The sequence below is a fragment of the Collinsella sp. AF05-9 genome (genome assembly GCF_003465595.1).
In the GTDB taxonomy this organism is placed as follows: domain Bacteria; phylum Actinomycetota; class Coriobacteriia; order Coriobacteriales; family Coriobacteriaceae; genus Collinsella.
In genome coordinates this window covers 57,672-146,856 of record NZ_QSBB01000003.1, presented here as the reverse complement: position 1 = coordinate 146,856, position 89,185 = coordinate 57,672, and the positions used below count along the sequence as shown (strand labels likewise).

Here is an 89,185-nt window from a genome sequence, read left to right as displayed (position 1 = left end):
GCAGGGGACTCTTAATCCCAAGGTCCAGGGTTCGACCCCCTGACGGCCCACCAAAGCATGTTTAGACGGTCAACGAAAGTTGGCCGTCTTTTTTTGTTAACAGTACCTGGGGTCGAACCCGTAAGGGCGCGGAGCTGAGGAAATGCGCGAGCATTTGCCAGCGCAGCGCGCAAGGCGCGAAGCGCCGCAGCGGCCGCCTGCGCAGCAGGCTGACCCCCTGACGGCCCACCAAAGCATGTTAAGACGGTCAATCTCGGTTGGCCGTCTTTTTTATTAACCTCGCATGGGGCCGAACCCGTAAGGGCGCAGACGCTTTACAAGTCGAGCCTGCCCTGGGGGTCGGTGAATCCGTCTGTACCCTCCTTGAGCTTTTTCTCGTCTGCTTTCACGCGACGTTCGAGCTTCTTTGTATCTTCGGCAGGCGGTAGGTTCTCGGGTACAATTCCGCGGTCGATGAGGCTGCCACGCACGCTTGTGTTGTTCTCGACGTGCTCTTGCTTGATCTGGTCCAGACCGTACAGGTCGTGTTCCTCGGCGTTGAAGGCCGTCATCGAGTTCGTAAGGTCCTTTGCTTTGATGAGAACATCGGCTAGCCTGTCCGCCAATGCCGAGCTCTTGGATACGCCGAGCTGTTGCTTCATTTCCGCCGTGCTTCTGCCGCCGAATAACGCTTCATCGCCCTTCGACTTGATGATCGCGAATCCTTTGGAGTCCACGCCGCGTTTGAACGCAATACCCGAGAGCTGTTTCTCTGAATCAGATAGCGAGTGGCGCGCCTGCAAGCGCTGAATCTCTGCGAAGCGCTGCTCTATGAGCTCTTGGCGGCGCGTCTGCACGGCGAAGTACGCCTGTGCGAGCGCGATTTCTTGCTTGTTTGAATCTCCGTTCTGGGCGATTAAATAGCATGCATAGCGCGTAAGTTTGTAGTCTTTAACCGCGCGAGCGGCGACACCGGCAGTTACCATTTTCGTGGTGTCACGAAAATGGGAATCAACTGGAGTTTTGTTTGTTTCGCACGAGACTTTTGCCCTCTTAACAACTTCGGCAAAGTTCTCCCATCGAGTGTACCCCATGGGTTCCATTAAATCGCGTGCGAGCCAATACTCAACGCCGTCTTCCACATTGGCGTAGCTATCAAGTTTGACACGCCACTTCTCGATATCTCTGCTGTCCATATCTCCTCCTCGCTGGCCTATTGTCTATGCGGGCTTTGCCCGCTCTGTATTCAGAATTAGGATACGCTGCCGTGCGGACACGAATGGGCCCCGTGCCACTTCGAGTTCACGGGGCCCATAGATATCGATTAGTTGTGTTTTGCTTTAGATAGGTGTCCAGTTTAATTCGCTCGATAGTGCGATCCGAGACTTTCGGTTCGCTTGCGCATGGCTTTGACCATTTCCTGTGCTAGTTGAATCTGCGATTGCAGGCGGGCGAGGGCTGCGATTTCGCTGTCGTTGGCGTGTGGCTTGCTCAGCGCCGTTGCCTCGTCTTGCAGGCTTTCAAGCTGTTGCAGAGCCTTGGATAGACCTGCTTCGGTTCTGTTGATCATGCAATAGGTACTCATCGCGTGCTTAAGGCTGCGTGTCAGGCGTTCGGCATCTGTTGCGGCTATGCCGTACTGGGGGAGGGCGATATCCACCTTCAGGGCTGTCTCAGGCTCTTTCTGCGCTGCAAGGGCTGCCGATGCGCCTGCGATGCGTCCGAATACGATGCCGTTGGCGCTTGACAAGCCACCAATGCGGTCGGCGCCGTGCATGCCGCCTGTCGCCTCGCCGCAAGCGTAGAGGCCCTCAACGCCCGTGTACGCGGTCTTGTCGATCCTGATGCCGCCGTTGGCGGCGTGGGCATACATCGCCACGCGCATCTCGTCGGTCGGCGCGATGCCGTGCTCGTCTTGTAGCCAGGTGGCAAAAGTCTGCACAAACTCTGGGACATCTTCGCGAGGGAAGTCGTAGTGGAGCGCTAGGCCTTTGGCACCCGCTTGATCGATGGCAAGATCGATGGCGCGGGAAGCCAGGCGCGATGTGAAGGGGCCATATCCGGAGCGCTGTTCAAGCAAATCGTCCAGTTTGTCGTTGGCAATATCTGCCGGCTGGTTAAATGTGACGTAGCGCCAGGTTTTCTCGTTGAAGACCAGGTTGCGCTTGGGCTCGATGAAGCCGGGCATCATCTGCATGAACTCTATATTAGTAAGCGATGCGCCGTGCGCCAGTGCGATGGCCTGTGAGGAGCTGAGCACGTCGGCGGAAGTGAGGCTTCGCTCGAACAGGCCACCCGTGCCGCCCGCAGCGATGATAGTGGCTTTGGCTGCCATAGACACGAGATGCTCGTTTGCGCGGTCGTAGAGCACGGCGCCGGTGATCCTGCCGTTCGTGTCCTCAACAAGGTCAATAAGCTCATGGCGGGGGAGCAGGCGAATACCGAGCGACTCGATCTGGGCCATACACGCGTCCTCAAGGGGCTTGCGGGTGAGGCCGCGCCACATGCGCGTTTTGTGGTCAAAGCAGGGGATAAACTGCTTTTGCTGAGCGCTCTCAGCGCTTTGCGGACGCTGGAGCTCAACGCCTAGGTCTTGCTCGAGCCATTCAATTGCCTGGGGAATGCCGTGCACAAACGTCTGGACAAGCTCGAGGTCGGCGACACCGCCGCCGACGGTCTGGATGGTGCCGATGAGGTCCTGCTCGTCGTCTTCGTCGACGGGACCGATGAGGCCGAGGCCCCAGGTACCCGGGAAGAAGCTCGATCCGCTCATGGTCTTGCCGGCGCTTGCCACAGTGACGGCTGCACCTGTGCGTGCCGCTTCGATGGCGGCGCAAAGGCCCGCAATGCCAGATCCAATTACCAGTACATCAGTCGATTCCATTGGATTCCTTTCTCGTCCGGCGCATTGTCGCACGGGTGATCGGCAATGGGGTCGCAAAGACTCGGCAAATCGGTAAAGGGCAAATATGGCAGGTGGGCGTCATGGACGCTCTGACGCTCTATCTCTTCACATCTCGTATTTCGCCCCAGCTGATATACCGGCATTAGCTACCCTGCGACAGCGCAAACAAAAAGAGCCGCTACCCGGGTGGGTAGCGGCTCCAAAGCTCAACTATATGAGCATCGCGCGGGCGCGATTAGGCCTTGAGGGCCTCCTCGACGGCGACAGCGCAGGCGACGGTGGCACCGACCATGGGGTTGTTGCCCATGCCGATGAGACCCATCATGTCGACGTGCGCAGGCACGGAGGAAGAACCGGCGAACTGGGCATCGGAGTGCATGCGGCCCATGGTGTCGGTCATGCCGTAAGAGGCAGGGCCGGCGCCCATGTTGTCCGGGTGCAGGGTACGGCCAGTGCCGCCACCAGAAGCGACGGAGAAGTACTTCTTGCCAGCCTCGAGGCGCTCCTTCTTGTAGGTGCCAGCGACGGGGTGCTGAAAGCGCGTGGGGTTGGTGGAGTTACCGGTGATCGAGATGTCGACGTTCTCGTGCCACATGATGGCAACGCCCTCGCGGACGTCGTCGGAGCCGTAGCAGTTAACGGCAGCGCGGGGACCATCGGAGTAGGGGATGGTCTCGACGACCTTGAGCTCGCCCGTGTAGTAGTCGAACTGGGTCTTCACATAGGTGAAGCCGTTGATGCGGGCGATGATCTGAGCAGCGTCCTTGCCCAGACCGTTGAGGATAACGCGCAGCGGCTTCTTACGAGCCTTGTTGGCGTTCAGAGCCAGGCCGATAGCACCCTCAGCAGCAGCGAAGGACTCGTGACCAGCCAGGAAGGCGAAGCACTCGGTGTCGTCGGAGAGCAGCATAGCGCCCAGGTTGCCGTGGCCCAGACCGACCTTGCGGTCCTCGGCGACGGAGCCGGGAACGGTGAAGGCCTGGATGCCCTCGCCGATGATGGCGGCAGCCTCAGAAGCGGTCTTGGCGCCACGCTTGACAGCGAGAGCGCAGCCGAGGGTGTAGGCCCACTCGGCGTTCTGGAAGGCGATGGACTGGGTGTTGTTGACGATCTCACGCGGGTTGAAGCCCTTGTCGGTGCAGATCTGCAGAGCTTCCTCGAGGGAGGCGATGCCGTTGTCGGCGAGGCACTTGTTGATCTTGTCAGCGCGGCGCTCGTAACCTTCGAACGTAACAGTCATAGTTATTTCCCTCCCTTTCTACTCGTGAACCGGGAACACGCTGGCGACGGAGTGAGTCTCCTCGTCGGTGCGCGGGTCGATGTACTTGGCAGCGTTCTCCCACTGACCATAGTGGCCCATAGCGCCAGCGATGGCCTCCTCGGGGGTCTTGCCGGCCTTGACGGCGTCGGTGAACTTGCCGAGGTTCAGGAACTCGAATGCGATGATCTCGTTCTTGTCGTTGAGAGCCATGCGGGTGACGTAGCCCTGAGCGAGCTCGAGGTAACGAGCGCCCTTGGCCTTGGTGCCGAACATGGTGCCGACCTGAGAGCGAAGGCCCTTGCCGAGGTCGTCGAGGGAGGCGCCCACGGGCAGGCCGCCCTCGGAGAACGCGGTCTGGCTGCGGCCGTAAACGATCTGCAGGAAGATCTCGCGCATAGCAACGTTGATGGCGTCGCAGACGAGGTCGGTGTTGAGGGCCTCGAGGATGGTCTTACCGGGAAGAATCTCGGAAGCCATGGCGGCAGAGTGGGTCATGCCCGAGCAGCCGATGGTCTCAACGAGGGCCTCCTCGATGATGCCGTCCTTGACGTTCAGCGTGAGCTTGCAGGCGCCCTGCTGGGGTGCGCACCAACCCACACCGTGCGTAAGACCGGAGATGTCGGTAATCTCCTTAGCCTGGACCCACTTGCCCTCCTCGGGGATGGGTGCGGGGCCGTGGTATGCACCCTTGGCAACGGGGCACATGTTCTCCACTTCCTGTGAGTACTGCATGCCTCTCCTCTCTATCGTGTTGGCGTCCCGTCTGGGGGTCGTGGCTGGCGATTGCCGGGCGACCCTTCGAAAGGGACATGACATGCAGCCCCTATAATACCGCGAAATGCACGGAATATTCGGCGAACGGCTCAGTTTTCGTAGCGAGAAGTCCGGAAGTTTTAATTGAAACGGTTTAACTATATGTTCGGTGGTCGCGAACTTCCGTAGAGGGGGTTCGTCTTGGGCAAGCTTTTGGTCAGCTCTTGTATGCGTTGCGGGGTCTGACCTGTTGCAACGGTGCCGTTCGCCGCCCGTTTACTGCCTTTGGCCGCGCGAGTGTATTGTTTTGCGTGAATGTTTTGATGGCACGCTTCAATCGTGCTGTATTGGATGGCAATCAGATCCCGGCGAAGGGAGCGCCATGCAGCGCGTTTGGAGAACGGTTACCGGCTTTTACCATGTCTGTGCCCGCGGTGTGGGCAAGCAGCTCATCTTTGAGGGCGATGAAGACCGGTGGGAGTTTTTGGAGCTGATGCGCGAGTGCTGCCGCGAGGCGGGCGTGACGGTTATCGCCTGGTGCCTTATGGGCAATCACGTGCATCTGGTGCTTGCAGATTACGAGGACGCGATGAGCGCGGCGATGCACCGGCTGCTTTTGACGTACGCGCGGCGGTTCAATAAACGCACGGGGCGCACGGGCCATCTGTTCCAGAACCGTTTTGACCGGCGCTCGCTCGATACCGACCGTTATCTGATGGCTGCCATTCGCTATGTTCACGCTAATCCGCAGGAGGCGGGTATCGCCCTGATCGAGCGTTATCCCTGGAGCAGCTTTGCCGAGTATCTGAGAGCGTATGACAACGATACGACGAGGGGATTTTCGGACCCTTCTTGTGTGCTTGAGCTATTTGAGTCTGCCAAGGGGTTTCTGGATTATTCTCTGTCGATGCCCGATGGTTCCGATCCGGTGATTCACGATATGGATGAGACAGAGTGGGAGCGGCGTGCGTTTGCCGACAAGATGGCGAAGCGCCTGGGCGTGCCGCTCAACGAACTCAAGACCGTAGCGCCCTCGCGGCGAGATGGAATCATTTTCGCCCTGCACAATGTCGGCTACACGGTGCGCGAGATCGAACGGTATACGGGAATCAGCAAGAGTACCGTCTCTCGTATCGTGCGCGCTTATGCGCGGGTGAATGCTCAGGCTGAGGGCTCGGAATAGAAAATGGCCGAACCACTCTTGTCAAGCGATTCGGCCAACAAAATTCTTAAGATTTGGGACAAATACTACTGATTATTTTGTCCCGTGAGCATGCCGTCGAGGGTGCGCCAGGCGAGCTCGGCGCATTTGACGCGGGCGGGCATGTGCGAGATGTCCTGGAGCTGAGCGGCTTCGTCCAGGTCTTCCAGGTCCTCCTCGGAGAGCTGCTCGCCGCGGATCATGGCGAGGAAGAGCTCTGCCAAGCGGCGAGCTTCCTCGACGGTCTCGCCGGTGATGAGGTCGGCCATGATGTCGGCACTGGCCTGGCTGATGGCGCAGCCGTGGCCGGTAAAGGAGGCCTCCTCGATCACGTTGTTCTCGACACGTAGCTGCAAGGTGAGCTCGTCTCCGCAGCTGGGGTTGATGCCGTCGTGCTCGTGCGTGGGGGCGTCCATCTCGTACTTGTAGTCGGGGTGCGAGTTGTGCTCCATAAATGTGGTGGAGGTGTACAGATTACCCATTGAATGTGCTCCAAACGTGATGCAGACCGGCGATGAACTTGTCGATGTCGGCCTTGTCGTTGTAGAAGGCCACGCTGGCGCGGCAGCAGGCAAGGTTCTCGACGCCCAGCCAGGTGAGCAGCGGCTGCGCACAGTGGTGGCCGGCGCGAATGCAGACGCCGTCCATGTCCATGATGCTCGCTACGTCGTGCGGGTGGATGCCCTTGACGTTAAAGCTCACGACGCCGTGGTGGTTGTCCCAATAGATGGAGCCGATGATCTGGACAAAGTCGAGCTGCATGAGTTCGCCCATCAGATAGTGGACGAGTGCCTGCTCGCGGGCCTGGATGTTCTCGTAACCCACCGTGTTGACCAGGTAATCGAGTGCGGCGCCCGTGGCGAAGATGCCGGCGGCGTCCTGCGTGCCGGCCTCGAACTTCTCGGGGACGGGAGCCCAGACAGCGTCCTGCTCGGTGACCGAATCAATCATCTCGCCGCCGGTAAGCATGGGCGGCATGGCGTTGAGCAGGTCCATCTTGCCCCACAGCACGCCGATGCCCATGGGGCCCATGGCCTTGTGCGCACTAAAGGCAAAGAAGTCGGCGCCCAGGTCGGCCACATCGACCGGCATGTGCGGCAGCGACTGCGCGCCGTCGACGACCAGGTAGCCGCCGTACTTGTGCACGAGTTTGCCGAGGTTCTTGACCGGGTTCTCGACGCCCAGCACGTTGGAGACCTGTCCCACGGCTAGGATCTTGGTCTTGGGACCCACCTTGGCAAGAACCTCCTCGGTGGTGAGCTGGCCGGTCTTGGTGGGGTAGAGGTAGACGAGCTTGGCGCCGGTCTCGCGGCAGACCTGCTGCCACGGAATCAGGTTGGAGTGGTGCTCCATGATGGTGATGACGACCTCGTCGCCCGGTTCGAGCACTGTGGGCGCAAAGCTCTTGGCGACCAGGTTGAGCGACTCGCTCGTGTTGCGGGTGAAGACGACCTCGTTGGCGTTGGGGGCGCCGATGAGGTCGGCAATCTGCTGGCGCACCTTCGCGATAGCCTCGGTGGCCTCGACGGACAGCGAGTACAGGCCGCGCAGGGGGTTGGCGTTCATGCGCTGATAGAAGTTGCGCTCGGCGTCGAGCACACAGGCAGGGCGTTGCGCGGTGGCGGCGCTATCGAGGAAGGCGATCTCGGGGTGCTGCTGGAACAGCGGGAACTGGCCCTTGTAGGGGTTGGTCTCGATGTCCACGGTGGGCCAGCCGCGCGAAGCCTCGTCGCTGGCGTCGAGCTCCATGGGCTCGGGGGCAGTGCAGGTATCGCATTTAACGTGCTCGGTGTCGATCATGCGAGCTCCTCTTCAAAGTTGTCGATCAGGTTGTTGCCCAGGCGGACGACGGCGGCGCGGGTGCGCTCGTCGGTGGCGGAAAGCGCGGCGTCCTCCAGCTTGGCGCGGATGAACAGGTCCTCGGCGGCGTTTTGGTCAAGGCCGCGGCAGGCGAGATAGAACAGCTGCTCGTCGCGGACGTGGCCGATGGTGGCACCGTGGTTGCCGGCGACGTCGTCCTCGTCGCACAGGATGACGGGGACGGTCTTGTTGTCGACGCCCTTGTTGGCCAAAAGCACCGTCTCGCGCTCGGTGCCGGTTGCACCCTTGCAGCCGTGCACGAGGTCGATGGTGCCGCGATAGACCTTCTTTGACGTGCCGGTCAGTACGCCGTTGGCGTCGATCTCGCACTCGGTTTTGCGACCGCGGTGGCGCAGCTCGTAGTTAAAGTCGCGCACCTGCTCGCGGGCGCCCAGGTAATCGGTATCGATGGTGACCTTGGCGGTATCGCCCAGCAGGTCGCCGGCAAGGCCGGTGGCGCTGGCGCCGGCACCCAGGACGGTGTGCTGCACGTTGACGCGCGCACCCTCGTCCAGGAACAGGCCGGTGTCGTCGAGCGCGATCCAGCTATCGTCGAGCGTCTGCGTGCAGGTCACGTTGACGATGGCGTACTCGTGGGAGCACACACGTAGCACGGAGCCCACGACACCCTCGCCGGCAACGGGGGAGTCCAGGGCGATCTGCAGGTCGAGCGTTGCCTGCGGGCGAGCGACGATGTCGATGGCGGCGATGGCCGCGGCGGCATCGACACCGCTCACACGCACGGTAACCGTGGCGTGCTGGTATGCGGGCACATCGATGACGATGCGCTTGGTAGCGTGCTCGGCCAAGTAGGCGTAGGCAGCCTCGCCCATGCCGGTTTCGAAGGCTTCAGCAGGGGAGAGCTCCTCCTCGAGCTTGATGGCGCCGGCCTGGTAGACGGAGGTGGCGGGCACGTCGAGCTCGGTCTCGGGCGTGATGCGGGCGCGGTCGGTGGCATCACCGGGGGCGGAGGCGCGGCGCTCGGGGAAGCGCTCGGCCATGGCGTTCGTGGCGGTGCCAAACGCGTCGGCAGCGCCGGCAAACTGCTCGTCCAAGCCCTCGACCTCGACGGCCTCGGCAGGAGCGACGGCAAGCTCGTCCGAAAGCTCAAGCTTGGTCTGGTTCATCTTGAGCCAACCCCAAGTGGCAGCAGGCATCGCATTAACCTGCTCGAGCGTGGTAGCAGCGGTGTTCGTGGTCTGTTTCATTATCCGATCGCTCCTTCCATCTCGAGCTTGATCAGGTTGTTCATCTCGACGGCATACTCCAGCGGCAGCTCCTTGGAGACCGGGTTGGCAAAGCCGTTGACGATCATGGTGCGGGCCTCTTCCTCCGAGATGCCGCGGCTCATCAGGTAGAACACCTTGTCGTCGCCGATGCGGCCGATGGTAGCCTCGTGGCCGATGTCGACGTTCTTGGCGCGGATGTCCATGGCGGGGATGGTGTCGGAGCGGCTCTGGTCATCGAGCATGAGCGACTGGCAGCTCACGGTTGCCTTGGAACCCTCTGCCTTGGGCGTGGCCACGATAGAGCTGCGGAAGGTCTGAATGCCGCCACTCTTGGAGATGCCCTTGGTCTCGACGGTTGCCGAGGTCTCGGGCGCGTTGAGCACGACCTTGCAGCCGGTATCCAGGTTCTGGCCGGCGCCGGCAAAGGTAATGCCGGTAAAGCTCGAGCGGGCGCGACGGCCGTTGAGCACGCTCATGGGGTAGAGGTAGCCCACGTGGCTGCCGAAGGAGCCACTGATCCACTCGATGTCGCCATCCTCGTCCACGCGCGCACGTTTGGTGTTGAGGTTGTACATGTTTTTGGACCAGTTTTCGATGGTCGAGTAGCGCAGATGTGCACGCTTGCCCACAAAGAGCTCGACGGCGCCGGCGTGGAGGTTGGCAACGTTGTACTTGGGCGCGGAGCAACCCTCGATAAAGTGCAGGTCGGCGTCGTCCTCGACGATGATGAGCGTGTGCTCAAACTGGCCGGCACCCTTGGCGTTAAGGCGGAAGTAGCTCTGCAGCGGAAAATCGAGCTTGGTGCCCTTGGGCACGTAGACAAACGAGCCGCCCGACCATACGGCGCCGTGCAGGGCCGCAAACTTGTGGTCGGTGGGCGGGATGAGCGTCATAAACTTCTCGTGGATGAGCGGTTCCCACTGTGGATCGTGCAGGGCTTCTTCAATACCGGAGTAGACGATGCCCATCTTGGACGCCGTGTCCTGCATGTTGTGGTAGACGAGCTCGGAGTCGTACTGCGCGCCGACGCCTGCCAGGTAGCTTCGCTCGGCCTCTGGGATGCCCAAGCGCTCAAAGGTGTTCTTGATGTCGTCGGGCACCGACTCCCAGTCGTGCTTTTGGTCGGTGTTGGGCTTGACGTAGGTGACGATGTTGTCCATGTCCAGGCCCTCGATGGAGGGGCCCCACGTCGGGTCGGGAAAACGGTTGAAGATCTCGAGGGACTTTAAGCGCAGGTCGAGCATCCACTGCGGCTCGTCCTTTTTGGCGCTGATCTCGCGCACGATGTCGGGCGTGATGCCGGCGTCGAGGCGCTCGAATCCCTCCTCGCCATAGGTGAAGTCGTAGAGGCTGCGGTCGATGTCTGCGACCTCGGTGCGGTTCTTGGTCATTGCGTCGCCCCTTTACGCCTGCTGCCCGGCAGCGGCGGCCTCGGCCTGGGCGCGCTGCTCGGCGGCCTCGCGCTCGAAGGTCTCAAAGCCGTTCTTGTCGATCCAGGGGATGAGCGAGGCGTCGTCCTCGCGCACGATGTGGCCCTTGACCATAACGTGGACACGGTCGACATCCAGGTGCTCCAGGATGCGCGTATTATGCGTGATGATGAGCATGGAACCGTCGCAGCTCTTGCGGTAGGCGTCCATGCCGTGGCTGACGGTGGAAAGCGCGTCGACGTCCAGGCCCGAGTCGGTCTCGTCGAGGATGGCGAGCTTGGGCTGCAGCAACAGGAGCTGGAGCATCTCGACCTTCTTCTTCTCGCCGCCCGAGAAGCCCACGCCTAGCTCGCGGTTGAGGTAGGCGGTATCCATGTTGAGCTCGGCCGCGAGCTCCTTGACGCGACGACGGAATTCCTTGCCCTTCATCTCCAGGCCGGGGCGGCCGGCGATGCTGGCGCGCAAAAAGCTCGACAGCGGCACGCCCGGGATCTCGACCGGGGCCTGGAAGCTCAGGAACAGGCCGGCGCGCGAGCGCTTGTCGGTGGTGAGCCCGGTGATGTCCTGGCCGTCAAAGACGATGCGGCCGTCGTTGACCGTGTAAACGGGGTCGCCCATGACCAGGTGGCCGAGGGTGGACTTGCCGGCGCCGTTGGGGCCCATCAGCACGTGGGTCTCGCCGGCGGCGACGTTGAGGTTGACGTTGTGGAGGATGGTCTTCTCGTCCACGGAGGCGGTCAGACCTTCGATGGAAAGCAGCGGATTTGCGCTCATGCTGTCCCTCTCTGCATATGGTGTACTCATGGGTGTACGAAACCCTAGGAATCTTCTCGGAATAAAGTTACTATGGGTTCGGCGTTAGTCAAGGGAAAACCCGACTAATCCACTCGACTTTTCAAATTCTGGGACAAAATAACCTGTTGTGTTTGTCCCACTTACTTAAGATTTGGGACAAACAAACTTGGTTATGTTGTCCCAGATGCAATGGGAGGGTAGGTATGCTCATTTCTTCCAAGGGCCGCTATGCCCTCCGGCTGATGATCTATATCGCGGCGCTGGGCGACGCCGAGGGCAAGATTGCCCTGCGCGAGGTCGCCGACCGTGAACATATCTCGCAAAAGTATTTGGAGCAGCTGGTTCGTCCGCTTATGAAGGCGGGCCTGCTTAAGAGCGTGCGCGGCAAGGGCGGCGGCTACATGATGGCCAAGGATCCCTCCGAGGTGCGTGCTGGCGACATCCTGCGCGCCGTCGAGGGCAGCACGGCTCCGGTGGCGTGCGATGGCATCGACAACAGCTGCGCCCGCAGCGATCTTTGCTCGACCGTCAAATTCTGGCGCGGTCTGGACGACGTGATCGAAAAGTACGTCGACGGCGTGACGTTGGCCGACCTTGCTGCCGTCCCCGAGATCAACTTCGACATTAAGCTGTAGGTTGAGCGCAATTCCTTAAGATTTCGCGGAGGGTTGTTGCCGTTTACCGAGGGGTTGTTGTGCAACAACGGGCGAGCTGCAATACTTATTTTTATCTTTGCAAACTGCACTTTAACTACACCAATGCAGGGAGGATCTTATGCAGCCCAAGCATTCTGCTATTGTCGCGGGCCTGACGCTGGCGCTTTCGTTTGGCGCCGTTTCCGTGCCGGCACCCGCCGCTGCCGAGGAGCCCACGCCGGGCGTTGCCTCGGATGCCACCGATATCGATAAGGGTCTCTACACCCAGCAGTCCTTCTCGGGCGTGCTGAGGTCGGTCCAGGGCGTTTCGTTTGTTAACGTGACTCCCGAGATGAAGTACTTCACCAAATACGAGAGTCACGGCAACTATAACCAGGGCTTTTCGTACGGTGACGGTTATAACGCGCTGGGTTATTACCAGTTCGACCGTCGTTGGTCGCTCATTCCGTTTATGAAGCAGGCCTACAACTACAACCCCGAAAAATACAGCATGCTCAAGGATGCGATTGATCGCGGCAGCGAGATTTCCAACATGAGCAATGCCATGTACGAGAACGGCCAGCTCACCGAGTTGGGCCGTATTGCGCAGGAGGCCTTCCAGGGCGCTTATAACATCGATCCTGTTGAGTTCTCAGCTCTTCAAGATGCCTATGCGTACAACTCGTACTATGCGGTGACCGAGGCGTGGCTCAAGAGTGGCCTGGGCATTGATATTTCGGGCCGTGCCGATTGCGTTAAGGGCATGGTGTGGAGCATCACCAACATGTGCGGCACCGGTGGTTGCAGGGACTTCTTCCGTTGGGCAAACCTTTCTAACAGTATGACTGATCGCGAGGTTGTGACGGCGCTTTCCAACAGTGTGGTCAATAACGTGGCGACCAAGTATTCGAGCCAGCCCCAGTATCATGAGGGCTGGAAGAACCGCTACCGCAATGAGCTGAAGGACTGCTTGGTTTATATCGCCGAGGACGAGGCCGCTGCGACGCCCGTGCAGCCCGAACCTACGCCGGCGCCCTCGCCGACGCCTGATTCGAATGACGACTCGAGCGACGATGCCAACGATGACAGGATGGATGCGCCCTCGACCGGTGCTGACGGTGATGGCTCTGCTGGTGGCACTACCAACAACGGCTCTACCTCGAACGGCTCCGTTTCGAACGGCTCTGCTGCGGGCGATTCGTCTTCAAGCTCTGCCGGCAATACGGACAGCGACGCTTCTGGTTCGACCGGCGCTGGCACCTCTAACTCATCCACCGGCTCGAGCGATTCGTCCGTTGGCACCGGCTCTCACAACGGCTCCGGCTCTGACGCAACCCCTGGTTCCGATGCTTCCAAGGATGACTCGAATAAGGCGCCGGACGTTCCCGTTGCTTCGCCGGACAAGAAGCCTTCTTTCTCCGAGCAGCTTGGTTCTACGCTGGGCTCTTCGCTGATGGCTGGCGTCAATAACGGCTCGACCCAGAACAAGGGCAACTCTGATCAGGTTTCCACGGAAAAGATCGAAGCCGCAAAGGGCGACTCCAAGGACAAGGCTTCCGAGAAGACCGAATCCGATAAGGGTTCTAGCTCTGAGGAGAAGAGCGACAAGTCCGAACAGAAGAAGGACGAGGATAAGAAGTCTGAATCTGAGGAGAAAGACAAGAGCAAGGGCAAGACTGAGGACGGAAAGCAGCAGAGCGAGGACAGCGGTAAGGGCAACACCGATGACCAGGTCCAGGAGCAAAATGACTCCAAAACGGTGACCACCACGACCACGACGACTACAACTACCAAGTCTTCGGGCGGCAACATGCCCAAGACGGGCGATCTGATTGTGATGGCGAGCCTTGCTAGTGCAAGCTTGGCCACACTGGGCGCTACGTCTATCGTAAGTGGTAAGCATAAGCTCGATCAGCAGAAGAAGGCTTCTGGGGAGGACGGCTCGGAGGAGTAATCTTCCAGATCGTTTTCTATAAGAGTTTGGGACGGGGTCCGGTGCGGCGGCATCGGGCCCCGTTTTGTTGTGCAACGATTTGTTATGCCCCCTCGGGGGTCTGTTGCTACCGTTGCCCGAAACGTTTTCATGTCGATATTGTTGCGCTCTACCCGCTAGCTACAATGGGCATCGTGCTGCGTTAGAAGGAGAGTTTACGGTGTCTGAACAGGCGAATTATGGTGTTGCTCATGCGTTTGGTGCACGGTTGCTCGGTTATGCGGATAACGCAGCTCTGCCGGTTGATGTACACGACTTTTCCGATGCAATCAATCGGTGCTTAGTCGTCGATAAGACTATGTTTATTGCCGATATATTGGACAGCGAAGTACCCGTTGCGCTTTGCTGTCGGCCTAAGGGTTTTGGCAAGAGCATGAATTTATCGATGCTCAAGTGCTATTTGGAACGACCTGATCACCGGCTGCCGGATCGAAGCCTGTTCGCTGGTACCCAGATTTGGCAGGCGGGCGGCGGTCGCTATCGTGATGAGTACGCGAGTTATCCGGTCATCATGCTCGACTTTACAGCTGCCGCTGCGAGGCGCGACGCCGATGCTGCGGCGGCTATTCGCAGCGCTGTCGCGAACGAGTGCGCCCGATTGCTGCCGCTGCTTGCCGCACCTGATCTGTCAAGACGTGAGGTCCGTCTTATCGAGAGGGCGGCGCGTGGGGTGGCCAGCGATAAGGAGATCGATGCGGCGCTTGGCGTGCTTATCAAGCTGCTCCAGGCAGCTTTCGATGAGCAGGTTGTTCTTCTGATAGACGACTACGACGCGGTATGTCCAAAGCGTTTGGACGCTAAGGACGACGGTAGCGTGGATTCCCTAGAGTCGCTCAGCCGAATGTTGTTCGACACCATTGCCGATGCCGGCGACTCGTTGCGATTGACGTGTCTGATGTGCGAACGCCCCGGTCATGCCGAGTTTGCGTTGTCCCAACGTGGGGTTTCCTATCGGTCGGCGACGCCACTGTCGAGTTGGTGTGATCGATGGTTCGGTTTTTCGGACGACGAAGTCCAAGTGCTGTTGGATTGCATCGGTCGCAACGGCTGTCTGGATGACGCGCGTGAGTGGCTCGAGGGCTATCTGTTTGGTGGTTTTTATTGCTCGAGCCCGGAGCGCGTGGTGGACTACGCACATCGCGATTGCGTCGCGCCCGTTCGGGCGGATCTGTATTGTTACGCCGACCGTCTGGGCGCATGCGTCGGCGACTGGAATCTCATTCGCCTGTCCACATTGTTCGATTTGGTTGAGCCGCATGGGTTTATTGAGGCGCCAGTGCATATGCATGCCGAGGAGGTCGATGCCGCCAAGCCCGAAGATATCTGGACTGCGCTGTATCTGTCTGGATTCCTTACGACGGATATGACGGGGCATTCGGAGGACGGCGCGTGCCTTCGTTCCCTGCGTCTGCCTAATAGCGAAGTGCGTCAGGCGCTCCGTCTTGTAATTCTGGAATGGTTTGAGTGCACCGTTGAGGACGTTGGAGTTATCGACTCGTTCCATGACGGGCTGTGTCGAGGAGACGAGGACACTGTAAAGCAAGCTTTGAGCTGTGCTATCGGCGATCTGGGCATCGATGTGGGCCAATCAGATATGCCGACAGCCTATCATCTGGCGCTTCAGGGGCTCTGCTTTGGACTGCCCGGCTATTGCAATCCCAGCTCCAAGCGAAGTGGCGTCTCGGATCGCTGGGATATCCAGGTGATTCCCACCGGTCGGGTGTTTGACGTGGCCGACACGCTCGGCATGCTCGATGAGCGACCGCTCATTACGGTCAACATGTTGTACGACCCTGGCGTCGATGCCCTGGGCCTGGAACTGTTGGCGGTTCAGGCGCTGCTCGACATAGAGCGCGACGGCATCGATGATATCCGCGTGCCGCGCCCCGCCGTCGGGCGCATGCGTTGGGGCTTTGGCTTTGACGGTCAGCGTGTGTCCGTGGTGTGTCAACGACTGTAGCGGCGGGCGAAAGCCCTTTACTACTCGGCGTCCTTCAGGGGCGGCATGGGCTTCCAGTTGGGATCCTTAACGATCTTGCGGGCGTCCTTCATGCCGCGGCGCAGCGCCGGAATGCCGGTCTTAAAGCACTTGTCAACGGCGGCCAGGCGAATGAATTCCTTGCAGAAGGTCGCGGCGTTGCCCAGACGGAACAGCACTGGGTGGTAGTCGCCGTAGATCTGCATGTAGCGTGCCAGATAACCGCGGTTGCGCATGATGTAGTAGCGGTTGGTGTCGCTCGTGGAGTTGAGTTGGCGCTTGCCGGCGATGTCCCAGTTGGAGACGGCGCGGGCGCGCTTGAGCACCACGTCGGCGACCACGGCGGCGGGGAAGTGCTGGCTGGCGACATAGCCGTAGCAGGCGTCGTCGCCATAGATGAAGAAGCGCGCGTCGGGCAGGCCGATCTTGTCGACAACGCGACGCGAGAACAGGCCGCCCTCAAAGCACAACTGGTTCATAGGACGATAGCCCTCGGGGCCCAAGTCCCACTTGGCGATGGGATTGGGGATACCAAGCGAAAGGATCAGCTGGTACTGCCAAAAGAACGCGCCACCGTCGAAGTCTAGGCGTGAGCCCTGGATGACGTCGTAGCGGTCGGTCCACTTGGCAAGGCGCTCGATGCCCTCGGGAATGACGAGCACGTCGTCGTCCATCACCCAGAACCACTGGGCGCCTAGGTCGTAGGCGCATTTGGTGCCGGCGGAGAAGCCGCCCGCGCCGCCGCCGTTTTCGAGTTGCGGCGCGTAGATGACACGGTCGGTGCCACCCTTTGCATCGGGCTGCTCAGTGTCGATGCCCCACAGGTTGGCCAAGCGCTCGTTGAATGCGGTGCACATGACCTCGGTCTCGCGCGAATTCTCGTTATCGACAATCACGATGCGCCAGGGCGTTGCCGTGAGCTCGGTCATGGAGTCGAACAGGTTGGCCAAGAGTTCCTGGCGCTTGTACGTAACGACAACGATGGCGAGCTTATCGATGGGAGCGGGAAGGGTTGAAGGCATGGGGCAATATATCCTTTCACGCGCGGCGGGCGAGCGCTGCGCGGAAGCTATCGAATACGTCCTTGGGACTGTTCTATTGTAAAGGCTCACCGCACCTTGTCGGCAAGCTTTGAATAAAACGCAGGAACCTGCCACGGGTGTAGCGGCTTTGGCGTCTGACGGCAGCGTGTCTATTGCCGCTTGAGCTTGCGAGCGATAAGGCTTCTAGCTGCATCGATGATGAGAAGCGCCAGAGCAAAGACGATGCTAATGACGGTACCCGTGACGATACATATAGCTGCCGGGCTGTTTTGGCTGACCAGTATGTTTGCGAGCAGGGTGTTGAAGACGGGACGCCACAGGCTACTGGTGAGCGACTGCATCACATAGAAACCGAGCGTGGCGGTCGATAAGGTGACGATGACACCTGCATTCCGCGGATTGCCTAAGGCCCTGCGTCGGGTAGCCGCAAAGAGCAGGGAGGCTGCAGCGAGGGCAAACGAGATCAACGAGGTCGATTTGTAGGAGAGGACTGCCATCGCCGTGAGGTTGCCGGTGAAGGAGAGTGCTCCTTCCAGGATGGTGGCGAGCGCCAAAATCGCAGCGAGCGACCGCATGCCCAAGGCGCCCGCCCTGTCCGAATCCATGACATCGGTAACGTCGCGGAGCAGACCGCCGATCAAAAACGCGATTACGTACGTGGCAGCGCTCATGAGCTTCTGGAGCCAAGAAAACTCGCCGGCGCTTGTCGTACTCATGGCGGCTATATACCCGTTAACAACAAATGCGAGGATGCCAACGGCGATGGCCGTCGTCGTGTAGCTCTTCTGGGAGAGTCGACTCTTAGCCAGTCCAAACCATGGCGCCATGAAGACCGTGGCGGCATAGACCCAGATAAACTCAAGGCCTAGCGTGTACCAGTAGTGCGTGCTGAGGGTAACATCGGGAATGGGGGAGACGACCGTGGACCACGAGAGCGCCACGACACAATAAAACGCAGCGGGCATAACAACCTTGCCTAGGCGCTGCGCCGTCCGTTGCATTTGCGACTTCCACGTTGCCCCACCGTCCCAAGCACGCGCGGCCGAAGCGATGAGAAAATAGCCCGAGATCATAAAGAAGACCTCGTTGGCCCAGCAGCCCAGCAGGTTAATAAAACCGAGCACGCCGGAATGGGGGAAGGCGGCAAGCGGCGCGTATTCCGGCAAGCCGACGCAGGTCGCTTGGAAGGTCCACTGAAAGGTGTGAAACACCGCGATGCCGGCGACCGCGACCAAACGCAGCGCTTCGATGGGTATGTTGCGCGCGGCTTTGGGCTGCATGACGTCCTTTCGTATCGGTTTTTCCTCTGCGAGCTCCATAGATTATATAAACGCCGGCTGGCGCGCTGACCCTTTGATACCATGAAACGACAGGTATTTCCTAAGGAGCACATTTGTCTACTAACGCCTCTGGCAGCCCTGTTCTATCGCTGCTTATTCCCATTTACAATGTTCAACGCTACCTGCGCGAGTGTCTCGATTCCGCCCTGGCGCAGACGCTCAAGGATATTGAGATCATCTGCATTAACGACGGGTCGACCGACAACTCGCCGGCGATTATCCGCGAGTATATGGAGCGCGATGGGCGCGTCAAGATGATCGACAAGGCCAACAGCGGCTACGGCGACTCGATGAACCACGGTCTGGAGATGGCGCGTGGCAAGTACGTTGGCATCTTGGAGTCCGATGACTTTATGGCGCCCGACGCACTCGAAAAACTTGTCTCGGCCGCCGATACCAATAATGCCGACTTTGCGAAGGCGAACTTTGACCTGTATTGGTCGAAGCCGGAGGAGCGCCGAGAGCTGATGGAACTCTTTAAGGCTAAGGATTGCAACAAGCCGGTGTGCCCGAGTGATACCGTTGACGCCTTTTCGCTTAAGCCGTCGATTTGGTCTGCGGTGTATCGTCGCGAGTTCTTGAATCGTAATGGCGTCCGATTCTTGCCGACGCCTGGGGCCGCGTTTCAGGATGCCTCGTTTACCTTTAAGGTGCTTGCCCTTTCCGATACGGCGGTTTACCTGCATGACTCCGTGCTTTCATATCGCCAGGATAACGAGGGGTCTTCGGTCAATTCTCCTAATAAGGTTCATTGCGTTAATGATGAGTACGCCGAAATTCATCGCTGGATTGTTGAGGATTACGCCGAGTCGCACTCTTCGCAGGATGTTGCCAAGCTGCTTAGGTTTGCAAATATCATTAAATACGATTCGTATATGTGGAGCTACATTCGCCTGAATCCCAAGTTTTACGCTGAGTTTTTGGACCGTATGGCCCAAGAGTTCCATGGGGCGCTTGAGGCTCATGAGTTTGAGCTAACGGACCTTAAGCCGTGGAAGCGCGCAAACCTGAAGACTATTGTCGACGACCCGCAAAAGTGGCTGGCAGAGTCTTCGGACTTTGCCGGTGCCGGCGCGATGTGTCGCGCGAAGCATTATGCGCGTGTTGGTGGCCCGGGCGTGGTTGTGGCATTCGTCCTAGATGCAATTAAGAAATAGGGGAGTTATGGTAAACCCGAAGGTCACATTTATCGTCCCTGTTTATAACACCCATGAATTCCTGCCTCGTTGTTTTGACTCCCTTTTGAATCAGACTTGTCCAGATATTGAGATTATTGTCGTGAACGATGGCTCACCGGATGGCTCCGCAGCGATTATTGATGAATATGCTCGAATGGATTCTCGCGTGCGCGTTGTCGAGAAGTCTAACGGGGGGCTGTCATCTGCCCGTAATGCCGGCATGGATGTTGCGCGTGGCGCCATTATCGATTTCGTTGACTCGGATGATTACGTCGAGCCTAATCTTGCCGAATTCTTGGTTGGTACGTTTGCCGAGAAGCATCCGGAGATTGTTGTGTTTGGAGCTGAGTGCGAGCCTGCTGAACTGGCCTCTAAGCGCATCCAGCAGCTTCTTTCTCCTGAGGCGTGCGTGTTTGAGTCGTTTGATTCGGCGCTGCTGTTTTCTGCGAATGCGCAGCCCTATGTCTGGCGTGCGGCTTATTCTCGTGAGCTGATTGAGCGTGAGTCTTTGCGTTTTGCCGAAAATGTCCGGTTTGCCGAGGACGTTGTGTTTCAGTTTGAATCGTATCCGCTGTCTGCCAGGACGGTCCTTGCGCCTGATCGGCTGTATCACTATGTGATGCAGGAGAAGTCGCTGACGCATACGTTCAATGCGGGCGTCAAGCGCATGGACAAGGTCGGTGCCCATTTACTGGTGCTTCACGAAGTGCTGGAGCGCTGGGGTAGGCGAGGTCTTTTAGACCTGTGCCCCGGAGAGCTTGTCACGTGGTTCTTGGATTTGGTCGTGTTTGACCTTGCACGATTGGATGTCGAGAATTATGCCGCGGCTGTTGCGAGCGCTAAAGGCGAGTTCCGGCAGTACTTTGGTTCCAGCTGGACGGATCTTCCTTCTGCTACTGTCGTGCGCAACGTGGCAAGAAAAATCGCAGCCGGCGCGGGCGTTTCTCTCATCGACGTCGTTCGCCTCTATCTGTCGACCCGTGGGCTGAAGGCTTGCATCGAGCGGTTTGTTTAGGGGTCAACTATCATGGCTTGGGAGTGCTGCGCGTATGGGATCTGATTATAAGAACATCCTGGTTACGGGTGGTTGTGGTTTTTGCGGTTCGGCGTTTGTCCGCTATGTTGTGAGCAACGTTCCGAATGTGCGTGTCACCATCTTGGATAAGCTGACCTATGCCGCTAATCCTGGTAACATTGCTGGGCTTCCGGAGGACAGGGTTAAGCTTGTTGTTGGTGACATCTGCGATTCGGATTTGCTTGATCAAGTGGTTCCCGGGCACGATGCAATCGTTCATTATGCTGCGGAGTCTCACAACGACAATTCAATCATCGATCCAGAGCCTTTTGTAAAGACGAACATTGAAGGCACGTATCGGCTGTTGGAGACCGCTCGTAAGCATCAAGTTAGGTTTCATCACATTTCGACCGATGAGGTGTTTGGAGACCTGGCGCTTGATGATCCGCGTAGATTTACCGAGGAGTTTCCTTATCGACCGAGTAGTCCTTATTCAAGCTCCAAGGCGGCATCTGACATGCTTGTGAGAGCTTGGATTCGCACCTATGGTCTGCAGGCAACAATTACTAATTGCTGCAATAACTATGGTCCATATCAGCACCCCGAGAAGTTCATTCCGCATTCGATTGCATGTGTCCGGCGCGGGGAGCGTCCCAAATTGTACGGGGACGGTCTAAACGTACGCGATTGGATTCATGCCGATGACCACGCTCGCGCCGTGTGGCTCATTTTGACCAAAGGGAAGATCGGGGAGACCTTTCTTGTCGGAGCCAATTGCGAGCGCAGCAATCTCGAAGTTCTCAAGCTCATTCTTAATGCAATGGGCAAAGGCGAAGGCTTTATTGACTGGGTTAAGGACCGTCCCGGCCATGATCGACGGTACGCCATAGACGCTAGCAAGCTCCGTCGCGAGCTTGGTTGGGCACCGATCCATGGTGACTTTGCAGCAGAGATTTCGCGATTGTGCCATAGCAACATGCTTTTAACCTGATTAGCCTTTCGGGGTTAAGCTGCTGCTGCTCACGAATCTCTCGTCGATGGGGCGCGCTTCTTGGCATAGAGTGTAAGCAACCGTATGAAAGGGGACAGACATGGGCAATCGAAAAGCTATGTTTGCTTCCGTGTTTATCTTGCTTCTGTTGGGAATTTGTCTCGTTCCCGCATTTGCTGAAGACGGCGTGACTACCGGTCAAGATGCAATTGATTCCATGGCTGCAGGACGGTTAAACGAGTCCGAGCTCGTTACCAACGAAGCTATGTCCGTGGACAGCGCGTCCGATTCGACCGATGCTGTGAAACCGGAAAAGCCCAAGTCTGTCTATGATCTTGCTTCCGAGCATGTTGTCGATCTTGCGGACGGACTGTATGCCTTTGGCTCTTCTGCTAACAGTGGATTTGTGCTCGACGTTCCTGGCGGTACGGCGTCTGCTGGTAGAAAGCTGCAGCTGTTCAGCGGAAACAAGACGAATGCTCAGGTCTGGCGTGTGTCTCACGATCAGAATGGCTTCGTTGTCATTGCGTCTGTCAAGGGTTGCACGCTTGATGTCTCGGGCGGTAACGCGAGCAATGGAAATCCCGTTCAACTTTGGTCCGATAACGGCACCCTTGCGCAGCGTTGGATCGCAATTAAAGAGGCCGATGGCAGCTATACCTTTATTTCGGCGCTTAACCAGTCGTTTGCCATTGACGTGGCGGGTGGAGTTGCCGCAAATGGCTCTACCGTGCAGTTGTATGAGGCAAATGGTACGGCAGCTCAGCGATGGGTGCTAACGCCTGCTAAAACTGAGCAGCAGCAACTCGATGATCGGGCGGAGGCGCATCTCGCTGACTTTCCCGATGGAACATATGCTATGTTGGCTTCGAACGATTCGTTTGCTCTGAAGCCGGCTAGTGGCTCTTTGTCATTCGATACGTTTGCTTGCTCTTGTATTCAAACGTTCGATGTCTCAACTACGTCGGACGGGTATCGCACCATTGCGATTCATGGTGCTGGCACGGTTTTGGACGCGACGGGCGGCAATGATGCCAACGGCACGAAGCTGCAGACCTATGCCGCCAATGGAACCAAGGCCCAAAAGTGGATCATCGAGAAAGACGGCGAGCGCTATCGGATCGTGTCGGGCTTGAACGGACAAAAGGTCGCCGACATCCCCGGTGGCTCTATTGTGTCCGGCGCAGGACTTCAGCTTTACAGCGCAAATGGAACAGCGGCCCAATCCTTCTGTTTTATAGATCCGACGGTCGTACGATCTGACCTCGATAGGCTCGCCTCTGATAACCGGGAAGTCGTCAAAGACGGTGACTATGCGATCGCTGCTGGTCCGGACTTGTCTCGAATGGTTCTCGATGTTGCTGGTGGTTCAACTTCTAGCGGCGCAAACGTGCAGATCTATCAATCGAATACGACTGCCGCTCAGCGTTGGCGTGTTTCGCATGACGATGACGGCTACCTCACGATAACGAATGTAAAGTCTGGCAAAGTACTTGATGCTTCCGCGGGCTCAACTTCTTTGGGAACGAACGTCCAACAATACGCGGCTTGTGGCGATGCGAACTATGCACAAAAGTGGATTGCGGTACCGAATGGCGATGGAAGTGTTCGGCTTCTTTCTCCTGTTTGGCAACAGCGCATACTTGACGTTGCCGGTGGCTCTCTGAACTCTCAGACAAACGTGCAGCTATATGCTCCGAATGGAACTGCCGCGCAGCGCTTTACCTTTATTGCCGCAAGCCCTGCGTCAGTTAACCCGTGCGATGACATTTTGAAAGACAAGGGCTGGAGCGTTATTTCGCCCTCCTCAAATGGCTCTGTTGCCTTTGACGTTGCCGGTGGATCATTGAAGAATGGGGGCAACGTTCAGACATATTCCTGTAATGGCACACTGTCCCAGCTATTTGAGGCCGAATACCGAGACGGTTATTATGTTCTTCGTAATGCCGGCTCCGGTAAGGTGCTTGATGTTGCAGCTGGTGACGTTGTCCCCGGGACGAATGTCCAGCAGTGGGATGAAAGTCCCAACGACAACCAACTTTTCAGCGTCATTGCCAATGAAGACGGAAGCTATTCGTTTATCAATAAGGGCACAGGGCTCATGCTCGCTGTGTCCGGTTCAAATCTGGTTGCTGCCGCGCCGGGAGATTCCGTTCAGACGTCGTTTGTTTTTGCCGAGCAAGAAGACTTGCTGAGCGAAGGGCTTTATGAAATCTATCCGTCTGCAAATTCCTCCCATGTGCTTGATGTCGCGAGCGCATCTGCTGACTCCGGCGCCAACGTTCAGCTCTATTCCAACAATGGTTCCTTCGCCCAAAAATGGCTGCTTAAAAAGGTGGATGGAGCGAAGAATACCTATACGTTTGAATCTGTTTGCTCAACTAACAGACTTGCTGTTTCCGGTACTAATGTTTGCACGATGGCACCGGCAGATGTGAAAGCGCAGCAATGGGTGGCGCGAATCGATAGCAATGGTATTGAGTTTTTGTCTGCGGATGACCAAGGCCTTTCGCTTGATGTGAAGGGCGGTAATTTTGCATCGACTTCCAATGTTCAGGTCCACTCCTCCAATGGTTCCGCTGCGCAGAGATTCCGCCTGCGCGCTACTTCGGCAACCATCGACAACGGTACGTATTTCATCCGTATGGCTTCTCACGCGGGCTCGGTCTTAGATGTTTCTGGCGGATCTTACTCGGACGGCGCAAACGTCCAGATTTGGCAGAACAACGATTCGGGTGCTCAAAAATGGAACTTCTCTTGTAACGGTGATGGCTCATGCAACATCGTAAATGCCGCCAGTGGCAAGGCTCTTGACGTAAAAGATGGGGCTGCATCTTCTGGAACCAATATCCAACAATGGTCTAGGGATGGCAGTGCTGCCCAGCGTTGGTTTATCGATTATGTACCCGGTGGATTTAAGCTGTCTTCCGCTCTGAATGGAGCGCTCGTAATCGATGTTTCTGGAGGCGACAGCGCAAACGGGACGAACGTTGCTCTGCATGCAAGTAACGATTCAAGGGCGCAGCGGTTTACCTTCGGTGCTACTACGTACGTGCAACCGCTGCCTGCCGACCAGCAGGCTATGTATAACCGTGCACAGTGGTACAACAGCAACACGGAATGGCTAATTTTGACTGATACCGGCGGATGCCGTACGGGTATTTTTAGGGGCTCTCGTGGTAATTGGAGGCTCTGGTCCTTCTGGCAGTGTGCTCCGGGCAAAAATGGATCACCAACGGTATTGGGCGAGTTCTCTGTTTACGGAAAGGGCATTTCGTTTGGACACGGATATACCTGCTGGTACTACACGCAGTTTTATGGAGACTATCTATTCCATTCGCAGCCTTGTTATACGGGAACGTTTAATGTGAAGGATCACACAATGGGGCGGCGCGCTTCGGCAGGTTGTATCAGGCTTACAACTGATCATGCCAAATGGATTTACGACAACATTCCCTATGGAACGAAGGTAGTTAACTACTAAGGTAGAAGGTGGCTCGCAGCTTGTGAGCCGCCTTTTTTGACGTAAAGAGTTGCATATTGCGCTAAACCACGATTAAATGAACCAAAAGTATAGGCATTTTCACCGCATGTTTGATTGCATGATGCAATGCTTAAGCAATACGAACTCGTGGGGGGATGCATTACGTCGTAGGAGTTGGCGAGACCTTCTGGGGGATGTCATGCGTCATATAAAATGCGCTTGCACATTATTGCAAGCGGGATGTTTACTGGGACTGCTTCTGGCGCTGTCCATCGGGCTCAATTCGGGTTCAACGGCATTTGCCGATACTTCTTCGATTGGACTTTCCGCCGAAGATGCTGAGCATGCCGAGGATGCCGCCGGCTCTGTTTCGGATTCACTTTCGAGCGATATTGCCCAGGAGGGTGAGTCGAGCGACGAGAGCCTCGACAGTGCTTCCGAGGACTCCACTGAGGACGTTGATCTGACTAAATATGCGACTCTTGACGCGGGTACCTATTTTCTTACCTCGACTTTGTCGGGGCATCGAGTGCTCGATGTTACGAGCGGTTCGGTGAGCGCCGGCGCTGCGATACAGTTGTATGGGAGACATGAGACGGCTGCACAGCAGTTTGTCCTTGTTGATCTTGGCGGCCGTCAATACGCTTTTAAAAACATTAAGTCGGGGTTGTTCCTTTGCTACCCAAACGATGCCTCTCATTTCTCGGACCATCCGCGTCTTACGCAGAATACCGGCGATGATGGCGTTTGGGGCTTTGCATGGCATGCTCGACAGGTTGGCGGCGGATTTGTCTTTTCGCCTGTCGCCGATGATGATTTTGCCATCGACATCGCTGGCGCCAGCGATTCCAACGGAACAGAAATCCGTCTCTATCAATCCAATGAATCCGTTGCTCAGACGTTTACGCTCGAGAAGCCCAAGGCTACCATCCTCGCTGAGCTTGCTGCCGCCCACGCCTCCGACTTCGCTGACGGTACCTACTATATTCGCTCGGCAAAAAGTTCCTGGCAGGCGCTTGATGTTGCTGGTGGGTCTAGGTCATCTGGTGCGAATGTCCAAATATATGCTCTCAACGCTACAGCTGCACAAACGTGGAACATCTCTCATGACCAAAATGGCTTTGTCACATTAACCAATAGTGGTTCCGGTCTTGTTCTTGATGTTTCTGGCGGAAGCGCTCAATCTGGAACAAACGTTCAGCAATATGCGTCAAATGGTTCTGCCGCTCAAAAATGGATTGCCGTTAAGGATGGGGACTCGATCAAGCTGGTGTCCGCGCTTGATCCATCGATCTGCCTTGATATCGCCGGCGGCAATACTAGTAGCGGCACGAATGTGAGAACTTGGTCGGATAACGGCACGATCGCTCAACGTTGGACATTTTTCAATTTAGACGTTCAGCGCGAACAACTGGATGCACTTGCCCAGCAAAATGCTGGCAATATTGCTGATGGACGCTATGTCTTAGCACTTGGCGTCGGAGGAGCTAAGGTTCTGGACGTGAACGGCGGCTCTAAAGCCAACGGCGGCAATGTTCAGTCGTATGTTTCGAATATGACAGCGGCTCAACAGTGGGACATTTCGCATGATGAACTCGGTTATTTGATTATCAAAAACGTTTCCTCTGGCAAGGTGCTCAACATTGCGGGCGGTTCTTGTACGTTGGGCACCAATATTCAACAGTATTCATCCAATGGATCGCGTGCCCAGCGCTGGATCGCCGTTCCCTCGGTGCCTGGTGGCTCCTTCCGGTTGCAGTCCGCGGTTCTGCCCGATCTTGTTCTAGATGTTGCAGGCGGATCCTCCTCGAATGGTGCCAATATTCAAACATATGTGAGCAACGGTACCGCCGCCCAAAACGTTCGTTTTGTATCGGCCGTTCCCAATGTAGCCCCGTCCGACGATCTTGGTTTGGACGGCTGGTTCACTATTTCGTTGGCATCGGATTCCTCTCATGTGTTTGATATCTCCGGAGGGTCCTCTTCTAACGGGGCAAACGTCCAGACTTATGCTGCTAATGGCACGTTTGCTCAGGTTTTTAAATTTGTATATGAGCATGGCTACTATCGAATCGTGAACGCCCAGTCTGGCAAGGCTCTCGATGTCTATGGTGGCAATGTGTGTCCTGGAACAAATGTCCACCAATGGAGCGGTGACGGCAATAACGTAAATCAGCTGTTTTCCATTATTCGTAACGACGACGGTTCCTATACGGCAACGAATAAAGCAACCGGATTGGTCCTAAGTGTTGCCAACTCTAATGTGTACGGAGACATCCCGTCTGATTCCGCGTCGCAGCATCTTGCCTTTACAAAGTTGACCTCGCTTTTGCCCGAGGGCTACTTTACCATTTCGAACTCCGCATCCTCCTCTGCTGTTTTGGACATTGCGAGCGGCTCTGCCAGTGATGGCGCTAACGTTCAGCTCTATGGAAGCAACAAGTCGATTGCTCAGAAATGGAAAGTTGCCAAGGTTGCCGACCGTGATAATACGTATACCGTTGAAAGCCTGGTGTCTGGCAAGGTCTTAATGGCAGATGAAGATGGCAACGTCTGCGTCCGATCTTTTGATAATGGTGATGCTCAGCTTTGGACCGCACAGATTGACAAGGGCGGTATCAACTTCGTTAACGTTGCAACCGGTAAGGTCCTCGATGCCGCAGGTGGCTCAACAAGCAACGGAACTAATATCAGGTTGTATGATTCGAACGGCACCTTGGCACAGTCTTTCAAGTTGTCTGCCTGCTCGTTAGTTGATTCGGGTACCTATGTTATTGCCGCTGCTTCTAACCGTTCAAAGGTGCTAGACGTGGCGAGTGGCTCTCGTTCAAACGGAGCTAACGTGCAGCTTTGGTCTTCCAATGATTCTGGCGCCCAAAAATGGAACATCAACGTTAACTCGGATGGAACCATTTCGATTCAAAACTGCCGAAGCAAAAAATATCTCGATGTCCTGAATGCTCAGGGTGCTTCGGGCGCTAACGTTCAGCAGTGGCAGGGGAATGGAAGCTCCGCTCAGCGCTGGCGTGTTGACTACGTAAACGGCGGCTCCTTTGTCATTCGTTCTGCGCTTAACGACTCACTTGTTTTGGACGTGAACGGAGGTGCGCTTAATGATGGAGCCAATATCCAGATTTACGCTGCTAATGGCTCCGACGCGCAGGGATTCTACTTTGCCCAGACGAGCTATACGCCCGAGGCGGTAGATCTGGCTGTCCCAGTTTATAATCAGTACTCCGTTGGTCTTCCCAATGGCTGTGAATCGGCGGCTCTGACCAACGTCCTTAACTATTACGGTTTTGGTGTTGGTCCGTGCGAGATGGCCGATCGATGGATTCCCCGTAGCTCTTGGGACTTTGTCTGGTGCTTCTGGGGAGACCCTCACAGCCCTAACAATGGTAACGAGATCTGCGCTCCTGGACTCAATAAGGCTGCCAATAATTTCCTAGCAAGTAGTGGGAGCAACCTGCGTTCGTACGACGTGTCGGGAACCTCTCTGTATGACCTCTGCAATTACCTTGATGATGGACATCCGGTCATTATTTGGACTACCGTTCATCAGGGCAACGTTGGATATATCTATGCCCGACAGGGTGGATATTTTGCTTGCGTTAACTCGCATACGGTTGTTCTGAAGGGTTATAACCCTCAAACAAACAAGGTCATGATCTCCGATACCATCGATGGCTATACTACTTACGATCGCGATTGGATTGCTTGGGTTTACCAGCAACGAGGTGCGCAAGCGATCGTTATTAAGTAACCAATTGCATCAATATTGCGGCTCGTATCAACTATTATAGATTCAGTGTTAATTTGAATCGGGGGTCTGATATGAGTTGCAGCCGATACGCCCGTGGCCTAGCTGCTATTTCGGTAGTGGCTTTGGCTGCGGGTCTTTTTATTTCCTCCGTTGGAGTTTCTCCATTATTTGCCGATGAAGTGTCCACAAGCGGATCCGATGCTAATCGAGTAATCGAATTGGGTGCTGCCGATGACGGTGACGGTAGCTTCGCTCCGAATAGCTCGATTGTGCTATCTAGCGAGGGGCGATCTGAAGACTCGTCGACATCTGCCGTCGAATCGGCCGATGGTACGACGCCTCAAGATGTTGAGAGCGTTGAGGATTTAGCCTTCAAAAACAAGGGGACGCTTTCTGACGGTGCGACATATGTTTTTGCTTGCAGTAATTCCTCGCGCAAGGTGTGGGACGTTGCGGGCGGATCTTCCTCAAATGGCGCTAATGTTCAGATGTACAACTCGAATATGACTAAAGCTCAGCACTGGTTAGTACATGAGGACGAGAACGGCTTTTTAACGTTCGAAAACACCGGTTCCGGTTTGGTGCTTGATGTTTCTGGTGGTATAGCCGAATCGGGTCGTAACGTCCAGCAGTATGTGGCTAACGGGACGCGCGCGCAAAAGTGGATTGCCGTTAAGGACGCCGATGGAGGCTTGACGATACATTCCGCCCTTAACTTTGATTACGTGCTCGATATCGCGGGCGGTAGCTCTGCTGATGGGGCTAATGTCCAGCTATATAAGGCCAATCAGACCGCCGCACAGCTGTTTTTTGCAATCGACTCCAATCCGGTCGTTGACTCTTTAGGACAGAACGTCGCCGACGGTGTTTATTGTTTTGAATCTGCCGGGTTGGTGCTCGATGTGAAAGGCGCTTCTGCTGAGTCCGGTGCGACTCTTCAGTCGTATGCAAAGAACGGTACCGTCGCGCAGGCGTTCCGTCTTACGTATAACAGCGCATCCGGCTATTACACGATCGCTTCGCTTGTTTCGGGCAAGTTGATTGACGCCGATTACGGTAGCGTCGTACCCCGCGGCGCCGCCCACCTCTACGGATCTCTTGATGACGCTGGTTCATATACAAAGAATCGTTTTTGGATCCTCGAGCCTTCTGGTGAGGGATTTACCATTAAAAACGCTGCTAATGGGTTATATCTTTCGTTCGAAAGTGGCGTTGCCGTTACCTCTACTGATGCTGCGACCTGGACTTTGACGCAGACGAAGGGCTTTACCTGGACGCAGGCTGATATCGACGCCTTTGCTGCTGCGCAGGGCTTGCAGATCCCCGATGGAACTTATGCCCTCGGTATGGACTCATCACCGCGAAGTGTTGTCGATGTTTCTGGTGATTCTGCTTCGAATGGTGCCAACATCCAAATCTATGCCTCCAACAACACCGCAGCTCAACGCTGGGTTATCAAGAATGCGCTCGACTCAAATGGTCAGCCTACCGGCTATGTGACGATTGCTCATGCGGGGACCTCTTCAGCCCTCGATGTCACGGGTGGTGGTAAAAAGTCCGGCAACAACGTTCAGCAATATGCCGTGAATGGCACCGCCGCGCAGCGTTGGATTCCTGTTAAGCAGACAAATGGGTCATTCGTGTTTTATTCCGGCCTTGGACGAAACCTTGTTTTAGATGTAAACGGCGGAAGTGTCTCTAATGGCTCAAATGTTCAAATTTGGACAGCAAATGGCTCTGCGGCTCAGCGTTTTATTGCCATCGATGCTAATCCTCATGTCGGAGCAGGCACCCAATCGGTTGCGGATGGCATGTATCAGATCAATTCCGTTTCCGATTCTTCTACATGCCTTGACGTGGCGGGAGGTTCCGTCTCCAACGGCGCCCGAATTCAAACGTATGCCACAAATGGCACTATGGCTCAGTGTTTTAAGCTTTCGTACGATTCCGCCACGGGTTTCTACTCGATTCGTTCCGCGAAGTCTACCAAGGGACTTGATCTTGATAGCGGCGATATTATTCCTGGTGCTAAAGTTCAACAGTGGGATTATCCCGGGAATGGTTCGAATCAACAATGGCGTATTGAGCCTGTTGGATATGGCTATTTAATCCGATCTGTTGCAAGCAATTTGGTGCTGGAACGCAAGTCAGATGGTTCCGTGACGACCGCAATCGAGTCTGGTAGCGCTGCACAACATTGGACCTTTGAAACCTTCGCCGTTTCGTTCAGCGAGGGCTGCTATTCCATCCATTCAGATTCTACGGGTAAATATCTTGACGTTACCGGTGGTTCCTATGCAGACGGGGCTCCGCTGCAGGTTTATACGGGAAACGGTACCCTGGCTCAGAAATTCTGGGCTCGTAAGGATGACCAGGGCTACTATTTCTTCCAATGTGCCAATTCTGCCAAGTATCTTTCGGCTCGAGAGTCCGATGGTGCCATTCTTCAAATTTCGGATAAAGAAGCCGACGAGGTCAAATGGTCGATTGAAATCTGCTTTGGGAAGGGGGTTGAGCTTAAGAATAAAAAGAGCGGTAAGGTGCTGTCCGTCTCTGGCTCTGGCGGGTCTGTTGTCTGCGTTGACGAGAACGGGTCTGCAGCGCAAGGGTGGACTATTGCGTCCGTCCCCCTTATTTCTGACGGTTTCTATGAGTTCGCTCCCATGCATGCGATTGGACAACGACTTGATGTGGCTGGTGGCTCTCGCTCGAATGGCGCAAACGTTCAAATATATGCTTCTAACGGTACGTTAAGCCAGCGTGTTTGGGTCCGTAGCGTCGGCGGCGGCTGGTACTCGCTTACGGCTTGTTGCTCTGCTTACCCACTTGATGTTCTCAACTGTTCCAATGCGGATGGCGCTAATGTTCAACAGTGGCAGTGGAATGGGTCGAACGCGCAAAAGTGGCGTTTCGAAATGGGGGAGCGTGGAATCAAGATTGTTTCGGCTTGCGGCAATAAGGTCCTGGAGGTAAGCGACGGGGCCACCGTGAATGGAGCCAATGTCCAGCTCTGGTCTTATACTGGCTTCGCTGCTCAGTCTTGGCGCGCTCTTTCTGCCGAACGTCCTGCGAAGATTGGTTATCAGAACCCTGCGAACTACCCCCAGGTAAGTAGCTTGACGGTAAGGCTTCCAAGCTATTGTACGGGCGAGTTCACCTATGTAACGCCGTCTCGTATTGCGATCGATGCCACACGAGACGACTGCGTCAATGCCTTTATCCAGCGTGCCTATGGGTATGTTGGTACGAGGTATATCGAGCCCTACTCTACCCCGCCTGGTGGCGCCGTCGATTGCTCTGGCTTTGTGTTGCAGTGCCTCTATGCTACGGGTATGGATATGGGTATCTACAACCCCTATAACCATCGTTGGCTTGCATGGCAGACGTCCAACTCTATGAATTGGTACAATAACGGTACATTTTTGCCGGTAGGCGTTAACAGCATGCAGCGAGGTGACGTTGTCTATTATCGTGGTCATATCGCTATCTATCTGGGGGATGGGCGCATGATTGACTCCTGGCCGCATCAGGGCGTCGGTGTCCATGGTGTTTACGAGCGCGGCAATCCCATTGGTGCTGCACGCCCGTTCGTATAGTCCTATTTCTTTAATCGAGGTTTATTAGAGATTAAAAAAATCAGTCCTGTTCGTGCCGTTAATTCCTGCGTGCTTCGCGGTCGCTGCTTTGTGCTCTCCCATTCAAGTTTACTCAATTGAGTTGGCTACTCCGAATGATGAGGCCCTAATTTCTCCGGTAGTGTCTACTGAAGATGATTCGATTGAAGCCGATGGTGCTTTTGGAAAGGATTCCTTGGGGTCCACAGGAGATGCTGGCGATATCACTCCTGCCGATGCACAGACTCCTGCCGTGGGTGATGATGAGGCTGGCGTTCCTTCTCCTGTTTCAGATGTTCCTGCTGAGCCTTCTGCCCTGCCTTCGAATCCGCAGATTTCCGACTTTCCTTCAGCGGATATCGATGAGGGCGTCTATGAGATTTCTAGCGCCGGCTCTAATAGGGTCCTGGATGTCTCGGGCGGCTCATGCGATAACGGCGCCAATGTCCAGCAATATGTTCTCAACCATACGAATGCGCAGCTTTGGGATTTTGTCGCCCGTCAAGATGGCGGCTATTTTATTAAGTCCGGCCTTGGCGACTAAGTGCTCGATATTTCTGGCGGTAGCGTTGCCAATGGGGGAACGCACAGGTTTATAGATGGAACGCTACGAATGCACAGGTTTGGAATCTCGTTAAGATCGCTCAGACTATCGATGACGGACTGTACGAGATCTACTCTCGCGTAGACGGTAACCGTCTCATCGATGACTCTGGTGGATCGAAAACGGACGACGCTAAATTGCAGGTTTGGAACCGTAACGGCACTTTGGCACAGAACTGGTTGATTAGTGTCTGCGACGATGGGTCGGTTCTTATCAAGGGTGCAAATTCGGGTAAGTACCTTTCGCAAAGTGACGGCAAGCTGATGAGTGTTAAGGAGGCGGCGGAAGGTTCCCACTGGATTCCGCGCGTGTCTCCAATGGGCGGTCTTGTTCTTGTGAATGCGGTTTCGGGCGCTGTGATTGACTTGACCGGCGGCAATGCCGCTGCAGGCACCGCGATTCAGATGTACGCCAATAACTTTACGGTAACTCAGGCATGGCGTTTTGTTGCGGCTTCGCTTATTGATGATGGCGTCTACGTAGTGGTGAACCAATCGAGCGGTAATCGTGTTTTGGATGTTGCTGGCGGATCCAGCAGTGCCGGAGCTCGAGTGCAGCTATATACCGCTAATGGAACGAACGCGCAAAAGTGGTATGTCCGTTATTTGGGAAACGGTGCCTACAGCCTGACTACCTTTGTGTCTGGGAAGGCGCTCGACGTGCCGAGCGCTAACGCATCTAATGGCGCTTCTGTTCAGCAATGGGACTGGAATGGTTCTGATGCACAAAAGTGGCTGCTTCGCCTTGCCGATGACGGCGGCATCGCAATTTATTCGATGCTCGCTGACGGTTCTTTCGCGTTGATGAACAGCGATAACGGTCTTGTTCTTGGCAATGGTGGTAGCGACTCATGGCGCTTTGATACTACGATTGTTTCCGAGCAACCTTATGCTGACGCTAACGGCGCGCAAAGGCGACTCGTCGACATTGCATACTCCACTCCTACTCCTGGCGCAAATCTATGTTCCGAGTGGATTTCAAGGGTGTTTAATGCGGCCGGTTATGGCTATGCCTACGGCGATGCCTGCGACATGTTTTGGGCTTATTGTCACGACAGCAACCGCGCTAATTTGAAAGTTGGTATGATTGTCGCTGTCCCATCCCACTCCCACAATTGGGCGGGCTCACGGTGGGGCCATATTGCAATCTATATTGGCGATGGCAAAGTTATTGAGAACATCGGTCGAGTTAACGTTCGCGGGCTTAATGACTGGGTCAATTATTATGGAACCACGTATACGCCGCTTTGGGGTTGGTATCGCAATATCGCCCTTTGTTAGTTTGGATTTAGGTTGATGGTTATGCGTAAGAAAACTTGTCTCGCATCGTCGCTATTGGTTGCCCTCGGTCTGCTTTGCAGCCTGGGGGCAACCCCTGTTTTTGCCGACGATGGTTCGCTCCCGGTCGATGCATCTCTCGAGGAGCGTCTTGCCTATGGTGAGGCGCATCCCGCGGATGATTCCAACGACTATACCGCCGGTAGCTCGATGGAGGGTGAGCCGCTTGCCGCCGCGCTCGATGATCGTTCTGCAAGCGGGTCTCCCTATTGGGGCGGCACGAACGCTTCTAAAGTGTTCTATAACGGGTATGGCGAGGCTTTTGCGTCTCCGGCGCTAAAGGTCATTGACGTTTCTGAGTGGCAGGGGTCGATTGACTGGAATAAGGTTCAAAATTCTGGCGTTGATGCTGTAATTTTGCGCTTTGGTTATTCGACGAGCCATTTTGATAAACAATTTGAGCGCAATTTGCGTGAGGTTCGCCGCTTGGGAATTCCTTTTGGCGTGTATATCTTTAGTACGGCTCAGAATTCGAATGATGCCGCAAGCGAGGCGTACTTTACCCAACAGATCGTAAGTAAATATAGCCTATACGATCTATCGCTGCCGATTTTTTACGATTTGGAGTCGTTCTACGACAGCAAAGGTAATGCAATATCTCCTAATAGCGCATCGGCGTACGAGGGCATTGTGAACGCGTATTTTAATACGCTTTCTGGTTTTGGCATTAACAACGTATCCATTTATTCTGGTCGTTGGTACGCGGATACCTATCTCAAAGCTGCAAGTGTGCGCCCCCGCGTGTCTTGGATTGCGGAATACGGCCCCAAGCTCAGAACTTCGTTTAGTTGCGCCGGACAGTACGGATGGCAGTACACTTCGTCGGAGCGACTTGATGGCATCACTGCCAACACTGTTGACATGAATGCTTTTTCCTCGGCTGATTTTGTCAACGTCGTTAATCTGCCCGATTATGCTCTCGCGGACGGGACTTACTATATCGATTCGATAGCGCAGGATTCCTCGAGCGTTACTGTTGGTGATGACGGGCAGCTTTCTTTGTTCCATGCTCAAGGGTCTTCAAATCAGCGCTTTCGTCTTGAGTCGGCTGGTTCCGGGGCCTATCGAATTAAGAGCGAATCTACTGGACAATATCTATCCGTTGAGGGCGACAAAGCGCAAAGTGGTTCTTCGGTTGTTCAGGCCACTTATGCTCAAGACAGTCGTCAGCTTTGGCATATTCGTGTTGCCGATAGCGGATTTTATATTCAGTCCGCTCTGGGTAATTGGGTGCTCGATCTTTGCAGCGGTAGCACTGCGGATGGCACTTCGGTTAGGATTTGGGCTCCGAATAAATCGAATGCCCAGCGTTTTACTCTCGCTTCTTCCTCGACCGTAGAGACCGGCAAAGCTTTTGTTATTAAGAGTTCGCTCAATCCGCAGCTGGTCATGGATATCAACGGCGGGTCTTCTGATGATCGTGCGCGTCTTCAGGTTTACACTGCCAACAACAGCCAGGCGCAGATGTTTACTTTTAAGCAGGTCGGTAATGGCCTGTACGAAATCGTAAACGTTAACTCTGGCAAGCCCTTTGAGGCTCAGGGCGGTTCCGTTTCCAACGGCGGTGCCATTTCTCAATACTCTTCTAACGGCACCAGTGCACAGCATTGGTCTGTTATTGACTGTGGCAATGACGAGTATTCATTCATAAACTCTAAGTCCGGCAAAGCCATTGATGTTCCTGGCGCCAATGGCGTGAGTGGGTCCGCGCTGCAAATTTATACCTATAACGGATCTGATGCGCAAAAATGGACGCTCGCTTCGGCACGCACCGTTCGTCAGCAGCTTGACGATCTTGCCGCTTCTAGCAGGGGACTTGTAAAGGAGGGCACTGAATACGCCATCGGTTCTTTATCCGAGCGCCAGGTCCTCGATATTTCCGGCGGATCTACGAATTCCGGTGCAAATCTGCAGGTGTATGCATCTAATGCTACGCCGGCTCAGCGCTGGACGTTTACGTATGACAAGAATGGCTATGTAACCATCACCAATGTAGGGTCGGGCAAGGTTTTAGACGTTTCCAGCGGGAGCAAGAAAGCCGGCGCCAATGTTCAGCAGTACGCGCCTAACGGCTCTTGGGCCCAGAAATGGATTCTCGTTGATTGCGGAAATGGTTCCGTTAAGATTTGCTCCGCGCTTAAGACCGGCTTTGTCTTGGATCTTGCATCTGGGGCTACTTCCAACGGGACGAATGTCCAGGTCTTTGATGATAATGGTACCGATGCCCAGCGGTTCTGCCTGTATACAGCCGGAAATGTCTCTAATGGTAAATCAATTGATTCTCAGTCTGCTATCGTAACGGCTTCTGATGGTCGTGTTTTTGATGTGACCGGCGGTAGCATGGATAGCGGTGCCGCTATTCAGCTATATAACCCTAATGGGACTATTGCGCAGGGATTTGGCTTTGAATACGATGCCGACAAGGGTCTTTACGCAATCAAGTCTGCAAAATCCTATCGCTATCTCTATGCCCAGGACGGGGATATAGTTCCCGGCGCTGCCGTTAAGCAGGGGAGTGCCTCGCCCTCGTCGTCTAATTATTGCTGGGCTATCGAAGATACTGGTAATGGCTCGTACCGTATCGTTAACGATGCTTCTGGCTGTGCTCTAGGCGTAAACGCCTCCGGTAAGCTGGCAACGGTTTCCAGAGGCGATGCCCGTGAGCTTTCGGTCGCATTTGCACCTTCTGGCTTTAAGTGCTTGCGCTCCGAGCAAGACGCTGAGGCCACGGCACACGTATCCGATTTGGCAGACGGCGAGTATCTCATAAGCTCCAGCAAGAACCACTCGTTTGTCTTGGATGTTACTGGCGGCTCGAAAGTCAATAGCGCCAATATCCAGCTGTACAGGTCGAATATGAGCAATGCTCAGCGTTGGGTCGTTTCACATGACGACAAGGGCTATGTTACGTTTACGAATGTTGGCTCTCATAAGGTGATTGATGTTGCTGGAGGAAACGCTTCCGCTGGAACAAACATTGCCCAGTACGCCTCCAACGGCACGTATGCTCAAAAGTGGATTGCCGCCAAGCAGCCTGATGGTACGTATCTCATTGAGAGCGCCCTGAGGCCCGGATTTTATCTTGGATCGAGGGGGTCCGGCGTATCCAATGGGGTAAACGTTGAGCTGAGCTCTAATGAGGGTGCCTCTCACTTTGCCCTGTTGAGCATGTCCCCGTCGGTCGCAAAATGCGGCGATATTCTTCTGAAGGGTTATTTCAAGTTAAGTCGCGCATGTAGTTCCACCGCTAAGGTCATTGGCGATGCCTGTAGCTTAAGCTCGAACGGAGCGATAATTTAGTTTTGTAACAGCAATAGAACGCTTCCTCAGCTTTTCAGCTTCGAATATTGCGATGGCCGCCATGCTATCTGTAATACAAAGCCTCAAAGGCGCTTGATGTAAATAGGGGTAATTTTAGTCCAGACGCCAATGTTCAGCAATGGCCCAGCGATTTTGAAGAAACGAATTGGCTATTTGATGCACTCGATAATGGCGATGGTGCGTTCTCCCTTGCGAGTATATCAACTGGCTTAGCTTTTGATGAGGCTCAGGCTATTTGGATGCATGTCTTCCCAATGGAACCGCCGCTCAAAAGTACTTGCCTCATCGGGTTAATGAGTTTTTGGATGAAGGCGCCTTTTCTTTCGAGTCGGACACGAGCTCAAGAGTCCTAGATGTTGTCGGCGGTTCTATGAAGGATGGTTCTGCGGTCCAGCTATACACAGCAAATGTATGCGTTCTCAAAAACGGTATTTGAGCAAGATAACTGGGCTGCAGACCTAATACGAGATTAAGTGCATCGGTTCTAGAAAAGTGTTTTCTCTGACTGATGGGGGGGGGCTGGTTCAGCTGATATCCAGCGGTGCTGACTCTCAGCGGTGGCTTAGTGCATTGTCTTGCGGTAAGATTGCCCCGCAAAAAATAGCTACAGGTCAGCGTCTCTGGGCTTCCGGCTCCTCTGCGTCCTTAGGAATGGTCGATCGAGCATTTGGGGACTACGGCCAATACACCTTAGTATGCTACTCTAATTACAAACACGCAATCTAAGGTTGTGCTCGCTAGATCAAAAGGGTGGAGATATTTGACGATGGGGGGGATAATGTCGGAATTCACAAGTGGTATTCATCGACTAGCTGTCCTGCAGGTACGAATGTTAACTGGCTTGCAGTAAAGGCGATTCAGTATTTAGGTAATTAGAACCATTTTGAGAGAGTAGTTTATTCAATGCGGTCCTCAAACATAAATAGCAACGAAGTTGGGCTAAATAAGTTTATTCTGCTCCTGATCTTGTCTGTAGCCTCTGCTTGCGCACTTTCGTTTAAGGTGCTTGATCAGGCACAGACTTTTTCACTCCGGCAATTGCTCCTCCATGTTTGTGATGTGATCGGAAGCAAAGGGGCCCTTTCTCTTACTATTGTCAGCGCGGCTCTTTTTTGCTGTGCGTTTTTTGGTGAGTCATATTTTGCCAATTTGAGTCGAAGAAAAAAATTTCTAACCGTATTCTTTTCATCTGTGGTCTCATGCAGCCTCGTTATTCCTGGGGTTTGGGGCCAGGGACAAGAATCGAACGTTTCATTTCCTTGGTATACTAACGTTGATTTGAGTCAGGCAAGTGTTTATTTAATTGTTCTCTATATTGTTGAAATTGCATTATGCACCTGGGCATTTTCAATAATAATCGCGTCGGTAATTCGGGCTATCAAATCGGAGAATATAAAGATTGTAAGCTTTAAAGCTCAAGTTTATTTAGATAGAATTAATTTCAGCTTAAGTTCCATCATTAAATTGGCCTTAGTGATTTTTAGTTGTTGGATTCCAATTCTGGTTATAAATGGACCAGTTTGCATTCCGATGGATTCCATGGTCCAGCTAATTCAAGTTAGAGGTTTTCCTGCATGGGATCCTATGATGATGACCCCGCTTCCTGGATATTGGTTCAGCGACCATAATCCTGCGTTGGATACTATTATCTATGGGGCATTTGATTTCTTTGGTCGTTTGTTAAATAGCGAGTTATTTGGATTGGCTCTGTATACTTGGGTTTGGGCTTTTTTTGCTTCCGTTTCGCTTTCAGCTGAGATTTTATGGGTGAAGTCGCGTTTTAAGTTGCCAACGAGTGTCTTATTTATTTGCGTGGCTTTAGTTTCATTCATCCCTGCTTGCTCTTCATACATGACAATCTTGATGAAAGATAGCACGTGGATTCCCTTTTATGTTCTCTGGATGGTGGCTTTTGAGGAATTGTGCTACAGGGTGTATTTAAACAAGAATATAGGGTGGAAGTTTGTACTGTTTTCGGTATGTTTAACAGTTTTAGCTGGATTAACAAAAAAGACTTCCATCTATATTTCTGTACTGTCCCTTTTGACGGTATTGATTTCAGCAAATTCAAACCGAATTAAAATATTGTTCTCATTACTTTTTCCGGCTATTGTGGTTTTATTTTTAGTTCCCTCCTTTTTGTTTCCTTTACTTAGGATTGCCCCCGGTGGTGGTCAGGAGATGTTGGGAACTCCGATTCAGCAAACCGTATATGTCGTTAGTTTGCATCAATCTGAAATTGAAAAAAAAGATATTGATACAATTTCTCGTGTTGTTGATCTAAGTTCGGCAAAACAAAATTGGAACCAAGCGACTGTCGATCCCGCTAAGCAGTCTTATAAATCGCATGCTTCGACGATGGACAAGCTTGCTTTTATAGGTTTATGGGTCAAGCTATTAATTCACTATCCGCTTGATTGTGTAAATGCAGTTCCCTTTTTAAGAAATTTCTTTTTGCTTGGGCCAACTTACTATACAAATGGTGCTTTAAAGAATGGATGGGAGCCGAGTGGCGGATACGCCATTTTGTCCCAATTCGCTGATTGTGAACTGTCATGGACTCAGGAGCATCTGTCTGTTCCCCTAATTAACTTCTTAAATAAGACCCCTGTGTTAATGCTGCTTGGAGCTGAGGTGCTTTATACATTGTGGCTCCCTTTGGCTGTTCTTTGCGCTAATCTAGCCCATCGTAAGAAAGTTTCTATTCCGATGGCCATGCCTTTTCTGTTTACATATCTTACGATGTTGATGCTTCCTGCATACCAAACTAGGTACTCAATATCTTTTCTGTTTTGTTTCATCTTTCTGATCGCATTTGCATTCCCGGTAAATAAAAAATCCCTTTGTTAGGATCTTATTTTGAAGTTTTCAGAGTTTAAAATTCTCGATATACAGCGGAAGACGTCAATACTTGTTTTTGTTGCCCTGTGTTCTTGTTTTATATTCAGTTTCAGTTGCTCACTCGACTCAAATGGTTGCGCTATTTGGGTTCGAAGCTCTGTTTTGGAAATCACGGCCTGGATTTTAGCGGTATCGCTTACCACTTATTTTTATATACTGCATTGTTCTGGCGCTCAATTCGATCTGAGTGTTTACGTAGTTTCGTTCTTTATTGCAATGCTTGATATGCTTGGCGGGTCTCTTCATAAAACGAGTTCCCTTTCGCCTCTATGCGATAGTCCGATTCGAGCTGTGAGATCAATTGCATATGCTTTGTTGTTTACTTGGTTTATCTACATGTTATTTAAAGTTGGAGTTTATTTTGCTTCCAATTTTCAACGATGCAAATGGCTTGCACGGGCAAACAACTGGATTGTGTCGCAGAATACTGTCAAAATTGGTCTGATTTTAATCATTCTTTGGCTTCCGTACCTGATTGTGTTCTTCCCGGGATCCTTGCCGACTGACACAGCCCGTCAACTTGGTCAGTGGTATGGCGCTCGTGGAGTAGCACTTGATAATCATTTTCCCTATCTAACAACTTTAACCTATGCTTTGATTTATAGCTGTGGGCGTTATTTTGGATCAAACGGAGTTGCATCTATGGTTTTTCTGACTGTCTTTCAGACGGTCTGCGGTGCCTATGTTTTTTCTATTTCACTTAAAAGACTTGAGAATGCCTTTCATTCTAATATTGCTTTATTTGCTCTTTTGTTTTTCGGTCTCTTTCCTGTAATACCGAGTTACGTTTTATCAATTAGCAAGGATTATCTTCATGCGCTTGCTGTTCTATATTTCTGTGTCTGTCTGCTTTTGTTTTACCAGCAAGATAGTACAGTCGAGCAAAAGCTATCTATTAAATGCCGTATTGAAATGGTAATTAGTTCAATACTTGTTTTGCTTACGCGAAATAACGGTTTCGTAATTGTATTTATCGGTTTAATCGCATTACTTGCCCTTTCCGAATCAAAGGGATTTAAATTATTCCTAATTATGTTTAATGTTGCATTTTTTGTCCTATGGAATTCTTTTCTTCTCCCAATATTTGGGGTTCTTCCTACTGAATCAGGGGAGATGCTTTCGATTCCAGTGCAGATGATCGGCAGGGTGTATCAAACCGAGAAGGAAGTTCCTGAAGACTTGGATGCCCAGATTAAATGTTTCTTTGATTCCGACGAGTTTGATATTAAAAAAGCATATAACCCTTTAATTTCTGATCCGCTAAAGGGTCACCTTAAGTTTGATGATGAACACTCGGCTATTGATTTTGCAATTCTTTCTCTTAGGCTTGCTTGCCTGTTTCCATGTACATCTTTATCTGGTGCGCTTTGCACGACATTCGCTTATTGGTACCCGTTTACTCAGGGTACGTATTGGATGGAGGATGCTCCTTATTATTCATGGGATCAATGGTCTCTAATAGATGCGGGCTGGTTCGAGGGCTATTCATGGAGCCAAGAATGGAATGATAAGCATTCAGTTGATAGTTTTGCTCTTAATGATATTCACTTGAATAGCGTTGTTTCAATTCTTTATAAACCTGGTTTTTATTGCTGGTTTTATTTAGTTTTGATTTGTCTTTCGTCGATTTATAAGAAATATCAACGGGAAGTTACGATCTTTTGTGTTCCTATGTTCTCACTACTTCTATCATTGGTGGCCGGCCCGTGTGCTTCGCTTCGATATACTCTCCCCTTTATCTTTTCGCTTCCAATTGCTGTTTATTTATTAGTGAATATTGCTGGAGGTAAAAGTGCGTTGCAGGAATAGCAAGATTGAAGCACTCAGGCTTGTATCAATGTTAATGATTGTTGCGGGACACTATTTTTCTGAGGATAACTGGGCATGTCATGCCGATGGATCTCTTTTGCATTCATGGTGTGCGTGCTTTCATAATGCACTGATTATGTTTGGACAAATTGGGGTGTGTTTATTCGTTTTAATTAGTGCATTTTTCCTCTCAAAATCAAACTCTTCTCCTAAACGACGTTTATTTCGGCTCTGGGTGCAGGTGGAGTTTTATTCAGTATCGTCCCTGGTGGTTTTTTCTTTCCTTATCATGTATGGGCTTATTGATCAGGGTTATGCCGAATGGCTCTCCTTTAGGAATGTGTTGACCTCATTTTTTCCAGTTGTTCAAGGTGCCTATTGGTTTATCAGTGCGTTTTTTGTCTTGAATTTAGTTGCTCCATATGTCAATAAATTATTCAATGATATGGATGGCATTGCTGTTCGTAAATTCGCTGTATTTTTTTGTATGATTACATTCGTTTGGAAGTATATTAATCCATCCAACTGCTATTTCAATGATATTTTGTATCTCGTGGCTGTTTATTTAATTGGATATATGGTAAATAGATTTTTGGATCAGTTGCCAAGTTTTAATCTCCTAACTGTTTTTGGAACAATTTGTTTTTGCTACTTAGCGGTTGTAGTTGGTACGCGAGCCATCACTTCCGCAACTGTTGCTAATCTTGGGATGTCCTATCCTTCAAATCTATTTATTGCCGGTCCTGGAGCTTCTCCCCTGCTCTCGCTCGTAGCTGCGTGTCCTCTTTTTATTTACGTTGTTCAAAAGGACTCATCTTTTGAGTCGGATTGGTTTAATCGTATGGTCAACTCACTTGCATCTGCTACGCTCGGGGTCTATTTGATTCATGAAAACATGTTCTTGAAACCCTTTATTTGGGCGACAATCTTTCAATTGTCGGAGCCTGCTTCAATTCTTGGAAAAATCGTTCTTTCCTCTGTTTCTATTTTTATCTTATATACTTTATTGTTGCTTCTATCGTTTGTAATGCAGCGGGTTATTGTTAAACGTATTGTTAATATCGCTTCTATTTCTTTTTTATCTAAAAAGGTTTCCTGATTTCGGAGAGATTGATGTCAAAAAAAATCGCTGTTTTAATTCCTTGTTATAACGAAGCTCTAACAATTGGAAAAGTTGTCGATGATTTTATGCGCGAGCTTCCAGAAGCAAATATCTATGTTTATGACAATAATTCAAGCGATGATACTGCTTGCATTGCTCGTGAACATGGGGCCATTGTTCGATTTGAGCCTCGTCAGGGTAAGGGCAATGTTTGCCGTCAGATGTTTCGTGATATCGATGCTGACTGTTATCTGATGGTTGATGGCGATGATACTTATGACGAGACAATGGCTCGCGCGATGTGTGAGCCGATTCTAAAAGGTGAAGCGGATATGACGGTTGGAGACCGTCTTTCTAACGGTACCTACGCCGAAGAGAATAAAAGGGCCTTTCACGGGTTCGGTAATAATCTTGTTAGGGCAATGATCAAGTGGATCTATGGCTATTCGTTTGATGATGTTATGACGGGTTATCGAGCGATGAGCCGTCCTTTTGTCAAAACTTTCCCTGTATTATCTGAAGGTTTTCAAATTGAGACCGAACTTTCAATTCATGCTGTTGACCGTCGTTGGCGCATCAAGGATATTCCAATTGTTTACCGCGACAGGCCAGCCGGATCTGAATCTAAGTTGTCTACTTTTTCTGACGGAATTAAAGTTGTCTGTATGATTGGCACCTTATTTAAGGACTACCGTCCTCTGAAGTTCTTTGGTCTGGTTTCTGTTCTTTTCCTGCTTCTGGGTCTTATAGCTGGAATTCCGGTAATTGTTGATTTCGCACGCACTGGCCTTGTTGCACGCCTTCCTACCGCTATTCTCGCTACTGCCTTTATATTCCTTTGCGGCCTTTCTTTGACAACAGGGTTTATTCTTGATTCTGTTGCCAAAGTTGAGCGTAAGGAATGGGAACTTAGCGTCTATAAGATTAGCCAAAGTTTCCAAGATAAGGAGTGCTAGATGTCTCATGCTTTATATGGGGTTATCTACGAGGATGTTTTCAACGACGGCTTAATGTCGAGTCGAATTAGATCTCTTGTAGATTCTGCAATTAAGTACAACTCTCTAATCCAGCCTGGTCGTTCGCTTGTCTATCATTTCTATATGGGTGAAAAGTGGCAGTATCCTTGTTTAAATGATCTTTCGACATTAAATGGTGGGCTAACTGTTACCGAGGGACTTCAGCCTTTCTTTTCTGTTAAAGCTGAATCTTTGGTTCAGCCTTTGTCCGAGTATTCACCCCATTATTTCGCAGGCCTTGAGCATATCAAAGACGATGGACATCGTTATATTCTTTTGACGCCTGACGACGCCACCGATGCTGACGTTGAGACACATAACTCTCTTTCGAAGAAGCAGGAGCTTTATCGCAATCTCGAAGCGTGCTGCCCGATTGCTTTTGACGATATTCGCGAAATTCAGCGCCAGCGTCGTTGGAGTAGGGGATTGGGCCCTGTTGATCATTTTGAGGCTCCAGATTTAGCGAAGATTAATCAAGAGCAGGCTACTCATCATCCCTATCTAGAGATTGCTCCCGGAGCCGTTAGGCTCGGGGCTGAGAAAGCCGTCATTATCGGTATGCATTGGCTTCAGGCCGGCGGCGCTGAGCGCTGGGCTGTTGAGACGGTGCGCCTTGTTCGCGAAGCGGGCATGCTGCCTATCGTCATAACGGATCGACCCAGCCATCAGCCTTGGATCGATAGGCCGGAGTTCAAAGATGCCTTGGTGCTGTGCCTTACGTTCCCTATACAGGAGCGTCCAGGCGATGAGCCTTTGCTTCGCTCGCTTGTCGAACAATTCGATATTAAGGGCGTCCTCATTCATCATTGCCAATGGCTTTATGATCGTCTGTGGTGGATCAAAAAGTATCGACCCAATGCGACTGTAGTTGATTCTCTGCATATTGTTGAATATCCCTATGGTGGTGGTTATCCCAATCAGGCGGTTAGCCGCGATGCGTTCATTGATTTACATCATGTGATTTCTCCCCAGCTTGTGTCTTGGCTTGTTGAGTCGCATGGAATTGATGCTAATAAGGTTGTAGACGCTCCGCTTGTTGGGCTTACTGCTAATGGGACTGCTAAGGCGTGCAAGAAACCCGCGTCTAAGAGCAAGCTCACTGTTTGCTTCGTGGGCAGGATTTCCCGCCAGAAGAGGCCCGAAGCATTTGTCCTTCTTGCTAAGAAGCTCGATAAGTGTGCTCCTGGTCGTTTTAGGTTTATCATGCACGGCAACGGTGATTTGGATCCTATGGTGGACAAGATCATTGCTCGTCATGGACTCTCCGACTTAATTGAGCGGAGGGGGATGCAGATTTCTGTCGATAAGACCTATTCTGATTCTGATGTCCTCGTTGTTTCTGCCATTAATGAAGGAATTACTTTGACGACGATTGAATCTCTCAGTGCTGGACTGCCTGTTGTCTCAACTGATGTCGGTTCTCAGAATACGCTTATTCCAACTGAAGCATTGACTCCACGGTCCACTCGCGATTTCATTAAGTGCGCATCGCGTATCCTTTTGAAGATGCTCGAGGATAACGATTTCCGTAAATCCGTCTGGCAATCTGAGATGGATAGGCTTGTGGAGTTTTCAAAGCTAAAAAATGCCAACACCCTCTTTACTGAGATTCTGGGGAAGTGGAGTGATGATGAGCAATAGTCCTACTGTTACCGCCGTTGTGGTGACATATAACCGTCTCGACAAGTTGAAGAATGTTCTTTCTGCCCTTGAGGGGCAGACGCTTCCTCCTAGCGAGCTTGTTGTTGTTGACAACGCTTCGACTGACGGCACCGGTGATTTCCTGGCTTCATATGCATCTGAGCAGCACGGCGGCATGCCCGTTAAGGTTATTTCTTGTTCGGAGAATCTTGGCGGAGCTGGTGGTTTTTCCACTGGAATGAAATCCGGTTACGACAGCGGTTCAGATTTCGTTTGGATCTTTGACGATGACGGCTATCCCGAGCCCGATGCTTTAGAGAAGCTGATTCAAGGCTATAATGGCGCCGTTGATGAGCTTGGTCCCGATGTCCCATACGCTTGCTCGGTCGTAAAGTTTATTGATGGTTCTATTTGCGAGATGAACAATCCCGTGCCCACTTGGGATTGGGGTCGATTGCTCGCAAAGGGGCAAAACTCTGTCATGGTCACCTCCTGCTCGTTTGTTTCGGTGCTGATTCCACGTTGGGTTCTTGAATCTTTCGGCCTTCCTTTTAAGGAATATTTTATTTGGTTTGATGATGCCGAGTACACACTTCGCATTACTAAGACCTGCCCCGGTGTTCAGGTGCTTGACAGCGTGATCATTCACGACATGGCATCTAATAAGGGTGTCAACTTCTCGATGATTGATGAAAAGAATGCGTGGAAATTCTCTTACGGCATTCGTAATCAGGCGTCGTATAGACTCCATCATGAAGGCAAGGCTGCGTATTTGTTGTTTTGTGCCCAGGTTTGCCGCAGCATGAAAGCTGGAGGAGTGACTAAGAAGTTGCAGCGTCAGATGCGTAAAAAGATGCGTGAGGCCATTAAGTTCAATCCTAAAATTGATTATCCTCAGACTATGTAACCATTATTTGTTACACAGGGTTGATTTATTTGGCTCGTCATGTTTATGGCGAGCCTTTTTACTGTTGGTATTTACTGGATTGCATGATGCGCAATGGAGAGCTTCGCTCTTACGGGTATTATTACTCTTAAATTATTGTTGATATTGGAAATGGACGGCGGAGCTGTTAATGATATCTAAAAGCGATCAGGGAATGATTGTCTCCTCTCATGCGAAGAATGAGGTAGAGAAAGATCGATTTATTCTCAAGCAGCTGGTTACCAAGGATTTTAAGATTAAATATCGGCGGAGTTTTTTGGGCGTTGCTTGGTCCGTTTTGAATCCGCTGCTTATGATGATTGTTATGGCTGTTGTCTTTTCGACCATCTTTGCCCAGGGGCGAAACGGCGCAGTGAGTCCTGAGCTTTACCCTCTGTATCTTATCGTGGGTAATGTTACTTTTTCCGTAATGTCGGAATCTACTAACCAGGCTCTCATGTCCATCATTTGGGCGTCATCGCTGCTAAAGAAAGTAAAAGTCCATCGATGGGTTTTCCCTGTTCAGAAGGTGCTCTTTTCGCTTGTTAACTTTGGTTTTTCCCTCATCGCCGTTGCCATTGTTATGATTTGGTTCCATGTTGTTCCCACTTGGCATTTGATTCTGCTGCCCGTCTGTCTCTTCCTTCTCATGCTTTTTTGCATGGGGTTAGGTATGATGCTTTCGGCTCTAACCGTATTTTTTCGCGACATCATGCACTTGTGGAGTGTTGTGATTACTGCTTGGACCTATCTCACTCCCATTTTCTGGACAACAGACTTTATCGGCAAGATGCCGCATGTTGTTCGCATTATCATGTACGCGAATCCCATGTATAACTACATTCAGTTTATGCGCGATATTTTCTTGTTCCAGACGACTCCGACTTTTTTCACGGTTGGTATGTGCGTAGCTTGGGCTGTTGTTGCCCTTGTATTGGGATACGTCGTATTCCATAAGTCAGAGCACAAGTTCATTCTCTATATCTAAGGATTGACCATGCCTTTTTCTGTTAAGGATTACGGGGATCAGCCTCTTGCCGTTGAAGTCAAAGACGTAACTATGATTTTCAATATGGCCTCAGAGTCCCTCACTAATCTTAAAGAGTATTTTATTAAGCTTGCAAAGCATCAGCTCTTTTTTGAAGAGTTTCGAGCCCTAAAGCACATTTCTTTTGATATTCATCGAGGCGAAGTTGTAGGTCTCGTTGGTACAAACGGATCCGGCAAGTCAACCATGCTTAAGATTATCGCCGGTGTACTCGAGCCTTCTGAAGGCGAGGTAAAGGTTCATGGCAACATCGCACCTTTGATTGAGCTTGGTGCAGGCTTTGATGCCGAGCTCACTGCCCGTGAAAATATTTATCTCAATGGCGCACTCTTAGGCTATACAAAAGAGTTCGTTGATGCCAATTTTGACGGCATAATTGAGTTTGCCGAGCTTCAAGATTTTGTTGATATGCCGTTGAAGAATTTCTCTTCGGGTATGGTTGCCCGCATTGCCTTTGCAATCGCGACTATCACTGAGCCAGATATTCTGATTGTCGATGAGACGCTCTCTGTCGGCGATGTATTCTTCCAAGAGAAATGCGAGCGTCGTATCCAGCATTTTATTGAATCTGGTGATGTTACCGTCCTTTTCGTTTCTCATTCTATGGAGCAGGTTGAGCGTATTTGCCAGCGTGCTGTGTGGATTGAGAAGGGTGATCTTAGGATGGATGGTCCCGTGGATGATGTTTGCAAAGCGTATCGAGATCAGTTCAAGTAGGCTATACTTTTCTTGTTTGCTCCATTAGCTCAGTTGGATAGAGCAGGGGACTTCTAATCCCAAGGTCGACGGTTCGAATCCGCCATGGAGCACCCTTTGTATCTCAGAGCCATCTTTATGATGGCTCTTAATCTATTGGAGTATGGAATGGGCTCGCTTTCATCTGTTCGCCTGGAAGCTAATTCTGAACTGCTTTCTTCGAAGTATTCCGAACCTGGTGGCCGACATTCATTAAAACGAGTGCTGACATACGGAACGTTTGATTTGCTTCACTATGGTCACGTGCGACTTCTTCAGCAGGCTTCAAAACTTGGCGATTATTTGATTGTTGGCCTTTCAACGGATGAGTTTAATTCGCTTAAGGGTAAGAAGAGTTTTTATCCATATGAGGTCAGGCGTGAGATGCTTGAGGCGCTGCGGTACGTTGATTTGGTAATTCCGGAAGACAGTTGGAATCAGAAACTGGGGGATATACAGGCGTATCATGTTGATATAGTTTGTATGGGTGGCGACTGGAAAGACGATGAGCGATTTGAAGCTCTTAGACCGTATTGCGATGTTGTTTATTTACATCGCACTGCCGGCATCTCGACTACAGAGGTAAAGAGTCGTCTTGCTCAGTAAAAAAGTCTTCCGGTGCATCTTAATGGTGCACCGGAAGACTTTTATGGCTTGCTAGTCACTAGCAATTATTTTTCTGATTGCATTATTTGCATTTCCACATTCGAGATCATCATGATTTACGTGTTCAAAATGCGTATTGATATCCTTTGGAAGATCGTATATGTTGCCATAACGGCTCCAGAGAAAGATATCAGGATTGCACGGCGCTTTAAGCTGTTCCCCTTCAAATTCTATTTGCTGTGTAGGGTACAAATCTTCGATAGGATAGACCCACTGCCTTTGTTTGCCGTCATCTAGATTATCGATAGACCACATGATGCCGACTGCATCTTTCTTATCACAGATGAGTCCAGCTTCCTTAGACCTTTCTAGGCAGCTGTCAAAGTGTTTCTGGATGTTACAGTTTTTTTCGCCCGAATAGTAAGGTTCATTTTTCCAAAAATCGAGCTCTGAATCTGTTTCCATTTCCTCAACCATTGTCCGCCGTAATTCCCTTTGCTTTTCAGCGTAGTCGTTATCAATCGAGGGTGCCCAGTCATAGATAAACAGATCAAGGAAACATGGGATATCCTCATCGTTATAGAGAAAACGAATTTGACGACAATGCACATAGTGATCATAGACAACAGTAATTTTATATCTACGGTCACTGCGGACAATTTCCTGTAACCTTTCGAGATCATCTCGCATTATGCCAAGATCAGTATCATCGTCCCAAGGTATGAATCCTTTGTGTCTGATGGCACCGATAAGGGTTCCGAAATTAATCCAGTAGTCTATGTTATTGTCTTTGCACAGCGCGTCGAATTCTCCGAGCAATTTTCCGCATCCGAGCTGGAGTAGGCGAAGACCGCCCTCTGCTTTGGGCAGTTCTCTGAAAAAGCGTTTCTTGGCGTCCTGTATGCTCTCGCCCGGTTTCCGATAGTTGTCCCAAGCGAACATCTTCATGTGTTCGTCGTGTGCGTCAATATCGTTAGCGATAGATTCGATCATGGGGATAGTTCGACAATCAAACTTGTAATCGATATTCATGTTAATACCGTTATCGGCGGTCTCGACTCGTTTATAAAGACGCTCAATCTGTTCTTGCGTTTCTTGTTGGAAACGAATGATGTTATCACGAAGGATTTGAATGTCGTTGTGCATGGCGTGTAGGGAACGCGAGGAACCTGGGAGGAATTGTTTAATCTTACTGAGCATAAAAGGCTTCCCTTCATAAATGGCTTCCAATAGCTCATGGCAAATTTGGTGCGTAAGTGGAATTGGAAGGGTTAAAGTGTCTTGATTGTTTGCGTGACAGGGGAATCTTCCTATTAATAGAATTCCAGCTTTTATTGTTTAACTATAAATTATATTATCGACTTTCTCCTATTGTGAATGGCACAAGAACTGTGCTTGGAATATTAATTCCCTTCTGCAGCACAAAGGCCTATTTTAATTTCTAAGTGCAATGCTGCTATTGGTCTAATGGGGCGACGATAATTGATTCAACTATGGTTGTTGCTGAATCAATTGAAAACGTTGACACGGGCTGCCGCTTATTTCCTGAGTCGGTAAGAGGCGCCTTAATACAGTGGCTACTGATCGTTTGTCTTATTTACCTTAGGTTCCCATTCCTTTCGCTCCACCTCGGAGACGGAATCCAATATGAAGCCTGTGGCGGGCGACAATCCGTACAGGAACATAAATGCGACTGCGAGTCTTGCGGTGGGGAAGCGAGGCATCAAACCGGTGGCAAGGTATTCTGTGATGAGAGGAAATCTTATGATAAGACAGATAACCGCAAAGACGAGCGCAACAAGCGAGAAGAATTTAAGCGGACGGTAGTCCTTAAAAGGGTACCGATCATGGCAATGACTCTAATAACATCGCTTATGGTATTGAGTTTGGACTCCGATCCAGCCGGGCGGTCGCGGTACTCGATGGATACATCTTTGATCCGGCAACGATGGTCGATCGCGTGGATGGATAGTTCTGTTTCGATTTGGAAGCCTTCGGAGAGCTCGGGAAGCGTCTTAACGAAGAGCTTGCTTTGGCACGATAGCCAGTCATGACGCCGTCAGAGCTGTAACCATAAATCCACTTGATCATGCTGCGTACAAGGTTGTTGCCAAATTCGTGAAAGCGCGCTTGTTCTCCTCTGCGTACGTTCCGTTGGACAGACGATCACCGACGGTTATATCAGCTTCGCCGGCAAAGATGGGTTTGCACAAATCGTGCACTGACTCCGCCGGATAGGTGTCGTCTTCATCGGCCATGAGATAACAATCGGCCTCGATATTACGGAACATTTGACGGCATACGTTGCCCTTGTCTTGTCGGGGTTCAAATTTTACGGACGCTCTGTGTTCACGTGCAATTTGCACAGTGCTATCAGTCGAATTGTTGTCATAGACATAGATTGTGGCTTCAGGCAGTTCGCGGTGAAAATCGTCTACAACCTTGGCGATGGTCGGCGCTTCGTTGCAACAGGGAATGATTACGGCAATATCGCTTGAATTCACGTTGCTCTCTATGGTTTTGTTTGTGACCGTAAGAAGCATAGTCGTTGGTTATTTAGTCTGGTTTTAATGACTTTAAAACCAGATGGAATTCATTCATGAACCGTGCTTTTGTTTAAACACTGGCCGTAAGACATAGGGATGACTTACGGCCCAATTTGTTAATCTGGACCGTGGTGTGCTTCAATCGTCGCATAAAGAGACCCAGTGCAGCAATTTCACCGCTTGTCGATTTCCGTATTGCTCTAATTGGGCTGTTCGTTCAAGGTGTAGTTAAGTAGTGTTTAGGGGATTAGGTGATTTGATGGTTGGTACTGATGCGGTTCGAATCTGCATTCGAAAACGATCGAGGGGAATGGCACTGCTTCTCTTATTCATCGCGTTTTGCGTAATGCCAACTCAGGCAGAGGCCAAGAGCTATGCTGAGCTTGATGACGGTGTTTACACTATCACTAATGTTATTGCCGATAAATCATTGGATGTTGCGGGCGGTTATTGCGTTAACGGGTCGAACGTGCAGGTTTATGAAGGTAATCATACCTATGCCCAGGCTTGGAGAATTTCTAAGAAAGGGTCCTCTTATTCCATTGAGAATTCGATTACCGGCATGGTGCTTGATGTTGCTGGTGGTTCAAAAATAGCGGGTGCTAATGCGCAGCTATATGATTCGAACAACACGCAGGCTCAACGATGGAAATTTGTCCAGAATGCTGACGGATCGTATTCGATTCGTTCTGACTGCAATGATTTATTTCTTGATGTTTCCGGTGGAAGCTCAAAAAAAGGAGCTAATGTCTGCCTTTATACGTCAAATGGCACCAAGGCGCAAAAATGGAGGGTCGAGCGCGTCACTCAACCTGTTAAAGACGGCTCCTATCGTATTTCTACCGCTCTGTCGGATAAAAAGATGATTGACCTTTGGGGCGGATCTTTAGATAACGGAGCCGCTGTTCAAATCTACGAAGATAACGATTCGTTGGCTCAGGCTTGGAATGTTGTGTTCGATCAGAATACAGGATACTATTCCATTTTCTCTGCGCTGTCAGGTCGTTCATTTGATATTCCTGGTGGTTCCAAGTCTTCCGGCGTGCGCATTCAGCAGTACTCATCTAATCGAACTCCGGCACAGCAATGGCGTCTTTTGCAGACTTCTGACGGTCACATTGAAGTTGTCTCGGCACTAACAGGTAGGGCGTTGGACGTTCCCAGTGCTTCTCTTTCTAATGGCAACCAACTGCAAATGTATCAGGCCAACCATACTGACGCTCAAAAATGGACGTTCAACACGTCTCCAGTAGATCATTCTGGTTCTTTCCAGCTTAAGACAACTGTTGACGAATCAGGTGTTCTTGACGTTTCCGGTGGGTCAAAGGATTCTGGTGCTGCATCGCAGCTTTGGAGTTCAAATCTGTCTCTGGCGCAGAAGTGGGTGCTTGAGCGTCAAGATGATGGCTCGTATACCTTTAAAAATGCCAACTCGGGCCTGTATTTGACGGAAATCGCGAAAAGTGGAATCGAATATCGTAAAGAGCCTTCGGGTTATTCATACTGGATCTTGGATGCTAGCTTAAACGGGGGATATCGTATTAAAAACAAACAGTCCGGCAGATGTATCGATCTTTCCGGTGGATCGAGCGCTGCTGGTAACAGTGTTTCTACGTACTCGAGTAACGGAACCAAGGCCCAATCGTGGTTGCTCGTCCCATGCAATTTGATTGAGAATGGTGACTACTATCTGCTAAACCAGAGTGGCACCAGGCAAGTTCTTGATGTTCCGAACGCTTCGTCTGACGGGGGACTTGCGCTTCAGACGTACGTTTTCAATGGCTCGGCGGCTCAACAGTGGCATCTCGAGAACACGGGCGGCGGTTTCTTTACCATTAAGAACATCAACTCGGGTTTGTGTCTTGATGTTCGCTCAGGCCGTGCCAAATCGGGGACCATTGTCCAGCAGTATGCCGAGAACGATACCAAAGCTCAGTCTTGGAAGTATGTTCCTACTTTCAGCGGTGGTTATATCCAGTCTGCGCTCGGTGACTATGCGCTATCGACCAAGCGCGGGGCCGAATCGGGTGTGCTCGCTATTATTTCTATCGACATGACAACTCCGCAGTCCGAATGGGAGTTTAGGAATGTTAGCAATCCCGGCGATCTTGTCATTTCGCATAGCGCGGCTGCGTCTGAATACAATCTGAGTCTTCGCTCGGACTCGCTTGAAATTGGAATGACCTTTGATCGTTACGGCAATGCGCACTTTGCGCTTCCGTCTGTTTTTGACCTTAACACTGCTCAGCTTGTATACAGCGGCGGGCCGGAGACGTCTATTACCGTAGGAGACTACTCTGTTGGACTTACCGTGGGGTCTTCGGTGACGTTGAGCGATCTTGGCCTGACAAGCAGTGTAAACTCTGATAATCCGATTGCCGTTCGATCCGCCCTTGATGCGGCCGATTTGTTCACGTTTGACATTAAGCAGACCGCTGGCGTGGCTTCGATGTTTATTAGCAGCGACGATCCGGTCAATTATGGGCGTGGCTACATCGAATCGAGTGGAGATCATACTGCAGTTGCTACCGGCTCCATGAAGCTTGTTGACGCCTCCGGCGTCTCTGTGTATGACGGCGCATTATCTCAGATTAAGGGCCGCGGCAACAGCACATGGATGATGGACAAGAAGCCATATCAGATCAAGCTCGATAAGAAGGCCGACCTTTTGGAGACGGGCGATAAAGCGAATAAGAATAAGACCTGGGTGCTTTTGGCAAACGCTTACGATGGAACTTCGATGCGCAATGCTGCGGCATATTCGCTTGCGTCTGCATTGGGAACTCATGCACCGATTGAGTACCGTGCCGTTGATCTGTATTATGACGGACAATACCGCGGTGCCTATATGCTCTGCGAGAAGGTCCAGATCAACTCGGGTCGCGTGGACATCGACAACCTTGAAGACGCTAACGACGCCGTTAATGGCGGGACAAGCTATCAGCTTGTCGAGGGGGTTAACTCTTGCGGTAATCGAATGAAGTACGCTACGGGACTGCAAAATCCCTCCGACATCACGGGCGGCTATCTGATTGAGTTTGATCAGGAGCGCTATGTGAATGAGGGCGCCTGGTTTAGCGTAGATTCGGGAAACGGCGTACTGTACTTTGTGTGCAAGTCGCCTGGTGTTTGGACCAAGGATGAAGCTGAATATTTGAGTTCTCGTTTCCAGGAATTCTTCGATTGCATTCGCAACGGAGGTGTCAATCCTGAGACGGGAAAAACGACGGCGGATTACTGCGACATTGATTCTCTTGCGCGCCTTTACTGGCTCAATGAGATCACCAAGTGCGTTGACGGTTTTAATTACTCGTCAACGTATCTGTTCAAGAATTCTGATACCTCTGGCGACTCGCGGTTTGTTTTCGGTCCAGCCTGGGATTTTGACTTGGCGATGGGAAACGCTCTTTCATCCCAGTCAAGTGACAGTTACTTGTCGCCGCAGGGTTGGCATACGCGCAATGCTCTTTTAGGCTTTCGTCTGCTGCAGGATCCGACGGTTCGCGCTGCTGTTGATGCCGTCAAGCAGGAAGTGCTTGACGAAGCCCGGGGGTGCATCAATGGGCAGGATTACCTTGCGTATGAGTCCAGTGTTGCTACCTCTGTGAACATGGAGTCCATACTGTGGGGTGTCTCTTCTGAGTCTCCCGATGATGTACGCGCATGGCTCAACAGTCGTCTGGATTGGCTTGAGACGGCGCAATAGGGCTTTAGACTGATTTTTTACGTCCGTGTTTAGGGTCTTGTTGTTTTATTTGGCTATTTACTGAGGTCGTTCGACTTGCGTCGGGCGGCCTTTTCTGTTCATGAGTAACTCATGGGCTGGGCCGTTTGCTTGATCGCCGCGAATTTTGGCATCGCGGTGCGCTTGATTGCTCCACAAATAAGCCCGGTACAGCGATTGATGCTGCACCAGGCTTTCTGCTCTTGTGTATATGGCTGTCTGCCTTTGTCGTTGAGCTCTCTACGCCTCAGTCGGCTCCACGCCCAGCTCGTTGCGGACGAGCTCGAAGGCGGCGGCGATGGCCTTGTCCATGTCGTAGTACTTGTAGCCGCCCAGGCGACCGGCAAAGATCACGTCGCCCTCCTGCGCCGCCAGCTCCTCGTACTGCTTGTACAGGGCCTCGTTCTTGGCGTCGTTGATGGGGTAGTAGGGCTCGTCGCCGGGCTTCCAGTCGGCCGGGTACTCGCGCGTGATGACGGTCTTGTCCTGCGTGCCGAACTCAAAGTGCTTGTGCTCGATGATGCGCGTGTAGGGGATCTCGCGCTCGGTGTAGTTGACCACGGCCACGCCCTGGTGGTCCTGCTCGTCGAGGGTCTCGGTCTCAAAGCGCAGGCTGCGGTACTCGAGCGTGCCCAGCTTAAAGTCGTAGAACGCGTCGATGGGGCCGCAGTAGATCGTCTTGGCGGCGATATCGGGCTCGGCGGCGATCAGCTCCTTGTATTCCACGCCGCAGCGCACCTCGACGCCCTCGAGCATGTTGGCGACCATCTTGGTGTAGCCGCCCATGGGGATGCCCTGGTAGCGGTCGTTGAAATAGTTGTTGTCGTAGGTAAAGCGGCAGGGGAGGCGCTTGATGATGTTCGCGGGCAGGTCCTTGCAGTCGCGGCCCCACTGCTTCTCGGTGTAACCCTTCACGAGCGTCTCGAAGATGTCGCGGCCGACGAGCGACAGTGCCTGCTCCTCGAGGTTCTGCGGCTCGCCGATGTTCTCGGCGGCCACCTGCTCGGCGATCTTGGCCTTGGCGTCCGCCGGCGTGACGACGCCCGGCCACATCTTGGCGAAGGTGTTCATGTTGAAGGGCATGTTGTACATGTTGCCGTGGAAGTTGGCTACCGGCGAGTTGACGTAGTTGTTGAACTCGGCGAAGCGGTTGACGTAGTCCCAGACATCCTTCATGGAAGTGTGGAAGATATGCGCGCCGTAGCGGTGCACCTGGATGCCCTCGACGTCCTCGGTGTAGATGTTGCCGGCAATGTGATCGCGGCGATCGATGACCAGGACCGACTTGCCGGCGCGCTTGGCGGCATTGGCAAAGACGGCGCCCGAAAGGCCGGCACCGACGACAAGGTAATCGTACTGGGACATGGATATGCTCCTTTGTATGTCAATTGGACAGTTACTTTAGTTTAGGGACAAACCTTTCTGACTCATTTCCCCCAGTGATTAGTGTAGCAGATACCCTTTCAGCAGCTCCAGCGCGTGAGCGTAGCCTTGGAGGCCTTCGCCGGTGATGGTGGCAAAGCATGCCAGGCGTGCATAGCTCACCTGACGGAAGTCCTCGCGCGTCTCGACGGCGCTGATGTGGACCTCGACGGCAGGGATGGCGACGGCCTTGAGGGCGTCGAGGATCGCCACGCTCGTATGCGTGTAAGCTGCCGGGTTGATGACGATGCCGTCGACCTTGCCGTATGCCTCCTGGATCTTGTCGACGATGCTGCCTTCGTGGTTAGACTGGAAGACCTCGACCTCGTCGAAGTCCTGTGCGGCGCCCGCTTCCTGGCAGATCTGCACTAAGCGGTCGTAGTTGTCGCTGCCATAGATGCCCGGCTCGCGAATGCCGAGCATGTTGAGGTTGGGGCCGTTGATGACGAGTGCTTTCATGGTTGCTTCCTTTGCGGTTGGTTGGCGTGGCCGGTCTTATGGTCTTCGACGTTTGCCCAGATAAAACCTGCCAAAATAAACCTGTCCCTTTTTGGTAGGTTAGAGGGTTTCGACGATGGCGGCCGCGGTGTTGGCGGCGCAGTCGCGTGAGTCGATGATGTAGTCGGCCCAGGCGCGGTAGCGCGGCATGCGCTGCTCGGCCAGCTTGTCGATGCCGTCGCGGGCGGTGATGGGGCGACCCTTGTGGGCGAGTTCGTCGAGCTTGCGGTTGAGCATCACAATCTGGCTGTTCTGGTGCAGCAGCGGGTAGTTCTCGTCGCGCGTGACCACGCCGCCGCCGGTGGAGAGCACCAGGCCGCTGCGCTTGGAGATGTCGGCCAGTGCCGCCGTCTCCTGCTCGCGGAAGGCCGGCTCGCCGCGCTCGACGATATAGTCGGCACAGGGCATGCCCAGGCGTTCCTCGAGGGCGCGGTCCAGGTCGATATGCTCGCGTCCCGTGAGCAGGGCAATCTGCTCACCAACGCGGGTCTTGCCCGAGCCCGGCATGCCGATCAGTGCGATGTTCTGTTCGCGGCGTGACAAGCGCTCCGTTACGTCCAGGATGCGCTCACGCGGGGTGACCTGGCCGGTATAGCGCTCAACGGCTTGCGCCGCCTGGGCCACGAGCATGAGCAGGCCGCCGATGCAGGGGATGTCGCGGCGCTCGGCCTCGAGCATCAGGCCCGTACGGGCAGGGTTGTAGACAATGTCGATAACGCCTTCGAGCGCATCGAGCCCTTCGAGCGTGCAGGGGGCGTCGGGGCAGTGGGGGAACATGCCGGCGGGCGTGCAGTTGACGAGCAGGGCAGCGTCGGACTGCTGCGAGATATTGTCGTAGTTGACCTCGCTCGTGCGGCCCACGGGCACGACGGTGGCGCCCAGATCGCCGAGCACCATACTGGCCGTAGTACCCGCGCCGCCGGTGGCTCCGAGCACGAGAGCCTTCTTGCCGGCAACATCAACCCCCAGCTCCTCGACCAGGCACTGAAAACCGAAGTAGTCGGTATTATCGCCGCGCAGGCGGCCGTCGGGCAGGCGCGTGATGGTGTTGACGTTTCCCATACGCTCGGCGAGTGGACTCAGCTCGTCCAGGTATTCCATGACGGCGCGCTTGTAGGGGATGGTCACGTTGGTGCCCTCCCATTCGTTGCCTGTCATAAAGGCCTCAAGATCCTCGGGCTCGCGCTCAAATCGTACGTACTCGAGCCCCGCGAGCTCCTTGTAGATGGTCGGGGTGTAGCTGTGGCCCAGCACGCGGCCCAGCACGCCGTAGGGGCGGGTTGCGGCGACATCGGTCATCTAGAGCACCTCCGTGTAACTGCCAAAGTAGGTGAAGCTCTCGCACACGTCGTCGATGGAATCGAGCAGGTCATCGAGGGCCTTGCTGCCAAAGGGGCAGTCCAGGTCAAAGTAGAACATAAACTCAAAGTCGTGCCCGGGGATGGGGCGGCTCTCGAGTTTGATGAGGTTGATATTGAGCGCGTAGAAGCGCTCGAGTACGCGATAGAGTGCGCCCGGCTCGTTGGCCGTGGTAATCATGAGCGAGGTGCGGTTGGCGCCGGGGTAGACGCGTGGCTCGCGGCTGATGACGACAAAGCGCGTGTAGTTGTTGTCCGAGTCCTGGATGTTGGGCTCCAGTACCTCCAGGCCGTAGAGTGCGGCGCAGCTGCGCGATGCGATGGCGGCAACATCGGTGCGCTCGGAGCTGGCGACCATCTCGGCCGACATGGCGGTGTTGGGGTACTTGGTGGCGTGCAGGCCGTGCGCCTCGATAAAGCCAGCGCACTGCGCGATGGCCTGACCGTGGCTGTAGACCTCGCGTATGCCCGCGAGCTTGGTGCCGGGCTTGACGAGCAAGTTGTGGTCGATCTTGAGGCGCAGCGAGCGCACGATATGGAAGTCGAACTGGGCGAGCAGGTCGTAGACGGCGTTGACCGAGCCGGCGGTGGAGTTCTCGATGGGCAGCACGCCAAACTCGCAGAAGCCGTCGCGCACGGCGCGCATAACGCCTTCGAAGGTCTCGAAAAACGCGATGTCGGGCACGTCGAAGAGCTTGCACGCGGCGATCTGGCTGTAGGCGCCTTCGACGCCCTGGCAGGCGACGGTGGCCGTCTGGGGGAAAGGCGTGTCAAAGGCCACGGCCGTAGCGTGGGCCTGTTGCGAGACGGTGATGCCCTTGAGTTCGTTGATGTAGCGCTGCTGCTCGGCCTTGCTCATGCTCATGAGGAGGCGGAACAGGGTGATGGTTTGCGCCTCGTAGCGCTCGGGCGCGCGGCTGGCGAGGTTGTTGAGCTTGGAACGCTCACGGGCGGGGTCGAAGACGGCCTTGCCCATCTCGATTTTTGACTTGGCGACCTCGGTGGCAATGTCCATGCGCTCGACAAAGCTGTTGAGGAGCGTGGTGTCGATGCCATCGATGGCCTGGCGGATGTCAGCAAGGTCCATGGAGACCCCTTTCACGTGTCGGGGGATGTTGAGGGGTTGGTAGTTAGCGCTGGGCGGCGTCTTCGAGGAGGGCGTCCCAGATGGCGAGGGCGGCGGCTGCTTCGGCTACGGGGACAGCTCGGGGGACGATGCAGGGATCGTGGCGGCCGTGGACCGAGAGCTCGGCATTTTCCATAGCGTCCATGTCCACCGTCTGCTGCTCGCGGCCAATTGAGGGCGTCGGCTTTACGGCCATGCGCCACATGACGGGAGCGCCGGTCGAAATACCGCCCAGGATGCCGCCGGCGTTATTGGATTCGACCTCGATCTCGCCGGTCTCGGCATCGATTCGATACGGATCGTTGTTCTCGCTGCCGCGCATGGCGGCCACGGCAAAGCCCATGCCGAACTCCACGCCCTTTACGGCGGGAATGCCAAACGCGATTTGCGCGATGCGGTTCTCGATGCCGTTGAACATGGGGTCGCCGATGCCTGCGAGAAGCCCGTAAATGCCGCACTCCACGATGCCGCCGATGCTGTCGAGTTCGTCGCGCGCGGCTAGGATCTCCTCGCGCATGCGGCCGGCTGCGGCGGCGTCAATGCACGGCAGATCGTTCGTAAGGATCGCCTTGCGGTCGGCCTCGCGATAGACCATATCGTCCATCGGCAGGTCGGAGATGCCGCCGATCTGCGCCACATGCGCCATCACTTTAATGCCGCGGGCCTCGAGTGCCTGCAGCGCAATGCCGCCGGCGATGCACAGGGGTGCCGTTAGGCGGCCGGAGAAATGCCCGCCGCCGGCGACATCGTGCATGTTGTGATACTTCACGCGCGCAGGGAAGTCCGCATGTCCGGGACGGGGCTTGCGGCGCAGCTCGGAGTAATCCTTGGAGCGCGTGTTGGTGTTCTCGATAATCGCGGCGATGGGCGCGCCGGTGGTATGTCCATCGACAACACCGGCGATGATGTGGGCGGCGTCGGCCTCGCGGCGTTTGGTCGCGGTCTCGTCGCGACCGGGGGCACGACGGTCAAGGAAGGCCTGCAGCCGCTCCTGGTCAACAGCGATGCCCGCCGGGATGCCATCGAGGGAGCAGCCGATGGCGGGGGAGTGCGACTGGCCGAAGATGCTTAAGTGCAAGACGTTGCCAAAGGTCGAGGACATGCTATTCCTCCTCGAGTGTGACCTTGCCGCCCAGCAGGCGGTAGTGGTCGAAGAAATCGGGATAGGACTTGTTGACGGCCTCGGCACCGTGGATCACGACCTCGCCGGTGGCGCGGCTCGCGGCGATAGCGGCCATCATGGCGATGCGATGGTCGTTGTGCGAATCGACCTCGCCGCCGGTAAAGGCGTCGACGCCCTTGATGATGAGGTCGTCGCCGGCAATGCGCACCTGCGCGCCCAGCGCGGTGAGCTCGCGGGTGGTGGTGACCAAGCGGTCGGATTCCTTGATGCGCAGACGGGCACAATCGCGGATAAAGGTGCGGCCCTGTGCCAGCGAGGCCACGGCCGAGATGACGGGCACCAGGTCCGGAATGTCGTGGGCACTCATCTCAAAGCCGGCGAGCTTGTCGGACTGCACGGTGGCGGCGTTGGTGGAGCGCACGATGCGGGCGCCAAAGCGCGAAAGCGCGGCAAGCACGTTACGGTCGCCCTGTGCGGAGCTTAGCGACACGCCCTCGACGGTGATTGGGTCGGTACCGATGGCGCCGGCGCACAGCCAAAAGGCGGCGTTGGACCAGTCGCCCTCGACGGCCACGCTGCCGGGCGTGCGGTACGAGCCACTGCTCACGCGGAAGTTCGTGACCTCGGGCTGGCCGTCCTTGGCCGGAATGCGCTCGACGTTGACCTCGACGCCAAAGGCCTTCATGGCCTGTATCGTCAGGTTGATGTAGGGGCGGCTCTCGATGAGGCCGGTTACCTGCACGCAGGAGGGCTGGGCCAGCAGCGGGGCTGCCAGCAGCAGGCCCGAGATGTACTGCGAGCTCACGTTGCCCGGAAGCACAAAGGTGCCCGGGCGCATGCGGCCGCTCGTCTTGAGCGGAAAACCGCCCAGACCCTGTAGGTCGCAGCCGGCGGCGATGATCTCGTCCGAGAGCGGGGAGAGCGGGCGGGCGCCCAAGCGCCCCTGACCCACAAAAGTTGCTTCTGCGCCCAGCGCGCAGGCGACGGGCAACATAAAGCGGAGCGTGGATCCACTTTCACCGCAGTCAAGCGTGCTGCCGGCAAGGGCCTTGAGCAGGCCAAACTCAACACTCTTCATGGTGGGGTGGACCTGGAAGCCGTCCTCGACGGTCTCGATGCGAGCACCCAGGGCCGTAAGGCAGCGCACCGTAGCCTCGATGTCGGCGCAGGTGGTGTTGCAGGTGACGTGTGTCTCGCCGTTGGCAAGCGCAGCGCAGATGATCAGGCGATGCGCCATCGACTTGGACGCGATGGCGGGAACGGTGCCCTTGAGCGGGGACGGGGTGATGCGGGCTAGCATGCGGATGCGTCTCCCTTCTGGCCGAGGCCCTCGGCAATGAGTTCGTGGAAAGTGGAAAGCGGTGTGCGGTCGATGCTGCAGCGGCCAATGCCGTGCGGAATCACTAGATCGATGGTGTCACCCGCGCGCTTCTTGTCGTGGAGCGCCTCGGCAAAGACGGTATCGGCATCTAGGTCGCAGCGGGTCTTGAGGCCATGGCGGGCGCAGAGTTCCTCAATACGATCGGGCAGTGCAGCATCGCAAATGCCGTGCAGGGCCGCGGCGCGCGTGATGATGCCCATGCCGATTGAAACGCAGTTGCCGTGTCCGAGCTCAAAGTGCTCGCAGGCCTCGACGGCGTGCCCGGCGCTGTGTCCAAAATTGAGGAGCTTGCGCTGGTAGGTTTCGCGCTCGTCGGCGACGACCACGGCGCGCTTGATGTCGATGTTGCGGGCGATGATGAGTGCTACGCGGGCCACATCGCGGTTGAGCAGCTCCAGCGTGAGCGGGGTCTTCTCCAGCTCGGCGAAAAGCTCCGGGTCGGCGATCACGGCGTGCTTGACGACCTCGCCGCAGCCGTCGGCGAACTGCTCGGGCGTGAGTGTGGCCAGACACCCCACGTCGGCGATAACCACGCTCGGCTGCCAAAAGGCGCCGGCCAAGTTCTTGCCGGCAGCCAGATCGATGGCGGTCTTGCCTCCCACCGACGAATCCACCATGGCGAGCAGGCTCGTTGGGATCTGCACAAACTTGCAGCCGCGCATGTAGGTGGCGGCCACAAAGCCCGCCACGTCGCCCACGACGCCGCCGCCGAGTGCCACGATCACGTCGGAGCGCGAAAGCTCGTGCTCGGCCACAAACTCCAAAATGGCAACATAGGTTTCGGCGCGCTTATGGGCCTCGCCGGCCTCGAAGGTGCAGATGCTCACCTCGTAGCCTGACGCCTCCAGGCTCTGCTTAACGGGCATCTGGTAGAGCGGGCCCACGTTGGTGTCCGTCACGATGACGGCCTTGGTGCCGCCGGCAGTGGCACGCACGAGCGGTCCCGCCTGCTCCAGCAAAAACGTGCCAACATGCACCTGGTAGGGGCGTGCAGTGTCGATATCGATGGTAATCGCCATAAGCTTCGGTCCTTTCGACCTGGCGTGATGGGTTGTCTAGTGGGAGGCCTCGTCGTCGAGTGCGCGCTTAATGCGGTCGCCCTCGGCAAGGAGATTCTCCAGATAGCGCTGGTCGCGGTCCTTGAGCGCACGGCTGTAGGCGCCAAGCGATTCGATCAGATGGTCGATCTCAAAGGCGAGCGCGTCGGCGTCGTCGATCATGAGCTCGGACCACATTTGCGGGTTGAGGTGCGCCACGCGGGTGAGATCGCGGTAGCTGCCGGCCGAAAAGCCGTGGTGGACCTGAGCGGTCGGGCTCTTAACATAGGCGTTGGAAACGACGTGCGCGAGCTGGCTCGTAAAGGCGATGACGCGGTCGTGCTCGGCGGCGCTGGTCACGCTGAACTTGCCAAAGCCCAAGGGGCGTACCATCTCGCGCACCTGGCCCAAAAGCTCCAGTTTGAGCGCATCGTCCACCGCGGGCGGTACGAGCACGAGCGGTGCGCCCTGGAACAGGTCGGAGCGGGAGTGCGCATAGCCCGAAAACTGGGTGCCCGCCATGGGGTGCGCGCCCACAAAGTAAAAGCCGTGCTCGCGGGCAAGCTCAAAGGCGCGCTCGCACACGATGCCCTTGACGCCCACCGTGTCGATCACCACGGGGCCCATGATGGCTTCGGTATCGGTGGCGTCGGCGAGTGCCTGGGCGTGCGCCTCGAGCCACTCGATGCAGGCCTCGGGGTAGCAAGCCAGGACGATGATGTCACATTCGCCGAGCGTCTCGTCGTTGAGCTCTCCGGCGACGGTGCCCATGCTGGCGGCTGTCATGACATCGTCATCGGGATCCCAGGCCAGCACGCGAACGCCCGCCTGCGCATAGCCGCGGGCAAAGCTGCCGCCGATGAGGCCAAGGCCGACGATACCGGCACGCTTGGGGCCGCCCTGGTTAACGCGCGCGTTTCTCACTGTACCCATGGGCTACTCCATGGTCTCTTGGCAGACAACCTCGCGGATGGCTCGGATGCGGCGCATGGTGTCGTCGAACTGATCGGGGGTGAGGGCCTGGGCGCCGTCGGACCATGCGCGGCTGGGCTCGTCGTGGACCTCGATCTCCAGGCCGTTGGCACCGCAGGCGGTCGCGGCGAGCGCCATGGGCTCAACGTAGCGGGTGTAGCCGGTGGCGTGGCTGGGGTCGGCGACGACGGGCAGGTGCGACAGGTGGTGCAGCACCGGCACGGCGTTGAGGTCGAAGGTGTTGCGAGTACGGGTCTCGAAGGTGCGGATGCCGCGCTCGCACAGGATGACGTTGTCGTTGCCCTCGCTCATGATGTACTCGGCGGCCATGAGCAGCTCATCGATCGTGCCGGACATGCCGCGCTTAAGCAAGATCGGAGTCTTGGTCTTGCCGACCTCTTTGAGCAGGGGGAAGTTCTGGGCGTTGCGGGCGCCGATCTGCATGACGTCGATCTTCTTGTCCAGGAAGACCTGCACGTCGCGTGGGTCCATGATCTCGGTGACGATCGGCATGTCGAGCTCAGCAGACGCCTCGCACAGCAGGTCCAGACCGGCGGGGCCCATGCCCTGGTAGGCGTAAGGGGAAGTGCGGGGCTTGTAGGCACCGCCGCGCAGCATCGTGGCACCGGCGGCCTTCACGCGGCGGGCGATGCGGATGAGGTTCTCGCCCTCGACGGAGCACGGGCCGGCGATGACCTGGAACTGATCGCCGCCGATCTTGACGCCGTGGCCGCAGTCGATGACGGAGTCCTCGGGGTGGAACTTGCGATTGGCGCGCTTGAACGGCTCGGAGACGCGCTGCACGCGCTCGACGACGTCCATGGACTCGAGCAGGAACGGGTCGATCTTGGTCGTATCGCCCACCAGGCCGATGATCGTCTCGTTCTCGCCGCGCGAGACATCGGTCTTCAGGCCCTTTTTCTCAATCCAGCTGACGATATGGCTGACGGCCTCGTCGCTGGCGCTCTCTTTTAAAATTGCAATCATGGTGTGCCTCTCACCTCGATGGATAACCCTTGCAAAAACGGCCCGCATCGCGAGCCGTGTACATATGGTGCATGAGAGTTTATACTATCAGACTCGCTTTTGCCTTCTAAAGTGGGCCGTTGAGCCGCGTCTTCCTCGGAATTGCAAAGCTTTTTCTTTTATTTTGATAGCCCGTGGTGCACTTGGGTATAATGCCAAACGTTGGCCCTATTAGCTCAGGGGATTAGAGCGTCTGCCTCCGGAGCAGAAGGCCGTTGGTTCGAATCCAACATGGGGCACCATCGAACGTGAGACCGTCCGAACCTCGCATGGTCCGGGCGGTTTTTCTTATACCGACGCGACGTGATGGGACGTGGTATGGCAGCAACGGATATCGAGCGCGGACTCTCGACCGCCGAGGTCGAGGAGCGCATCGCCGCCGGTAAGATCAACCGCAACATGGAACTCAAGACCAAGTCGGTCCGCGAGCTCATCATCGAGAACCTCTGCACGCTGTTCAATTTGATCAACGTGATTTTGGCGTTCCTAGTCATTTTGACCGGTTCGTTTAAGAATCTGACGTTCCTGTTCGTGGTGTTCCTCAATACCGCTATTGGCGTCATCCAGTCCATGCGTTCCAAGAAGATGGTCGATAAGCTCACGCTGCTGACCTCCAAGAAGGCCATTGCGGTGCGCGACGGCGCCGAGGTGGAGCTCGACCTGGACCAGATCGTGCTCGACGATATCATCCGTCTGGGGCGCGGCGACCAGATTCCCGCTGACGCCGTGGTGGTTTCGGGCGAGGCGCTCGTGAATGAGAGCCTGCTGACGGGCGAGAGCGATCTTATTAAGAAACAGCCCGGTTCCGAGCTCATGAGCGGCAGCTTTATCGACTCGGGCCTGCTGCGCGCCCGCGTGATCCATGTCGGCGCCGACAACTACGTAGCCAAAATTAATAACGAGGCCAAGTACGTCAAAAAGGTCAATTCCGAGATCATGAACGCGCTTAACGCCATCGTGCGGTTTGCGAGCATCATCATGATCCCGCTCGGTTTGGCGTTGTTTTCCTCGAGTGTGAGCGAGCTGTGGGATGCCGCGGGAACCCCGGGCGATAGCGCGCTTTCGTGGTGCTTCTCCGAGCTGCTGGCCGGCCGCGTGCCCTCGTCGGCGCTGCTGTCCACGGTGGGCGCCCTGCTGGGCATGATCCCGCAAGGCCTGGTGCTGCTGACCTCGTCGGTGCTCGCCATCGCCACGGTGCGCCTGGCCCGCCGCAAGGTGCTGGCGCAGCAGCTCTACTGCATCGAGACGCTCGCGCGCGTCGACGTGCTGTGCCTGGACAAGACGGGCACCATCACGTCGGGTCGCATGGAGGTCGAGGGCACGTATCCGCTGCCGGTCGAGGGTATGGGTGCGGGGGAGAGCGACGCCGCCGTTCCCGTCGATACCACGGTGCTCGATTTTGCGCTGGCTAACGTGGCGCGTGCGACTTCGGCCGATGCCAACGAGACCTGCCAGGCGCTGCTCAACTATTACGCCGATCGCCCGGTCGAGGTGTCTGAGCCGCTGTCGGTCATTCCGTTCTCGTCCTCCAAAAAGTGGAGTGGCGCTTCGTTTGCGCAGGGCTCCTATGTGATGGGCGCTGCGCAGTTTGTGCTTTCGGAGCGTGCGTTTGCCCAGGTCGAGAACCGTGTCGCCGAGCTTGCCGATACCTGCCGCGTGCTCGTGGTGGCGCTCGTGGACGGCTTTACGCCCGATGGCGATATGGTGGGCGAGGCTGAGCCCGTGGGCTTTGTGACCATCCGCGACGAGATTCGTACCTCGGCGGCCGAGACCATCGGCTACTTTAACGAGCAGGGCGTGACCCTCAACGTGATCAGTGGCGACGACCCGCGTACGGTGTCGTCGATCGCGCGCGTTGTGGGCGTGCCGGGGGCGGACGCTTATGTGGACGCCACGACGCTCGATACGCCGGCCAAGCTCGATGCCGCAGTGGACCGCTACCATGTCTTTGGTCGTGTGACCCCGCAGCAGAAGCGCGAGCTCGTGCAGGCGCTCAAGCGCCGCGAGCACACCGTGGCCATGACGGGCGACGGCGTCAACGACGTGCTGGCGCTCAAGGAGGCCGACTGCTCCGTGGCCATGGCGGCCGGCTCCGATGCCGCGCGTAACGTGGCCGAGATCGTGCTCGTCGACAACGACTTTGCCTCGATGCCCGCCGTGGTGGCCGAGGGCCGTCGCTCCATCAACAACCTGCAGCGTTCGGCTTCGCTGTTCCTGACTAAGACGCTGTTCTCGATGGGCCTGGCGGCGCTGTGCATCGCGCTGCCGCCGTACCCTTTCGAGCCGATTCAGATGACGCTCATCAACTTCTTCTGCATCGGCGCGCCGGGCTTTGTGTTGGGCCTGGAGCCCAACAATGCTCGCGTGAAGGGGTCGTTCCTGACGAACGTGCTCAAGCGGGCACTGCCGGCGTCGATTGCGGTCATTTTGGCTGCGGCGCTCGATATCTTTGTGGCGCGCGTGTTTGGCTTTAGCCAGCTCACGCTGTCTACGATGTGCCTGCTTACGTCGTGCGCGGCGAGCGTCAGCCTGATCTGGCGAATCTCGCAGCCCCTCACGCCCTTACGTGTGGTGCTCTTTGTGTTTGTAGTCGCCGGCATCTTGGTAGGCGTTATCGGATTCCCGGAGCTGCTGTCTATTGCCAATCTGACGATGGGTCAGATGGTTTTCTTGGCTGCCATCGTGGTCTTTACCTGCTCGGTGTTCTTTAAGCTCGCCACGATGATGGATTCGCTCAGGCCGCGTCGTCGTCATGCCGCAACTGGTTTTGGCCGCGGTGTGCGCGTCCGCCTGGGTCGCGGTGGCGGCAAGGTGAGCTCGACGGGTTCGACGGCGGAGCGTTTTGCCAAGCGCGTCGCCGCCGACATGGCGCAGCGCCGCGAAGCTCGCACCGTTCGTGAGGCCGAGGCCCGCGCACTCGAGGGCGTGGCCCAGGCCCAGCCCAAGAAAAAGAAGAGTACCGGAGTCAAGCGCTCCCGCGTAACCAAGTCCGCCCAAGGCATCAAAGTCTCGATGCCGAGCAAAAAGAAGAAGTAACTACGCGCCCTGGCGATGTTGAATTGGTGCCTTGCTCCTGTGGGGCCTTGGCGATGTTATGCTCTAACCTCGATTGTTTGAATTGCTTCGAAAAGAGGATGCCGTGATCTGTCCGCATTGCCTTAAGACCATCGAGGACGGCGCCTCGTTCTGCCCCTACTGCAACGCCTATGTGGGTCCGGGCGATGGTCCCGAGCACACCGAGTTTGTGTTCTGTGAGGGCTGCGGTGCCCGTCTTTCTCCGCATGATCGTACGTGCCCCAAATGTGGACGCCCCGCTCCGGGTATCCTCTCCGAGGACGCGGCAGCATCCGACCTGGCAGCGGGCCGCACGGCGGGCTTTCCGCGCCTAACGCAAGAGCAGATCGATACCGAGGTGCCGCATGCGCCGGCCTCTGCCGCTGCGGTGCTTTCGGACGCCGCCGACCCCAATGAGACCTGCGTGCTGCCGGCTTTCGATAAGGATTTCGGTATCCCCAAGGTCGATATTCCCACGCCCGTTTCCCTGCATGACGATGCTCAAAAACCCAAGCGCAAGGTGCACCCCGACGAGGACGCCTATCACAAGCATAAGCGTCATATCCCCAAGCCGCTCGTCGTCATCGCGGTCCTTGCCGTCGTTTGCGGCGGTGCCTATTGGTTCGTGACGACCGATCCCATGGGTGTCATGCCCGGCTTCTACGACCAGTTTGGCCAAGCTGCACAGACCACCTTCCCCACGCGCCAAAAGGGCGAGGCCACTGAGGACGATACCAAGCAGGACGATTCTGCGGAGGTGGTCCAGGAAGAAACCGTGCTCACCGATGATCAGCTCTATACCAGGCTCGACGGTCTGTATCAGACCATCGTGTCCTACGCTGACGAGGACCAGATCGGCGAGGTCATCGATTCCTTTAACAACGGTTATCTCCGAACGCCGCTGTCCACCCGTCAGGAGCTGTCGCAGAGTGCCTACGCCCTGCGCGACCAGATCAAAAAGACGCAAGATGAGCTTAACAACCTGAAAGTACAGGACGATACGGTCTATGCGGATGACATCGCCCACTTAAAGCAGCTTGCCGAGTGGATGTATGAGCGCGTCGACGTGATCTGCCAGAGCTGGGATATCTCGCTGGCCATTCCCGATGGCGAGTCGATGAGTTCCCACCAAAGCGAGATCCTGGCGCCCATCGCGCAGGGCGGCAACAGCGCGCTGAACCAGTACGATGCCAATGTGGGTTCCTGGAAGCCGCAGCAGCGTTCCTTAAATTAGTTCGCCATAGTCGGCATAACCTACGTGCGCAATTGATGTAAGCCCGTGCTTATTGCTACAATTCGTACAAATATGCTTTAAACGCACGAGGAAGGAACCACATGTTTGGTTTTAAGAAAGAGCTCTACACGCCCGAGTATCAGCTTGTCGGCGACGAGTGTGCCGTAATCGAGACGTCGAAGGGTACCATCAAGGTCAAGTTTGACGGCGAGGGCGCTCCCATTCATGTCGCGAACTTCTGCGAGCTTTCCACGATGGGCTTCTATGATGGCCTTAAGTTCCATCGCTATGTGCCCGGTTTTGTTATCCAGGGCGGGGACCCCAATACCCGCGACATGTCCGGCGCCGACGTCGCTGCCGGTCTTGAGGGCCCCGACGGCATGCCCGGTACCGGTGGCCCCGGCTACTGCATCAAGGGCGAGTTTGCCACCAATCCGCGCAACAGCCATGTCGATGGCGCCCTTGCCATGGCACGCTCCATGGACCCCGATTCCGCGGGTTCGCAGTTCTACTTCTGCCTGGGTGCCCAGCATAATCTCGATTCCGGTTACACCGTCTTTGGTACCACGGTCGAGGGTCTCGATGTGATTTCGCAGCTGCGTGCCGGCGACGAGATCGTTCATGTCGAGATCGTTCACGAGTAAAGGGGACTTCCTTGAATAGCCAGCTGATCCAACAGGGCCGCGCCGCTTACCGCGCGGGTGATTTTTCCGCTGCAGCCCAGATGCTTGGGGCGGCAAAGACTCCCGATGAGATTATGGGCGAGGCCGATCACCTTCGTGGCAACGCCTTGATGCACCTGGGCATGTATGCCGAGGCCGCCGAGGCCTATGCCGCCGCCCTCAACGACGGTACCTACGGCAAGCGCGGCGCGCTGCTCACCAACCGCGGCAAGGCGCTCGCCGCCGTGGGCGACTACACGACGGCCGCTCAGGCTTTCTCTGCCGCTACGCAGGATGCTTCCTATGCCACGCCGTTCAAGGCCTATCTGGGCCTGGGCAATGCGCTGTTCCAGTCGGGCGACTATGCCAACGCGGGAACCGCCTTCCGTCAGGCTGCCATCGACGGCGCCAATCCGGCTCCTGCCGCCGCACTCGGCGAGCTCGGTCGTTGCTTCATTAAGCTCGGCCGTCCGGCGGATGCCGTGGAGACCTACCGCACGGCTATCGACTTCGCCGGCCCCCGCGACGACACGCGTGCGCTCAACGCCGGCATGGGTCAGGCGCTTTCTGCCGCCGGCCGTCCCTCCGACGCACTCGACGCCTTTAACGCCGCTACTGCCGATGGCATCTACCAGCTCACCTCCGAGCAGGCCGATGAGCTTGCCCGCGTGCAGGATTCGCTTGCTGCGCTGTCTGCCCAGACGGCTATGGCCACGGCTCCGGCGCCCGCGATGGACGCTCCTGCCGTCGATCCGCTCGATCCTACGGGCGCGACCGGTCAGTTTATGCCCGATCCCTCGGACACCGGCTTCTTTACGCTGTCCGAGTCCGAGATGGTCCAGCAGGACCGTCAGGATCGTAAGCAGGCCAAGGTCCGTCGCCGCCATCGCCACACGGGCCTCAAAGTCTTCATCGTGCTGCTTCTGCTCATTTTGATCGCCGCGGGCGGTCTGGGCTTTGCCTACACGCGCGGCTTTGGCTTCCCGTCTCAGGAGTCTGTCGTTACCGATCTGTTCCAGGCTGCCGGTGACGGTGACACCGCAAAGGCCGAGTCTTGCCTGGCCTCGAGCCTGTCCGAGGACGCTAAGTCGATGATCATCTCCTCGATTCCGCAGGGTGCCACCGTGTCCGTCGAGGGCATGGATCAGTCCATGACCGAGACGACCGCTAAGGTGAAGGCATCGCTGTCCAAGGGCGGCGAGCAGGAGTACACCGTCAAATTCGTGCGCTCCGACAACCATATCGGCTGGGCCGTTTCTTCGCTTGATATGGATTTCTCGGCTGCTGACAACCAGTAGTGACCTTATGGGATTTAGCTTTGCCCGGCGCTTCACCGCAAGTGAGGTGCCGGGCTTGCGCTAGTATGATGAGCTAGTAGTTTTCCAGCAATCATCCAACACATCAGGAGTTGCGTTGTTTTCTTTGATGGATATGTTCTTCGGTAGCTATGCGGGCGATCTTGCCATCGACCTCGGCACCGCCAATACGCTTGTCTCCGTGCGCGGCAAGGGCATCGTCATTCGCGAGCCCTCTGTTGTCGCCATCGACAAGAACGACGAGCGCATCTTGGCGGTCGGTATCGAGGCAAAGCGCATGCTCGGCCGTACGCCCGGCAACATCGTGGCCGTTCGTCCCCTGAAGGACGGCGTCATCGCCGACTTCGATGTTACCGAGGCCATGCTTCGCTACTTTATCGATAAGGCGTCCGAGAAGCGCTATCCGTGGACTCCGCGTCCGCGTGTTGTCGTCTGCGTTCCCTCCGGTGTCACGTCGGTTGAGAAGCGCGCTGTCTTTGAGGCCACGATCCAGGCCGGTGCCCGCCAGGCCTATCTGATCGAAGAGCCTATGGCAGCCGCTATCGGCGCCGACCTGCCCGTCGAGGAACCCACCGGCTCCATGGTCATCGACATCGGCGGCGGTACCACCGAGGTCGCCGTTATCGCTATGGGCGGCATCGTCGTCTCGCAGTCCATTCGTATTGCCGGCGACGAGTTCGATCAGGCCATCCTCACGCACGTTCGTGATGCCTACAACCTGGCCATCGGCGAGCGTACGGCAGAGGACATCAAGATCAAGGTCGGTTCCGCCGTGCCGCTCAAGGACGAGCTCGACGTTGAGGTCAACGGCCGCGACGTGATCACCGGTCTGCCCAAGACCGTGCGCATCGAGAGCGAGGAGATTCGTCGCGCGCTCAACAAGCCGCTCGACGAGATGGCCAAGGCCGTCAAGGACGCACTCGACGCTACGCCTCCCGATCTTGCCTCGGACCTTATGTACTACGGCATTTTGCTGACCGGTGGCGGCGCGCTGCTGCGCGGTCTCGATGTGCGCCTGCGCGATGAGACCGGCGTTTCGGTCAACGTCAGCCCCACGGCGCTCGATAACGTCGTTAACGGCTGTGCCCGCGTGCTCGAGGCCAATGCGTTTGATGGCGGCTTCGTCCAGACCAATGCTTAATTTCCAAAAGGTGGATTCCATTTGGCACGATCTTCGGGTTTCTCCACAAATCTGAATACCAAGCGACAATCAACGGGTATGCGCCCGTTGATTGTTTTCAGCCTGATTTCGGTGTTGCTGCTCACGTTTTACATCCGCGAGGGCGAGGCAGGACCGATTCATGCCGTGCGCTCGGGCGTGACGACGATTACCTCGCCGGTGCGCTTTGTGGGCTCGGCTGTGGCGGCTCCCTTCAATGCGATCGGTAACGTGTTCTCTAACCTTACGGCGTCGCAGGACACGCTTGACGAGCTTAAGAAGCAAAACGAGGAACTGACCTCTAAGGTTGCCGAGCTCTCCGAGGCTCAAAAGACCGCCGAGCGACTGGAGGGGCTGGTCGGCCTGCAGTCGACCTACAACCTCAAATCAACCGCAGCTCGTATCGTCGGCGCTTCGGGCGATGCCTGGACCTCGACCGTCACCATCGATAAGGGTTCTGCCGACGGTCTTACCATCAACATGCCTGTGACGAGTTCTGCCGGTGTCATAGGCCAGATTATCGAGGTCTCGGCCAAGACGTCCACCGTGCGCCTGATTGGCGATGAGAACTCGGGCGTGTCCGCTATGGTGCAGGACACGCGCGCCCAGGGCATGCTGCAGGGTCAGGCTGACGGCACGCTGCGTCTTGAGTACGTGAGCGTCGATTCCGACGTTAAGGTTGGCGACATCATCGTGACCTCGGGCATTGGCGGTGTGTTCCCCAAGGGTCTACCGCTCGGCACCGTCTCGTCTGTTGAGAAATCGGCTAACGACGTGTACTACACCATTGTGGTGCGCGCCCAGACGACGGCCGAGAACAACGAGGAAGTGCTGGTCATTACCTCGCTGACCGACGAACAGTCGGCCTCGGATGAGGACGTGAACACGGCCAACAGCACGCCGCAGGGAACGTCGCGCGATGCTGCGACCAAGACGAAGGACGAGAGCCCGGATGACAGTTCCGACACGTCCGAGACGACCGATTCCGGCTCGAGCGAATAGGGGGCATGTCCATGGATCTACACGAGCAGGGGATGAGCTCCCGCACGTTTGTAATCGCCGCCATTGTGTGCGTGCTGCTGCAGGCAGGCCTGGCACCGCAGATCTCCATTGCGGGCGGTCGCGTCAACTTTATGATTATCCTGGTGTGCCTAAGCGTGTTCTCGGGCGACCCGACCCGTGCCGTCGTGTGCGGTTTTTGCAGCGGCTTGTTCTATGACCTTTCCGCTGCCGTGCCGGTGGGCGTTATGTCGCTCCTGCTGACCGTGGGTTCTTTTGCCCTGGTGCATAGCGCCGCCGGTCAGACGGGCGGTACCCCGAGCGCGCGCGGCATCACTGTGGGTGCCTTCGCGCTTGTCATTAATGTGATCTACAGCATCATCTTGCTGTTTATGGGTTTGGAGACGAGCTTTGTCGTGGCGCTCTTCGGCCATGCGCTGCCGTCTTCGATCCTGACGGGTCTGGTTGCCATTCCGTTTTTGATGTCCGGCGTCGTGCCGCAGTCCGGTTATGGATTCTCCGCACGTGGCGGACGCCAGACGGGCATGCGCTTTAAGCCCAAGACCCGTAAGCTCAAATAGGGGAGGCCTGTAGATGTCTTCCCAGATGACGGTTATTATCGCCGGTATCGTGCTGGTAGTGGCCATCGTGGTCGCGCTGGTCATCATGCGTCGCGGCGATTCTCGTTTTACCTACGATACGCAGCATGGAACGGCCCCGCGCGCCACCGAGGGCGAGGGCAATACCGCGGCGACCGCCTTTAAGGGCCGCTTCTCCATCCTCACCACGGGTGTGGGCGCGATGTTCGCGGCGCTTGCCGTCAAGCTGTGGGGCATGCAGATGGTCTCGTCGGACTATTACGAAAAGCAGGCTAATAGCAATCAGACGCGCACCGTTACCACACCCGCTGTGCGCGGCCGCATCCTCGACCGCAATGGCGTGGCACTTGTCCAGAACCGTCCCTCACTTGCTGTCGTGGCCTACCGCGACCTTGCCGAGGATGAGGTTCTGGTTCGCCATCTTGCCAACGTGCTCGGTATGCCCTACGTGGCGGTTCTGCGCAATATTCAGGACAATTCCGAGGGTGCTCAGAGCCTGCATACCATCGCGACGGACGTCCGTCGCTCCACGGTTGCCTATATTCAGGAGCACGCCGGCGAGTTCCCGGGCGTCAAGATTGCCGAGCGTACCGAGCGCCAGTATCCGTACGGCGAGACGGCATGCCATATCTTGGGCTATACCGGCACCATTACCTCCGAGCAGCTCGAGGCCCAGAATAAGAAAACCTCTGGCGATGATGATGCTTCTGCTGGCCGGATTACGTACCAGTCGGGCGATATCGTGGGCCAGGCGGGTGTTGAGAGCTACTACGAAAACCTGCTGCAGGGTATTCGTGGCGAGCAGACCGTCAAGGTCGATGCCTCGGGCAATGTGACCGGTCAGGCCGGCGCCGTGCCCGCCAAGGCCGGCTCCGACATTAAGCTCACGCTCGATCTTAAGATCCAACAGGCCTGTGAGACGGCGCTGGCGAGCGCCATCGAGCTTGCCAAGACCACTGGCTACAGCAATGCCGGCAACGGCGCTGTGGTGTGTCTCGATCCCAACAATGGCGAGATCCTGGGCATGGCGAGCGAGCCCAAGTTCGATCCGTCCGTCTTTATCGGCGGCGTCTCAAATGACGTGTGGACCGAGCTCAATGATGACAAGGGTTCGCACCCGCTGCTTAACCGCGCCATTAGCGGACAGTACATGTCGGCCTCGACCATCAAGCCGCTCTCGGCACTGGCCGGTCTTGAGTTTGGAACCTACACTTCAACGCAGACAACCAACTGCACGGGCTATTGGACGGGCCTGGGCAAGGCTTGGGGCAAGCGCTGCTGGCTGACGTCTGGCCACGGCACCATGACGCTGCAGTCGGGTATCGCCAACTCGTGCGACCCCGTCTTCTACGACATGGGCAAGGCCTTCTTTTATGACGAGCAACATTCCGAGGGCCTGCAGGAGGTCTTTCGTCGCTGGGGCCTAGGCAAGACCTGCGGTATCGATCTGCCGAGTGAGGGCGCGGGCCGTATTCCCGATGCCGAGTGGAAAGAGTCGTACTTTACCGACGCCTCTGCCGAGGACCGCAAGTGGAATGCCGGCGATATGACCAACATTGCCATCGGCCAAGGCGACATCCTGGTGACGCCCCTGCAGATGGCGTGCGCCTATATGGGTCTTGCCAACGGCGGCAAACAGTACGTGCCTCACGTGTTTTTGTCTGCCGTGTCGCGCGATGGCGACGGCGATGCCTATAAGTACAACGGCAAGGGCAAGAAGAAGCGCCTGGAGGCCAAGATCAACAGCGATTCGGATTTGACTCTTGTTCGCAACGGCATGCACGACGTGATTTACACGGCATCGACGTCCCTGGCGGCTCACTTTGGCACCCTGACGCCGCAGGTGTACGGCAAGTCGGGCACGGGCGAGAAAAGCGGCGAGGACGAATACGCGTGGTTCTGCGCCTATGCACCGGCCGATGATCCCAAGTATGTCATCGCTACTGTCCTGGAGCAGGGCGGCGGTGGTTCGGATACCGCGATGCATGTCGTGCGCGACGTGCTCGGCGTGATTTATGACGAGCCCGATACCTCTTCGGCCTCGGGCGATTCTTCGGTTCGATAGGAGGTTGCGATGGATTTTTCTCCGGCGGATCTGTTCCGTTCAACCAAGACCGGCTCTCGCAGCAGCCTGGACCGCGTCAACAAGCAACTTTCGGCCTCGCGCGGTACGTTTCGCCAAAAGGTGCATATCGGTGTGCTGCTGGCTACCGTCGCGCTCGTTGCCTATGGCGCCATCATTATTTGGTCGGCTTCACAGTTTAAGGCCGATGCTTCGTTCTCACGCCATCTGCTGGGAATTGGTATCGGGGCGATGCTGGCGGTGCTGGTCTGGCGTACCGATCTGCGCGGCATCTCTAACTTCTCGACGGCGCTGCTCGTCATTGACCTTATTGTGATCTTCTCGCCCAAGATTCCGGGCCTGTCCTATACGGGCGGTCTGGGCATGACGGGCTGGATCAAGATTCCCGGTATCGGCTTGACATTCCAGCCGGTTGAGCTTGCCAAGCTCATCACCATCTTCTTTATCGCCACGCTTGGCTCGCAGTATAACGGCCGCATCGATACCGTTCGCGACTACGTCAAGCTCTGCGGCATGCTGTCCATCCCGTTTTTGGCCGTCGTTGCCATGGGCGACCTGGGCTCGGGCCTGGTCGTGCTGGTCTCGGGCGCCATCGTCATCTGCATGAGCGGTGCGCGCCGCGAATGGGTGCTGTCGACCCTGGCCCTGCTTGTGGGCCTGGTGGCCCTCGTCCTGGCGCTCGATTCGGTCTTTGATTCGTTGCTCGGCCACGATGTGCTCATCAAGCAGTATCAGATGAACCGCCTGACGGTCTTTATCGACCCCGATAATGCCGATTCGGACGATGCCTACAACCTGCAGCAGTCGCTTATCGCCGTTGGCTCGGGCGGCTTCTTTGGTAAGGGTTTGGGCCATGCGACGCAGTCGGCCGGCGGCTTTCTGCCTGAGTTCCACACCGACTTCGTCTTCGCCTTCCTGTCCGAGACCTTTGGCTTTTGCGGTTCCTTTTTGCTCCTGTGCCTCTACGTGCTGCTGATCTTTTCGACGATTCGCGTCGCCTTTAAGTGTGAGTCGCTGTTCTTGCGCCTATCGTGTGTGGGCATCGTTGGCATGTGGGCGTTCCAGACCTTCGAAAACATCGGCATGTGCATCGGCATGATGCCGATAACTGGTATTCCGCTACCGTTTATTAGCTTCGGTTCGTCTTCGATGATGATTCAGCTGCTGACGGTGGGTATCGTACAATCCATATGGCGGCATCGTTCGGGCGCCGCGTAACCGCTGGAGGGGTTTGCTATGAAAATTCCCGTAGATAAGCTGACCCGCGCTTTTAAGATGGGCGCGTCCGTTAAGAAGGATTCCGATACGCCGGTGCGCGTCTCGGTCTATTTGGATTCGTCCGCCTCGCGCTTTCTGGCCGAGACGGTGCGTGACGCCTTTGTGCCGCAGACGACCTCGGGCATTGTGCGCGTCGAGCGTCTGGGGGAGGAGCGAATTACTCCAAAGACCGATACCGATGTGGTGCTGGTGCTCTCGTGCGGCTCCGACCGCTTGGAGAGTGCCGTGCAGGAGCTCGTGATCGCCGGCGCCCCCGTGTGCGTGCTTGCCGAGTCTGCTGTGGAGGTGCCGTTTATCGAGGAATCCACGCCCATGCTCGGCGTGGTAGCAGCAACCGATAAGACGTATCTGCTCGAGACGCTTGCCCGCTGGATTCTCGATCGCACCGAAAAGGAAACGGCTTTTGCGGCGAACTTTGCCTTCATGCGCATCGCGGCGGCCAATCGTATCATCACCTCGTGCGCGCTCACCAATATGGCGACCGGTGCGCTGGTGTTTTTGCCGGGCGCCGATTATCCCGTTATGGCGCTGGCGCAGGTGGGCATGCTCTTTGAGCTCGCTGCCGTCTTTGGACGCGGCATTAAGCCTGAGCGCGGCTACGAGGTCGCTGGCGTGCTTGCCGGCGGTCTTGTGATCCGCGCGGTCACCCGCGCGCTCGTCAAGCAGACGCCGCATATTGGGTTTGCCGTCAAGGCGCTCACTGCTGCTGCGGGCACCTATGGCATGGGCCGTGCGCTCGTTTCGCTCTACGAGCGCGATGTCGACTACAGCCGTGCCAACGAGGTGGTCACTGCCACGTTCTCCCGCGTTCGCGATCTGGTGACCACGGTCGCGGGTGCTACCCGTCCTATGGCGTCCTACCAAGACGCATCCGATCTCGCTGCTTAGGGGTTATCCGTTGCGCGTTCCGTATCAAGACTGTTTTCATTTAATTGAGCCGCTGCTCGCCAAGGTCGAAAAGCCGAGTCGCTATATCGATCACGAGTGGGGCACGCTTTCAAAGGCCGATGCCGACTACCGTTGCTGCTTGATCTACCCGGATGTGTACGAGGTTGGTCTGCCCAACCAGGGCATCGCCATCCTCTACAATATCCTTAACCAGGCCGAGGGCATCTCCTGCGAACGTGGCTATGTGCCGTGGCCCGATATGGGTGACGCCATGCGCGAGGCGGGTATTCCGCTGCTGTCGCTCGAAGGTGCAGCGCCGGTCGCTTCGTTTGATATCGTCGGTCTGCATGTGCCGCACGAGATGGCGGTGACGAACTTCCTCGAGGCTCTCGATCTCGCTGGCATTCCGCTGTTAGCGGCCGACCGAGGCGAAGACGACCCCATCATCATCGCCGGCGGTCCCTCGGTGTACAACCCCGAGCCGTACGCGGCCTTTTTCGATGCCATCCTCATCGGCGAGGGCGAGGAATCGCTGCTCGAGACCTGCCAGCTGCATCGCCGCCTGCGCGACGAAGGAGTCCCGCGCGCGCAGATTGTTGAGCAGCTTGCATCCATTGCCGGCAACTACGTGCCGTCGCTCTATGAGGTTCGTCACGACGAGCCCTGCTCGCCGCATGGCTACACCGTGCCGCGTGAGGGCAAGGATGCGCCGACCGTGGTCTACAAGCGCGTCGTCGAGGATTTCGGCGCCACGAATCCGCTGTCGCAGTCGTGCGTACCCTATGCGCAGCTGGTCCACGACCGCCTGTCTATCGAGATCCTGCGCGGCTGCGCCCGCGGCTGTCGTTTTTGCCAGGCCGGCATGACGTATCGCCCGGTGCGCGAGCGCTCGGCCGACCAGATCGTCTCGTCGGTGATTCAGGGTCTGGAAAAGACCGGCTATGACGAGGTGTCGCTGACCTCGCTCTCCACGACCGACCACTCCTGCATTCGCGACGTGCTCGGCAGGCTCAACCGTCGCCTGGAGGATACGGGTATTCGCGTGTCTATTCCGTCGCAGCGCCTGGATTCGTTTGGCGTGGATATGGCCGAGTCGGTCGCCGGCGAAAAGAAGGGCGGCCTGACGTTCGCGCCCGAGGCCGGCAGCCAGCGCATGCGCGACATCATTAACAAGAACGTGACCGAGGAGGACCTGGACCGTGCGGCCAAGGCGGCCTTCGAGGCCGGCTGGAACCGCATGAAGCTCTACTTTATGATGGGCCTTCCCGGCGAGCGCGACGAGGACATCGTGGCCATCGCCAATCTGGCCGATCACGTGCTGGAGCTCGGTCGTTCCGTGGTGCCCAAGGCTCGTCGCGGCTCGATCTCGGTGTCCATCTCGGTTTCGGTCTTTATCCCCAAGGCTGCCACGCCGTTCCAGTGGTGCCCACAGCTCGACTACGACGACGTCAAGCGTCGCCAGAAGCTGCTTATCACGAGCGTTCGCAACCGTGCCGTCCGCGTGCATTACCACGATGCCGAGACCTCGCTCATCGAGGCCGCTCTGTCCCGCGCCGGTCGTGACATGACGCCCGTCATCATCGATGCTTGGCGCGCGGGCTCTCGCTTTGACGCCTGGGTAGAGCATTTCTCGCTCGATAACTGGAAGGAGGCTGCTGCCAAAAACGGCATCGACCTCAATGAGCTCGTGCACCTGCCCTACGAGTTGGACTGGCGTCTGCCGTGGGAGCATGTGAGCCCCGGCTGCACGCGTGGCTTCCTCGAGCGCGAGTACCGTCGCTCGCTCGAGGGTGTCACGACTCCCGACTGCACCCGCACGTCGTGCACCGGCTGCGGAATCTGCCCCACGCTCCACGCCAAGAATGTATTGGTGGGTGATCGCGCATGAGTGAGCGTCTGACCGACAACCCCATGCTCTTTAGACTTCGTGTTCGCTATGGCAAGCGCGATCGCCTTAAGTACCTGGGCCATCTCGAAGTAATCCATACCATTGAGCGCATCGTGCGCCGTGCGGGACTTCCCTATGCTGTCACGCAGGGCTTCTCTCCGCACATGCGCGTGGGCTTCTCTTCGGCGCTACCGGTGGGTACGTCGTCGACCTGCGAGTGGTATGACCTGTTTATGACCGAGTTCGTGGCGCTCGACGAGGCGTTTGGGCGCCTGGCTGCGGCGTCTCCGGCCGATCTGGCGCCCATCGAGGCGGCGTACATCGACGTGCGCACGCCGGCGTTGACGGCGCAGCTCACGCGTCTGTCGTATCGCATCGACCTGCACTTGGATCCCGAGGCGCCCGTAAGCGCCGACGAGGTGCGTCGTGCGATCGACACGCTGCGCGCGGACCATGGCATCGACTACGCGCGCGGCAAAAAGAGCAAGCGCTTGGATTTGGATCACACGCTCGTGGGCTATGAGCTCACGGCGGGGGAGCGCCCTGACCATTTGGTGCTCATGCTCGACACCCATGCCGACAACGAGGGCTCCATGCGTCCGGAAATTTTGCTTTCCGCTGCTGATGTTTTGTTGCAGGGCTTGACCCCGGGCGTGGATGCACCTATTGTTTCCACCGGTATGCAAGACCTCGTGACCATCTGCTCCTACGATGTCGAGCGTCAGAATCAAGCATGCGAGGACGACGAGGGCCGACTCGTCAGCCCCATACCTGTGCGAACTTGTGGATTTGCTCCACATACTCGTTGACGGGGGTATTTTCGCCTGCTACTATATTCGGCTGTTGCACTAACTGATGCATGAAGGGCAAGTAAACATGTACGCAATCGTTAACACGGGCGGCAAGCAGTACAAGGTCGCCACCGACGATGTCATCACCGTCGAGAAGATCGAGGGCAATGAGGGCGACAAGGTCACCCTGCCGGTCATCTTCCTCAACGATGGTAAGAAGATCGTCACCGATCCCGACAAGCTGGCCAAGGCCAAGGTTACCGCTCAGATCGTTGAGCAGTTCAAGGGCGAGAAGCAGCTGGTCTTCAAGTTCCACAAGCGTAAGCGCTATCGTCGTCTGAAGGGTCACCGTCAGCAGCTCACCAAGCTGAAGATCGTGAAGGTCCAGGCTACGTCCCGCGCCAAGAAGGCTGTCAAGGCAGAGGCCGAGGCTGTTGCCGAGGCTCCCGTCGCCGAGTAGATTACACTCGTAACGAAAGAGTAGGTATACACAATGGCACACAAAAAAGGACTCGGTTCCTCCCGTAATGGCCGTGACTCCCGCGGTCAGCGCCTTGGCACGAAGCGCTATGCCGGCCAGACGGTAACCACGGGCACGATTCTCGTCCGTCAGCACGGCACGCACATCCACCCGGGTGAGAACGTTGGCCGTGGCAAGGACGACACGCTGTTCGCGCTGGTCGACGGTACCGTTGAGTTCCACAAGGGTATCAAGCACAGGGTCAGCGTACGCCCGCTCGCGAACGCGTAATTCACCCTTCATAGAGCACATATGTGGGAGGCACTTGAGTTTTAGGATTCAAGGGTCTCCCTCTTTTTGTAGGAGGCGATTCTGTTGTCACAGTTCACCGATATCAGCCGCATTAACGTGTGCGGCGGCGACGGCGGAGCCGGATGCATGTCGTTTAGGCGCGAGGCATTTGTCCCCAAGGGCGGCCCCGATGGCGGTGACGGCGGTCGTGGCGGCAATGTCGTCATCCAGGCCGATGCTCAGCTGTCTTCGCTGATCGATTACCGCTTTAAGCATCACTTCCGCGCCGAGCGCGGCACGCACGGGCAGGGTGCCCGTCGTAACGGTAAGAGCGGCGAGGACCTTATTCTCAAGGTTCCCATGGGTACCGTGGTGCGCGAGCTCGACCCCGAGACGCAGACCCCGATGTTCGAGATTGCCGACTTGGTGCATGATGGCGAGCGCGTCGTTGTGGCGCCCGGCGGTGCCGGCGGTCTGGGCAATACGCACTTTGTGACGTCGGTGCGCCGCGCGCCCGCATTCGCCCAGCTGGGCGAGCCGGCCGAGGAGCACTGGATTGAGCTCGAGATGAAGCTCATGGCTGATGCCGCGCTCGTGGGCTTCCCCTCGGTGGGCAAGTCCTCGCTTATCGCGCGCATGAGTGCCGCCCGACCCAAGATCGCCGACTATCCGTTTACCACGCTCGTGCCCAACCTGGGTATGGTGCGTGCCGGCGAGTACTCCTATGTCGTTGCCGACGTCCCCGGCCTCATCGAGGGCGCGAGCGAGGGCAAGGGCTTGGGCCACCAGTTCCTGCGCCACATCGAGCGTACGGCGCTCATCATGCATGTCGTCGACATGACGGGCGGTTTTGAGGATCGCGACCCGGTTGAGGATTACCGCATCATCAACCGTGAGCTCGAGCAGTATGGCGCCGAGCTTTCGGAGCGTCCGCAGATCGTCGTCGCCAACAAGTGCGATGCGCCGGGCACGGCCGACAAGATTGCCGACCTTAAGCGCGCCGCGCTCGACGATGGACATATGTTCTTTGCCGTGTCCGCCGTGACGGGCGCCGGCCTCAACACGCTGATGCTTGCCGTGGGCGAGCAGGTGGCTAAGCTGCGCGCCGAGCTGGCGGTCTCCGATGAGCCGGTCGATCTTCGCGACGAGGAGTGGGAGCGCCGTCGCCTGCAGCGCGAGAAGCGTTTCCGCATTGTTCAGGAAGAGCCCGGTGCCTTCCGCGTGGTCGGTCGCGCCATCGAGCGCATGGTTATCCAGACCGACTGGGAAAACGAGGAAGCCGTCATCTACCTGCAGCACAAGTTTGCGCGCATGGGTGTTGACGACGCGCTCGAGAAGGCCGGCTGCCGTGCGGGCGACGAGGTCCGCATTTGCCAGCGCGCCTTTGACTTTGAGGGCGCCGAGGACTTCTCGGAGTACGAGGAGCTCGAGGACGCTGGCGAGGACGCTGCCGTTGAGGCCCTTGACGTGACCGATGCTCCGGATGAGGGCGTCGAGGTTGTCGATGCGGCGGATGCCGCGGACGATGCCGAGACCTCGGAGGGCGAGTAAGCCATGTCGCTGCGCGGTGGAATCGGTTTGCCCGAGCTGCCCATAAAAGAGGGCAAAGAGTTTCGGCTTGGCATTATGGGCGGCACCTTCGACCCGATTCATTACGGGCACCTGGTGACTGCCGAGCAGGCGCGCGAGTCGCTCGACTTGGACGCTGTGCTCTTTATGCCGGCCGGCTCTCCTGCCTTTAAACTCGACAAACCGGTGACGCCTGCTGAGGACCGTTATGCCATGACGGTTCTCGCCACCGCCGCGAATCCGGCTTTTTTGGCGAGCCGTTTCGAGATCGACCGTCCGGGCGTGACCTATACTGCCGATACGCTTCATGCCCTTCGCGACTTTTACCCGCCGCAGGTAAAGCTCTTCTTTATTACGGGCGCCGACGCGATTATTGATATTGTGACCTGGCATGATGCCGAGCGAATTGCTGAGCTTGCTACCTTTATTGCGGCGACGCGACCGGGCTTTGATATCGATACGGCGCGTGCCCGAATCAAAGAGTCGGGGCTGCCGTTCGACGTGCGCTATATTCAGATTCCGGCGCTGGCGATCAGCTCGACGAACATTCGTAAGCGAGTTGCCCGCGGCATGAGCGTGCGCTATCTTACGAGCGAGTCCGTGCTCGGCTACATTCGCAAGCGCAGGCTATATGCCGATTTGGGCCAAGAAGATTTTGAGTGATGGGGGCTACGTTGTCGGTAGAGGATCAGTTTGAGGGCGATGAGCGCGCGCTGCTCAAGCGCATTCAAGAGCTGCTCGATGTTCGCATGAAAGATAAGCGCAAGCGCTATGTGCATTCGCTGGGTGTTGCCGAGACCGCACTTCATCTGGCCGAGGTCTACGGCGTTGACCGCTTTGATGCGGCTGCCGCCGGCTTAATTCACGACTGGGACAAGGTTCTTTCCGATGACGAGCTCGTGGCCCGCGCGCTTCACTATGGCATCAAGGTTGCCGGCTCTCCTTCCGCCGCGACGCCGCTTTTGCATGGCCCTGTTGCCGCCTATGAGCTTCCGCAGCTTTTTCCCGAGCTGTCACCGGCCGTTTTCCAGGCTGTCGACCGTCACACCGTGGGTGCCTGCGACATGACGCCGCTCGATATGGTGGTCTTTGTGGCAGATGCCATCGAGCCCAACCGTCACGGCGACTATGCCCATGCGCTGCGCAAGATGGTGGGGAAGTCCTCGCTCGACGAGTTGTTCTTCTCCTGTTTTGCGCAGGGTCTGGTCTATGTGATCCAGTCCGGGCGCTATCTTTATCCCACGGCTATTACGATTTACAACCATTACGCCCAGCTGCGCTAGCTCGGGTGTGTCTAGAAAGAGGTATTCCATGGCCGACGAGACCATGACTGACGAGCAGATTCTTGAAGGTGTGGAGCACAAGAGTTTCGTTGCCACGTCCGACCGCACCGCCGCCTCGCTGTCCGCGAGCGGTGTCGCCGCCGAGGATGTCGCCCGCGCCGCCGCGCAGGCCGCCTACGACAAGAAGGGCGAGGACGTGCAGGTGCTCAACCTGACCGAGCTTTCCGACGTGTGCGACTACTTTGTGCTTGCCACCGGTACCAACAACCGCCAGGTCGATTCTATCGTCGACGAGATCGAGGAGAAGGTCGCCGCGGCTTGCGGCGAGCATCCGTTCTCCATCGAGGGCCGCGAGCAGAAGACCTGGATGCTCATGGACTACGGCTCGGTTGTCGTTCACGTCTTCACTCCCGAAGCCCGCGACTTCTACCGCCTAGAAAAGCTCTGGGGTGACGCCCCCCAGCTCCCCCTCAATCTCCTCTAGTAGCTCATTTGATACGGGGATTTTTAGCTAGCTTCGCGCATTTCGCCGGGCAGTTGCGGTTTTCCGCACCTGCCCGGCTTTCTTTTTGCCTAAAGGCGGTTAATCGTTGAAGCGGGATTGGCGGCCGAAGGATAGGGCGGTGTCGCCGAACTTGTCTCGGACGGCGTCGATAGCGACTGAGAGGTCGCGGCGGTCGCTGGATTGGGCTCCGCGGTCGTCGACTTCGCAGAACAGGTCGGTCTGGATGCCGCCTTGGTGGTCGAAGTCGCTCATGCCGATGCCCGCTAAGCGAACATGCGTGCCTTCCTGCCAGATGTTGTCGAGCAGTTCGAGCGCAACCGCCACGAAGATGTTCTCATCGTCGGTCGGATGAGGCAGCCGGCGCTGTGCCGTACGCCCGCTGCCATACGAATACTTGAGCTTGAGCGTCACCGTGGCGCCCGTCAGTCCCTGACGGCGCAGGCGGCGTCCCACTGACTCGCCCAACAGCGCAATCGCCGCTTCGATGTCCCCGCGCTCAGTCAAATCTTTCGCGAAGGTGCGCTCATTGCTCACCGATTTAACCTCACGCTCTTCATCGAGACTTGTGACTTCGGAGATTTCGAGTCCCAGCGCACGCTGGCGCATGCGTTCGCCGTTGACGCCAAAAATAGAGGCCAAGGTGGATTCCGGTGCACGTGATAGCTCGCCGAGGGTGTAGATGCGCATGCGGCGCAGTCGTTCCTCGGCCGAGCGCCCGATGCCGCTCATGGCAGACACTGGTAGCGCGGCCAAAAAGCGCTGTTCCGTCCCGGGGCGCACAATCGTCAATCCAAACGGCTTGTCACGCTCGCTTGCGATCTTTGCGACCGTCTTGTTGCAGCCCACGCCAATGGAGCAGGTCACTCCCAGCGCTGCCACGCGGTCGCTTATACGCCGCGCAACCAGTAGCGGGTCTTCGGGCGCAAAGCGACCCGGTGTGATATCGATAAAGGCTTCGTCGATGGATACGCGCTCTACGCGCGGCGTTTCCTCGGCAAGAATCGCCATGACCTGCGCGCTCACCTCGCGGTAGCGATCAAAGTGCCCGTGCGTCCAAATGGCTTGCGGGCACAAGCGCCGCGCCTCGGCCGAGGCCATGGCAGAGTGCACGCCAAAGCGACGCGCTTCATACGAACACGTGGACACGACGCCACGCGAATCGGCGTCTCCGCCCACGATGAGCGGCTTTCCGCGCCATTCGGGATGATCGAGCATCTCCACGCTAGCAAAAAACGCATCGAGGTCCATGAGGCCCACCGCCGGACCCGTCCAGGGAGGTGGCGTGACGCCCATGGCATCCTCATAACCGTATGTATGTTCGCGTCTTTCCATGTCATGAGTATACCGCGCAGCTCATGTGGGGTGCGTGTATGTGCTTGCAAATCCCGAATTCTTGTCTAAGATATGGATTTGCCCTCGACTACACCGAAGAAGTTGGTCTCACGGACTTCACCTGCCCGCGTCGATGGCGTATTATGTTCAACTGTTTGTTTGTAGTTGCAGCCTAAAGCTGCTTGGTTGGAGGAGTTTCCTTTGGCAGTCAAGATTCGCCTTGCTCGTCACGGCGCTAAGAAGCGTCCGTACTACCGTGTCGTCGTCGCCGATTCCCGCGCCCCGCGTGACGGTCGTATCATCGAGGAGGTTGGCCGCTACAACCCGATGACCGCCCCCAAGACCATCAACCTCGACCTCGAGAAGATCGCCGACTGGCAGTCCAAGGGCGCTCAGCTCACCGACGCCGTCGCCGCTCTGGTCAAGGCCGCCAACGAGGGCCAGAAGACCGAGACCGTCGTCAAGAAGTCCAAGAAGCAGCTCGCCAAAGAGGCCGAGGCCGCTAAGGCTGCCGCTGAGGCCGCTGAGGGCGCCGAGGAGTAAATCGTGCCTGAGGTTGACGCTGCACAGCTCGAGGGTGAGGCAATGCTCTCAGATCGCATCGCCGATCTCGTCGAATATCTCGTTGTTCAGATCGTCGACGACCCGGATTCCGTGAGCCTTGAGGTCATTGATGGTGATGACGCCTCTACGATTGAGGTTTCTGTCGCCGAGGATGACGTCGCTAAGGTCATCGGCCGTCGTGGCCGTACCATCAAGGCCATTCGCACGCTCGCCCGTGCACTGGCCGCTCGCCTCGACACTGCTGTCGAGGTAGAGGTTCTGGGCTAGGACCTTGAGGTCCCAGTACAAAAACATCGCCCGTGTGGTCAAGCCGCACGGAAGGAAGGGGGAGGTCCTCGCGCAGCCGCTGCGGGGGCTTCCTTCTGTATTAGAGCCGGGTATGCGCGTCGCCCTGACGCCGCCGGCGCTCAAGCGCGACCGCTTTTGCACGGTCGTGTCCGTCACCGATACGGGCGATGGCGATCTGGTCTCGTTTGAGGGCATTGACGACTTGACGGCCGCCGAGGGCATCACGGGATGCTATGTGTTGGCAAATCGTGACGATTTTGAGCTCGATTCACTCGACGCCGCCTATACCGACCTGATGGGTCGCGAGGTGGTCGACGAGCGCTTCGGTTCGCTCGGCACGATCGTCGAGATCATGTCGACGCCCGCTAACGATGTTTGGGTTGTCGAGGGTGATCGGTACGGCGAGGTACTGATTCCCGTGATCGAGCAGGTTGTGCTCGATCTTCCCGACACAGGAACAATTTTCGTCCACGTTATGGACGGCCTGATCGATATGGACAAGTAGGGAGGACAACATGCTGATTGAGACCCTTTCGGTCTTTCCCGAGATGTTTGAGCCCGTCATGTCCACATCGATTTTGGGCCGCGCCCGCAAGGCCGGCCTTTTTGATTTTAAGGCGTATAACCTGCGCGACTGGACGCACGACCGCCATCGTACCGTCGATGACGAGCCGTACGGCGGCGGGCAGGGCATGCTCATGAAGGTCGAGCCTATTGCCGAGGCCATCGAGGCTATTAGCTCCGAGGGTCCTAAGCCCACCGTGGTGTTTTTTACCCCCTGTGGCGAGCCCTTTACACAGCATGTGGCCGAGCGCCTGCTCAAAAGCGAGCGCTTGCTGTTTGTGTGCAGCCGTTACGAGGGTGTCGACGAGCGTGCCTATGCGTATGCCGACGAGCGCCTGTCGATCGGCGATTACGTGCTCACGGGCGGCGAGCTTCCCGCTATGGTCGTTGCCGATGCTGTCGTACGCCTGATTCCCGGCGCCCTTGGTGACGAGATGAGCAACGTCGACGAGTCGTTCTCGACCGCCGAGGACGGAGGCCTGCTCGAGTATGCGCAGTACACTCGCCCTGCTGAATTCAACGGCGAGGGCGTGCCGCCGGTGCTCGTGAGCGGTGACCATGCCAAGGTCGATGCCTGGCGCCGTAAGAATGCCATCGAGCGCACCTGCCGCTGGCGTCCCGACCTGATCGAGACGGCACGGCTTACGCCCCAGGAGCGCGCATACGCGCAGGA

General features: G+C 55.7%; 67 protein-coding genes, 2 tRNA genes and 1 pseudogene (1 of these 70 running past the window's edge). 47 read left to right on the top strand and 23 right to left on the bottom strand.

Annotated elements, in window-relative coordinates:
* Nucleotides 1–314: 314 nt before the first annotated feature.
* The 4 genes from dinD to DWV43_RS02025 all read right to left on the bottom strand — a co-directional run bounded on the left by dinD (nucleotide 315) and on the right by DWV43_RS02025 (nucleotide 4,877).
* Complete coding sequence (gene dinD / locus DWV43_RS02040) at nucleotides 315–1,175, bottom strand: DNA damage-inducible protein D (RefSeq protein WP_117806391.1); 861 nt, start codon at nucleotides 1,173–1,175, stop codon at nucleotides 315–317.
* A gap of 161 nt (nucleotides 1,176–1,336) precedes the next feature.
* Nucleotides 1,337–2,863, bottom strand: a complete 1,527-nt coding sequence (locus tag DWV43_RS02035; RefSeq protein WP_117816821.1) for an FAD-dependent oxidoreductase — start codon at nucleotides 2,861–2,863, stop codon at nucleotides 1,337–1,339.
* 256 nt (nucleotides 2,864–3,119) lie between these two features.
* Nucleotides 3,120–4,124 (bottom strand): GGGtGRT protein, encoded by a 1,005-nt coding sequence (locus DWV43_RS02030; protein ID WP_055252290.1) that lies wholly within the window; start codon nucleotides 4,122–4,124, stop codon nucleotides 3,120–3,122.
* 18 nt (nucleotides 4,125–4,142) lie between these two features.
* A complete protein-coding gene (locus DWV43_RS02025; RefSeq protein ID WP_117816822.1) occupies nucleotides 4,143–4,877 on the bottom strand; it encodes an iron-sulfur cluster assembly scaffold protein in 735 nt (244 codons plus the stop codon).
* Nucleotides 4,878–5,280: 403 nt separating this feature from the next.
* Between DWV43_RS02025 and DWV43_RS02020 the strand changes: the two genes are divergently transcribed.
* Complete coding sequence (locus tag DWV43_RS02020) at nucleotides 5,281–6,081, top strand: transposase (protein WP_117816823.1); 801 nt, start codon at nucleotides 5,281–5,283, stop codon at nucleotides 6,079–6,081.
* 65 nt (nucleotides 6,082–6,146) lie between these two features.
* Here the strand turns inward: DWV43_RS02020 and sufU are convergent, their stop codons facing one another.
* The 5 genes from sufU to sufC are packed head-to-tail and all read right to left on the bottom strand — an operon-like array spanning nucleotide 6,147 to nucleotide 11,392.
* Nucleotides 6,147–6,581 carry a Fe-S cluster assembly sulfur transfer protein SufU gene (gene sufU / locus DWV43_RS02015; protein ID WP_117583738.1) on the bottom strand — a complete coding sequence of 145 codons (435 nt, stop codon included), beginning with the start codon at nucleotides 6,579–6,581 and terminating at the stop codon, nucleotides 6,147–6,149.
* On the bottom strand, nucleotides 6,574–7,899 hold the full coding sequence (locus DWV43_RS02010) for an aminotransferase class V-fold PLP-dependent enzyme (RefSeq protein WP_199569292.1): 1,326 nt from the start codon (nucleotides 7,897–7,899) through the stop codon (nucleotides 6,574–6,576). The genes sufU and DWV43_RS02010 overlap by 8 nt, the downstream gene beginning before the upstream one ends.
* Entirely contained in the window at nucleotides 7,896–9,167 is a 1,272-nt protein-coding gene (locus DWV43_RS02005; protein WP_117816824.1) for a SufD family Fe-S cluster assembly protein, read from the bottom strand. Before DWV43_RS02005 ends, DWV43_RS02010 begins: the two co-directional genes overlap by 4 nt.
* Nucleotides 9,167–10,579 carry a Fe-S cluster assembly protein SufB gene (gene sufB, locus DWV43_RS02000; protein ID WP_022094821.1) on the bottom strand — a complete coding sequence of 471 codons (1,413 nt, stop codon included), beginning with the start codon at nucleotides 10,577–10,579 and terminating at the stop codon, nucleotides 9,167–9,169. The genes DWV43_RS02005 and sufB overlap by 1 nt, the downstream gene beginning before the upstream one ends.
* Nucleotides 10,580–10,591: 12 nt before the next feature.
* Nucleotides 10,592–11,392, bottom strand: a complete 801-nt coding sequence (gene sufC / locus DWV43_RS01995) for a Fe-S cluster assembly ATPase SufC (protein WP_117816825.1) — start codon at nucleotides 11,390–11,392, stop codon at nucleotides 10,592–10,594.
* A 224-nt stretch (nucleotides 11,393–11,616) separates the two neighbouring features.
* Here sufC and DWV43_RS01990 point away from each other — a divergent pair, with 224 nt between their 5' ends.
* The 3 genes from DWV43_RS01990 to DWV43_RS01980 all read left to right on the top strand — a co-directional run bounded on the left by DWV43_RS01990 (nucleotide 11,617) and on the right by DWV43_RS01980 (nucleotide 16,001).
* On the top strand, nucleotides 11,617–12,048 hold the full coding sequence (locus DWV43_RS01990) for an Rrf2 family transcriptional regulator (RefSeq protein WP_089572008.1): 432 nt from the start codon (nucleotides 11,617–11,619) through the stop codon (nucleotides 12,046–12,048).
* A gap of 139 nt (nucleotides 12,049–12,187) precedes the next feature.
* Nucleotides 12,188–14,002: a hypothetical protein gene (locus tag DWV43_RS01985; protein ID WP_117816826.1), complete on the top strand. Its 1,815-nt coding sequence runs from the start codon at nucleotides 12,188–12,190 to the stop codon at nucleotides 14,000–14,002.
* 199 nt (nucleotides 14,003–14,201) lie between these two features.
* On the top strand, nucleotides 14,202–16,001 hold the full coding sequence (locus DWV43_RS01980; protein ID WP_158569814.1) for an AAA family ATPase: 1,800 nt from the start codon (nucleotides 14,202–14,204) through the stop codon (nucleotides 15,999–16,001).
* 20 nt (nucleotides 16,002–16,021) lie between these two features.
* Here DWV43_RS01980 and DWV43_RS01975 read toward each other — a convergent pair whose 3' ends face one another.
* On the bottom strand, nucleotides 16,022–17,041 hold the full coding sequence (locus DWV43_RS01975) for a glycosyltransferase (RefSeq protein ID WP_117816828.1): 1,020 nt from the start codon (nucleotides 17,039–17,041) through the stop codon (nucleotides 16,022–16,024).
* A gap of 170 nt (nucleotides 17,042–17,211) precedes the next feature.
* Nucleotides 17,212–18,342, bottom strand: coding sequence for an acyltransferase (locus tag DWV43_RS01970; protein WP_158569813.1), 1,131 nt, complete (start codon nucleotides 18,340–18,342; stop codon nucleotides 17,212–17,214).
* A 113-nt stretch (nucleotides 18,343–18,455) separates the two neighbouring features.
* Here DWV43_RS01970 and DWV43_RS01965 point away from each other — a divergent pair, with 113 nt between their 5' ends.
* The 19 genes and pseudogenes from DWV43_RS01965 to DWV43_RS01885 all read left to right on the top strand — a co-directional run bounded on the left by DWV43_RS01965 (nucleotide 18,456) and on the right by DWV43_RS01885 (nucleotide 49,492).
* Nucleotides 18,456–19,559 carry a glycosyltransferase gene (locus tag DWV43_RS01965; RefSeq protein ID WP_117816830.1) on the top strand — a complete coding sequence of 368 codons (1,104 nt, stop codon included), beginning with the start codon at nucleotides 18,456–18,458 and terminating at the stop codon, nucleotides 19,557–19,559.
* A 7-nt stretch (nucleotides 19,560–19,566) separates the two neighbouring features.
* Nucleotides 19,567–20,595: a glycosyltransferase gene (locus DWV43_RS01960; RefSeq protein ID WP_158569812.1), complete on the top strand. Its 1,029-nt coding sequence runs from the start codon at nucleotides 19,567–19,569 to the stop codon at nucleotides 20,593–20,595.
* Nucleotides 20,596–20,629: 34 nt separating this feature from the next.
* A complete protein-coding gene (gene rfbB, locus DWV43_RS01955) occupies nucleotides 20,630–21,586 on the top strand; it encodes a dTDP-glucose 4,6-dehydratase (RefSeq protein WP_117816831.1) in 957 nt (318 codons plus the stop codon).
* 100 nt (nucleotides 21,587–21,686) lie between these two features.
* Entirely contained in the window at nucleotides 21,687–25,070 is a 3,384-nt protein-coding gene (locus DWV43_RS01950) for an RICIN domain-containing protein (protein ID WP_117816832.1), read from the top strand.
* Between the two features lie 199 nt (nucleotides 25,071–25,269).
* The gene (locus DWV43_RS01945) at nucleotides 25,270–28,833 is read left to right on the top strand and encodes an RICIN domain-containing protein (protein WP_158569811.1); all 3,564 of its coding nucleotides are present in this window, start codon (nucleotides 25,270–25,272) and stop codon (nucleotides 28,831–28,833) included.
* A 71-nt stretch (nucleotides 28,834–28,904) separates the two neighbouring features.
* On the top strand, nucleotides 28,905–32,429 hold the full coding sequence (locus DWV43_RS01940; protein WP_117816834.1) for an RICIN domain-containing protein: 3,525 nt from the start codon (nucleotides 28,905–28,907) through the stop codon (nucleotides 32,427–32,429).
* A 214-nt stretch (nucleotides 32,430–32,643) separates the two neighbouring features.
* Nucleotides 32,644–32,991, top strand: a complete 348-nt coding sequence (locus DWV43_RS01935; RefSeq protein WP_158569810.1) for an RICIN domain-containing protein — start codon at nucleotides 32,644–32,646, stop codon at nucleotides 32,989–32,991.
* 83 nt (nucleotides 32,992–33,074) lie between these two features.
* A pseudogene (locus tag DWV43_RS01930) lies at nucleotides 33,075–34,331 on the top strand (RICIN domain-containing protein); the annotation flags it as partial.
* Nucleotides 34,332–34,352: 21 nt separating this feature from the next.
* Nucleotides 34,353–37,688 carry an RICIN domain-containing protein gene (locus DWV43_RS01925; protein WP_158569808.1) on the top strand — a complete coding sequence of 1,112 codons (3,336 nt, stop codon included), beginning with the start codon at nucleotides 34,353–34,355 and terminating at the stop codon, nucleotides 37,686–37,688.
* Nucleotides 37,689–38,768: 1,080 nt separating this feature from the next.
* A complete protein-coding gene (locus DWV43_RS10045) occupies nucleotides 38,769–40,559 on the top strand; it encodes a DUF6020 family protein (RefSeq protein ID WP_158569807.1) in 1,791 nt (596 codons plus the stop codon).
* Nucleotides 40,560–40,568: 9 nt separating this feature from the next.
* Complete coding sequence (locus DWV43_RS10040) at nucleotides 40,569–42,419, top strand: DUF6020 family protein (RefSeq protein WP_147346254.1); 1,851 nt, start codon at nucleotides 40,569–40,571, stop codon at nucleotides 42,417–42,419.
* Nucleotides 42,403–43,518: an acyltransferase gene (locus tag DWV43_RS01920; protein WP_147346253.1), complete on the top strand. Its 1,116-nt coding sequence runs from the start codon at nucleotides 42,403–42,405 to the stop codon at nucleotides 43,516–43,518. Before DWV43_RS10040 ends, DWV43_RS01920 begins: the two co-directional genes overlap by 17 nt.
* 14 nt (nucleotides 43,519–43,532) lie before the next feature.
* Nucleotides 43,533–44,477 (top strand): glycosyltransferase family 2 protein, encoded by a 945-nt coding sequence (locus DWV43_RS01915; protein ID WP_117816839.1) that lies wholly within the window; start codon nucleotides 43,533–43,535, stop codon nucleotides 44,475–44,477.
* Nucleotides 44,478–46,178 (top strand): glycosyltransferase, encoded by a 1,701-nt coding sequence (locus tag DWV43_RS01910; RefSeq protein ID WP_199569294.1) that lies wholly within the window; start codon nucleotides 44,478–44,480, stop codon nucleotides 46,176–46,178.
* A complete protein-coding gene (locus tag DWV43_RS01905; protein ID WP_199569296.1) occupies nucleotides 46,165–47,085 on the top strand; it encodes a glycosyltransferase family 2 protein in 921 nt (306 codons plus the stop codon). The genes DWV43_RS01910 and DWV43_RS01905 overlap by 14 nt, the downstream gene beginning before the upstream one ends.
* Before the next feature lie 169 nt (nucleotides 47,086–47,254).
* Complete coding sequence (locus DWV43_RS01900) at nucleotides 47,255–48,091, top strand: ABC transporter permease (protein ID WP_233539173.1); 837 nt, start codon at nucleotides 47,255–47,257, stop codon at nucleotides 48,089–48,091.
* 9 nt (nucleotides 48,092–48,100) lie between these two features.
* Nucleotides 48,101–48,868 (top strand): ABC transporter ATP-binding protein, encoded by a 768-nt coding sequence (locus DWV43_RS01895; protein WP_117816841.1) that lies wholly within the window; start codon nucleotides 48,101–48,103, stop codon nucleotides 48,866–48,868.
* A gap of 18 nt (nucleotides 48,869–48,886) precedes the next feature.
* Nucleotides 48,887–48,960: transfer RNA gene (locus DWV43_RS01890), tRNA-Arg, on the top strand.
* A 55-nt stretch (nucleotides 48,961–49,015) separates the two neighbouring features.
* Nucleotides 49,016–49,492, top strand: coding sequence for an adenylyltransferase/cytidyltransferase family protein (locus tag DWV43_RS01885; protein ID WP_117816889.1), 477 nt, complete (start codon nucleotides 49,016–49,018; stop codon nucleotides 49,490–49,492).
* A gap of 51 nt (nucleotides 49,493–49,543) precedes the next feature.
* On the opposite strand, the gene DWV43_RS01880 is transcribed toward DWV43_RS01885, so the two are convergent.
* Nucleotides 49,544–50,692: a phosphorylcholine transferase LicD gene (locus tag DWV43_RS01880; RefSeq protein ID WP_117816842.1), complete on the bottom strand. Its 1,149-nt coding sequence runs from the start codon at nucleotides 50,690–50,692 to the stop codon at nucleotides 49,544–49,546.
* A gap of 887 nt (nucleotides 50,693–51,579) precedes the next feature.
* Nucleotides 51,580–51,996, bottom strand: coding sequence for a glycosyltransferase (locus DWV43_RS10300; RefSeq protein WP_233539174.1), 417 nt, complete (start codon nucleotides 51,994–51,996; stop codon nucleotides 51,580–51,582).
* 352 nt (nucleotides 51,997–52,348) lie between these two features.
* On the opposite strand from DWV43_RS10300, the gene DWV43_RS01870 reads away from it, so the two are divergent.
* The gene (locus tag DWV43_RS01870) at nucleotides 52,349–55,744 is read left to right on the top strand and encodes an RICIN domain-containing protein (protein WP_158569806.1); all 3,396 of its coding nucleotides are present in this window, start codon (nucleotides 52,349–52,351) and stop codon (nucleotides 55,742–55,744) included.
* Nucleotides 55,745–56,002: 258 nt separating this feature from the next.
* On the opposite strand, the gene glf is transcribed toward DWV43_RS01870, so the two are convergent.
* The 9 genes from glf to aroF form a co-directional block, all read right to left on the bottom strand.
* Nucleotides 56,003–57,127, bottom strand: a complete 1,125-nt coding sequence (glf, locus tag DWV43_RS01865) for a UDP-galactopyranose mutase (protein WP_117816844.1) — start codon at nucleotides 57,125–57,127, stop codon at nucleotides 56,003–56,005.
* Nucleotides 57,128–57,205: 78 nt separating this feature from the next.
* Nucleotides 57,206–57,643: a type II 3-dehydroquinate dehydratase gene (gene aroQ / locus DWV43_RS01860; protein ID WP_117816845.1), complete on the bottom strand. Its 438-nt coding sequence runs from the start codon at nucleotides 57,641–57,643 to the stop codon at nucleotides 57,206–57,208.
* A gap of 99 nt (nucleotides 57,644–57,742) precedes the next feature.
* Nucleotides 57,743–58,981, bottom strand: coding sequence for a shikimate kinase (locus DWV43_RS01855; protein ID WP_117816846.1), 1,239 nt, complete (start codon nucleotides 58,979–58,981; stop codon nucleotides 57,743–57,745).
* Nucleotides 58,982–60,127, bottom strand: coding sequence for a prephenate dehydratase (gene pheA, locus DWV43_RS01850; protein ID WP_117816847.1), 1,146 nt, complete (start codon nucleotides 60,125–60,127; stop codon nucleotides 58,982–58,984).
* A 43-nt stretch (nucleotides 60,128–60,170) separates the two neighbouring features.
* Entirely contained in the window at nucleotides 60,171–61,268 is a 1,098-nt protein-coding gene (gene aroC / locus DWV43_RS01845; RefSeq protein ID WP_117816848.1) for a chorismate synthase, read from the bottom strand.
* A gap of 1 nt (nucleotide 61,269) precedes the next feature.
* Nucleotides 61,270–62,589 carry a 3-phosphoshikimate 1-carboxyvinyltransferase gene (gene aroA, locus DWV43_RS01840; RefSeq protein ID WP_117635291.1) on the bottom strand — a complete coding sequence of 440 codons (1,320 nt, stop codon included), beginning with the start codon at nucleotides 62,587–62,589 and terminating at the stop codon, nucleotides 61,270–61,272.
* Nucleotides 62,583–63,689, bottom strand: a complete 1,107-nt coding sequence (aroB, locus tag DWV43_RS01835; protein ID WP_117816849.1) for a 3-dehydroquinate synthase — start codon at nucleotides 63,687–63,689, stop codon at nucleotides 62,583–62,585. The genes aroA and aroB overlap by 7 nt, the downstream gene beginning before the upstream one ends.
* Nucleotides 63,690–63,725: 36 nt before the next feature.
* Nucleotides 63,726–64,640: a prephenate dehydrogenase/arogenate dehydrogenase family protein gene (locus DWV43_RS01830; RefSeq protein ID WP_117816850.1), complete on the bottom strand. Its 915-nt coding sequence runs from the start codon at nucleotides 64,638–64,640 to the stop codon at nucleotides 63,726–63,728.
* A gap of 3 nt (nucleotides 64,641–64,643) precedes the next feature.
* Nucleotides 64,644–65,666 carry a 3-deoxy-7-phosphoheptulonate synthase gene (aroF, locus tag DWV43_RS01825; protein ID WP_117786071.1) on the bottom strand — a complete coding sequence of 341 codons (1,023 nt, stop codon included), beginning with the start codon at nucleotides 65,664–65,666 and terminating at the stop codon, nucleotides 64,644–64,646.
* 204 nt (nucleotides 65,667–65,870) lie between these two features.
* Here aroF and DWV43_RS01820 point away from each other — a divergent pair.
* From DWV43_RS01820 to rsfS, 19 genes are all read left to right on the top strand, one after another.
* Nucleotides 65,871–65,947: transfer RNA gene (locus DWV43_RS01820), tRNA-Arg, on the top strand.
* 76 nt (nucleotides 65,948–66,023) lie between these two features.
* Entirely contained in the window at nucleotides 66,024–68,741 is a 2,718-nt protein-coding gene (locus tag DWV43_RS01815) for an HAD-IC family P-type ATPase (protein WP_117816851.1), read from the top strand.
* 103 nt (nucleotides 68,742–68,844) lie between these two features.
* Nucleotides 68,845–69,993 (top strand): zinc ribbon domain-containing protein, encoded by a 1,149-nt coding sequence (locus tag DWV43_RS01810; RefSeq protein ID WP_158569805.1) that lies wholly within the window; start codon nucleotides 68,845–68,847, stop codon nucleotides 69,991–69,993.
* Between the two features lie 101 nt (nucleotides 69,994–70,094).
* Nucleotides 70,095–70,637, top strand: coding sequence for a peptidylprolyl isomerase (locus DWV43_RS01805; RefSeq protein WP_055249980.1), 543 nt, complete (start codon nucleotides 70,095–70,097; stop codon nucleotides 70,635–70,637).
* 11 nt (nucleotides 70,638–70,648) lie between these two features.
* Nucleotides 70,649–71,953, top strand: coding sequence for a tetratricopeptide repeat protein (locus DWV43_RS01800; protein ID WP_233503136.1), 1,305 nt, complete (start codon nucleotides 70,649–70,651; stop codon nucleotides 71,951–71,953).
* Between the two features lie 127 nt (nucleotides 71,954–72,080).
* A complete protein-coding gene (locus DWV43_RS01795; protein ID WP_006236061.1) occupies nucleotides 72,081–73,112 on the top strand; it encodes a rod shape-determining protein in 1,032 nt (343 codons plus the stop codon).
* 78 nt (nucleotides 73,113–73,190) lie between these two features.
* Nucleotides 73,191–74,132, top strand: coding sequence for a rod shape-determining protein MreC (gene mreC / locus DWV43_RS01790; RefSeq protein WP_117564242.1), 942 nt, complete (start codon nucleotides 73,191–73,193; stop codon nucleotides 74,130–74,132).
* 11 nt (nucleotides 74,133–74,143) lie between these two features.
* Nucleotides 74,144–74,710 (top strand): hypothetical protein, encoded by a 567-nt coding sequence (locus DWV43_RS01785; protein WP_117736659.1) that lies wholly within the window; start codon nucleotides 74,144–74,146, stop codon nucleotides 74,708–74,710.
* A gap of 13 nt (nucleotides 74,711–74,723) precedes the next feature.
* Nucleotides 74,724–76,793 carry a penicillin-binding protein 2 gene (mrdA, locus tag DWV43_RS01780; protein WP_055249986.1) on the top strand — a complete coding sequence of 690 codons (2,070 nt, stop codon included), beginning with the start codon at nucleotides 74,724–74,726 and terminating at the stop codon, nucleotides 76,791–76,793.
* Nucleotides 76,794–76,802: 9 nt separating this feature from the next.
* Entirely contained in the window at nucleotides 76,803–78,029 is a 1,227-nt protein-coding gene (locus DWV43_RS01775) for an FtsW/RodA/SpoVE family cell cycle protein (RefSeq protein ID WP_117816853.1), read from the top strand.
* A gap of 18 nt (nucleotides 78,030–78,047) precedes the next feature.
* Nucleotides 78,048–78,977, top strand: a complete 930-nt coding sequence (locus tag DWV43_RS01770; RefSeq protein WP_117816854.1) for a YcjF family protein — start codon at nucleotides 78,048–78,050, stop codon at nucleotides 78,975–78,977.
* A gap of 10 nt (nucleotides 78,978–78,987) precedes the next feature.
* Nucleotides 78,988–80,865 carry a TIGR03960 family B12-binding radical SAM protein gene (locus DWV43_RS01765; protein ID WP_117816855.1) on the top strand — a complete coding sequence of 626 codons (1,878 nt, stop codon included), beginning with the start codon at nucleotides 78,988–78,990 and terminating at the stop codon, nucleotides 80,863–80,865.
* Complete coding sequence (locus DWV43_RS01760) at nucleotides 80,862–81,674, top strand: TIGR03936 family radical SAM-associated protein (protein ID WP_117816856.1); 813 nt, start codon at nucleotides 80,862–80,864, stop codon at nucleotides 81,672–81,674. The genes DWV43_RS01765 and DWV43_RS01760 overlap by 4 nt, the downstream gene beginning before the upstream one ends.
* Before the next feature lie 67 nt (nucleotides 81,675–81,741).
* Nucleotides 81,742–82,116 carry a 50S ribosomal protein L21 gene (gene rplU / locus DWV43_RS01755; RefSeq protein ID WP_035138585.1) on the top strand — a complete coding sequence of 125 codons (375 nt, stop codon included), beginning with the start codon at nucleotides 81,742–81,744 and terminating at the stop codon, nucleotides 82,114–82,116.
* A 33-nt stretch (nucleotides 82,117–82,149) separates the two neighbouring features.
* Complete coding sequence (gene rpmA / locus DWV43_RS01750; RefSeq protein ID WP_006236075.1) at nucleotides 82,150–82,407, top strand: 50S ribosomal protein L27; 258 nt, start codon at nucleotides 82,150–82,152, stop codon at nucleotides 82,405–82,407.
* 84 nt (nucleotides 82,408–82,491) lie between these two features.
* Nucleotides 82,492–83,958 (top strand): GTPase ObgE, encoded by a 1,467-nt coding sequence (gene obgE, locus DWV43_RS01745; protein ID WP_199569298.1) that lies wholly within the window; start codon nucleotides 82,492–82,494, stop codon nucleotides 83,956–83,958.
* A 3-nt stretch (nucleotides 83,959–83,961) separates the two neighbouring features.
* Complete coding sequence (gene nadD / locus DWV43_RS01740; protein ID WP_117816858.1) at nucleotides 83,962–84,639, top strand: nicotinate-nucleotide adenylyltransferase; 678 nt, start codon at nucleotides 83,962–83,964, stop codon at nucleotides 84,637–84,639.
* Between the two features lie 86 nt (nucleotides 84,640–84,725).
* On the top strand, nucleotides 84,726–85,259 hold the full coding sequence (yqeK, locus tag DWV43_RS01735) for a bis(5'-nucleosyl)-tetraphosphatase (symmetrical) YqeK (RefSeq protein WP_197736885.1): 534 nt from the start codon (nucleotides 84,726–84,728) through the stop codon (nucleotides 85,257–85,259).
* A 28-nt stretch (nucleotides 85,260–85,287) separates the two neighbouring features.
* Nucleotides 85,288–85,743: a ribosome silencing factor gene (gene rsfS, locus DWV43_RS01730; protein ID WP_117816859.1), complete on the top strand. Its 456-nt coding sequence runs from the start codon at nucleotides 85,288–85,290 to the stop codon at nucleotides 85,741–85,743.
* 99 nt (nucleotides 85,744–85,842) lie between these two features.
* Here the strand turns inward: rsfS and dinB are convergent, their stop codons facing one another.
* Nucleotides 85,843–87,096: a DNA polymerase IV gene (gene dinB, locus DWV43_RS01725; RefSeq protein ID WP_199569306.1), complete on the bottom strand. Its 1,254-nt coding sequence runs from the start codon at nucleotides 87,094–87,096 to the stop codon at nucleotides 85,843–85,845.
* Nucleotides 87,097–87,297: 201 nt separating this feature from the next.
* Here dinB and rpsP point away from each other — a divergent pair, with 201 nt between their 5' ends.
* The 4 genes in view from rpsP to trmD are tightly spaced (at most 42 nt apart) and all read left to right on the top strand, a layout consistent with a single transcriptional unit that may run on beyond the window.
* Nucleotides 87,298–87,639 (top strand): 30S ribosomal protein S16, encoded by a 342-nt coding sequence (gene rpsP / locus DWV43_RS01720; RefSeq protein ID WP_117816861.1) that lies wholly within the window; start codon nucleotides 87,298–87,300, stop codon nucleotides 87,637–87,639.
* A gap of 42 nt (nucleotides 87,640–87,681) precedes the next feature.
* Nucleotides 87,682–87,927 (top strand): KH domain-containing protein, encoded by a 246-nt coding sequence (locus DWV43_RS01715; protein ID WP_171021534.1) that lies wholly within the window; start codon nucleotides 87,682–87,684, stop codon nucleotides 87,925–87,927.
* A gap of 4 nt (nucleotides 87,928–87,931) precedes the next feature.
* Complete coding sequence (gene rimM / locus DWV43_RS01710) at nucleotides 87,932–88,453, top strand: ribosome maturation factor RimM (protein ID WP_117816862.1); 522 nt, start codon at nucleotides 87,932–87,934, stop codon at nucleotides 88,451–88,453.
* 10 nt (nucleotides 88,454–88,463) lie between these two features.
* Nucleotides 88,464–89,185: the 5' portion of a tRNA (guanosine(37)-N1)-methyltransferase TrmD gene (gene trmD / locus DWV43_RS01705; RefSeq protein ID WP_055250008.1), read on the top strand. The gene runs 37 nt beyond the window's last position; the window shows 722 of its 759 coding nt (coding positions 1–722); it begins with the start codon at nucleotides 88,464–88,466; its stop codon lies off the right edge, out of view.

Bases quoted from the DNA above. Each gene is read 5' to 3' on its own strand.
- dinD (WP_117806391.1), bottom strand. From the start codon at position 1,175: ATGGACAGCAGAGATATCGAGAAGTGGCGTGTCAAACTTGATAGCTAC.
- DWV43_RS02035 (WP_117816821.1), bottom strand. From the start codon at position 2,863: ATGGAATCGACTGATGTACTGGTAATTGGATCTGGCATTGCGGGCCTT.
- DWV43_RS02030 (WP_055252290.1), bottom strand. From the start codon at position 4,124: ATGACTGTTACGTTCGAAGGTTACGAGCGCCGCGCTGACAAGATCAAC.
- DWV43_RS02025 (WP_117816822.1), bottom strand. From the start codon at position 4,877: ATGCAGTACTCACAGGAAGTGGAGAACATGTGCCCCGTTGCCAAGGGT.
- DWV43_RS02020 (WP_117816823.1), top strand. From the start codon at position 5,281: ATGCAGCGCGTTTGGAGAACGGTTACCGGCTTTTACCATGTCTGTGCC.
- sufU (WP_117583738.1), bottom strand. From the start codon at position 6,581: ATGGGTAATCTGTACACCTCCACCACATTTATGGAGCACAACTCGCAC.
- DWV43_RS02010 (WP_199569292.1), bottom strand. From the start codon at position 7,899: ATGATCGACACCGAGCACGTTAAATGCGATACCTGCACTGCCCCCGAG.
- DWV43_RS02005 (WP_117816824.1), bottom strand. From the start codon at position 9,167: ATGAAACAGACCACGAACACCGCTGCTACCACGCTCGAGCAGGTTAAT.
- sufB (WP_022094821.1), bottom strand. From the start codon at position 10,579: ATGACCAAGAACCGCACCGAGGTCGCAGACATCGACCGCAGCCTCTAC.
- sufC (WP_117816825.1), bottom strand. From the start codon at position 11,392: ATGAGCGCAAATCCGCTGCTTTCCATCGAAGGTCTGACCGCCTCCGTG.
- DWV43_RS01990 (WP_089572008.1), top strand. From the start codon at position 11,617: ATGCTCATTTCTTCCAAGGGCCGCTATGCCCTCCGGCTGATGATCTAT.
- DWV43_RS01985 (WP_117816826.1), top strand. From the start codon at position 12,188: ATGCAGCCCAAGCATTCTGCTATTGTCGCGGGCCTGACGCTGGCGCTT.
- DWV43_RS01975 (WP_117816828.1), bottom strand. From the start codon at position 17,041: ATGCCTTCAACCCTTCCCGCTCCCATCGATAAGCTCGCCATCGTTGTC.
- DWV43_RS01970 (WP_158569813.1), bottom strand. From the start codon at position 18,342: ATGCAGCCCAAAGCCGCGCGCAACATACCCATCGAAGCGCTGCGTTTG.
- DWV43_RS01960 (WP_158569812.1), top strand. From the start codon at position 19,567: ATGGTAAACCCGAAGGTCACATTTATCGTCCCTGTTTATAACACCCAT.
- rfbB (WP_117816831.1), top strand. From the start codon at position 20,630: ATGGGATCTGATTATAAGAACATCCTGGTTACGGGTGGTTGTGGTTTT.
- DWV43_RS01950 (WP_117816832.1), top strand. From the start codon at position 21,687: ATGGGCAATCGAAAAGCTATGTTTGCTTCCGTGTTTATCTTGCTTCTG.
- DWV43_RS01945 (WP_158569811.1), top strand. From the start codon at position 25,270: ATGCGTCATATAAAATGCGCTTGCACATTATTGCAAGCGGGATGTTTA.
- DWV43_RS01940 (WP_117816834.1), top strand. From the start codon at position 28,905: ATGAGTTGCAGCCGATACGCCCGTGGCCTAGCTGCTATTTCGGTAGTG.
- DWV43_RS01925 (WP_158569808.1), top strand. From the start codon at position 34,353: ATGCGTAAGAAAACTTGTCTCGCATCGTCGCTATTGGTTGCCCTCGGT.
- DWV43_RS01915 (WP_117816839.1), top strand. From the start codon at position 43,533: ATGTCAAAAAAAATCGCTGTTTTAATTCCTTGTTATAACGAAGCTCTA.
- DWV43_RS01910 (WP_199569294.1), top strand. From the start codon at position 44,478: ATGTCTCATGCTTTATATGGGGTTATCTACGAGGATGTTTTCAACGAC.
- DWV43_RS01905 (WP_199569296.1), top strand. From the start codon at position 46,165: ATGATGAGCAATAGTCCTACTGTTACCGCCGTTGTGGTGACATATAAC.
- DWV43_RS01900 (WP_233539173.1), top strand. From the start codon at position 47,255: ATGATATCTAAAAGCGATCAGGGAATGATTGTCTCCTCTCATGCGAAG.
- DWV43_RS01895 (WP_117816841.1), top strand. From the start codon at position 48,101: ATGCCTTTTTCTGTTAAGGATTACGGGGATCAGCCTCTTGCCGTTGAA.
- DWV43_RS01885 (WP_117816889.1), top strand. From the start codon at position 49,016: ATGGGCTCGCTTTCATCTGTTCGCCTGGAAGCTAATTCTGAACTGCTT.
- DWV43_RS01880 (WP_117816842.1), bottom strand. From the start codon at position 50,692: ATGCTCAGTAAGATTAAACAATTCCTCCCAGGTTCCTCGCGTTCCCTA.
- DWV43_RS01870 (WP_158569806.1), top strand. From the start codon at position 52,349: ATGGCACTGCTTCTCTTATTCATCGCGTTTTGCGTAATGCCAACTCAG.
- glf (WP_117816844.1), bottom strand. From the start codon at position 57,127: ATGTCCCAGTACGATTACCTTGTCGTCGGTGCCGGCCTTTCGGGCGCC.
- aroQ (WP_117816845.1), bottom strand. From the start codon at position 57,643: ATGAAAGCACTCGTCATCAACGGCCCCAACCTCAACATGCTCGGCATT.
- DWV43_RS01855 (WP_117816846.1), bottom strand. From the start codon at position 58,981: ATGACCGATGTCGCCGCAACCCGCCCCTACGGCGTGCTGGGCCGCGTG.
- pheA (WP_117816847.1), bottom strand. From the start codon at position 60,127: ATGGACCTTGCTGACATCCGCCAGGCCATCGATGGCATCGACACCACG.
- aroC (WP_117816848.1), bottom strand. From the start codon at position 61,268: ATGTCCTCGACCTTTGGCAACGTCTTGCACTTAAGCATCTTCGGCCAG.
- aroA (WP_117635291.1), bottom strand. From the start codon at position 62,589: ATGCTAGCCCGCATCACCCCGTCCCCGCTCAAGGGCACCGTTCCCGCC.
- aroB (WP_117816849.1), bottom strand. From the start codon at position 63,689: ATGGCGATTACCATCGATATCGACACTGCACGCCCCTACCAGGTGCAT.
- DWV43_RS01830 (WP_117816850.1), bottom strand. From the start codon at position 64,640: ATGGGTACAGTGAGAAACGCGCGCGTTAACCAGGGCGGCCCCAAGCGT.
- aroF (WP_117786071.1), bottom strand. From the start codon at position 65,666: ATGATTGCAATTTTAAAAGAGAGCGCCAGCGACGAGGCCGTCAGCCAT.
- DWV43_RS01815 (WP_117816851.1), top strand. From the start codon at position 66,024: ATGGCAGCAACGGATATCGAGCGCGGACTCTCGACCGCCGAGGTCGAG.
- DWV43_RS01805 (WP_055249980.1), top strand. From the start codon at position 70,095: ATGTTTGGTTTTAAGAAAGAGCTCTACACGCCCGAGTATCAGCTTGTC.
- DWV43_RS01795 (WP_006236061.1), top strand. From the start codon at position 72,081: ATGGATATGTTCTTCGGTAGCTATGCGGGCGATCTTGCCATCGACCTC.
- mreC (WP_117564242.1), top strand. From the start codon at position 73,191: ATGCGCCCGTTGATTGTTTTCAGCCTGATTTCGGTGTTGCTGCTCACG.
- DWV43_RS01785 (WP_117736659.1), top strand. From the start codon at position 74,144: ATGGATCTACACGAGCAGGGGATGAGCTCCCGCACGTTTGTAATCGCC.
- mrdA (WP_055249986.1), top strand. From the start codon at position 74,724: ATGTCTTCCCAGATGACGGTTATTATCGCCGGTATCGTGCTGGTAGTG.
- DWV43_RS01775 (WP_117816853.1), top strand. From the start codon at position 76,803: ATGGATTTTTCTCCGGCGGATCTGTTCCGTTCAACCAAGACCGGCTCT.
- DWV43_RS01770 (WP_117816854.1), top strand. From the start codon at position 78,048: ATGAAAATTCCCGTAGATAAGCTGACCCGCGCTTTTAAGATGGGCGCG.
- DWV43_RS01760 (WP_117816856.1), top strand. From the start codon at position 80,862: ATGAGTGAGCGTCTGACCGACAACCCCATGCTCTTTAGACTTCGTGTT.
- rplU (WP_035138585.1), top strand. From the start codon at position 81,742: ATGTACGCAATCGTTAACACGGGCGGCAAGCAGTACAAGGTCGCCACC.
- rpmA (WP_006236075.1), top strand. From the start codon at position 82,150: ATGGCACACAAAAAAGGACTCGGTTCCTCCCGTAATGGCCGTGACTCC.
- nadD (WP_117816858.1), top strand. From the start codon at position 83,962: ATGTCGCTGCGCGGTGGAATCGGTTTGCCCGAGCTGCCCATAAAAGAG.
- yqeK (WP_197736885.1), top strand. From the start codon at position 84,726: ATGAAAGATAAGCGCAAGCGCTATGTGCATTCGCTGGGTGTTGCCGAG.
- rsfS (WP_117816859.1), top strand. From the start codon at position 85,288: ATGGCCGACGAGACCATGACTGACGAGCAGATTCTTGAAGGTGTGGAG.
- dinB (WP_199569306.1), bottom strand. From the start codon at position 87,096: ATGGAAAGACGCGAACATACATACGGTTATGAGGATGCCATGGGCGTC.
- DWV43_RS01715 (WP_171021534.1), top strand. From the start codon at position 87,682: ATGCTCTCAGATCGCATCGCCGATCTCGTCGAATATCTCGTTGTTCAG.